General features: G+C 62.1%; 100 protein-coding genes, 3 tRNA genes and 1 riboswitch (1 of these 104 running past the window's edge). Of the genes, 62 read left to right on the plus strand and 41 right to left on the minus strand.

Features of this window, described 5'->3' with window-relative positions; genetic code table 11:
• Window positions 1-330: 330 nt before the first annotated feature.
• Entirely contained in the window at window positions 331-1,041 is a 711-nt protein-coding gene (locus PH256_RS02940) for a GTP pyrophosphokinase (protein ID WP_270912917.1), read from the plus strand.
• Between the two features lie 30 nt (window positions 1,042-1,071).
• On the opposite strand, the gene PH256_RS02945 is transcribed toward PH256_RS02940, so the two are convergent.
• The gene (locus PH256_RS02945) at window positions 1,072-1,653 is read right to left on the minus strand and encodes a TetR/AcrR family transcriptional regulator C-terminal domain-containing protein (protein ID WP_270912918.1); all 582 of its coding nucleotides are present in this window, start codon (window positions 1,651-1,653) and stop codon (window positions 1,072-1,074) included.
• 121 nt (window positions 1,654-1,774) lie between these two features.
• Here PH256_RS02945 and PH256_RS02950 point away from each other — a divergent pair, with 121 nt between their 5' ends.
• The 5 genes from PH256_RS02950 to PH256_RS02970 all read left to right on the plus strand — a co-directional run bounded on the left by PH256_RS02950 (window position 1,775) and on the right by PH256_RS02970 (window position 9,512).
• Entirely contained in the window at window positions 1,775-2,620 is an 846-nt protein-coding gene (locus PH256_RS02950; RefSeq protein ID WP_270912919.1) for a patatin-like phospholipase family protein, read from the plus strand.
• Between the two features lie 155 nt (window positions 2,621-2,775).
• Window positions 2,776-5,427, plus strand: coding sequence for a magnesium-translocating P-type ATPase (gene mgtA, locus PH256_RS02955; protein ID WP_270912921.1), 2,652 nt, complete (start codon window positions 2,776-2,778; stop codon window positions 5,425-5,427).
• A 17-nt stretch (window positions 5,428-5,444) separates the two neighbouring features.
• Window positions 5,445-5,942 (plus strand): winged helix-turn-helix domain-containing protein, encoded by a 498-nt coding sequence (locus tag PH256_RS02960; RefSeq protein WP_270912922.1) that lies wholly within the window; start codon window positions 5,445-5,447, stop codon window positions 5,940-5,942.
• Between the two features lie 596 nt (window positions 5,943-6,538).
• Window positions 6,539-9,301, plus strand: a complete 2,763-nt coding sequence (gene mgtA / locus PH256_RS02965; protein WP_270913082.1) for a magnesium-translocating P-type ATPase — start codon at window positions 6,539-6,541, stop codon at window positions 9,299-9,301.
• A 4-nt stretch (window positions 9,302-9,305) separates the two neighbouring features.
• A complete protein-coding gene (locus tag PH256_RS02970) occupies window positions 9,306-9,512 on the plus strand; it encodes a hypothetical protein (protein WP_270913087.1) in 207 nt (68 codons plus the stop codon).
• 45 nt (window positions 9,513-9,557) lie between these two features.
• On the opposite strand, the gene PH256_RS02975 is transcribed toward PH256_RS02970, so the two are convergent.
• Entirely contained in the window at window positions 9,558-10,136 is a 579-nt protein-coding gene (locus PH256_RS02975; protein ID WP_270912923.1) for a TetR/AcrR family transcriptional regulator, read from the minus strand.
• Window positions 10,137-10,352: 216 nt separating this feature from the next.
• Here PH256_RS02975 and PH256_RS02980 point away from each other — a divergent pair, with 216 nt between their 5' ends.
• From PH256_RS02980 to galT, 11 genes are all read left to right on the plus strand, one after another.
• Entirely contained in the window at window positions 10,353-13,235 is a 2,883-nt protein-coding gene (locus PH256_RS02980; RefSeq protein ID WP_270912924.1) for a YhgE/Pip domain-containing protein, read from the plus strand.
• Window positions 13,236-13,559: 324 nt separating this feature from the next.
• On the plus strand, window positions 13,560-14,717 hold the full coding sequence (locus PH256_RS02985) for a galactose ABC transporter substrate-binding protein (protein WP_087184048.1): 1,158 nt from the start codon (window positions 13,560-13,562) through the stop codon (window positions 14,715-14,717).
• 153 nt (window positions 14,718-14,870) lie between these two features.
• Window positions 14,871-16,373, plus strand: coding sequence for a sugar ABC transporter ATP-binding protein (locus PH256_RS02990; protein ID WP_435890082.1), 1,503 nt, complete (start codon window positions 14,871-14,873; stop codon window positions 16,371-16,373).
• Between the two features lie 17 nt (window positions 16,374-16,390).
• A complete protein-coding gene (locus tag PH256_RS02995; protein ID WP_087184050.1) occupies window positions 16,391-17,449 on the plus strand; it encodes a galactose/methyl galactoside ABC transporter permease MglC in 1,059 nt (352 codons plus the stop codon).
• 179 nt (window positions 17,450-17,628) lie between these two features.
• Window positions 17,629-19,227: a response regulator gene (locus tag PH256_RS03000; protein ID WP_270912925.1), complete on the plus strand. Its 1,599-nt coding sequence runs from the start codon at window positions 17,629-17,631 to the stop codon at window positions 19,225-19,227.
• Between the two features lie 24 nt (window positions 19,228-19,251).
• The gene (locus PH256_RS03005; protein WP_270912926.1) at window positions 19,252-21,066 is read left to right on the plus strand and encodes a sensor histidine kinase; all 1,815 of its coding nucleotides are present in this window, start codon (window positions 19,252-19,254) and stop codon (window positions 21,064-21,066) included.
• Window positions 21,063-21,989, plus strand: coding sequence for a sugar ABC transporter substrate-binding protein (locus PH256_RS03010; RefSeq protein ID WP_270912927.1), 927 nt, complete (start codon window positions 21,063-21,065; stop codon window positions 21,987-21,989). Before PH256_RS03005 ends, PH256_RS03010 begins: the two co-directional genes overlap by 4 nt.
• Window positions 21,946-23,019, plus strand: a complete 1,074-nt coding sequence (locus PH256_RS03015) for a galactose ABC transporter substrate-binding protein (protein WP_270912928.1) — start codon at window positions 21,946-21,948, stop codon at window positions 23,017-23,019. The genes PH256_RS03010 and PH256_RS03015 overlap by 44 nt, the downstream gene beginning before the upstream one ends.
• A 130-nt stretch (window positions 23,020-23,149) precedes the next feature.
• Window positions 23,150-24,160 carry an aldose epimerase family protein gene (locus PH256_RS03020; protein ID WP_087184055.1) on the plus strand — a complete coding sequence of 337 codons (1,011 nt, stop codon included), beginning with the start codon at window positions 23,150-23,152 and terminating at the stop codon, window positions 24,158-24,160.
• Between the two features lie 30 nt (window positions 24,161-24,190).
• A complete protein-coding gene (locus PH256_RS03025; protein WP_270912929.1) occupies window positions 24,191-25,504 on the plus strand; it encodes a galactokinase in 1,314 nt (437 codons plus the stop codon).
• Between the two features lie 7 nt (window positions 25,505-25,511).
• A complete protein-coding gene (gene galT / locus PH256_RS03030) occupies window positions 25,512-27,008 on the plus strand; it encodes a UDP-glucose--hexose-1-phosphate uridylyltransferase (protein ID WP_270912930.1) in 1,497 nt (498 codons plus the stop codon).
• A gap of 91 nt (window positions 27,009-27,099) precedes the next feature.
• On the opposite strand, the gene PH256_RS03035 is transcribed toward galT, so the two are convergent.
• Both PH256_RS03035 and PH256_RS03040 read right to left on the minus strand, forming a co-directional pair.
• Entirely contained in the window at window positions 27,100-27,390 is a 291-nt protein-coding gene (locus PH256_RS03035; RefSeq protein ID WP_087184058.1) for a chorismate mutase, read from the minus strand.
• A 5-nt stretch (window positions 27,391-27,395) separates the two neighbouring features.
• Window positions 27,396-28,421, minus strand: coding sequence for a threonine aldolase family protein (locus PH256_RS03040; RefSeq protein WP_270912931.1), 1,026 nt, complete (start codon window positions 28,419-28,421; stop codon window positions 27,396-27,398).
• Window positions 28,422-28,619: 198 nt separating this feature from the next.
• Between PH256_RS03040 and proB the strand changes: the two genes are divergently transcribed.
• The 3 genes from proB to PH256_RS03055 are packed head-to-tail and all read left to right on the plus strand — an operon-like array spanning window position 28,620 to window position 31,577.
• Window positions 28,620-29,393, plus strand: a complete 774-nt coding sequence (gene proB, locus PH256_RS03045; protein ID WP_087184060.1) for a glutamate 5-kinase — start codon at window positions 28,620-28,622, stop codon at window positions 29,391-29,393.
• A 3-nt stretch (window positions 29,394-29,396) separates the two neighbouring features.
• Entirely contained in the window at window positions 29,397-30,653 is a 1,257-nt protein-coding gene (locus PH256_RS03050; protein WP_270912932.1) for a glutamate-5-semialdehyde dehydrogenase, read from the plus strand.
• Window positions 30,654-30,683: 30 nt separating this feature from the next.
• A complete protein-coding gene (locus PH256_RS03055; RefSeq protein ID WP_087184062.1) occupies window positions 30,684-31,577 on the plus strand; it encodes a hypothetical protein in 894 nt (297 codons plus the stop codon).
• Window positions 31,578-31,659: 82 nt separating this feature from the next.
• Here the strand turns inward: PH256_RS03055 and PH256_RS03060 are convergent, their stop codons facing one another.
• The 7 genes from PH256_RS03060 to PH256_RS03090 all read right to left on the minus strand — a co-directional run bounded on the left by PH256_RS03060 (window position 31,660) and on the right by PH256_RS03090 (window position 38,098).
• Window positions 31,660-32,436, minus strand: coding sequence for an HAD-IIA family hydrolase (locus tag PH256_RS03060; protein ID WP_270912933.1), 777 nt, complete (start codon window positions 32,434-32,436; stop codon window positions 31,660-31,662).
• A gap of 224 nt (window positions 32,437-32,660) precedes the next feature.
• On the minus strand, window positions 32,661-32,885 hold the full coding sequence (locus tag PH256_RS03065; protein ID WP_270912934.1) for a methylenetetrahydrofolate dehydrogenase: 225 nt from the start codon (window positions 32,883-32,885) through the stop codon (window positions 32,661-32,663).
• Between the two features lie 29 nt (window positions 32,886-32,914).
• Complete coding sequence (locus PH256_RS03070) at window positions 32,915-33,706, minus strand: TatD family hydrolase (protein WP_270912935.1); 792 nt, start codon at window positions 33,704-33,706, stop codon at window positions 32,915-32,917.
• A 10-nt stretch (window positions 33,707-33,716) separates the two neighbouring features.
• Window positions 33,717-35,714, minus strand: a complete 1,998-nt coding sequence (gene metG, locus PH256_RS03075; protein WP_270912936.1) for a methionine--tRNA ligase — start codon at window positions 35,712-35,714, stop codon at window positions 33,717-33,719.
• An 83-nt stretch (window positions 35,715-35,797) separates the two neighbouring features.
• Entirely contained in the window at window positions 35,798-36,418 is a 621-nt protein-coding gene (locus PH256_RS03080) for a sugar O-acetyltransferase (RefSeq protein WP_270912937.1), read from the minus strand.
• Window positions 36,419-36,485: 67 nt separating this feature from the next.
• Complete coding sequence (locus PH256_RS03085; protein WP_087184065.1) at window positions 36,486-37,196, minus strand: aspartate/glutamate racemase family protein; 711 nt, start codon at window positions 37,194-37,196, stop codon at window positions 36,486-36,488.
• A gap of 713 nt (window positions 37,197-37,909) precedes the next feature.
• Entirely contained in the window at window positions 37,910-38,098 is a 189-nt protein-coding gene (locus tag PH256_RS03090) for a hypothetical protein (protein WP_270912938.1), read from the minus strand.
• A 628-nt stretch (window positions 38,099-38,726) separates the two neighbouring features.
• On the opposite strand from PH256_RS03090, the gene PH256_RS03095 reads away from it, so the two are divergent.
• The 3 genes from PH256_RS03095 (at window position 38,727) to PH256_RS03105 (ending at window position 38,963) form a co-directional block, all read left to right on the plus strand.
• A tRNA-Glu gene (locus PH256_RS03095) sits at window positions 38,727-38,801 on the plus strand.
• Window positions 38,802-38,806: 5 nt separating this feature from the next.
• Window positions 38,807-38,882: transfer RNA gene (locus tag PH256_RS03100), tRNA-Lys, on the plus strand.
• A gap of 5 nt (window positions 38,883-38,887) precedes the next feature.
• Window positions 38,888-38,963 (plus strand) — tRNA-Asn (locus PH256_RS03105).
• 648 nt (window positions 38,964-39,611) lie between these two features.
• Here PH256_RS03105 and PH256_RS03110 read toward each other — a convergent pair.
• On the minus strand, window positions 39,612-40,490 hold the full coding sequence (locus PH256_RS03110; RefSeq protein ID WP_270912939.1) for a GGDEF domain-containing protein: 879 nt from the start codon (window positions 40,488-40,490) through the stop codon (window positions 39,612-39,614).
• 163 nt (window positions 40,491-40,653) lie between these two features.
• On the opposite strand from PH256_RS03110, the gene PH256_RS03115 reads away from it, so the two are divergent.
• The 19 genes from PH256_RS03115 to PH256_RS03205 all read left to right on the plus strand — a co-directional run bounded on the left by PH256_RS03115 (window position 40,654) and on the right by PH256_RS03205 (window position 59,712).
• Entirely contained in the window at window positions 40,654-41,019 is a 366-nt protein-coding gene (locus tag PH256_RS03115) for a helix-turn-helix transcriptional regulator (protein ID WP_087184067.1), read from the plus strand.
• Between the two features lie 219 nt (window positions 41,020-41,238).
• Window positions 41,239-42,654 (plus strand): glycine--tRNA ligase, encoded by a 1,416-nt coding sequence (locus PH256_RS03120; protein ID WP_270912940.1) that lies wholly within the window; start codon window positions 41,239-41,241, stop codon window positions 42,652-42,654.
• Between the two features lie 83 nt (window positions 42,655-42,737).
• A complete protein-coding gene (locus PH256_RS03125; RefSeq protein WP_270912941.1) occupies window positions 42,738-43,103 on the plus strand; it encodes a CidA/LrgA family protein in 366 nt (121 codons plus the stop codon).
• Complete coding sequence (locus PH256_RS03130) at window positions 43,100-43,783, plus strand: LrgB family protein (RefSeq protein WP_242956129.1); 684 nt, start codon at window positions 43,100-43,102, stop codon at window positions 43,781-43,783. The genes PH256_RS03125 and PH256_RS03130 overlap by 4 nt, the downstream gene beginning before the upstream one ends.
• Window positions 43,784-43,981: 198 nt before the next feature.
• The gene (locus PH256_RS03135) at window positions 43,982-45,220 is read left to right on the plus strand and encodes an aminopeptidase (protein ID WP_270912942.1); all 1,239 of its coding nucleotides are present in this window, start codon (window positions 43,982-43,984) and stop codon (window positions 45,218-45,220) included.
• 62 nt (window positions 45,221-45,282) lie between these two features.
• Complete coding sequence (locus PH256_RS03140) at window positions 45,283-46,434, plus strand: acyltransferase family protein (RefSeq protein ID WP_270912943.1); 1,152 nt, start codon at window positions 45,283-45,285, stop codon at window positions 46,432-46,434.
• Between the two features lie 154 nt (window positions 46,435-46,588).
• Window positions 46,589-47,080 (plus strand): ribosome maturation factor RimP, encoded by a 492-nt coding sequence (gene rimP / locus PH256_RS03145; protein WP_087184072.1) that lies wholly within the window; start codon window positions 46,589-46,591, stop codon window positions 47,078-47,080.
• Window positions 47,081-47,319: 239 nt separating this feature from the next.
• On the plus strand, window positions 47,320-48,405 hold the full coding sequence (gene nusA, locus PH256_RS03150) for a transcription termination factor NusA (RefSeq protein ID WP_270912944.1): 1,086 nt from the start codon (window positions 47,320-47,322) through the stop codon (window positions 48,403-48,405).
• 45 nt (window positions 48,406-48,450) lie between these two features.
• Window positions 48,451-48,729: an RNase P modulator RnpM gene (gene rnpM / locus PH256_RS03155; RefSeq protein ID WP_058963858.1), complete on the plus strand. Its 279-nt coding sequence runs from the start codon at window positions 48,451-48,453 to the stop codon at window positions 48,727-48,729.
• Between the two features lie 10 nt (window positions 48,730-48,739).
• A complete protein-coding gene (locus PH256_RS03160) occupies window positions 48,740-49,042 on the plus strand; it encodes a L7Ae/L30e/S12e/Gadd45 family ribosomal protein (RefSeq protein WP_270912946.1) in 303 nt (100 codons plus the stop codon).
• Window positions 49,039-51,354, plus strand: coding sequence for a translation initiation factor IF-2 (gene infB, locus PH256_RS03165; RefSeq protein WP_270912947.1), 2,316 nt, complete (start codon window positions 49,039-49,041; stop codon window positions 51,352-51,354). The genes PH256_RS03160 and infB overlap by 4 nt, the downstream gene beginning before the upstream one ends.
• Window positions 51,355-51,442: 88 nt before the next feature.
• Window positions 51,443-51,802: a 30S ribosome-binding factor RbfA gene (rbfA, locus tag PH256_RS03170; protein ID WP_087184075.1), complete on the plus strand. Its 360-nt coding sequence runs from the start codon at window positions 51,443-51,445 to the stop codon at window positions 51,800-51,802.
• 34 nt (window positions 51,803-51,836) lie between these two features.
• Complete coding sequence (locus PH256_RS03175; protein ID WP_270912948.1) at window positions 51,837-52,814, plus strand: DHH family phosphoesterase; 978 nt, start codon at window positions 51,837-51,839, stop codon at window positions 52,812-52,814.
• Between the two features lie 4 nt (window positions 52,815-52,818).
• A complete protein-coding gene (gene truB / locus PH256_RS03180; protein WP_270912949.1) occupies window positions 52,819-53,694 on the plus strand; it encodes a tRNA pseudouridine(55) synthase TruB in 876 nt (291 codons plus the stop codon).
• Between the two features lie 45 nt (window positions 53,695-53,739).
• Complete coding sequence (ribF, locus tag PH256_RS03185; RefSeq protein WP_255396677.1) at window positions 53,740-54,642, plus strand: riboflavin biosynthesis protein RibF; 903 nt, start codon at window positions 53,740-53,742, stop codon at window positions 54,640-54,642.
• A 15-nt stretch (window positions 54,643-54,657) separates the two neighbouring features.
• Window positions 54,658-56,220, plus strand: coding sequence for a hypothetical protein (locus PH256_RS03190; protein ID WP_270912950.1), 1,563 nt, complete (start codon window positions 54,658-54,660; stop codon window positions 56,218-56,220).
• Window positions 56,221-56,350: 130 nt separating this feature from the next.
• The gene (rpsO, locus tag PH256_RS03195) at window positions 56,351-56,608 is read left to right on the plus strand and encodes a 30S ribosomal protein S15 (RefSeq protein ID WP_058963852.1); all 258 of its coding nucleotides are present in this window, start codon (window positions 56,351-56,353) and stop codon (window positions 56,606-56,608) included.
• Between the two features lie 197 nt (window positions 56,609-56,805).
• Window positions 56,806-58,944 carry a polyribonucleotide nucleotidyltransferase gene (locus PH256_RS03200; RefSeq protein WP_087184080.1) on the plus strand — a complete coding sequence of 713 codons (2,139 nt, stop codon included), beginning with the start codon at window positions 56,806-56,808 and terminating at the stop codon, window positions 58,942-58,944.
• A gap of 114 nt (window positions 58,945-59,058) precedes the next feature.
• Entirely contained in the window at window positions 59,059-59,712 is a 654-nt protein-coding gene (locus tag PH256_RS03205) for a YczE/YyaS/YitT family protein (RefSeq protein ID WP_270912951.1), read from the plus strand.
• Window positions 59,713-59,770: 58 nt separating this feature from the next.
• Here the strand turns inward: PH256_RS03205 and PH256_RS03210 are convergent, their stop codons facing one another.
• The 3 genes from PH256_RS03210 to PH256_RS03220 form a co-directional block, all read right to left on the minus strand.
• Window positions 59,771-60,667 carry a nucleotidyltransferase family protein gene (locus tag PH256_RS03210; RefSeq protein WP_270913083.1) on the minus strand — a complete coding sequence of 299 codons (897 nt, stop codon included), beginning with the start codon at window positions 60,665-60,667 and terminating at the stop codon, window positions 59,771-59,773.
• Window positions 60,668-60,742: 75 nt separating this feature from the next.
• A complete protein-coding gene (gene galE, locus PH256_RS03215) occupies window positions 60,743-61,762 on the minus strand; it encodes a UDP-glucose 4-epimerase GalE (RefSeq protein ID WP_087184082.1) in 1,020 nt (339 codons plus the stop codon).
• 162 nt (window positions 61,763-61,924) lie between these two features.
• Window positions 61,925-62,773 carry a helix-turn-helix transcriptional regulator gene (locus tag PH256_RS03220; RefSeq protein ID WP_270912952.1) on the minus strand — a complete coding sequence of 283 codons (849 nt, stop codon included), beginning with the start codon at window positions 62,771-62,773 and terminating at the stop codon, window positions 61,925-61,927.
• Between the two features lie 394 nt (window positions 62,774-63,167).
• Between PH256_RS03220 and PH256_RS03225 the strand changes: the two genes are divergently transcribed.
• Complete coding sequence (locus tag PH256_RS03225; RefSeq protein WP_270912953.1) at window positions 63,168-64,214, plus strand: GDSL-type esterase/lipase family protein; 1,047 nt, start codon at window positions 63,168-63,170, stop codon at window positions 64,212-64,214.
• 42 nt (window positions 64,215-64,256) lie between these two features.
• The gene (locus PH256_RS03230) at window positions 64,257-65,270 is read left to right on the plus strand and encodes a GDSL-type esterase/lipase family protein (protein WP_270912954.1); all 1,014 of its coding nucleotides are present in this window, start codon (window positions 64,257-64,259) and stop codon (window positions 65,268-65,270) included.
• 163 nt (window positions 65,271-65,433) lie between these two features.
• On the opposite strand, the gene PH256_RS03235 is transcribed toward PH256_RS03230, so the two are convergent.
• Window positions 65,434-67,095 carry a formate--tetrahydrofolate ligase gene (locus PH256_RS03235; protein ID WP_270912956.1) on the minus strand — a complete coding sequence of 554 codons (1,662 nt, stop codon included), beginning with the start codon at window positions 67,093-67,095 and terminating at the stop codon, window positions 65,434-65,436.
• Window positions 67,096-67,410: 315 nt separating this feature from the next.
• On the opposite strand from PH256_RS03235, the gene PH256_RS03240 reads away from it, so the two are divergent.
• The 5 genes from PH256_RS03240 (at window position 67,411) to PH256_RS03260 (ending at window position 75,805) form a co-directional block, all read left to right on the plus strand.
• Window positions 67,411-68,580, plus strand: a complete 1,170-nt coding sequence (locus tag PH256_RS03240) for a cysteine desulfurase family protein (RefSeq protein WP_270912957.1) — start codon at window positions 67,411-67,413, stop codon at window positions 68,578-68,580.
• A 43-nt stretch (window positions 68,581-68,623) separates the two neighbouring features.
• Window positions 68,624-69,850 (plus strand): tRNA uracil 4-sulfurtransferase ThiI, encoded by a 1,227-nt coding sequence (thiI, locus tag PH256_RS03245; protein ID WP_270912958.1) that lies wholly within the window; start codon window positions 68,624-68,626, stop codon window positions 69,848-69,850.
• A 52-nt stretch (window positions 69,851-69,902) separates the two neighbouring features.
• The gene (locus tag PH256_RS03250) at window positions 69,903-71,222 is read left to right on the plus strand and encodes a competence/damage-inducible protein A (protein WP_333766258.1); all 1,320 of its coding nucleotides are present in this window, start codon (window positions 69,903-69,905) and stop codon (window positions 71,220-71,222) included.
• A gap of 146 nt (window positions 71,223-71,368) precedes the next feature.
• The gene (locus PH256_RS03255) at window positions 71,369-74,287 is read left to right on the plus strand and encodes a SpoIID/LytB domain-containing protein (protein ID WP_270912959.1); all 2,919 of its coding nucleotides are present in this window, start codon (window positions 71,369-71,371) and stop codon (window positions 74,285-74,287) included.
• 369 nt (window positions 74,288-74,656) lie between these two features.
• Window positions 74,657-75,805, plus strand: a complete 1,149-nt coding sequence (locus tag PH256_RS03260; protein WP_158096400.1) for an LCP family protein — start codon at window positions 74,657-74,659, stop codon at window positions 75,803-75,805.
• Window positions 75,806-75,890: 85 nt separating this feature from the next.
• On the opposite strand, the gene PH256_RS03265 is transcribed toward PH256_RS03260, so the two are convergent.
• The 11 genes from PH256_RS03265 to PH256_RS03315 all read right to left on the minus strand — a co-directional run bounded on the left by PH256_RS03265 (window position 75,891) and on the right by PH256_RS03315 (window position 85,863).
• A complete protein-coding gene (locus PH256_RS03265) occupies window positions 75,891-76,646 on the minus strand; it encodes an AIM24 family protein (protein WP_087184091.1) in 756 nt (251 codons plus the stop codon).
• Between the two features lie 183 nt (window positions 76,647-76,829).
• Window positions 76,830-78,779: a PepSY domain-containing protein gene (locus tag PH256_RS03270; RefSeq protein ID WP_270912960.1), complete on the minus strand. Its 1,950-nt coding sequence runs from the start codon at window positions 78,777-78,779 to the stop codon at window positions 76,830-76,832.
• Window positions 78,776-79,357 (minus strand): RNA polymerase sigma factor, encoded by a 582-nt coding sequence (locus PH256_RS03275; RefSeq protein WP_270912961.1) that lies wholly within the window; start codon window positions 79,355-79,357, stop codon window positions 78,776-78,778. The genes PH256_RS03270 and PH256_RS03275 overlap by 4 nt, the downstream gene beginning before the upstream one ends.
• A gap of 225 nt (window positions 79,358-79,582) precedes the next feature.
• Window positions 79,583-79,984, minus strand: a complete 402-nt coding sequence (locus PH256_RS03280) for a F0F1 ATP synthase subunit epsilon (RefSeq protein WP_270912962.1) — start codon at window positions 79,982-79,984, stop codon at window positions 79,583-79,585.
• The gene (atpD, locus tag PH256_RS03285) at window positions 79,984-81,381 is read right to left on the minus strand and encodes a F0F1 ATP synthase subunit beta (protein ID WP_270912963.1); all 1,398 of its coding nucleotides are present in this window, start codon (window positions 81,379-81,381) and stop codon (window positions 79,984-79,986) included. Before atpD ends, PH256_RS03280 begins: the two co-directional genes overlap by 1 nt.
• A 43-nt stretch (window positions 81,382-81,424) precedes the next feature.
• Window positions 81,425-82,387, minus strand: a complete 963-nt coding sequence (gene atpG, locus PH256_RS03290) for an ATP synthase F1 subunit gamma (RefSeq protein ID WP_087184096.1) — start codon at window positions 82,385-82,387, stop codon at window positions 81,425-81,427.
• Window positions 82,375-83,892, minus strand: a complete 1,518-nt coding sequence (gene atpA, locus PH256_RS03295) for a F0F1 ATP synthase subunit alpha (protein WP_087184097.1) — start codon at window positions 83,890-83,892, stop codon at window positions 82,375-82,377. The genes atpG and atpA overlap by 13 nt, the downstream gene beginning before the upstream one ends.
• A 7-nt stretch (window positions 83,893-83,899) precedes the next feature.
• The gene (gene atpH / locus PH256_RS03300; protein WP_087181692.1) at window positions 83,900-84,415 is read right to left on the minus strand and encodes an ATP synthase F1 subunit delta; all 516 of its coding nucleotides are present in this window, start codon (window positions 84,413-84,415) and stop codon (window positions 83,900-83,902) included.
• Window positions 84,412-84,903, minus strand: a complete 492-nt coding sequence (atpF, locus tag PH256_RS03305; protein ID WP_270912964.1) for a F0F1 ATP synthase subunit B — start codon at window positions 84,901-84,903, stop codon at window positions 84,412-84,414. Before atpF ends, atpH begins: the two co-directional genes overlap by 4 nt.
• An 18-nt stretch (window positions 84,904-84,921) precedes the next feature.
• Window positions 84,922-85,137 (minus strand): ATP synthase F0 subunit C, encoded by a 216-nt coding sequence (atpE, locus tag PH256_RS03310; RefSeq protein ID WP_058963829.1) that lies wholly within the window; start codon window positions 85,135-85,137, stop codon window positions 84,922-84,924.
• 45 nt (window positions 85,138-85,182) lie between these two features.
• A complete protein-coding gene (locus PH256_RS03315; protein ID WP_270912965.1) occupies window positions 85,183-85,863 on the minus strand; it encodes a F0F1 ATP synthase subunit A in 681 nt (226 codons plus the stop codon).
• A 288-nt stretch (window positions 85,864-86,151) separates the two neighbouring features.
• Between PH256_RS03315 and PH256_RS03320 the strand changes: the two genes are divergently transcribed.
• The 5 genes from PH256_RS03320 (at window position 86,152) to PH256_RS03340 (ending at window position 91,236) form a co-directional block, all read left to right on the plus strand.
• The gene (locus PH256_RS03320; protein WP_270912966.1) at window positions 86,152-87,798 is read left to right on the plus strand and encodes an ATP-binding protein; all 1,647 of its coding nucleotides are present in this window, start codon (window positions 86,152-86,154) and stop codon (window positions 87,796-87,798) included.
• Complete coding sequence (locus PH256_RS03325; RefSeq protein WP_087184101.1) at window positions 87,783-88,475, plus strand: response regulator; 693 nt, start codon at window positions 87,783-87,785, stop codon at window positions 88,473-88,475. The genes PH256_RS03320 and PH256_RS03325 overlap by 16 nt, the downstream gene beginning before the upstream one ends.
• Before the next feature lie 40 nt (window positions 88,476-88,515).
• Window positions 88,516-89,208 carry a DUF554 domain-containing protein gene (locus PH256_RS03330; protein WP_270912967.1) on the plus strand — a complete coding sequence of 231 codons (693 nt, stop codon included), beginning with the start codon at window positions 88,516-88,518 and terminating at the stop codon, window positions 89,206-89,208.
• A 120-nt stretch (window positions 89,209-89,328) separates the two neighbouring features.
• Window positions 89,329-90,294: a GTP 3',8-cyclase MoaA gene (gene moaA / locus PH256_RS03335; protein WP_270912968.1), complete on the plus strand. Its 966-nt coding sequence runs from the start codon at window positions 89,329-89,331 to the stop codon at window positions 90,292-90,294.
• A gap of 6 nt (window positions 90,295-90,300) precedes the next feature.
• Window positions 90,301-91,236, plus strand: coding sequence for an MOSC domain-containing protein (locus PH256_RS03340; RefSeq protein WP_270912969.1), 936 nt, complete (start codon window positions 90,301-90,303; stop codon window positions 91,234-91,236).
• Window positions 91,237-91,354: 118 nt separating this feature from the next.
• On the opposite strand, the gene secA is transcribed toward PH256_RS03340, so the two are convergent.
• Entirely contained in the window at window positions 91,355-94,129 is a 2,775-nt protein-coding gene (gene secA, locus PH256_RS03345) for a preprotein translocase subunit SecA (protein WP_270912970.1), read from the minus strand.
• A 253-nt stretch (window positions 94,130-94,382) separates the two neighbouring features.
• On the opposite strand from secA, the gene trhA reads away from it, so the two are divergent.
• Window positions 94,383-95,033 (plus strand): PAQR family membrane homeostasis protein TrhA, encoded by a 651-nt coding sequence (gene trhA / locus PH256_RS03350; protein WP_270912971.1) that lies wholly within the window; start codon window positions 94,383-94,385, stop codon window positions 95,031-95,033.
• A 57-nt stretch (window positions 95,034-95,090) separates the two neighbouring features.
• Here the strand turns inward: trhA and PH256_RS03355 are convergent, their stop codons facing one another.
• Window positions 95,091-95,738 carry an HAD family hydrolase gene (locus tag PH256_RS03355; RefSeq protein WP_270912972.1) on the minus strand — a complete coding sequence of 216 codons (648 nt, stop codon included), beginning with the start codon at window positions 95,736-95,738 and terminating at the stop codon, window positions 95,091-95,093.
• Between the two features lie 33 nt (window positions 95,739-95,771).
• Window positions 95,772-96,278, minus strand: a complete 507-nt coding sequence (locus PH256_RS03360) for a QueT transporter family protein (RefSeq protein WP_270912973.1) — start codon at window positions 96,276-96,278, stop codon at window positions 95,772-95,774.
• 7 nt (window positions 96,279-96,285) lie between these two features.
• Window positions 96,286-96,378, minus strand: a riboswitch (PreQ1-III riboswitch).
• 171 nt (window positions 96,379-96,549) lie between these two features.
• Between PH256_RS03360 and PH256_RS03365 the strand changes: the two genes are divergently transcribed.
• The 3 genes from PH256_RS03365 to PH256_RS03375 all read left to right on the plus strand — a co-directional run bounded on the left by PH256_RS03365 (window position 96,550) and on the right by PH256_RS03375 (window position 99,775).
• Window positions 96,550-97,572, plus strand: coding sequence for a LacI family DNA-binding transcriptional regulator (locus tag PH256_RS03365; protein WP_087184108.1), 1,023 nt, complete (start codon window positions 96,550-96,552; stop codon window positions 97,570-97,572).
• An 85-nt stretch (window positions 97,573-97,657) separates the two neighbouring features.
• On the plus strand, window positions 97,658-98,833 hold the full coding sequence (locus tag PH256_RS03370) for a diphosphate--fructose-6-phosphate 1-phosphotransferase (protein ID WP_270912974.1): 1,176 nt from the start codon (window positions 97,658-97,660) through the stop codon (window positions 98,831-98,833).
• A gap of 90 nt (window positions 98,834-98,923) precedes the next feature.
• On the plus strand, window positions 98,924-99,775 hold the full coding sequence (locus tag PH256_RS03375) for a class II fructose-bisphosphate aldolase (RefSeq protein ID WP_270912975.1): 852 nt from the start codon (window positions 98,924-98,926) through the stop codon (window positions 99,773-99,775).
• Window positions 99,776-99,836: 61 nt separating this feature from the next.
• On the opposite strand, the gene PH256_RS03380 is transcribed toward PH256_RS03375, so the two are convergent.
• From PH256_RS03380 to PH256_RS03390, 3 genes are read right to left on the minus strand one after another with little or no spacing between them, the layout of a single operon-like run.
• Window positions 99,837-100,712: a DegV family protein gene (locus PH256_RS03380; RefSeq protein ID WP_270912976.1), complete on the minus strand. Its 876-nt coding sequence runs from the start codon at window positions 100,710-100,712 to the stop codon at window positions 99,837-99,839.
• Window positions 100,713-100,720: 8 nt separating this feature from the next.
• Window positions 100,721-101,218: a tRNA (cytidine(34)-2'-O)-methyltransferase gene (locus tag PH256_RS03385; protein WP_087184111.1), complete on the minus strand. Its 498-nt coding sequence runs from the start codon at window positions 101,216-101,218 to the stop codon at window positions 100,721-100,723.
• 3 nt (window positions 101,219-101,221) lie between these two features.
• A complete protein-coding gene (locus PH256_RS03390; protein ID WP_270912977.1) occupies window positions 101,222-102,046 on the minus strand; it encodes a pyridoxamine kinase in 825 nt (274 codons plus the stop codon).
• A 204-nt stretch (window positions 102,047-102,250) separates the two neighbouring features.
• Here PH256_RS03390 and PH256_RS03395 point away from each other — a divergent pair, with 204 nt between their 5' ends.
• The 3 genes from PH256_RS03395 (at window position 102,251) to PH256_RS03405 (ending at window position 105,224) form a co-directional block, all read left to right on the plus strand.
• Window positions 102,251-102,439 (plus strand): hypothetical protein, encoded by a 189-nt coding sequence (locus PH256_RS03395; RefSeq protein WP_087181677.1) that lies wholly within the window; start codon window positions 102,251-102,253, stop codon window positions 102,437-102,439.
• 392 nt (window positions 102,440-102,831) lie between these two features.
• Window positions 102,832-104,745: an aminotransferase class I/II-fold pyridoxal phosphate-dependent enzyme gene (locus PH256_RS03400; RefSeq protein WP_270912978.1), complete on the plus strand. Its 1,914-nt coding sequence runs from the start codon at window positions 102,832-102,834 to the stop codon at window positions 104,743-104,745.
• Between the two features lie 125 nt (window positions 104,746-104,870).
• Window positions 104,871-105,224 carry a hypothetical protein gene (locus tag PH256_RS03405; protein WP_270912979.1) on the plus strand — a complete coding sequence of 118 codons (354 nt, stop codon included), beginning with the start codon at window positions 104,871-104,873 and terminating at the stop codon, window positions 105,222-105,224.
• Window positions 105,225-105,323: 99 nt separating this feature from the next.
• Here PH256_RS03405 and PH256_RS03410 read toward each other — a convergent pair whose 3' ends face one another.
• The 8 genes from PH256_RS03410 to PH256_RS03445 form a co-directional block, all read right to left on the minus strand.
• Window positions 105,324-106,094 carry a dimethylarginine dimethylaminohydrolase family protein gene (locus PH256_RS03410; RefSeq protein WP_270912980.1) on the minus strand — a complete coding sequence of 257 codons (771 nt, stop codon included), beginning with the start codon at window positions 106,092-106,094 and terminating at the stop codon, window positions 105,324-105,326.
• Between the two features lie 6 nt (window positions 106,095-106,100).
• Window positions 106,101-107,327, minus strand: coding sequence for an argininosuccinate synthase (locus PH256_RS03415; protein ID WP_270912981.1), 1,227 nt, complete (start codon window positions 107,325-107,327; stop codon window positions 106,101-106,103).
• Window positions 107,328-107,403: 76 nt separating this feature from the next.
• A complete protein-coding gene (locus PH256_RS03420; RefSeq protein WP_087181672.1) occupies window positions 107,404-108,126 on the minus strand; it encodes an amino acid ABC transporter ATP-binding protein in 723 nt (240 codons plus the stop codon).
• On the minus strand, window positions 108,113-108,802 hold the full coding sequence (locus PH256_RS03425) for an amino acid ABC transporter permease (protein ID WP_270912982.1): 690 nt from the start codon (window positions 108,800-108,802) through the stop codon (window positions 108,113-108,115). Before PH256_RS03425 ends, PH256_RS03420 begins: the two co-directional genes overlap by 14 nt.
• 58 nt (window positions 108,803-108,860) lie before the next feature.
• Complete coding sequence (locus PH256_RS03430) at window positions 108,861-109,745, minus strand: ABC transporter substrate-binding protein (RefSeq protein ID WP_270912983.1); 885 nt, start codon at window positions 109,743-109,745, stop codon at window positions 108,861-108,863.
• A gap of 444 nt (window positions 109,746-110,189) precedes the next feature.
• Window positions 110,190-110,360: a FeoB-associated Cys-rich membrane protein gene (locus tag PH256_RS03435; protein WP_143424501.1), complete on the minus strand. Its 171-nt coding sequence runs from the start codon at window positions 110,358-110,360 to the stop codon at window positions 110,190-110,192.
• Window positions 110,361-110,414: 54 nt separating this feature from the next.
• Window positions 110,415-112,787 (minus strand): ferrous iron transport protein B, encoded by a 2,373-nt coding sequence (gene feoB / locus PH256_RS03440; RefSeq protein WP_270912984.1) that lies wholly within the window; start codon window positions 112,785-112,787, stop codon window positions 110,415-110,417.
• Window positions 112,788-112,998: 211 nt separating this feature from the next.
• Window positions 112,999-113,727 (minus strand): LytR/AlgR family response regulator transcription factor, encoded by a 729-nt coding sequence (locus tag PH256_RS03445; protein WP_270912986.1) that lies wholly within the window; start codon window positions 113,725-113,727, stop codon window positions 112,999-113,001.
• A gap of 367 nt (window positions 113,728-114,094) precedes the next feature.
• Here PH256_RS03445 and PH256_RS03450 point away from each other — a divergent pair, with 367 nt between their 5' ends.
• Window positions 114,095-115,343, plus strand: partial view of an APC family permease gene (locus tag PH256_RS03450; protein WP_270912987.1) — the 5' portion only. 146 nt of this gene lie beyond the right edge of the window; only the first 1,249 of its 1,395 coding nucleotides appear in the window; its start codon is at window positions 114,095-114,097; its stop codon lies off the right edge, out of view.

Here is a 115,343-nt window from a genome sequence, read left to right on the forward strand (position 1 = left end):
GCCTTTCGGTGACCTTTTTCGACAGGCTGAGGCAGGACGTTTGTCCTGCCTTTTTTGTTGCACTTCCCCCTTCGGGGGCGGCTTCACCGTTCGCGCTGAGGCGCTCCGGTTCGGCTCACAGGGCATCTCCGGAAAAAAGAGTGAGAGCCGATCGAGTGGTGCTTCTGATTTACTCCACATTCTGCCGATTGGCCGATATAGATTTTTAGGACAAAATACATAATTTGTCCTGGAATTGGACAATTTTATCCGGTTGTACCGTGAAAAATGAGGCGCTATTTGTTACGCTATAAGTTAGTATGATCGATCATTTTGGAAAGGACGGCGGCTATGGACGTATCGGATTACTCAAACGAGCTGCAAGCGTATTTGCTGGGGCATGGCGATGATCTTCTGACGCACATCATCCAGTTCAACGAATTGATGATGCGCTATCAGGCGGCCATCAAGGAAGTGAGCACCAAGCTGGAGATCCTGAAAAGCGACTTTCAGCTGCGCAACCAGCGCAGCAGCATCGAGAGCATCCAGTCCCGGATCAAAAAGCCTGCCAGCATTCTGAAAAAGCTGAGCAGCCGGGGGATTGAGGCCAATCTGGAAACCATCCGCACCCAGCTGAGCGATGTGGCCGGTATCCGCGTGATCTGCCCCTTTATTGACGATATCTATCAGGTGGCGGAACAGCTTGCCATCCAGGACGATATCCGGGTTTTGCGTGTGAAGGATTACATCCAGAACCCCAAGCCCAACGGATACCGCAGCTACCATGTGATCCTGGAGGTCCCGGTCTTTTTTATGGACAACAAGGAGCTGATGCAGGTGGAGGTGCAGTTCCGCACGGTGGCCATGGATTTCTGGGCCAGTCTTGAGCATCAGATCAAATACAAAAAGGACATTCCCGATGCGGAGGAATTGGTGCAGGAGCTGAAAAGCTGCGCGGACACCATTGCCGAAACGGATCGGAAAATGCTGGAATTGCGCCGCCGGATGGAGCAGCAGAAGGGGAGCCAATCCGAAAAACGCCCCCTGGAATTTCCGGAATAAGGGCCGGAAAAACAGGAGGGCGGGCAAGACTTATTGCGGTTCGGCGTTACCGCCTTGCTGAAGAGCAATCAGTTTATCGAAGATTTCGCCGGAAAGCAGATCCTTCAGCATGCGGACCACCGGCTCCGGGTCGCCTTCCATGCCGTTTTTGGCCCAGTTGGAAATCACTCCGGTGAGTCCGAAGGCGTAAAAGCGGGAGATGGTGCGAATCTGCCCGGGTGTGAGAAACTGCTCACCCCCGGCGTTTCGCAGAAGGTTCTGGGTCAGCTGCACATAAAAATCCATCAGACATTCGGAAAAGCTGTTCTGCCCCTGGATGTGGAGCACCTTCCGGTAAAGGGTGCGGTTGTCCTGCAGATAGCGGCACAGCGCCAGCAGCGCGTCGGCCCAGCTGTCCATGGACTGGGACTCCCCGATGATCGGCGTGATTTCGGAATAAAAAATCCAGTTGATCACGTCGTATTTGTCCTTGAAGTGGTAGTAAAAGGTGTTGCGGCTGATATGGCAGTGCCGGGCGATCTCGCCCACGGAAATTTCCTCAAAATCCCTGGTCTGCAAAAGCTCTTTGGTCCCCTTTGCCACCATGTATTTGGTGAATCCGGCAGTGGACATGATGCTCGCCTCCAACGCATATTTGCTATGCATCATTATAACAAAGGCGGCCGGGGCTTTCAATGCGTCCACCCCGCACGCGGGGCAGGCAAACGGAATCAAACGGAACGGAGTGAAGGATATGAAATTGGGTCTGGTTGACGTGGGCGGCGGCCTGCGTGGAATTTATGCGGCCGGTGTGCTGGATTACTGCATGGATGAGCACATCGTGTTTGACTGCTGCGTTGGCGTTTCGGCGGGAAGCGCCAACACGGCCTCCTATCTGGCGGGGCAGAGGGGCAGAAACTATAAGTTCTACTGCGAATACGCCTTTCGCAAGGAATACATGAGTCTTTCCAATTATCTGAAGCATCATTCCTACATCGACATGGACTATGTGTACGGGACTTTGAGCAATGCCGGCGGCGAGTATCCGCTGGATTACCGGGCCATTCGGGAAAACCCCGCCCAGCTGTTCGTGGTGGCGCAGGAGGCGGTCAGCGGCAAGGCGGTGTACTTCACCAAGGAGGATATGGCGCAGGACCATTACCAGATTTTCATGGCCTCATCCTCCATCCCCGGAGTGAACAAGCCCTACCCCATTGCCGGGCAGCTGTATTACGACGGCGCCCTGGGCGATCCGGTGCCGGTGCAGAAGGCCTTCGACGAGGGCTGCGACCGGGTGGTGCTGCTTCTCACAAAACCGGCGGCTGTGCCCCGTGAGCCGGGCCGTGACCCCATGTTGGCCAGGATGATCCAGCGCCGGTATCCGGCCTCGGCAGAGAACCTGCGCAACCGGGCAAACCGCTACAACCAGGAGGTGGCCGCCGCCAAGGAATGGGAGAAAGAGGGCAAGGTGCTGATCGTCTCGCCGGACGACACCGAGGGCGTGAGCACCCTGTCCAAGGAACGGGAGGCGCTGGACCGGCTGTACCACAGAGGCTACCGGGATGGCGAGCGCATCAAGGCCTGGCTGGGTCTGGAATAACGGAATAAAAGCATTGGGGCAGCCCGGCACCGCTTCGGCGGCGGCCGGGCTGCTTTTTTGCTGGTGCGAAACAAGGGAAAAGCAAGATTTGGCGGCGGGCGAAAATTCCAGTTTTATGGTATGATAAAAGGGAGAAACCCAGGGAGGTGACGCACGTGAAAGAGGACCGGGCCATTCACCGGCGCATTTCGGAATATGCCTGTGCCGAACCCCAGGCGCTCCGGCGCGATTTTCAGATCACAAGCGAGGGCTACGACCCCTGGCAGGTGGAGGATAGCCGCCGCCGCTGGGGCGCCAACGTGGTGGCGGGCCGCCGGGCGGACACGGTGCTCTACCGGCTGCGGCGGGCCTTTGTGACCCCCTTTTCCATGATATTGCTGGTGCTGGCCGCCATCTCCTTTGTTACCGATGTGCTGCTGGCCTCCAACTTCAGCCGAAACCTGACCACCGTGTTCATCGTGCTGGGTATGCTGCTCATCAGCGGGGCGGTGCGCTTTGTGCAGGAGCTGCGGGCCAAACGGGTGGCGGACCACCTCACCGGCATGATCGCCACCCGGGTGCGGGTGCTGCGGGCGGGCCGGTGGACCGAGCTTTGCTCCACCGAGCTGGTGGTGGGCGACCGGGTGCGGCTGGCGGCCGGGGACCGGGTACCCGCGGACATCCGCCTCACCGAAGCGAAGGACCTGTTCGTCTCCCAGTCGGTGATCACCGGCGAGAGCGGCGTGCTGGAAAAGCGGGCCGTCACCCTGCGCCCCGGCACTGCAAAGACCGCCGCCGATTACGAGAACGTGGCCTTTCTGGGCTCCACCGTGATGGGCGGCTTTAGCGAGGGCATCGTGCTGGCGGTGGGAGCGGATACGGTCTACGGCGGCTTTTCCGCCGCGGGCGCGGAGCGGAAAAACGGCTTTGACCGGGGCGCGAACTCCATTGCCTGGGTGCTGATCCGCTTTATGGCGGTGCTGGTCCCGGTGGTGTTTGCCGCCTGCGGGCTGACCAAGGGCAACTGGCTGTCGGCCTTTCTGTTCGCTTTGTCGGTGGCGGTGGGCCTCACCCCGGAGCTGCTGCCCATGGTGGTGAACGCCTGCCTGGCCAAGGGCTGCGCGGCCATGGGCAAAAAGCAGACGGTGGTCAAGACCATCAACGCCATGCAGGGCTTCGGCAGCATGGACCTGCTCTGTGTGGACAAGACCGGCACCCTCACCGGCGATGTGGTGGCGCTGGAATATTATATGGATGTGCTGGGCAACGAGAGCGGCCGGGTGCTGGAGCTGGCCTATCTGAACAGCCTGTACCACACCGGGGTGCAGAACCATCTGGACGACGCCATCCTTCGCTGCCGGGATATGCCCGGCCAGCAGGAGCGGTTCGAGGGTCTGGCCCGCCGCTGCCCCAAGCTGGACGAGCTGCCCTTTGATTACGAGCGGCGTCTGGCTGGCGTGCTGGTGGGCGGAAAAGAAACCCTGCTCATTGTGAAGGGAAGCCTGGACGAGGTCTGCCGCCGGTGCAGCCATGTGGAATACAAGGGCCAGCGGCTGCCCATGGGGCCGGATGCCGCCGCCAGCGTGCACGCGGTGGCGGACGAGATGCTGGAGGACGGTATGAAGGTGCTGGCGGTGGCCTGCAAGCCAATGGAGGGCCGCACCGCCCGCCCGGAGGATGTGCAGAATCTGACCCTGCTGGGCTATCTTGCCTTTTTCGACGCACCCAAAAAGACCGCCGCGGCCGCGGTGGCCCGTCTGCGGGAGCTGCATGTGGGGGTGCGGGTGCTCACTGGCGACCAGAAAAGCGTGGCGGTGTCCATCTGCAGGCGGCTGGGCATCGACGCGGAGCAGGTGCTCACCGGCCCCGAGCTGGAGAGCCTGAACGAAAATGACGCGACCATGCGCATCGAGCGCACGGCGGTGTTCGCTGAGCTTTCGCCCAAGCAGAAGGCGCGGGTGGTGGCGGTGCTGCGGGCCAACGGCCATACGGTGGGCTTTCTGGGCGACGGCATGAACGACCTGCCCGCCATATTGGAATCTGACGTGGGCATCTCGGTGGACACGGCGGCCCAGGCGGTGAAGGAGGGCGCGGACGTGATCCTTTTGAAAAAGGACCTGAACGTGCTGGGCGAGGGCATTCTGGAGGGCCGGAGAGCCTTCTGCAACCTTTCCAAATACATCCGCATCACCGCTTCGTCCAACTTCGGCAACATCGTTTCCATCGTGATCGCCAGCGTGCTGCTGCCCTTCTTCCCCATGACGGCGGTGCAGCTGCTGCTTTTGAATCTGTTGTATGACCTGCTCTGTCTGGCCCTGCCCTGGGACCAGGTGGACCCGGAGGCCTGCGCCCGGCCGCTGGAATGGTCCGGCCGCACGCTGGGCCGGTTCATGCGGTTCTTTGGGCCGTTAAGCTCGATTTTCGACCTGCTCACCTTCGCCTGGCTCTTCTTTGTGCTCTGCCCGGCGGTGTGCGGGGGCGGGTTCTTCCAGCTGGCCCAGGAGGCCCAGCGGCTGCGGTTCATCGCCCTGTTTCAGACCGGCTGGTTCCTGGAATCCATGTGGACCCAGGTACTGATCCTGCACCTGCTGCGCACCGCGAAGGCGCCGTTTTTGCAGAGCAGGCCCTCCCGGCCGGTGATGCTGGTCACCGGGCTGGGCATCGTGCTGTTCACCGGCCTGACCTTCACGCCGCTGGGGCGGCTGATCGGCCTGACCGCCCTGCCGCTGGTGTACTTTGCCTTTTTGGCGGTTATGGTGGCGCTGTATCTGTTGCTGGTGAGCCTGGCCAAGGGGCTTTACCGGAAAAAATACCGTGAGCTGATCTGAGAAAGGAGGGGTCCGCTGTGAAAAAGAACATCGGGTTCGCCGCGCTGGATCTCTCCCTGGCGGACTGGCTGCGGGAGAAGCTGCGGCTGAATGCCCCCGACACCCCCGCCGCCCGGGAGCTGCTGGAGGGCATTGAGGAGCTGATGAGCGGCCGGGCCGACAGCCTGATGCTGGAGCTGGCCGAGGGCACCCCGGTCGCTGTGCCGGAGGGGGTGCTGCACTGCGGTGCGCTCTCCATCGACCAGCGGCTGCGGCGGGTTGTGCGGGACGGGCAGGAGATCGCCCTCACCCCCAAGGAGTTCGACATCCTGTATTTTCTGGCCCGCAACCGGGGCGAGGTGTTCACCAAGGAGCAGATTTATCAGGCGGTGTGGGAGGACGACTACCTGCTGGACGACAGAAACATCATGGCCTTCATCCGCAAGCTGCGCAAAAAGATCGAGCCCAACCCGGACGCGCCGGAGTACATCCTCACCATCTGGGGCATCGGCTACAAGTTCAGTGACCGGCTTTAAGTGCCGAAGCAATCAAATAAACAAAGGCAGCGCCGCGCAATCCCTGCAAAATGGAATTGCGCGGCGCTGTTTTTAATTCTTACCCAATCGCAAGGAAATCGCAAGGGTTTGCCCATGGGATCTTCATTGCGATTTTTGTATGATGGAATCAGCGGACGGCAGCCGGTGTGACATAAGAAAACGACGCCGGAAAAGGGCCGCTTTTGCGGGATTGCAGCGTCAAAGCCCCTTGACAACCACCAAGGGTGCCTACGGGTCTTTTCCTTGCACTCCCATCAAAATCGGACCTTTTCCGGTGCAGAGCAGTTCTGCCCCAGGATTTTGGATGCAGAAAGTGCGAAAAGGGGCGGAGCAAGCCTTGATGGCTTGCCCGCGCCTTTGAACATTTTGTGCGCCAAAATCCTACGGCAGAACCGTCGTTTTCTTATGGCACACCGGCGAAAGACCGCATTCTCAACAACGAAACGAAAGGAGGCGGCGGTATGGATTCCGACGGCAATCCCCGAAGGTACAGAGCATCCCGGGCGGCGGGTCCGAACGCGCCGCGCCCCGTGCTCTGACCGCTTTGTTTGAACGGCAAGGAGGAATGAGCAATGATCAACAACAAGAAAAACGCGGCGGCCCGGCAGGCTGCCGAAAAAGCACGCATCCGCCAGGAGGTGGACCGCCGCATCCAGGACGCAGCGGCCTGCCCCATCCCGGATGTGCTGCAGGAGCTGAACACCACCCTGCGGGGCCTGAACGAGCAGGCGGTGGCCCGCAGCCGCGCCCGCTACGGCGCGAACCGGGTCACCCACGAAAAGCGTCAGTCGCTGGCAAAGCGGCTTGCCGGAGCCTTCATCAACCCCTTCACCGCCATTCTGTGCTGCCTGGCGCTGGTGTCCATCATGACCGACATGGTCTTCCCGCTGTGCTCGCTGTTCGGCGGTACCCCCGAGGACTTCGACTGCCTGACCGTGGTCATCATCCTCACCATGGTGCTGATCTCCGGCACCCTGCGCTTTGTGCAGGAATCCCGCAGCGGCAATGCGGCGGAAAAGCTGCTGGCCATGATCACCACCACCTGCACCGTCACCCGGCGGGAGCAGGAGCTGGCCGAGATCCCGCTGGACGAGCTGGTGGTGGGCGACATCGTACACCTCTCGGCCGGGGACATGATCCCCGCCGACCTGCGCATTCTGGAGGCCAAGGATTTATTCCTCAGCCAGGCCAGCCTCACCGGCGAGAGCGAACCGGTGGAAAAGACCGCCGCGGTGAGCGAGCCGAAGGAGACCATCACCGACCACACCAACATCGCCTTCATGGGCAGCAGTGTGGTCTCGGGCAGCGCCACGGCGGTGGCGGTCTGCGTGGGCGATGCCACCCTGTTCGGCTCCATGGCCAGCGCGGTGGCGGGCGAGGCGGTGGAGACCAGCTTCACCCGCGGCGTGAACGCGGTGTCCTGGGTGCTGATCCGCTTCATGCTGGTGATGGTGCCGCTGGTCTTCTTCATCAACGGGCTGACCAAGGGCGACTGGCTGAATGCCTTCCTCTTCGGCATCTCCATCGCGGTAGGCCTTACCCCCGAGATGCTGCCCATGATCGTGACCACCTGCCTGGCCAAGGGCGCGGTGTCCATGAGCAAGAAAAAGACCATCGTCAAGAACCTGAATTCCATCCAGAACTTCGGCGCCATCGACGTGCTCTGCACCGACAAGACCGGCACCCTCACCCAGGACCAGGTGGTGCTGGAATACCACCGGAACCTGAACGGGGAAGAGGACACCCGGGTGCTGCGCCACGCCTATCTGAACAGCTATTTTCAGACCGGCTACAAAAACCTGATGGACCTGGCGATCATCCGCAAGACCGAGGAGCAGGAGGCCGCCGACCCCCGGCTGCTGGACCTGTCCGAGCATTATGTGAAGGTGGATGAAATTCCCTTCGACTTCGCCCGCCGCCGCCTGACCACCGTGGTGCAGGACAAGACCGGCAAGACCCAGATGGTGACCAAGGGCGCGGTGGAGGAGATGCTGGCGATCTGCAGCCACGCCGAGTGCGACGGCACGGTCCAGCCCCTGACCGGGGAGCTGCGCCGCCGCATTTTGCAGGCGGTGGACGAGATGAACGACAAGGGGTTCCGTGTGCTGGCCATCGCCCAGAAGAGCAGCCCCGCCCCGGCGAGGGCCTTCGGGGTGAAGGACGAGCAGGACATGGTGCTCATGGGCTATCTGGCCTTTCTGGACCCGCCCAAGGAATCCACCGCCGCCGCCCTGCGGGCGCTGAAGGCCCACGGCGTCACCGCCAAGCTCCTCACCGGTGACAACGAAAAGGTTACTCGCACCATCTGCCGCCAGGTGGGGCTGAAAGTTCGCAACATGCTGCTGGGCGCGGATGTGGCCCGCATGAGCGACGCGGAGCTGGCCCGGGCCGCGGAATCCACCGACGTGTTTGCCAAGCTCACCCCGGACCAGAAGGCCCGGGTGGTGGCGGCGCTGCGCTCGAACGGGCACACCGTGGGCTTCATGGGCGACGGAATTAACGATGCGGCCGCCATGAAGGCCGCCGACATCGGTATCTCGGTGGACACCGCCGTGGATGTGGCCAAGGAATCGGCGGATGTGATTTTGCTGGAAAAGGACCTGATGGTGCTGGAGCAGGGCATCATCGAGGGCCGCAAGACCTACGCCAACATGATCAAGTACATCAAGATGACCGCCTCCTCCAACTTCGGCAACATGTTCTCGGTGCTGGCGGCCAGCGCGCTGCTGCCGTTCCTGCCCATGATGAGCGTGCAGCTGATCGTGCTGAACCTGATCTATGATCTCTCCTGCACCGCCATCCCCTGGGACAATGTGGACGAGGAGTTCATCGCCCGCCCCCGCAAGTGGGACGCCTCCAGCGTGGGCAGCTTCATGCTCTGGATCGGGCCCACCAGCTCCATCTTCGACTTCCTCACCTACATCTTCATGTACTTCGTCTTCTGTCCGCTGTTCGTCTCCGGCGGAGTGCTGTACAACGACCTGGCCAATCATTTCAGCGGCCCGCAGCTGGTGCAGATGCAGGCGGCCTATCTGGGCATGTTCCAGGCGGGCTGGTTCGTGGAATCCATGTGGAGCCAGACCCTGGTCATCCATATGATCCGCACCCCCAAGCTGCCGTTTATTCAGAGCCGGGCCTCCGCTCCGCTCACCCTGGTCACCCTGGCGGGCATCACCGCGCTTACCATCATTCCCTTCACCCCGCTGGGAACCCTACTGGGCTTCGTGGCCCTGCCGCCGCTGTACTTTGCCTTCCTGATTCCCTGCATCCTGCTGTATATGGCGCTGGCCACCAGTCTGAAAAAGGCCTATGTGCGCCACTACGGAGAACTGCTTTGATGTTATGCTGAAAGGAGCGATTGCCATGACCCTGACCATGAACTGGGCCGCCGTCTGGATGCGGCTGTTCGGCACCACCACCCTCTGGGGGCTGGATCTGGGCTTCTGGGCGGCGCTGGCCGCCGTGGCGCTGATCGTGATCGCCATGAACCTGGTGTTCTGGGGCATGAAGCCTGCCGCACCCCGGCCCGAACAAAAGGAAACTGTATAAAAAAGCAGCCGCCCCGGCTTTTTCGGGGCGGCTGCTTTTGGTATATCAGGCATGGGGGTAAAAATCGCTCACGGTGTTGGTCACCAGCCGGAAGGTGAGCTGGGCCATGTGCTGGGGGCTTTCCTCGCAGCCCCGGCTCAGCCAGTCCTTGATCAGGCCCACGCCACCGGCCACGCAGTAGGCGTAGGTGTATTTCAAATCGTCCATCCGCTCGGGGAAAGCCTCCCGCAGCGCCTTCAGGCTGTAGTGGGAGAGCATCTCTTCAATGCGGTGCAGAAAGGCGATGTCGCCGTGGGGGCCCAGCAGGGCGGCGCAGATCTCCCGGTTTTCAAACAGGATGGCGAAGATGTCCTCAATAAAGGGGAAGCTGTTTTCGTTGAAGGGGCTTACCGGATGGGTGCGGATGGTGTGCAGAATCTCCTCGTACAGCTCGTTCTCCACGCTTTCCAGCATGTTGTAAATATCGGTGTAGTGCAGATAGAAGGTGGAGCGGTTGATGTCCACCAGGTCCACCAGCTCCTTCACCGTCACCTCCTTCACGCTCTTCTGGGCCATCAGCTGGGCGAGACCGTGGCGCAGCTGGGCCTTGGTGCGGCGGATGCGCCGGTCCGGCTTTTTTTCCATGGGTGCGCTTCCTTTCATTTGTAAAAGATTTGTGACTGTTCAACACAACGCGACGCAATGTCTATTAATGGATACTGCGACGGAAACTGTCGGTTGTGTTGTTCTTCTTGGCTTAGTATAATTCTCTTTGCAGGAAAAAGCAATACTGCGATGAATAAACAACACGGTATTGATTTTCTGAGAGAGATCGAGGAAAGGAAGCGATTTTTTCGTTCTATGCTGAAAAATGAATGGAAAAAGCTGCTGAGCAACAAGCTGATGCTTGTGGTGGTGGTGGCCATCATCGCCATTCCCACCATCTACACCACCCTGTTCCTGGGCTCCATGTGGGACCCCTACGGCAGCGTGGAGCACCTGCCGGTGGCACTGGTGAACCAGGACCAGCCGGTGGAATACGAGGGCAAGACCCTGGATGTGGGCGCCGAACTGGTGGACAGCCTGCTGGAGGACGCCTCCCTGGACTTCCACCAGGTGAGCGAGGAGGACGCGGCCAAGGGGCTGGCGGCAGGGGATTACTATATGGTAATCACCATTCCGCAGGACTTCTCGGCCAACGCGGCCACCCTCACCGACGATCAGCCCAAACAGATGGAGCTGAACTACGAGACCAACCCCGGCACCAACTACATCGCCTCCAAGCTGAGCGAGACGGCCATGAAGGAGATTCAGGCCAGCGTGCGGGAAGAGGTGACCAAGACCTACGCCGAAACCATGTTTGACCAGCTCACCGAGGTGGGCGACGGCATGCAGGAGGCGGCGGACGGCGCGGGCGAAATCCGGGACGGCGCCGAGCAGCTGGCGGATGGCAACAACACCATCCGGGAAAACCTGCAGCTTCTGGCAGACAGCACCCTTACCTTCCGCAGCGGCAGCGAGACCCTGACCGAGGGCCTGGCCCAGTACACCCAGGGCGTGCAGCAGCTGGCAGACGGCGCGAAGAAGCTGGACGACGGCGCAAAGCAGCTGAAGGACGGCGTGGACCAGCTGGGCGCTTCGGCCCCGGCACTGGCCCAGGGCGTAAGCGCACTGAACGACGGCGCGGCCCAGCTGGCCCAGGGCACGGCCCAGGCCAAGACCGGCAGCGACAGCCTGACCGCAGGCGCGGCTCAGGTGGACGATAATCTGAAAACCCTGAACGAGGGTCTGAGCCAGCTGCAGAGCCAGACCGCAGCCCTGCCGGATTCCGCCTCGGCGCTGGATTCCGGCGCAGCCCAGGCGCTGGAGGGGGCGAAAGCCCTGCAGCAGGGCGCACAGGGCCTGGCCGCAGGCGCGGACAAGGCCAGCCAGGGCGCAGCCGCGCTGAACCAGGGCCTGCAGACCCTGAGCGGCAAATCCGAGGAACTGAACCAGGGCGCGGCCCAGCTGAAAAACGGACTGGATGCCCTGGCAGCCGCGGCGGGCGGCTCAGATGTGTCCGGCAGCCTGACCGCTCTGGCCGGGCAGCTGGATCAGGCGGCCCAGGCGGCCGGTGCGGGTGCAGTGGCCCCGCAGGACCCGGCGGCTCTGGCCCAGACCATTGCGGACAATGCACAAGCCGCCCAGGAGGGCAATGAGGACGCATTGAATGCCCTGATCGCGGCGGCCAATGAGCTGGCCACCGTGGCACAGAATAACTACAACGACGCAAACACCGCCAACGCAGCCCGGGATCAGGCCGCACAGGCTCTTGCCGGCGCGGCCGGTGCGCTGGCCAATGCAGCCGGCGGTTCCGGCTCCGGCGACCTGAGCGCGGCCCTCGGCCAGCTGCAGCAGGGCGCGGCCCAGCTGCAAACCGGCCTGTCCGCCTACACCGCCGGTGTGGACCAGGCGGCTGCGGGCAGCGCGGCCCTGGCGGATGAGACCACCGGCCTGCCCGCTCTGAACGCGGGGGCACAGCAGCTCTCGGCCGGGTGCGATTCTCTGGTAACCGGCCTTGCCCAGCTGCAGGGCGGCACCAGTCAGCTGGCCCAGCAGGCGCCTCTGCTCACCGGCGGCATCGCCCAGGCGGCCAGCGGCGGCGCGGCTCTGCAGCAGCAGGGAACCGCGGTGCTGCGCCAGGGTGCGGCCCAGCTGAACAGCGGCCTGGACGCTCTGGTCACCGGCAGCGGCAGCCTGAAGGACGGCATGAGCAGTCTGAACGGCCAGCTGCCTGCCCTCACCGACGGCGTGGGCCGCCTGCAGCAGGGCACCAGGGACTTGAAGGACGGCACCACTCAGCTGGTGACCGGCGCGGATACCCTCACCCAGAACAGCCCGGCTTTGAACCAGGGCGCGGCCGCCCTCACCGACGGCGCGGGCCAGATTCAGAGCGGCGCCCAGCAGCTGGCGGACGGCAGCGGCGAGCTGGCCGACGGCATCGACCAGCTGACCGACGGCGCAAACACCCTCGAGACCAGCCTGGCGGACGGCGCGGACGAGATCCGCTCCACCAACACCGGCGACGCGGTGGTGGATATGTTCGCCGCCCCGGTGGTCTCTGAGGAGGCCCAGCTGACCCAGGTGCCCAACAACGGGCACGCCATGGCCCCCTACATGATGTCGGTGGCCCTGTGGGTGGGCTGCATCGCCTTCAGCCTGATGTACCCCCTCACCGAGTACGCGGGCAAGCTCAAGAGCGGCACCGCCTGGTGGCTGAGCAAGGCCTCGGTGCTGTATCCCATTGCGCTGCTGCAGGCGCTGGTGATGGTGGGCGCGCTGCACGCCATCAACGGCTTCGACCCGGCCCGCATGGGCCAGACCCTGCTGGTGGCCTGTGTGGCTTCCATGACCTTCATGTCGGTGATGTACTTCTTCACCAACCTGCTGGGCAAGGTGGGCAGCTTCCTGATGCTGGTCTTCATGGTGATCCAGCTGGCCGGTTCGGTGGGTACCTACCCGCTGGAGCTCTCCGGCTCCTTCGTGAAGTACCTGCATGACTGGGTGCCCTTCACCTACACCGTGACCGCCTTCCGCCGGGCCATCTGCGCCGGCGAGGACGTGACCGGCTGCCTTGCCTACCTGGCGGTATGGCTGGTGGTCTTCACCCTGCTGACCATTCTGGTGTTCGCGGTGCGCGCAAAGCGCATCAAGGCCGAAAAGCCCACCCTGATGGTCTGGCTGGAGGAGCATCACCTGGCCTGACCGGAGATTTTTCTGAAAATCTTCTCTTGCTCCCCTTAGCCGGGTTCTTCCGGCTCAAAGCCCCGTTTCGTGCAAGCGCACGAAACGGGGCTTTTTTTGCATGAACTGCAGAAAATTCGGGGAAGCGATTGTCAAAATCGATAAAAATATTAAAAAATGGAAAAGATTTTTGCGGGAGAAGCGAATTTTTTTGCTATAAGACAGAAGAATTTTCTATCGTTTTTGCGCCCCAAAGGCGGTAAAATTTACCACAGAGAAAGCATCCTGCGGGATGCGAAAACGAACGGCGAAAGAACCGAATCCAATCACAGGAGGAAAACGAAAATGAAAAAGAAACTCGCGCTGCTGCTGGCTTCCGTAATGGCCATTGGTATGCTGGCCGGCTGCGGCGGTGCTCCCGCTTCCACCGCTTCCACCGCAACTTCCGGCGGTACCTCCACTGCTGCTTCCACTGAGGGCGGCACTGCCACCGCCACCAGCGACCTGCAGGTGGACGTATTCTACTATGACTTCTCCGATGTTTACATCTCCAGCGTGCGCACCGCCATGGACGAGCAGCTGAAGGCCATGGGCATCGAGCCCAAGAACTGGGATGCCGCTGGCAGCCAGCCCACCCAGACCGACCAGGTCAAGACCGCGATCACCGCCGGTTCCGACCTGCTGATCGTGAACATCGTGGAGACCTCCACCTCCGACCCCGCGAAGGACATCGTGGAAGCTGCCCGCGCTGCGGACATCCCCGTGATCTTCTTCAACCGCGAGGTTGCCGACAACGAAGTCATCAACAGCTATGAGAAGTGCGCCTTCGTTGGCACCAACGCTCCCGACGCCGGCCATATGCAGGGCGAGATGATCGGTGAGTACCTGCTGGCCAACTACGACGCAGTTGACCTGAACGGCGACGGCACCATCTCCTATGTTCTGTTCAAGGGCCAGGAGGGCAACGCTGAGGCCGAGGCCCGCACCCAGTACGCTGTGGAAGACGCCAACAAGCTGCTGACCGAGGGCGGCAAGCCCGAGCTGGCTTACTACGATTCCAGCGCTTCCACCAAGTACCTGGTTGACACCGCCGGCAAGTGGAGCGCCCAGGCTGCCAACGACTACATGGTTTCTCTGCTGGGCTCCTACAACGAAGGCAACAACAACATGGTTGAGCTGATCATCTGCAACAACGACGGCATGGCCGAGGGCGCCATCTCCGCTCTGCAGAACGTTGGCTACAACAACGGCGAAGGCACCACCATCATCCCCGTGTTCGGCGTGGACGCCACCGACTCCGCCAAGGCTCTGATCAAGGCCGGCAACATGACCGGTTCCATCAAGCAGGACGCCGTGGGCATGGCCACCACCATCAACACCCTGGTCAAGAACGTACAGGACGGCGCTGACCTGATGGCCAACACCGACCAGTTCGTGGTGGATTCCGACGTGGATAAGATCCGCGTTCCCTACCAGATGTACGACGGCACCTCCGAGGAATAATTTCTCCCCGACCCTTTGTGCCTGAAACCTAACCGGCAAGGCGGGGCTGCCAGGCGGCAGCCCCGCTTCGCCCTGACAAAAACCACCGCTTCGGGCGCGGCCCGGCGGCGGGCTGCGGCCGAAACGGTGGTTTGCGACCGCGAGAGGAGGAAAATTATGGACAAGCCGGCCCTGCTGGAGATGCGCGGCATCTGCAAGGAATTCCCCGGCGTAAAGGCGCTGGACAACGTGGACCTGACGGTCCGCCCCGGCACCGTACATGCCCTGATGGGTGAGAACGGCGCGGGCAAATCCACCCTGATGAAATGCCTGTTCGGCATCTATCACCGGGACGCGGGCACCATCAAGCTGGATGGCAAGGAAGTGGACTTCAAGAGCTCCAAGGACGCGCTGGAAAACGGCGTGGCCATGGTGCATCAGGAGCTGAACCAGGCTCTGACCCGCAGCGTGCAGGATAACCTGTGGCTGGGCCGCTACCCCAAGGTGGCGGGCATCATGGTGAGCGAGAGCATCATGGCCAAGGAGACCAAAAAGATCTTCGATACCCTGGAGGTTACGGTCAACCCCAAGGCCATCATGTCCACCCTGCCGGTTTCCCAGCGGCAGATGGTGGAGATCGCCAAGGCGGTTTCCTACAACTCCAAGATCATCGTGTTCGACGAGCCCACCTCTTCGCTGACCGAGACGGAAGTGGAGCATCTGTTCCGCATCATCAACATGCTGCGGGACAAGGGCTGCGGCATCATCTACATCTCCCATAAGATGGAGGAGATCCTGCGCATCAGCGACGACGTGACCATCATGCGGGATGGTCAGTGGGTGGCAACCCGCCCCGCCAAGGAGCTGACCATGGATGAGATCATCCGCCTGATGGTGGGCCGTGAGCTGACCAACCGCTTCCCCGAGAAGACCAACAAGCCCGGCGACGTGATTCTGGACGTGCAGCACATCGCGGGCAAATACACTCGCCTGAAGGACGCCACCTTCCAGCTGCGCAAGGGCGAGATTCTGGGCATCGCCGGCCTGGACGGCTCCGGCCGCACCGAGGTGCTGGAGAACCTGTTCGGCGCCATGACCCGTGAGGGCGGCACCATCACCCTGCACGGCAAGCCCATCCGCAACCGCAACCCCAAGGAGGCCATCAAAAACGGCTTCGCGCTGCTCACCGAGGAGCGGCGGGCCACCGGTATCTTCGGCATCCGGGACATCAAGGAAAACACCGTGATTTCCAGCCTGAAGGATTATCTTGTGGGCGGCGTTTACTTAAACGATAAGAAGATGAAGGACAACACCGACTGGGCCATTCAGGCAATGCACATCAAAACGCCCAGCCAGCACACCCAGATCCGCTCGCTGTCCGGCGGCAACCAGCAAAAGGTCATTCTGGGCCGGTGGCTGCTCACCAAGCCCGAGATTCTTCTGCTGGACGAGCCCACCCGCGGCATCGATGTGGGCGCGAAATACGAGATCTACCAGCTGATCATCGACCTGGCCAACGAGGGCAAGGGCGTGATTATGGTCTCGTCGGAAATGCCCGAGCTTCTGGGCGTGTGCGACCGGATTCTGGTTATGTCCGGCGGGCAGGTGGCCGGTGAGGTGGACGCCCGCACCACCACTCAGGAAGAGATCCTGACCCTGGCCGCCAAGTATGTGTAAAGAGGAGGAACCGACCCATGAGTAATTCCACCAAGGAACTTGCGCTGAAAACCAAGTCCATCACCCCCAAGCAGGTGGGCAACGCGCTTTTGAACAACGCCCTCATCATCATCATGCTGCTGGTGGCCGCATACGTGGCCGTGACCCAGCCTTCCTTCCTGGCTCCCAACTCGCTGATCAACCTGCTGTCTCTGACGGCGGCTTATCTGCCCGTTGCGCTGGGCATCGCCGGATGCATCGTGCTCACCGGTACCGACCTGTCCGCCGGCCGTGCGGTAGGTATCACCGCCTGTGTGGCGGCCTCCCTGCTGCAGGCCACCGACGCGGCCAATAAGATGTGGCCGGGCATCGGCACCCTGCCCATCCCCCTGGTCATCCTGATCGTTGTGGCCATCGGTGCGGCCATCGGCGCCTTCAACGGCTTCTTCGTGGCCAAGTTCAAGCTGCATCCATTCATCGTTACCCTGGCTACTCAGCTGATCCTCTACACCATCCTGCTGCTCTACGTCCAGCAGGGCAACAACAAGGGCATGGCCATTTCCGGTCTGTCCGCCGAGTACCGCAACTTCGTTGTGGGCAACCCCCCGATTCTGAGCTTCGGCAGCATCCAGATCCCCAACTACGTGATCTACGCGGTGCTGCTCACCATCCTCATGTGGTTCATCTGGAACAAGACCACCTTCGGCAAGAACATGTTCGCTCTGGGCGCCAACGAAGAGGCTGCCCGCGTTTCCGGCGTAAACGTATTCGCCACCACCATCGCCGTATTCGCCCTGGCGGGCGCCATGTACGGCTGGGCCGGCTTTGTTGAGTCCGCCCGTATCGCTTCCAACACTGCCAACACCGGCGTGAACTACGAGCTGGACGCCATCGCGGCCTGCGTCATCGGCGGCGTATCCTTCGTAGGCGGCATCGGTAAGATCAGCGGCATCGTGATCGGTGTTATCATGCTGCGCCTGATCTTCGTGGCTCTGCCGCTGGTGGGCATGGACCAGAACCTGCAGTACGCCATCAAGGGCGGCATCATCCTGTTCGCCTGCGCGCTGGATATGCGGAAATATCTGGTCAAGAAATAATCCTTTTGTGCACACACCGCCGGGCCGCTCCGACCCGGCAGGAAAGGGGCGGCTGTCCGGTAAAACGGGCGGCCGCTCCTTTTCTGTTTGCGGCGGAATTGCGGTCTAAATCCGGCCCAAATCCTGACAAATATGATATACTGTTCTAAGAAAGAGAAATGACCTCTGGAGGAAAGAAAATGGATGGATACCGCATCCTTTTGGTGGATGACGAGGAAGAACTGCGGGCGGGCATCCGCCGCCGCATCGACTGGGCAGCCCTGGGCTTTGTGCTGGCCGGGGAGGCCGCCAACGGCCAGGACGCACTGGAGTTGGCCGAGCAGCTGCGGCCGGACGTGGTGCTCACCGACATCAAGATGCCCTTTATGGACGGGCTCACCCTCTGCCGCTGTCTGAAGCAGCAGCTGCCCGCGGTGCGGCTGGTGATCTTTTCCGGCTTTGACGAGTTCGATTATGCCCGGCAGGCCATCGGCATGAATGTGTTCGAATACCTGCTCAAGCCCATCACCTCGGCGGAGCTGAGCGACGTGCTGGTGCGCCTGAAGCGGGATATGGACGAGGAGCGGGTGCGCCGCCAGGATATGGAAAAGCTGCGCCGCAGCTACGAGGAAAACCTGCCGGTGCTGCGCGGCCAGTTCTATACCCGGCTGCTGGGCGGCCAGCTCAAGCCCGGCCAGATCATGGAACGGGCCGCCCGCTATGAGATTGAGCTGTCCGGCAAGAGCTGGGTGGCGGCGCGGGTACACGGCAGCAACCTGGGCGACGACCCGGACGAGCTGATCCTGCTGTCGCTGCAGAATTTCTTTGCCGAGAACACCGAGCTGCCCGGCTGTCAGCTGCACTGGTGCTTGTACGACGATGACCTGGCGGTGATCGCCGCCTTCGAGGGCGAGGCCGCGGTGTATGACCTGCTGCGGGAGCTGGAGCGGGTGCGTGCTTTGGCCGAGACGCTGCTGGGTCTGCGGCTCACCGTGGGCGCGGGCCTGGCGGTGGAGACCCCGGGCCAGCTGGCCGGGTCCATTCAGGGGGCCAAAAGCGCGCTGGACTACCGGTCCATTCTGGGGCCGGGGCGCACGTTGTACATCGGGGACCTGGAGCCCCGGGGCGCGGCGGCACTGCCCTTCGACGCGGCGGCCGAACGCCAGCTGGTGAACGCGGTGAAGCTGGGCACCCCGGAAAAGGTGCGCCGGTTCACCCAGGGCTGGCTGAGCCAGGCAAAGAGCGACAGCTCCATGAGCCAGATGCAGTGCTTTTTCCTGGAGCTGGTGGCCTGCCTGATGCGGCTGGCCCGGGAGGCGGAGATCCCCCAGGAGGAGGTGTTCGGCCCGGGCTTCACCGGCGCGGTGCGCATCTCGGATTTCAGCGGCCCGGAGCAGCTGGGCAGCTGGGTGGAGGAGCGCTGTCTGCACCTGCAGGAGCTGCTGCGCCGCCAGCGCAGCTATGCTGCCGCCCGCACGGTGGACAAGGCGCGGGAATTCATTGCCGAGAACTTTTCCAACAGCGACCTCTCGGTGGAGATGCTCTGCGACCATCTGCATCTTTCCCCGGCCTATTTCTCCACCATGTTCAAGCGGGAGACCGGCATGAGCTTCACCGCCTATGTGACCAAGGTGCGCATGGAGGCCGCCGCCGAGCGGCTGCGCACCAGTGAGGAAAAAACCTATCTGATCGCCGAACAGACCGGCTACCTGGACCCGAACTATTTCAGCTACGTGTTCAAGCGGTACTTCGGCACCAGCCCCTCCAAATACCGGGCCGAGAGCCAGCAGGGGCAGTAATCCAAACGAAAAGGGGGGCAGCCTATGCTGCTGCGGGCGCTTCGGGAGCTTCGGGGCCGGTTCTCCCGCTCCTACGAACGAATGAGCATCCAGCGGGTGATCTCGCTCACCTTCACGGCGGTGGCGGTGGCGGGCGCGCTGTTCATCGGCCTGTCGCTCACACTGCGGTATTCGGCGGTGAACCAGAAGATGCAGGCCCAGGCCAGCCAGCAGGTGCTGGCCCAGGTGAACCTCTCGCTGGACAACCACCTGCGCCGGATTATGCGGGTGTCGGACACAGTATACTACCGGCTTTTGAAAAACGCCGACCTGGCCGAGGGCCTTCCCACCCAGAGCCTGTCGCTGCTGTATGAGGAAAACCGGGACTCTCTGGTTTCCATCGCGGTGTTTGACTCCAAGGGCCAGCTGGTCACGGCGGCCCCGCTTTCCGAGCTGAAGACCAGTGCCGACCCGGCGGGGCAGGGCTGGTTTTCCACCGCGCTGGGCCAGATCGAGAACGTACACTTTTCCACCCCCCACGTGCAGAATCTGTTCCAGACGGCGGATGGCAGCTACCATTGGGTGATCTCGCTGAGCCGCCAGGTGGAGCTGACCCGGGGCGGCGCCAGCGAGAGCGGCGTGCTGCTGGTGGACATGAGCTTTTCCGGAGTGGAGCAGATCTGCCGCAACGCCAGCATCGGCATGGACGGCTATCTTTATATTGTGGACGCAAACGGCGAATTGATCTATCACCCCCGCCAGCAGCTGATCTACGCGGGCCTTGATCAGGAGAACAACCTGGAGGCCGCCTCCCTCAGCGACGGCACCCACTGGGAGAACTTCCAGGGCCAGCGGCGGCAGGTGACGGTGAAAACCGTGGGCTATACTGGCTGGAAGCTGGTGGGCGTGACCCCGGTGCAGGGGCTGGCGGTGACCACCGCCCAATTTGTGCTGTTCGTGGCCTCGGTGCTGCTCTTCTCCATCTTTTTGCTGGTGTTTGTGAACGGGCGGCTCTCCGCCCACATCGCCGAGCCCATCCGCCGTCTGGAGCAGGCGGTGCGGCAGACTGGCCGGGGCGGCGAGATGCCCCAGGTGCCCGAGGAGGGCTGCTACGAGGTGCGCAGGCTGGAGCACTCCATCCGGTCCATGGTGTCCACCATGCGGCATCTGATGGATGACGTAATCCAGCAGGAGGAGGACAAGCGCCGCAGCGAGCTGGAGGTGCTGCAGTCCCAGATCAACCCGCACTTCCTTTACAATACGCTGGACTCGGTGATCTGGCTCACCGAGAGCGGCCGCTACGAGGATTCCATCCGCATGGTCACGGCGCTGGGGCGGCTGTTCCGCATCTCGCTGAGCCGGGGCAAGCGGGTCATTCCGCTGGAAAGCGAGCTGGACCACGCGGGCTACTATATGACCATCCAGCGCATCCGCTACAAGAACAAATTCACCTTTGAGATCATTCGGGAGACCGACACCGCCGGCCTTTACTGTCTGAAGCTCATCATCCAGCCCCTTCTGGAAAATGCCATCTACCACGGCATGGCCGCCGAGGACGACGACGGCCGCATCACCGTGCGCCTCTGGCGGGAAGGGGAGGACATCTACATTGACGTGACCGACAACGGCCTGGGCATGCCGCCGGAGGTGGCGGCCAGCCTGCTGGACGAGAGCCGCCCCCTGCCTGCCAAGGGCTCGGGCATCGGGGTGCGCAACGTGCACCGGCGCATCCAGCTGGCCTACGGGCCCCAGTACGGGCTGGAATTCCACAGTGAGCCGGATGAGGGCACCACCGCCCGCATCCACCTTCCGGTGCTCACCCAGCCGGAGGAGGGCACAGGGAAGGAGGCAGGGCGATGAAGCAGAAAGGATACCGGGCCTGGCAGATGATTGTGCTGGGCCTGCTGGCTGCTGCCATGGTGGTGAGCCTGATGATTCCCGAGTCGCTGCTCACCCCGCCCGGCCCCAAACGGGTGGAAATTTCCATCCTGCTGCGCCAGGGCGACAGCGCGGTCTGGTCCACCGCCCGGCAGGGCATGGAGCAGGCCGCCGAGGACCTGGGGGCCGAGCTGCGGTTTCTGACCCTGGAGGCCGAGGGCAGCGGCAGCAGCCAGGTGGAGCTGCTGCGCCGCCAGGCGGAAATGGACGTGGACGCGGCGGTGGTCATCCCGGCGGACTGCGCCGCTCTGGAACAGCTGCTGGAGGACTGGCAGGGCCTGCCGGTGGTCACGCTGGAATCTCAGGTGGAAGGCGCCCGGGCCTTTGTGGGCACCGACGGCGAGGCGGTGGGCCGGATGCTGGCCCAGCAGGTGGCCGGGAGCTGCCCGACCTCCGGCCGGGTGCTGCTGGTGGATGCCTTCCCCGGCTGCGCGGGCCCGTCCCGGCGGCTGGAGAGCGCGAAAACGGCGCTGGAAACGGCGGGCTTTGCCCCCGAGGTGTGCAGTGAGCTCACTGCCGAGGCGATGGAGGGCGCCGCTGCGGTGCTCTGCTTTGAGCCGGTGAGCCTGGAGCAGGCCGCCGCGCTGGCGGCCCAGTGCGAAGAGCGGCCGCTGGTGTACGGGGCGGGGGTGTCCGCCTCGGTGGTGGCCTCGCTGGAAACCGGCGGCATTGCGGCGGCAATCGCCTGGAGCGATTACGCGGCGGGCTACCTGGCGGTGAGCCAGGCGGCGGCAGCCGCCCGGGGCGAGCAGGCGGAAAGCCAGACCCTCCCCGTGACCCTGGTGAAGGAAGGAGAAACCTATGATAAGGATCATCAAAGGCTGCTCTACCCGGTCTTTTCGTAAAGGACTGAAGGCGCTGAGCCTGCTGCTGGCGGCGGCGCTGCTGGCAGCCTGCGGCAGCACCCGGGCGGCGGAGCCCCGCACCCTGCGGGTGGGCGTGGCGGTGTATCTGCAGTCCGACACCTTCATCAGCACACTGGTGAAGGAGCTGGAAAAGCTGGCCCAGGCCCGGGAAAGCACCGACGGCATGAAAATCAACCTGAACGTGGTGGACGGCCGGGGCTCCCAGCTCACTCAGACCGAGCAGATCGACCGGCTCATCGCTTTGGACTACGACGTGCTGTGCGTGAACATCGTGGACCGCACCAGCACCGCCCAGCTGATCGACAAGGCCAAGGAGGCGGACATCCCGGTGATCTTCTTCAACCGGGAGCCGGTGGCCGAGGACCTGCACCGCTGGGAAAAGGTATATTACGTGGGAGCCAAGGCGGAGGAATCCGGCGTGCTGCAGGGGCAGATTCTGCTGGACCGCTGGCTCAACGCCGACCCGCCGGTGGACAAAAACGGCGACGGGGTGATGCAATACGTGATGCTGGAGGGCGAGCCCGGCCATCAGGACGCCATGCTGCGCACCGAGTACGCGGTGCAGACCCTCACCGGCGCAGGCGTGACGGTGGAAAAGCTGGCGGGCGACACCGCCAACTGGGACCGCAGCCAGGCCGCCGCCCGGATGAGCAGCTGGCTGGAGCAGTTCGGCAGCTCCATCGAGGTGGTGATCTCCAACAACGACGATATGGCCCTGGGCGCCATCGACGCCTGCCAGGACCTGGGCCTCACCGAAGAGGAGATGCCGGTGGTGGTGGGCGTGGACGCCACCGCCCCGGCGCTGGAGGCGGTGCGCCAGGGGACCCTTTGCGGCACGGTGCGCAACGACGCGGCGGGCATTGCCGAGAGCATGCTGGACCTGGCTCTGGCGCTGGAAAACGGCGAGGACCCGGCGGCCAGCCTGGAGCTGACCGACGGCAAATACATCTGGCTGCCCTACCAGCGGGTGACCCTGCGGGAGCTGGAGGCGGGCCGCGCCGGGGTTTGAACGATTCGCCCATAGTATGGAATTTTGTATCTTATTTTCAAAAGGATATAGGAATCGCAAAAAGAATTCGTTATAATTTAAGCAAGAAAACGGGTTCGTGAAAATATTGCAAAGAAAGGACTTTTGTTGCATGAAAATCTCGACAAGGCCCTTCGGTCTGACCCGGAGCGGCGAGGAAGTGTACTGCATCCGCCTGGAGCACGACAGCGGCATTGTGGCGGAAGTTCTGAGCTACGGGGCCACGCTGCGGGCTCTGTGGGTCCCCACCGCCTCCGGCCCGGTGCAGGTGTGCGCCGGTTATGAGACCCTGGAGGAGTACGAGGCGGGCACCTGCTACCTGGGAGCCGTGGTGGGCCGGTGCGCGGGCCGCATCGACGGCGGCCGCTTCACTCTGAACGGTGTGGAGTACCAGCTGCCCTGCAATCAGAACGGCAACCACCTGCACGGCGGTGTGGAGGGCTTCGACCGCAAGGTCTGGAATGTGCAGATGCTGCCCAGAAACCGGGGCGTGCGGTTTTTCCGCCGGTCCGAAGCCGGGGAGGAGGGCTACCCCGGCGCGGTGGAGGTGAGCGCCACCTATCTGTTTGAGGAGGACGGCGCGCTGACCCTGCGGCTGGACGCGCTGGCCGAGGACGACACCATCCTGTCCATGACCCATCACGGCTACTGGAACCTGGCAGGGGAGGGCAGCGTGGGCGGCCACTTGTTCACCACCCCAGCGGACCGGTTTGCCGCCATCCGGCCGGACGGCGTGCCCACCGGCGAGCTGATCCCGGTGGAGGGCACCCCCTTCGATTTCACCCGGCCTGCCACGCTGGAAAGCCGCTGGGATCAGGACCATCCCCAGCTGGCGGCGGGCAGCGGCTTTGACCACACCTTCCTGGCTCCGGGCAAGGGACTGCGGCCGGTGTGCCGCCTGGAATGCCCCGAAAACGGCCTGAGTCTGGAGGTAAGCGCCACGCTGCCGGGCATCCATCTGTACACCGGCAACTTTCTGGAGCCGGTTCGCCGCGGCGCGGCCGCGCTGGAGGCCCAGTTTATTCCGAATGCGCCCAACCTCCATCAGTTCCCCTCGGTGGAACTGCCCAAGGGCAAGCGCTGGGAACATCAGATCCAATACCGCTTCGGCTGCCAGGCCTGAGCGGTTTGAACACCACAGGAGGAAGATACAATGCAGAACATGGAAAACTTTTTGCAGGCAGTGCGCGGGGGCGAATACGACGAGAGCCTGCGCCGGTTGTATGTATTCCACGACACAAGCGAGGAGCTGGAAGCAGCCCGCGCCAAGGTGTGCCATGTGATCGAGGGCTTTGAGCAGGCCTTCCCCGGCGTGGACTGCACCGGCGCCGCAGTGTTCAGCGGCCCGGGCCGCACCGAGATCGGCGGCAACCACACCGACCACCAGCACGGCTGCGTGCTGTGCGGCAGCGTGAACATGGACATCCTGGCCTGCGCGGTGCCCACCGGCGACAATTTCGTAAAGGTAATCAGCGAGGGCTATCCCGCTCTGACCATCGACCTGAACGACCTGGCCATCCACACGGACGAGACCAACACCTCCGCTGCCCTGATCCGCGGCGTGGCCCATGGCGTGACCAAAGAGGGCTTTGCCCCCAAAGGCTTCTGCGCCTATGTGACCAGCACCGTGCCCGGCGGCTCCGGCCTGTCCAGCTCGGCGGCCTATGAAATTCTGCTGGGCAACATCTTCAACCGCTTCTGCTGCGAAGGCAAGCTGGATGCGGTGAAGCTGGCCCAGATCGGCCAGTACGCCGAGCGGGAGTACTTCGGCAAGCCCTGCGGCCTGATGGACCAGGCAGCCAGCTCCATCGGCGGCGTGGTGGCCATCGACTTCAACGACCCCAGCCAGCCGGTGATCCGCAAGGTGGATTACGATCTGGCCCGCTCCGGCTACCAGCTGTGCATCATCGACACCCGCTCCTGCCATGCGGACCTGACCGACGACTACGCCGCCATCACCCGCGAGATGGGTGCGGTGGCTGCCTTCTTCGGCAAGCAGGTGCTGCGCCAGGTGGACGAGGCCGAGTTCTACGCCGCCATCCCCGCGGTGCGGGAGAAGGCAGGCGACCGTGCGGTGCTGCGTGCCATGCATTTCTTCGACGAGAATCGCCGCGCCCAGGCCCAGGCAAAGGCTCTGGACGAGGGCGACATGGAGGGCTTCCTGGCCCTGGTACGCGAGTCCGGCCGGTCCTCGGCGGAGCTGCTGCAGAACATCTGGTCGGTGGCGGAGCCCGCCCAGCAGGCGGTGACCCTGTCCCTGGCGCTGGCCGAGAAGGCCCTGGGCGGCCGCGGCGCGGTGCGTGTGCACGGCGGCGGCTTTGCGGGCACCATTCAGGCCTTTGTGCCCCAGGAAAAGCTGGAGAGCTTTGTGAACACGATGGAAGCGGTGCTGGGCAAGGGCGCATGCCACCCGGTATCGGTGCGGCCGGAGGGCGGCTGCATGGTTATGAGCAGCGAGAAGGAGTGAGCGAAGGATGACGGTGGAACAGGCCATTGCCAGCCTGGTGGAGTATGGGCTGGAAAAACAACTGATTGAGCCTTGTGAAGCGATTTGGGCGACCAACGGACTGTTGGCCACCCTGCGGCTGGACACTCTGGAGCCGGCCGAGCCGGTGAAGGGCGTGCCTTTGGCGGAGATTCTGGGCGTTCTTCTGGACGACGCGGCCAGCCGCGGCGTGATCGACGGCGAGTCCATCACCCAGCGGGATATTCTGGACACCGCCCTGATGGCGGTGCTCACCCCCCGTCCCAGCCAGGTGATCCGCACCTTCGAGGAGAAGTATGCGGCAAGCCCGGCTGCAGCCACCGACTGGTACTATCAGTTCTCGCAGGACACCAACTACATCCGCACCGACCGGATCGCCAAGGACCTGCACTGGACCACCGACACCGAATACGGCGCGCTGGACATCACCATCAACCTGTCCAAGCCGGAAAAGGACCCCAAGGCCATCGCGCTGGCCAAGACCATGCCCCAGAGCGGCTACCCCAAGTGCCAGCTCTGCGCCGAGAATGAGGGCTATGCGGGCCGGATGGACCACCCCGCCCGGGGCAACCACCGGATGATCCCCATGACCGTCTGCGGCGAAAAGTGGATGCTGCAGTATTCCCCCTATGTGTACTACAACGAGCACTGCATCGTGCTGAACGCGGCCCATGTGCCCATGAAGATCGACCGCAGCTGCTTCGATAAGCTGCTGGACATCGTGACCCGGTTCCCCCACTACTTTGTGGGCTCCAACGCGGACCTGCCCATCGTGGGCGGCTCCATTCTGTCCCACGAGCACTTCCAGGGCGGGCGCTGCCTGTTCCCCATGGAGGCCGCTCCCGTGGAGCAGGAGGTCACCTTCCCCGGCTTTGAGGACGTGAAGACCGGCATCGTGAAGTGGCCCATGTCCGTGCTGCGTCTCACCGGCCCGGATAAGGACCGCATTGCCCAGCTGGCTGAGAAGATTCTGGCCGCCTGGCGCGGCTACACCGACGAGTCGGCCTTCGTCTTTGCCGAGACCGACGGCGTGCCCCACAACACCATCACCCCCATCGCCCGCCGCCGCGGCGCGGACTACGAGATGGATCTGGTGCTGCGCAACAACATCACCACTGAGGAGTGCCCCCTGGGCGTGTTCCATCCCCACACCGAGCTCCATCACATCAAGAAGGAGAACATCGGCCTGATCGAGGTGATGGGCCGGGCGGTGCTGCCCGCCCGCCTGAAGGAGGAGCTGGCCCTGGTGGCCGAGATGCTGGAAAGCGGCGCAGACCTGACTGCCGACGAGCGCACCGCAAAGCACGCCGAATGGGCCGAGGACATCCGCCGCCGCCACGGCGCCTTCGCCAAGGGCGAGGCCTGGCCGGTGGTGCAGAAGGAGACCGGCCTGGTCTTCTCCCAGGTGCTGGAGCATGCGGGCGTCTTCAAACGGGACGAAGCGGGCCGCGCGGCCTTCCTGCGGTTTGTGGCCAGCCTGGCATAACCTGCTTTCTCCGTAACATTCTTTCATATCCCTGAAAAACGCCGGACCCCGTTTTGCAACGAGGTCCGGCGTTTTGCTTTTTATTGAAAATTTATTTGTCCGCCTTGCTGCGGTCGATGATCTCCTGCTGCATGGCGCGGGAAACCGCCATCACCGCCCGGAAAAAATCCCCGGTGTAGCCCTGCATGGCCTCGGGGGCGCGGGCAGCGGCCCGGTCGATCACGGCCTGCTCCCGCTCGGGCTGCAGCACCTGCATGCCCCGCTCCAGCTTGTAGCGGGCCACCTGCTCCACAATCTCCATCCGCTGCAAAAACAAAGCGGTGAGCTGGCTGTCCACCTCATCAATGCGGCCGCGCAGCTCGTTCAGATCCAGCTGTTCCATGCGTTTCACTCCTTTGCGTTTGCCAAAGCGGAGAGGAAGGCCTCCACCGCCTCCAGCTTGGTGGCCCAGCTGGTTACCAGGCGGATCTCGGTGTGCTCTGCGTCCGGCTTGGAGGTGACCTCCCAGTGGAAATCGTCCTTCAGCTGGTCCAGCACCCGGTTGGGCAGGATGGGGAACTGCTGGTTGGAGGGGCTGTCCGACCCGAAGGCATAGCCCAGGGCGGAAATGCCCTCCTTCAGCTTCATGGCAAGGCCGTTGGCGTGCTCGCCCACCTCAAAATACAGCCCGTCGCGGAACAGCTCCTCAAACTGGATGCCCAGCAGCCAGCCCTTGGCCAGCATGCCGCCGTGCTGCTTGATGATGTAGCGGAAGTCCGGCTTGAGGGCCGGGTTCAGGATGCACACCGCCTCGCCGAACAGCGCGCCGTTCTTGGTGCCGCCGATGTAGAAGGCGTCGCACAGGCGGCCCAGATCGGTCAGGGAAGCGCCGCCCGCGGCCAGCGCGCTGGAAAGACGGGCGCCGTCCAGATACAGATACAGGCCCAGCTCATCGCACACGGCCCGCAGGGCCTCCAGCTCGGCGGTGGTGTATACGCCGCCCACCTCGGTGGTGTTGCTCACGTAGACCAGCTTGGGCTTGACCATATGCTCGTCCGGATGGGCGGCCACCGCGGCGCGCACTGCGTCTGGGGTCAGCTTGCCGCCCTCGGCGGCGGGCATGGCGATGCACTTGTGGCCGGTGGCCTCGATGGCGCCGGTCTCGTGCACGCAGATGTGGCCGCTGGCGGCGGCGATGGCTGCCTCATGGGGCCGCAGGAAGGCGCACAGGCAGGTGGCATTGGTCTGGGTGCCGCCCACCAGAATGTGCACGTCCGCGTCCGGGCGGCCGATGGCGGCGCGGATCAGCTCATGGGCATGCTTGGAATGGGGGTCGGTGGAATAGCCGAAGTTGCCCTCTAGGTTGGTGCGGACCATGGCGTCCAGAATACGGGGGTGAGCACCCTCGCTGTAATCATTGGTAAAACGATACATCTTTGCAAACCTCACTTTTATAGCGGTATTACACTGCCGCTGGAATGGAATAAAGCTGCATAAAGCTAATTCCTATGATACCATTTTTTCACAGAATGTCCACCGCCTGTCGTTTGTTTTTGGGGCGGCTTTATGGTATACTCTATTTTGTATAAGTATGTTACGGCAGTGCTGTGCGCTGCGCAAAGGAGAAACACAATGAAAGCAGTAGTCAAGGTGGGTACCTCTACGCTGGCCCATTCCACCGGCCGGCTGAACATCCGCCACATCGAGGAGCTGTGCAAGGTGCTCAGCGATCTGAAAAACGCCGGGCACGAAATCATCCTGGTGTCCAGCGGAGCCATCGGTATGGGCGTGGGCAAGCTGAGCCTGCCCGGCCGCCCGGCGGATATGCCCACCAAGCAGGCCGCGGCCTCGGTGGGCCAGTGCGAGCTGATGTATACCTACGACAAGCTGTTCACCGAATACAACCACACCGTGGGTCAGATCCTCATCACCGGCGAGGATGTGGAGCACCCGGAGCGCAGCGTGAACCTGAAAAACACTCTGAGCCGTCTGCTGGAGCTGGGCGCGCTGCCCATCGTGAACGAGAACGACACCGTGTCCACCACCGAGATCGCCCTGGGCGACAACGACACCCTGGCGGCCATCCTGGCCCGCAGCGTGAAGGCGGACCTGCTGGTGCTGCTCAGCGATATCGACGGCCTGTTCAACGCCGACCCCCACAAGGACCCGAACGCAAAGCTGCTGAGCGTGGTGGAGGAAATCACCCCTGAAATCGATGCTCTGGGCGGCGGCAAGGGCTCCAGCCTGGGCACCGGCGGCATGGCCACCAAGCTGCGGGCGGCCCACATCGCCACCGAAGCCGGGCTGGACATGGTCATCGCCAACGGCGCAGCTCCGGCGGTGCTGTATGACATCTTTGAGGGCGCCCCGGTGGGCACCCGGTTCCTTGCCCGGAAGGAGGCATAATCAATGACCACGCTGGAGATCGTCCGCGCCGCGCGCGGGGCGAAAAACGCGCTGATGCTGGCTTCGGCCCAGCAGAAGAACCAGGCCCTGCTGGCCATGGCCGATGCGCTGGAGGACCAGTGCGCCGCCATTCTGAAGGCCAACGAGGCAGACCTGGAAAACGCCCGGGGCACCGTGCCGGACGTGATGCTGGACCGGCTGCGCCTGAGCGAAGAGCGGGTGGCGGGCATGGCCCGGGGCATCCGGGAAGCGGCCGCCCTGCCGGACCCGGTGGGCCGGACCCTCAGCGAGGAGACCCGCCCCAATGGCCTGGTGCTGCAAAAGGTCACCGTTCCCATGGGCGTGATTGCCATCATCTACGAAAGCCGGCCCAATGTGACCAGTGACGCGGCGGCCCTCGCCCTCAAGAGCGGCAGCGCCTGCGTGCTGCGGGGAGGCAAGGAGGCTTTCCGGTCCAACAACGCCATTGTGGAGGCGCTGCGGGCGGGCCTGCGGTCCGTCGGACTGCCCGCCGAGCTGGTGAGCCTGGTGCAGGACACCAGCCGCGCCAGCGCCACCGAGCTGATGAAGGCCTCCGGCCTTGTGGACCTGCTGATTCCCCGGGGCGGCGCGGGCCTGATCCGGGCCTGTGTGGAAAACGCCACCGTGCCCTGCATCCAGACCGGCACCGGTATCTGCCACATCTATGTGGACAAGGCCGCCGACCTGGACATGGCTTTGAATATTGTGGAGAACGCCAAGACCAGCCGACCCTCGGTGTGCAACGCCGCCGAGGTCTGCCTGGTGCACAAGGACATTGCCCCCGCGTTTCTGCCCCGGCTGCGCCAGCGGCTGGTGGATGAGCGGCAGGCAAAGGGCCTGGAGCCGGTGGAGCTTCGTCTGGACGAAACCGCCGCAGCGCTCATTCCCGGCACTCCGGCGGGCGAGGCGGACTTCGACACCGAGTTTCTGGCCTACACCCTGGCGGTGGCAGTGGTGGAGGATGTGCAGGCGGCCATCCGCCACATCGAGGCCCATTCCACCGGCCACAGTGAGTCCATCGTGACCGGCGACGCGGCCGCTGCGGCCGCCTTCACCGCAGGGGTGGACAGCGCGGCCGTGTATGTGAACGCATCCACCCGCTTCACCGACGGCGGCGAGTTCGGCCTGGGCTGCGAGATGGGAATCTCCACCCAGAAGCTGCACGCCCGCGGCCCCATGGGCCTGGCCGAGCTGGTGAGCTACAAGTACATCATCCGGGGAAACGGGCAGATCCGCTAACCGCCCGCACCCAAAGGAAGGAGAGCGATTATGGCAAATTCCATTACCAAAGAAGAACACGAGCGCAACAAACGCCGCCGGTTCCGGCAACTGCTGGGAGCGGTGCTCTGCCTGCTGATTCTGATCGGCGCGTTCAACGTACTGGCAGCGGCGGTGAGCGGCGTTGCCGCCCTGTTCGACGATACCGACAAAAAGCTGGAGTACGAGCAGCGGCTGCAGACCCTTGTGATGTTTGACCCGCTGCCCTTCGCCAGCCTGGACCAGATGGACGATTCCACCGCCGCCCTGGTGAAGGAAAGCGCAATCTGGTCGGCGCTGTACACCGCCCAGCAGAGCAGCACCGGGCTGGACAACTACGAGCGCGACCCGGACACCGATGCCCTGATCATGCCCGCGGTGGATGTGGACGCGGCAGTGGCTGCCCTCTACGGCCCGGACTTCAAGATCGAGCACGGCAGCTTTGACGGCGTGGATATGAGCTACATCTACCTGGAGGACCAGCAGGGCTACCTGATCCCGGTCACCAGCCAGATGGGCCTGTACACCCCCAAGGTGGAGCAGCTGAAAAAGCAGGACGGCAAGCTGCGGGTCACCGTGGGCTATGTGCCCACCCCGGCGCTGAGCGGCGACTACAGCATGTCCACCCCCAGCGAACCCACCAAGTATATGGACTATATCTTTGAAAAGAACGGCCGCACCTGGTACCTCACCGCGCTGGAAACCAGCGAGATGAAGGTGACTGCCAGCAGCACCTCCACCTCTCAGCCCGCCGAGGATGCGGTGGCGCCTGACTTTGATCCCACCAGCGCCATCGCCGGCAACGCGGACAGCGCGCTGCTGGAGGGCGGCGACAGCCAGCAGGCAGACTCCTCTGCGGATTCCGCCGCCACCGACGAGAACGGCGAGACCACTGAAGAGGGCTGAGCCTCCACATCATAATAAGAAAGAAAAACCCCGCATGGATTGAGAAAAGCCATGCGGGGTTTTTGTTATGCTTGTGCGGGGCTTACAGGGTGGGAATGTCGCCCACACCGGAGAGGATCAGCCGGGGCCGGAAGGGGAACTGCTCAATGTCCTCCCGGCAGGTCACGCCGGAAAGTACCAGCGCGGTGTCCATGCCGGACTCGATGCCCGCGATCATGTCGGTGTCCATCCGGTCGCCGATGATTGCGGTATCCTCCGAGTGTACGCCCAGCAGCCGCAGGCCGGTGCGCATCATCAGGGGATTGGGCTTGCCCACAAAATAGGGGGTCTTGCCGGTGGCGGCCTGAATGGGAGCCACCAGGCTGCCGCAGGAGGGGATCACACCCTCCTCGGCCGGGTCTACCAGATCGCTGTTGGTGGCCACCAGCTTGGCGCCCCGGTTCACAAAGTTGATGGCCTTCACGATGTGCTCGTAGCCAAAGTTCTCGGTCTCGCCCACGATCACAAATTCCGGGTCCACGGTATTGATGGTGATGCCCGCGTCATAGAGGGCGTTCATCAGGCCATGGTCGCCGATCACATAGGCAGTGCCACCCGGGGACTGGCTCTTGATGAAGCTGGCGGTGGCCAGGGCGCTGGTGTAAAAATGGCTCTGGTCCACATCCAGGCCCATCCGGGCCAGCTTCTGCTGGTACTCTTTGGGCGAAAGCCCGCTGGAATTGGTCAGAAACAAAAAGTTCTTGTTCTCCCGGTAAAGCCAGTCCACGAATTCCTTCACGCCGGGCAAAAGCCGGTTGCCGTGATAGATCACACCGTCCATATCGCAGATAAAGCCTTTTTTGCTGCGCAGCTGTTCCAAAATCACATGCCTCCTGTGTGCTTGCCCGGCCCGGCAAGGGGGCAGCGGAATGCCGGCGGGCTTAATAACATGATTCGTATCTATTGTACTCTGGAATATCCCGAAGCGCCAGTGCCAGATCATAAAATGTTGTAAAATGTGCGGAAAATGCATGGCAGCTGCCCGGAAATGCATAAAAAATACCCCGGCTCCTTGCGGAGCCGGGGCGGGTAACGATGGAAAAATCAGCGCAGATCGATGGTGTAATCGAAGCCGTACTCAGCCTTCAGAGCATCCACCTTGTCCTGGCAGTCCTCGATGAAGGTGGGGGTGTAAACGCTCTTGCCCTCCTTCTTGTAGTCCTCCAGGATCTGGTTCAGCTTGCCCCAGGCCTCGTCCTGGCGGGCCTGATCCATATCCTCGGGGAAGGAGATCAAAAATTCGCGGTGCTTGGGAATACGAGCTTTCATAGTTGTAGTTCCTCCTGAAATCGTGTTGTTTATACGCCGAACAGCCGTTTGGCGTTTTCGGTGGTTGCAGCGAAGATCACATCCGGCGCAACGCCCCGGACTTCGGCCAGAAATTTGCCGGTGTGGGCGATCAGCCCGGAATCACAGCGCCTGCCCCGGCAGGGCTCCGGCGCCATGTAGGGGCAGTCGGTCTCCAGCAGAATGCGCTCCAGAGGCAGCGCGGCCGCGGCCTTCACCGCCCGCTTGGCCCCCTTGAAGGTGAGCGCCCCGCCGAAGCCGATGTACATGCCCTGCTGGGCCAGAATCAGCGCATCTTCGGCGCTGCCGGAAAAGCAGTGGACCACGCCCTTGGGCTTATACTGCTTCAAAAGGGCGTATACGTCCGCGTGGGCCTGCCGGTCGTGTACGATGATGGGCTTGTCCAGCTCCAGCGCCAGCTTCAGATGGGCCTCGAACAGGGCCAGCTGGGCTTCCTTGGGGATGGGCCAGTGATAGTCCAGCCCGCACTCGCCCACGGCCACCGCCTTGGGATGGTCGAAGAGGGGGCGAATGGCCGCAAGCTCCGCTGCCCAGTCGCCGCCGAAGCGGGTGTTGGTGGAGGCGTCCTCCTCGATGATGCTTTCCGGGTGGATGCCCAGTGCCGCGTACATATAGGGGTACTGCTCTGCCAGAGCCAGGCAGGCGCGGCTGGAGTCGTAATCGGTTCCGCAGTCCACCACGCCCACCACCCCACGGCCGGGCAGCTCGCCCAGCAGGGTGTGGCGGTCATCGTCGAATTGGTGGCTGGTGTAGTGTGCGTGGGTGTCAAAAATGGAGTACATGCGTTTCTCCTCAGTGGATGGCGCTGCCGGGCTTCACGTCGTCCGGGAAGAAGACCACGGAGGCGCCGCCGTCCGGCATATCCGCCGCCATGACCATGCCCTCGCTCACGTACTTGCCCTTCATCATGGGCCGAGGAGCCAGGTTCACCACAACGCCCACGTTGCGGCCGATCAGGTCCTCGGGCTTGTACCACTTGGCAATACCGGAGAGGATGGTCCGCTCCCGCTCGCCGTCGAACAGGGTCATCTTCAGCAGCTTTTTGCTCTCCTTCAGGTTCTCGCAGGTGAGCACCCTGGCCACGCGCAGCTCCACCTTGCAGAAGTCGTCGAAGGTGATTTCGGGCAGATGCTCGATGGGCTCGGCAGCCTCGTCCACAGCGGGGGCGGCGGCAGCGGCCGCCTTGGCGGCTTCCTCTTCCGCGGCCTTGCGCTTGGCCTCCTGCTCGGCAGCCAGCTCAGCCAGCTCCTTGGCAGCGTCGATGCGGGGGAACAGAGCCTCGCCCTTGTGTACGGTGTACTCGGTGCGGGCGCCGAAGGTGAGGGCGTCGAAGGTCAGCTCGCTCTCGGCAAGGCCCAGCTGCTCGGCCATCTTGCCGGTGGTGTTGGGCAGGAAGGGGGTCAGCAGAATGGCGCTCATGCGCAGGGACTCGCACAGGTTGTACAGCACCATGGCCAGACGGTCCTTGTTGGCCTCGTCCTTGGCCAGGGCCCAGGGAGCGGTCTCGTCGATGTACTTGTTGGCGCGCTGGATGGCCTTGAAGATTTCCTGAGTAGCCTGGGGAATCAGCAGGTCGTCCATGCAGGCGGTAACCTTGGCGGGCATGGCGTTCACGGTGTCCATCAGGTCCTGGTCAAAGTCGCCGGCCTGGCGCTGGGCGGGCAGGGTGCCGCCGAAGTATTTCTCGATCATGGCCACGGTGCGGCTGAGCAGGTTGCCCAGGTCGTTGGCCAGGTCGGAGTTGATGCGGCTGATCAGCGCCTCGTTGGAGAAGATGCCGTCGTTGCCGAAGGGAATCTCACGCAGCAGGAAGTAGCGGATGGCGTCCACGCCGTAGCGCTCGCACAGAACAACCGGGTCCACCACGTTGCCCTTGGACTTGCTCATCTTGCCGCCGTCCAGCAGCAGCCAGCCGTGGCCGAACACGCGGCCGGGCAGGGGCAGGTCCAGCGCCATCAGCATGGCGGGCCACAGAATGGTGTGGAAGCGCAGAATCTCCTTGCCCACCATGTGGATGGTGGCGGGCCAGAACTTGTCGTAGTCGGAGTACTTCTCGTTGCCGTAGCCCAGAGCGCTGATGTAGTTGCTCAGCGCGTCCACCCACACGTACATGGTGTGCTTGGTGTCGAAGGGAACGGGGATGCCCCAGGGTACAGTGGTGCGGGAAACGCAGGTGTCCTGCAGGCCCTGGTTGATGAAGGAGATCATCTCGTTCTTGCGGCTCTCGGGCTGGATGAACTGGGGGTTCTCCTCATACAGCTTCAGCAGGCGGTCGGCGTACTTGCTGGTCTTGAAGAAGTAAGCCTCCTCCTCCGCGTCGTATACCTCACGGCCGCAGTCGGGGCACTTGCCGTCCACCAGCTGGCTGTCGGTCCAGAAGCTCTCGCAGGGCTTGCAGTAGTGGCCCTTGTAGACGCTCTTGTAGATGTCGCCCTGGTCATACAGCTTCTGGAAGATCTTCTGGCAGCTCTCGATGTGGTAGTCATCGGTGGTGCGGATGAACCGGTCGTAGCTGATGTCCAGCAGCTTCCACAGGTCCTTCACGCCGCCTTTGCCCTCCACGATCTCGTCCACATACTGCTTGGGGGTCACGCCCTTGGCAGCGGCCTTGTCCTGGATCTTCTGGCCGTGCTCGTCGGTGCCGGTGAGGAACATGACGTCCTTGCCCTGCATCCGCTTGAAGCGGGCCAGCGCGTCACAGGCCACGGTGGTGTAGCTGTGGCCGATGTGCAGCTTGTCGCTGGGGTAGTAGATGGGGGTGGTAATGTAGTAGGTGTTGTTCTGGCTCATTTTCTTCTATCCTTTCATAACGGGGCCGCGAATGGAACGGTCCCGGAATTTACGGGCAATCCCGCCTGGGAGCGGTCTTGTCTTTATTCCTTTTCCCAACGGGAAAAATCAATGGCTTTGCCGTGGTCGTAGGTTTCCAGATCCTCCGGCTGGATGGGGCGGACCACCCGGCAGGGAGTGCCGTAGGCCACCACATTGGCGGGGATGTCCTGGTTCACCAGGCTGCCCGCGCCGATCACCGAGTTCTCCCCGATGGTCACGCCCGGCAGAATGGTGCTGCCCGCGCCGATCCACACATTGTTGCCGATGTGCACCGGCTTGTTGTACTGGGCGGCCTGACGACGCAGCCCCGGGTGGATGGGATGGGTGGCGGTGCAGATGGTCACGTTGGGGCCGATCATCACATGGTCGCCCAGGTAGATGTGGGTATCGTCCACCAGCGTCAGGTTGAAGTTGGCGTACACATACTTGCCCAGATGGGTGAAGCGGCCCCAGTTGGCGTTGAAGGGCGGCTCAAAGTAGCAGTGCTCGCCCACCTCGGCAAAGATGCGGGAGAACACGGCCTGCTGGCGCTCGGTGTCCCGGGGGTCCATCTGGTTGTACTGGCGAATCAGGGCCCGGCATTCCATCTGCGCCCGGAACAGCTCCGGGTCGTTGTTGTTGTAAAGCTGGCCGTTGTGCATGCAGGGGTTCAGTTCTGCCATAAAAGGGCGCTCCTTTCAGAAAAGGGAAGGGGCGGGCCGGTAGGACCGCCGGAAAGCAGGGCGGTATTTAAAAGCCGATGGGGGTCTTGCCGCAGGCCAGCAGAGTTTCCTCGGCCAGCACCTCGGTGCTGTCGATGAAAAAGCTGTCCAGCCCTTCGTCCCGCTTGATGAGTGAAAGCTCGGTGCAGCCCAGCACAGCCTTCTCGCAGCCGGCGGCCCGCAGCTCATCGGCGATTTCCATGAAGAGCTTCATGTCGGCCCGCTGGCCCTTTTTGATCTGGTCGTAGATGATGGTCATCAACTGGGTCTGGCGGGGCAGGGAAGGAATGGCAAAATCAATGCCCTCGGCCCGGCACATTCGCTGGTAGGTGCAGCTGCCCACGGTGCCGCTGGTGGCCAGGATGCCCAGCCGGGTGCAGCCCTGCGCCTTGGCATGCTGCACGGTCAGGCGCACCATGTTCAGAATGGGCACCGGCAGGCTGCGGGCCAGCCGGTCGTAGAAATAATGGGCGGTGTTGCAGGGAATGGCCAGAATGGTGGCCCCGTACTTCACCAGCATCTCCGCGTCCCGCTCCATCTGGGCGAAGGGATCGTCCTCGCTTTCGCCCAGGATATAGGCGGTGCGGTCCGGGGTGGAGGCCCGGCTGGAGATCACAATGTCCAGATGATCCTGATCGCACTGGGCAGGGGTGTGCTCGGTGAGCATCTGGTAAAAATACACAGTGCTCATGGGGCCGAGCCCACCCAAAATGCCCAAAACGGGATGTTCGTTCTGCATGGTCTGGTTCCACGCCCCTTTGCTCAGATTGGCAGGCGAAAAACCGGCGCCTGCAATTTCCTTATTATAGCACCTTTGCGCCCTTAATACAATTACAAGCCGCACGGCGCAGCAGGGGAAAGGCTTGGCAGAACACCACAAAAAAACCGCGGGATGCCGGACACGGCACCCCGCGGAAAGTCATTCAGTACATTGGTCTGCCCTCGATTTAGATGGATTTAAAACGCTTCATCAATACGACTTTCTCGTCATACATATCGATTCACGTTCCTTTGCCATATACCGGCAGGCTTTGTCGCTTCACATTGCCTGCATCCCTGGTGGTGGTCTACGGGCAAACATTCAGCACATTGGCGTTATCCTCATTTCGTACGATTTGATGAATTCAGATTTCAAAGCGCCTTGAAATGGTACGCGAAACATTGCTTAGTACATTGGACTCAAAGCCTCTTCTGGTTTGATTCGGATGAAAAGAAACATATCAAAAAAGGATTTCTACCGTTTATTGCTCTGGTTTGCTGGTGATCAAAGCCGTTTACTTGGATGGATTCGGTCGAATGCGTCTTGTGGTTCCGTTACTGTTGTTCGGCTTCCATGGCTTAAAAGAGGTTGCAGACAAGACCTAAACTCAACTTTTATTTCCTTGGTGCGAAGTGATTCAGAACACTCGCATCGCTCTTGCTCCATACCAGGCTGAATACCAATTCCTCACATCAAACGATGCTTTTACCGTTTTTGGTATGATCCATCAGGATCAAATCCACTTTCGGTTTTTTATAAAAAACTGCTTGTGGGCAGGGATGGGATCTACTCGCTATTTGAATCTTATTCCGAAAATCCAAAACCTTTTTGGTGGTCGCCTTTTGGTTTTTTGCTGTGACGGAAGGTTTCTTTTGAATCATTCACGTTCGATCTGCGGTTTTTTCCGATCCATCGATCTAAGAAATACCGGACCAATTGTTCCTCTGATCCATTTTGAATCCTGCGCTCCAGCTTGGCCTTTGGCATTCAAGAAATCATCTTGCTGTGAAAAAGTGATTTCGGGATTCAGCGGCAGGTCCCATCCTGCCAGATCTGGCCGGGTTCTTCAATTACCATGATGGTCCTGCTCTCCTTTCTTTCCTCGTTGCGGCTCTTCCTGTTATCCTTAACAGGTTGCCTAGAGTTTCTTGACCTTGGTTTTGTGTTCCTTGGTGTGTCTATAATATACCATACAAAAACCCCGGTGTATATTGACAAAGTAGATATACTTATGATGCATTATTTGTATAATTGTTGTATTGAAAAAGGCCGGGGCTTGGTGCTATAATAAAAATGTTGGAGTGTATGGCGGCGCTGGGGCAACCGGGCGCCGCCTTTGCTTTGCCCGGCGCGGCGGGGAAAGACGGCAGCCTTATAATGTATTTATATATAAAGGGCAGGAGTAGGGGCGAACGGCCCGAAAAAGAAAATCAAAAAACTTCAAAAAAGTTTTGAAAATGTGTTGACAAACCGTGAAACGGGCGGTATAATGATGAAGCTGTCAGATGTGGCCCGTTGGTCAAGCGGTCAAGACGGCGGCCTCTCACGCCGCAAACGGGAGTTCGATTCTCCCACGGGTCACCACATATGCACTTCTAGCTCAGTTGGTAGAGCAGCTGACTCTTAATCAGCGGGCCCAGGGTTCGAGTCCCTGGAAGTGCACCATTTGTTCCTCCTTAGCTCAGTCGGTAGAGCATGCGGCTGTTAACCGCAGGGTCGTTGGTTCGAGCCCAACAGGGGGAGCCAGAAAAAAGCGCATCGGGTAACCGGTGCGCTTTTTCTTTTGCAAAGCGATAACGACCCTGTGCGTTGACGGCCGCAAGAACCGGCGGGGTGAAGCAAAGCAGAACCGGCAGCACAAACAAACGGCGCGGGGCGGCTGTTAACTGCGCCGGAGCCGAGCGCGCCCGGTGGGCGATGCAGCGAGGCGGAGGTGGGCCCGGAAACAGAGCGATGTGCCGCGGGCCGGCGGCCCGTGGTGCAGCGCGACAATTTCCGGGCTCGGAATGGTCGTTGGTTCGAGCCGGCCAGGGGGAGCCGCGTCGGGCGGGGCTGCACTCTGCTCACCCCCTTCCGGCGTTGGCTGAAAGGGCGTTCGCACCGTTCCGCCCGCCCTCCTTTTCCCCACAAAATCCTGCAATGCAGCCTTTTGCGGGGGCCCTTTTTTTCGCATCGGGTAACCGGTGCGCTTTTTCTTTTGCAAAGCGACAAACGACCCTGTGCGTTAATAGACGCAAGAACCGGTGGGGTGAAGCAAAGCAGAACCGGCAGCACAAACAAATGGCGCGGGGCGGCTGTTAACTGCGCCGGAGCCGGGCAACGAAAAATAAAACAATCAAAGGAACGGCGTACCAGTCCAGCGAAAGACCGGTGCGCCGTTTCTTTTTGATTTTGCTATGCTTCCCGTTGCTGCATCTCGGAGGAAACGTAAAGCCGGAAGCCGTTTTTGCTGGCGCGCTTGCTCTGATACATTGCCTCGTCGGCGGCCTGGTGCAGTGCGGCATATTCCGGCTGCACCGGCGGTGAAAGAGCCACTCCGATGCTTGCCTTGACCGGGCCGTTCAGCTGGGGCAGGGGAATCCGCTCCAGATGGGTCAGGATCATCTTTGCCCGCCGGGCCATCAGGTCCGGGTCCAGCGGGCTTTCCAGAAACACCACAAACTCGTCGCCGCCTACCCGAGCCACAATATCGCCTGCACGGAACAGATGCTTCAGCACATCGCTCACCGCCACCAGTACCTGATCACCCACCGAGTGGCCCAGCGTGTCGTTGATCTGCTTGAAATCGTCCAGGTCGATCATGAACAGCACACCGCCGCCGTTCTGCTTCAGCTTCCGGGTGATCAGTTCCTCGGCGCTGCGGTTGTAGACGCCGGTGAGTAGGTCCATGTTGGCCCGGCGCAGCAGATCCTGCTCCCGGTCGAACCGCTCGGTAATGTCGGTGAGTTTGCCCACGATCTGCCCGCCGCGTCCGCTGACTCCTTCCAGCGCCTTGCAGCGGCATAAATAGACCCAGAGCTGCCCATCCTGCCCCAAAAAGGTCACCTCCGCCTTGACTACCGGTCCGCCGGGCCGAGCTGCCCGCAGCAGGCGTCGCAGCTTATCCGCGGCCTCCGGCAGAGTCCGGCCACCTGCGTCGCTGCGCAGGGGCAAACGGTCCGGCAGGCCCAGCACTGCGGGGGCTGCGGGCGTAAATTCCAAACGGGCGGAATCACAGTCGTATTCAAACAGAAGGGTATCACTGAATTCGTTCAAAACATGGTTCACATTCATACAACTTGTCTCCTGATGAAAAGAAAGAAGTTTTCCCTATTATACGGCACGGAATTCCCCAAAGCAAGAGAAAATATGAATTATTTAGTGTAATCTAAATACATTACACATCATTTATCGGAAAAGCCGCGCAGAATAAAATAATTGGTAAAGGTGATGTGTTATGCGAAAGACCCGAGAATGCAGCAATCTGAAAACCCTGGGAGCAGACATCAAGGCCGCACGGCTCGCGTTGCGGATGACCCGGCGCGCCCTGGCTGATCAGCTGGGGATCGATCCCCGTTACCTGGCCAACATCGAAAACAGCGGCAGCCTGCCCAGCCTGCCCATCTTTTACGAGCTGGTGCGCATCTGCAAGCTGCCGGCAGACCGGTATTTCTTCGAGCAGGAGGAGGGCCAGCCCAGTGAGCAGCGCCGCCGGGTCAGCCAGAAGCTCACTCTGTGCAGCGAGGAGTTCCTGCCGGTGGTGGAGGGGGCGCTGGACGGCGCGCTCAAGGTGCAGGAAGGCCGGGCCGAACAGGAAGATTGACCGTGCCGGAAAAACGCTCCCTGACCAGCAAAGCAGGATTGTCTTCAACTGGAAGACAATCCCGCCCTTTTTTTCGCAAAATTCCGCGCCGGAGGCCCTTTGCGTCTTGACGAAGCGGCCCCGCCGCTTTAATATTAGATATATTACGGGCAAAAACCCCCGGTCCGCGGGGGAAAAACAAGCGGCGGCGCAGCCAGCGTCGCGGTAAGGAGTATGAAGATGAAAAACAGCGAAAAGAATTTCGACACCATTGTGGCCCTGTGCAAGAACCGGGGCTTTGTGTACCCGGGCAGCGAGATCTACGGCGGCCTGGCCAACAGCTGGGACTACGGCCCCCTGGGCGTTGAGTTCAAGAACAACGTGAAGAAGGCATGGCTGAAAAAGTTCGTGCAGGAGAACCGCCTGAACGTGGGCCTGGACGCCGCCATCATCATGAACCCCCAGACCTGGGTCACCACCGGCCACGTGGCTGGCTTCTCCGACCCCCTGCTGGACTGCAAGAGCTGCAAGGCCCGCCACCGTGCCGACAAGCTGATCGGCGACGTGCACCCCGAGGTGAACGTGGACGCCATGAGCTTCGAGGAGATGGACGCCTTCATCAACGAGCATGAGGATGTGGTCTGCCCCGTCTGCGGCAAGCACGACTTCACCCCCATCCGCAAGTTCAACCTGATGTTCAAGACCGCCATCGGCGTGACCGAGGACTCCTCCAGCACCTGCTACCTGCGTCCCGAGACCGCCCAGGGCATCTTCGTGAACTTTGCCAACATCCAGCGCACCACCCGCCGCAAGCTGCCCTTCGGCGTTTGCCAGGTGGGTAAGGCCTTCCGCAACGAGATCACTCCCGGCAACTTTACCTTCCGTACCCGCGAGTTCGAGCAGATGGAGTGCGAGTTCTTCTGCAAGCCGGACACCGATCTGGAGTGGTTCGCCTACTGGAAGGACTTCTGCAAGAACTGGCTGCTGAGCCTGGGCATCAAGGAGGAGAACCTGCGCCTGCGTGACCACGAGCCCGCCGAGCTGGCATTCTACTCCCGCGCCACCACCGACATCGAGTACGCCTTCCCGTTCACCGACTGGGGCGAGCTGTGGGGCATTGCCGACCGTACCAACTACGACCTGGGCCGCCATCAGGAGGCCAGCGGCAAGAGCCTGGAGTACTTCGACCCCGACACCAACGAGCACTACATCCCCTACGTGATCGAGCCCTCCCTGGGCGCCGACCGCGTGGCCCTGGCCTTCCTGTGTGAGGCTTACGATGAGGAAGTGCTCACCGATGACAAGGGCAAGGAGGACAAGCGCGTGGTTCTGCGCCTGCATCCCGCCCTGGCTCCCTACAAGGCCGCTGTGCTGCCCCTGTCCAAGAAGCTGGGCGAGCAGGCCATGCCCATCTGGCAGGAGCTGAGCAAGTACTTCATGGTGGACTACGACGAGACCGGCTCCATCGGCAAGCGCTACCGCCGCCAGGACGAGATCGGCACCCCGCTGTGCATCACCGTGGACTTCGCCACCTTCGGCAGCGACACCGAGGAAGGCGACGGCTGCGTGACCATCCGTGACCGCGATACCATGGAGCAGGTGCGCCTGCCCATCAGCGAGGTCAAGGACTACATCGAGAAGAAGATCCAGTTCTGATCCAACCCACCCCGATCCCTCCGCGCAGCCGGAGGGATCGTTTTATTGGCGGCATACAGCCGCCGGAAAGGAGGCCCGGGCCGGTGCCGCTGATCAAGCAGATATTCGTGGTGTTCTTCATTTGTTTGCTGGGGAACTTTTTGAGCGAGTGTATCCCACTGCCCATCCCCAACAGTATCATGGCGATGGTGCTGATGCTTGTCCTGCTGGCGCTGCGCTGGCTTCGGGCGGACTCCATCCGCCAGGTGGTGGACTTCCTGCAGAAAAACATGGTGTTCTTTTTCATTCCGTCCGGCGTGTCGCTGCTGGAGCACTATGAGCTCCTGCGGGACAATCTGGCAGCCATCCTGGTGATCTGTGTGGTCTCCATGCTGGCCACCTACGGGGCGGCCGCCGGTGTGGTGTGGCTGGTGCTTCGAATCATGAAAAAAGGCGGTGAGACCCAATGATGCAGGCTTTGTGTGACAATATGCTGTTCGGCATCGTGCTGTGTACCGGCACCTATCTGATCGGCCAGTGGTGCCAGCTCAAATGCAAGGGCAGCCCCTGGGTCAACCCGGTGCTCATCGCCATGGTGCTGAGTGTGCTGGCTCTGCTGGTGTTCGACATTCCCATGGAATACTTTACCCAGGGCGGCGACGTGGTGAGCATGCTGCTGCTGCCTGCCACCGCCATGCTGGCCATTCCCATCTACAACCAGCGCAAGGTGCTCAAGGAGAATTTCTGGCCGGTGGTGCTGGGCTGTCTGGCGGGCTGCATCGCCAATGCAGTCACGGTGACACTGCTGTGCAAGGCCTTCCGGCTGGACGAGCTGCTCACCAAAAGCCTGCTGCCCAAAAGCGTCACCGCGCCCATCGCCATGGCGGTGAGCGAGCAGATCGGCGGGGTGCCCGCCATCACGGTGGCGGCGGTGATCTTCACCGGCACCCTGGGCACCGTGATCGCCCCGGCACTGGTCAAGGTTACCCGGCTGAAAAATCCCACCCAGATCGGGGTGGCGCTGGGGTCCTGCAGCCATGTGGGCGGAACCAGCGCGGCCATCGAGATGGGCGAGATCCAGGGCGCCATGAGCAGCGTGGCCATCGGCGTGTCCGGTATCCTCACAGTGCTGATCGCCTTCTTCTGGTGAATCCGAGGGCGGGGCTTTTAAAGCCCCGCCTTTTTCGTTATAATAAATGCAGCACCGCACAATTCACGCCTTACGGCTCAGGCGCCGCATCGCGCCAAAATTTTCCGGCGCGCTCCACCACCTGGAATTATGCGGTGTTGCCTAAAGGCAATGACGCTTTAGCAAAGCAAAAATGAAGAAAAGCGAGGGAACCGATCAATGAATCAGGAACTGCTGAACAAATATGCCGCCTTCACCGTGCAGGTGGGCGTGAACGTGCAGAAGGGCCAGACCCTTATCATCCGCTGCCCGGTGGAGGGCGCTTACTTCGGCCGCGCCTGCATGGAGGCTGCCTACAAGGCCGGCGCCCGGGACGTGGTCATCCGCTGGGAGGATGAAAAGGCCGCCCGCATCCGCATGGAGCTGGGCGAGGAGGAAGCCCTGAGCGAAACCAAGCCCTACGAGCTGCGCAGCTATCTGGACTACGCCGAGAGCGAGGGCGGCTGCTGCCTGCTGGCCATCCATGCCTCTGACCCGGAAATCTTCAAGGGCCTGGACACCGCCAAGATCAACCGGGTGAGCCTGGCCAAGCAGGAGGCCATGAAGTCCTGGCGGGAATACACCATGAAGGACCGGGTGCAGTGGTGCGTGGTGGCCATCCCCACTCCCGCATGGGCTGCTTCCGTGTTCCCGGGCCTTGCCGAGGACGAGGCTCAGGAGAAGCTGTGGAGCGCCATCTTCGACGTGTGCCGGGTCACCGGCGGGGACCCGGTGAGCGCCTGGAAGGAGCATGTGGCCAAGACCAGTGCCTGCCGGGACAAGCTCAATGAGCTGCAGCTGGAGAGCATCCGCATGACCAGCGCCAACGGCACCGATCTGACCGTGGGCCTGGCCGAGGGCCACACCTGGGAGGGCGCCTGCAGCAAGGCCGAGAACGGCGCGGTCTTCATCGCCAACGTGCCCACCGAGGAGGTGTTCACCGCACCCCACCGGGAGCGGGTGAACGGCGTGGTCAAGGGCACCAAGCCCTACGTGTACAACGGCCAGCTGATCGAGGGCTTCTCGGTCACCTTCAAGGACGGCGTGGTGGTGGACTACTCCGCCGAGAAGAACGCCGAGCTGCTGGGCCAGCTGCTGGACAGCGACGAAGGCGCCCGCCGCATCGGCGAGATTGCTCTGGTGCCCGCCTCCAGCCCCATCAACCGCAGCGGCCTTTTGTTCTACAACACCCTGTTCGACGAGAACGCCGCCTGCCACATCGCCTTCGGTGCGGGCTACCCCACCACCGTGAAGGGCGGCGCGGCCATGACCACCGAAGAGCTGCTGGCCTGCGGCGTGAACGATTCCGCCATCCATGAGGATGTGATGGTGGGCGCGGAGGATATGACCATCACCGGCCTGACCAAGACAGGCGAGACTGTGACCATCTTTGAAAACGGCGAGTGGGCCATCGGCTGACACTTCTTCACACCACCGAGCGGAGTCTGTGGAAAACCCACCGCCCGCGGAAAGAGAGTATCATGAACGACCGGTATCTGCGCCCCGCCGGAGCGGACCTGTTCCGGGTGCTGGCGGTGGGCATGGTGGGCGCGTTCCACTTCTGGCAGCAAAGCTGGGTGAGCGCGCCCGGCCTGGATTTTCTCATGCGCAGCGGCGGCGCCTGGGTGGACGGTATGATTCTGCTGTCCGCCTTCTGCCTCTACCTGCCCTATGCCCACGCCTGGGCGCAGAAAAAGGCCTTCCCGGGCTGCCGGGGCTTCTGGCAGCGGCGGGCGATACGCATCCTGCCCTCCTACTATTTTGCGGTGCTGGCCAGCGCTCTGGTCTGGGCGGCGGGGCACCGGCCCGACCGGGATTTCTGGCTGGACGTGGGCAGCCATCTGCTGCTCATTCCCACCCTGGTGCCCCAGGGTTATGTGTACTGCCGCACCAACGGCGCGCTGTGGACCGTGGGCGTGCTGGTGCTGTTCTACCTGCTGTTTCCGCTGCTGGCCCGGGCCTTTTATGCCTGGCCGCTGCCGGTGCTGGCGGGGCTGTGCGCGGTTCAGGAGCTGTATGCCCGCTGCCGGGTGCTGCCCCTGCAGGGGGTGGATTACAGCATGCGCTTCAACCAGCTGCCCGCCTTTTTCGGGGTGATCGGGCTGGGCTTTGCCGCCGCTCAGGCGGTGGCCCTGCTGGCCCCCAGGCAGACAAAGCACAGGGAGGCTTTCTTTGCCCTGGCGGCGCTGGCGGGCCTTGGGGGTGCTGTGTGGGTGCTGCGCCGCATCGCCTACTGGCAGGACGGCCCCCACGGCCAGCTGGTCTGGCGGCTGCCGCTGGCGCTCTGCTTCGCGGTCTGCCTGTTGGGGCTCTGCCTGGGACCGCAGCTGCCCGGCGCAAGGCTCTGGGCGCTGTTCGGCGGGCTGAGCTACAATTTTTACATCTGGCACCAGTGGCTGGCGGTGCGCATCAAGTACGACCTGCGCATCCCACCCTGGCAGGGCGACACCCCGCCCAACCAGCTGGGGGATACCGGGTGGATGCACACCTATCTGGCCCTGGTCTGGGCAGTGGGTCTGACCGCGGCGGTGCTGGCTACCTACGGGCTGGAAAAGCCCGCTGCCCGCTGGCTGCGGGCCCGGCTGGGCACGGGCCGAAGCAGGCGGGCGGAGAGCTGTACCACAGCGGTTTGAGCCGCCCGGTCGGGAAACTTTCCCGGCGGGGCTTGCAAAGGCCGACGGAATATGGTATAGTTGATACCGTAAGAATAACGTTTGAATGGAGAGTGGGCCGCAAGGCCCGCTCTTCTTGCTTGTTTGGGCAAAATATGTGTTGGGAGGTTCGAAGATGGCAAAAGCAAAAGGCGGCCAGAACACGGTGCAGCAGGTGGAAGCCCTGGTGCGCCCGGTGATCGAGGGCATGGGCCTGATTCTGTGGGACGTGCGCTTTGAAAAGGAAGGGCCGGACTGGTACCTGCGGGTGCTGATCGATCCCGCCGGTGAGGGTCCGCTGGACATGAACACCTGCGAGGCGGCCAGCCGGGCCATCGACCCGGTGATCGAAGAGGCCGACCCCATCGACCAGGCCTACTTCCTGGAGGTCGGTTCCCCCGGCCTGGGCCGCCGTCTCACCCGGCCCGAACACTTTGCCCGTTACCAGGGCCAGAAGATCGCCGCCCGTCTCATCCGGCCGGACGAGAACGGCAACCGGGAGATCGCGGGCCTGCTGCAGGGCATTGACGGCCAGACCGTAACCGTGGAGACCGAAAACGGCCCGGCCGCCTTCGAGCTGGCTGCCGCCAGCTTCGTGAAGCTCTGCGACGACGAGGACCTGTTCTAAGGCGACACCGCACAATTCCAGGTGGTGGAGCGCGCCGGAAAATTTTTTGTGATATGAACCAAAAATCACAGCCAATCCTTGGTGGCTTGGCGAGCATTTTTGGAAAATAGCACGGAAAATTTTGGCGTGATACGCCGCCTGAGCTGTGGGGCGTGAATTATGCGGTGTAGCCTCATCTTTCTATATAGAATACTTGATAGGATAGTTGTAGCCAGACAAATTGGAGGAGATCGAAAAAAATGAACGCAGAATTTTTTGAAGCGCTGACCATGCTGGAAAAAGAGCGTGGCCTGACCGCCGAGTACCTGATCGAGAAGATCAAGGCCGCCATCGTGATCGCTGTGAAGAAGGATTACGAGGTGGAGGACGAGAACGTGCTGGTGGAGATCGACAGCGTAAACGGCAAGTTCAACGTGTCCCTGGTGCGCGACATCGTGGAAGAGGTGGAGAACCCCCACACCCAGCTCACCCTGGAGGAGGCCCAGGCCATCCGCAAGACCTACAAGATGGGCCAGCGCGTGGTGACCCCCCTGAAGACCAAGGACTTCGGCCGCATCGCCGCTCAGACCGCCAAGCACGTGATCCGTCAGGGCATCCGTGAGGCCGAGCGCAACCAGCTGTTCAACGACATGCAGGGCAAGGCCCACGAGATCGTTACCGCCCGCGTCACCCGTGTGGACCCCGACCGGGGCCTGGTGGCTCTGGACATGGGCAAGGGCGAGGCCATTCTGCCCCGCTCCGAGCAGGTGCCCGGCGAGGAGTTCTTCGAGGGCCAGCACGTGCAGGTCTACGTGAAGGACGTTGTGGTCACCGAGCGCGGCCCCCGCGTTATCATCAGCCGCACCAGCGAGCAGCTGGTCAAGCGCATGTTCGAGATGGAAGTGCCCGAGATTTTCGACGGCACCGTGGAGATCCGCGCCATCAGCCGTGAGGCCGGCGTGCGCACCAAGATGGCCGTCTGGAGCAAGGACGAGAACATCGACCCCGTGGGCGCCTGCATCGGTGCACACGGCGCCCGCGTGGGCAAGATCGTGGAGGAGCTGCACGGCGAGAAGATCGACGTGGTGCGCTGGAGCGAGGATGTGAGCGAGTTCATCAGCGCCGCCCTGAGCCCCGCCAAGGTGGTCAAGGTGGAGATCCTGGAAGGCGACAAGAAGGCCTGCCGCGTCACCGTGCCCGACCATCAGCTGAGCCTGGCCATCGGCAACAAGGGCCAGAACGCCCGTCTGTGCGCCCGCCTGACCGGCTACAATATCGATATCCGCCCCGAGAGCGGCTACTACGGCGAGGAAGAGGAGCAGCCCGCTGCTTCCAGCGAGGAATAAGCCCCTTCGCCCAAAACCATCAACAGAAAGGAGCGTCCCACCGCGATGCAACAACGTAAGATCCCGCTGCGCCATTGCCTTGGCTGCAACGAGTCCAAACCGAAAAAGGAGCTGGTGCGCGTCGTGCGCAGCCCGGAAGGGGAGATCTCACTGGATCTTGTGGGCAAAAAGCCCGGCCGGGGCGCTTACCTTTGCCCCAGCGCCCAATGCCTGGCCAAGGCCCGCAAGGCCAAGCGCCTGGAGCGCGCGCTGGATACTCAAATTCCGCCCGAGGTATACGAAAGCATCGAGCGCGAAATAGAAGGAGCCGAGCGTGGAGAATAAACAAAAACTGTTGTCGGCTGTTTCCCTGTGCCGCAAGGCCGGCAAGCTGGTCATGGGCTTCGACGCCGTGCGTGAGAGCGTGATGAGCGGCAAGGCCTGGCTGGTGCTGCTGGCCGCCGACGTGAGCGACGGCACCGCGAAGCGGATGGCCCGCACCTGCGAGGACATCACCGAGTGCCGCCGGATGCCCCTGACCCAGCTGGAGCTGTGCGGCATAAGCTACAAGAAAGTGGGCGTGTACAGCGTGCTGGATGAAAACCTGGCCAATCTGTGCAGCCAGTACCTGGCGGATGAAAAGGAGGAAAACGAATGATCATTAAATATAAAGTGAGCGATGTGGCGAAGGACCTGAACGTTCCCGCCAAGCAGATCGTGGACCTGCTGGCCCAGAAGGGCGGCGAGGTCAAGAAGACCGGCGCCAACCTGACCGAGGAGGAAGTGAACCTGGTGTTCGAGCATTTCACCCAGGCCAATTCCGAGTCCAGCCTGGATGCCTACCTGGACAGCGCACCCAAGCCCCAGCCCAAGGCCAGTGAGGTGCTGAAGAAAGCCGACGGCACCGTGGTCGAGATGAACACGAGCAAGAAGAAGGCCGACAAGAAGAAGGCCGAAGCCAAGCCCGAGCCCGTGAAGCGCGAGGTTGTGACCAAGGTTGTGGACACCCGCACCGTGGATGTGAACCTGGACCGCTTCAACGAGAAGTTCGACGAGCTGGCTTCCACCAAGAACGTGGAGAACCGCCGCAAGCCCCAGCCCGCCGGCAACAAGCAGAAGTTCGCCAACAACCGGAACAAGAAGGGCCAGAACTTCCAGAAGCGCCGCGAGACCGAGGCCGAGCGCCTGCAGCGCATCCAGCTGGAGAAGGCCCGCAAGGCCCAGCTGAAGGTGCAGATCCCCGAGGAGATCACCGTGGGCGAGCTGGCTACCCGCCTGAAGCAGACCGCCGCCAACGTGATCAAAAAGCTGATGGGCCTGGGCGTCATGGCCAGCGTGAGCGAGGTCATCGACTTCGATACCGCCAGCCTGATCGCCGACGAGTTTGGCGCCAAGGTGGAAAAAGAGGTGCATGTGAGCATCGAGGAGCGCCTGTTCGAGCAGGACGAAGATCCGGAAGAGAGCCTGCAGGAGCGTCCCCCTGTTGTGGTTGTCATGGGTCACGTTGACCACGGCAAGACCAGCATTCTGGACGCCATCCGCAAGAGCCATGTGACCGCAGGCGAGGCCGGCGGCATCACCCAGCACATCGGTGCTTACCAGGTTGTGGCGGACGGCAAGGTCATCACCTTCCTGGACACCCCCGGCCACGAGGCCTTCACCAGCATGCGTGCCCGCGGCGCCAACCTGACCGACATCGCGGTTCTGGTGGTTGCCGCCGACGACGGCATCATGCCCCAGACCGTTGAGTCCATCAACCACGCCAAGGCCGCCGGTGTTTCCATCATCGTGGCCATCAACAAGATGGATAAGCCCACCGCCAACCCCGACCGCGTGATGGAGCAGCTCACCCAGTACGAGCTGGTTCCCGAGCAGTGGGGCGGCGATGTGATCTGCGTGCCCGTGTCCGCTCTGACCGGTGCCGGTATACACGACCTGCTGGAGAACATCAACCTGGTGGCCGAGGTCAAGGAGCTGAAGGCCAACCCCGACCGCCGTGCCAAGGGCGCCGTCATCGAGGCCCGTCTGGACAAGGGCCAGGGCCCCGTTGCCACCATCCTGGTGCAGAAGGGCACCCTGCATAAGGGCGACTGCGTGATCGCCGGCACCGCTGTGGGCCGCGTGCGCACCATGAAGAACGACAAGGGCCAGTTCATCGAGGAAGCCGGTCCCTCCACCCCCGTGGAGATCACCGGTCTGACCGAGGTTCCCAGCGCGGGCGACCTGTTCGACGCCGTGGCCGACGAGAAGCTGGCTCGCGAGCTGGCCGACAAGCGCGCCGCCGAGGAGAAGGAGCGCCAGTTCAGCAGCTACCAGAAGGTCACCCTGGATAACCTGTTCAGCCAGATCGCCGAGGGCGAGCGCAAGCAGCTGGACATCATCGTCAAGGCGGACGTACAGGGCAGCGCCGAGGCCGTGAAGCAGAGCCTGGAGAAGATCTCCAACGACGAGGTCCGGGTCAAGGTCATCCACGCGGGCGTTGGCGCCATCAACAAGTCCGACGTTATGCTGGCCAACGCCGGCAACGCCATCATCATCGGCTTCAACGTGCGCCCCGACCCCGTGGCCAAGGAGGAAGCCGCTCAGTGCGAAGTGGAGATGCGCATGTACCGCGTGATCTACGACGCCATCAACGACGTGACCGACGCCATGAAGGGCATGCTGGCTCCCAAGATCCGTGAAGTGGAGCAGGGCCGCCTGGAGGTTCGTCAGGTCTACAAGATCAGCAGCGTGGGCCTGGTGGCCGGCAGCTACGTGCAGGAGGGCAAGATCACCCGCTCCAGCAAGATCCGCGTGGTGCGTGACGGCATCGTCATCACCGAGGACGAGATCGCCAGCCTGCGCCGCTTCAAGGACGACGTGAAGGAAGTGGCCCAGGGCTACGAGTGCGGCGTTACTCTGGAGAAGTTTGCCGACATCAAGGAAGGCGACATCTTCGAGGCCTACATCCTGGAAGAGTACCGGGACTGATCGAACGCCCCAATAAAACCAACCGGCCGCCGCCCGAAGCCCTTTGACTTCGGGCGGCAGCCGCCCATAAGAACAAGGAGAAAGAGCTATGGCAAACCCGAAAAACCAGGGCCGCCTGGCCCAGGATATGAAGCGGGAAGTGATCGGCATTATCAGCCAGATGAAGGACCCCCGGCTGGAGGGCGGCCTGCTCACCGTTACCCGGCTGGACGTGACCCCCGATCTGGACGTGGCGAAGGTCTACGTGAGCGTGATGGGCAAGCCCGAGGGCACTGCCGAGGTGGTCAAGGCCCTGAACAAGGCCAGCGGCCACGTGCGCACCGAGATTTCCCGCCGCATGCACATCCGTAAGGCGCCCCGCTTTGTGTTCGCCCAGGATGACGGCGCCGCCTATGCTGCTCACATCAACGAGCTGCTGGCGGGGCTGAACAAGAACCGGGAGGAGTAATTCCGCCCGGATATCGCAAGAAGAGGAGAACGTCATGAGTGAGATCTTAGACCTGCTGGCCGTCATCGGCCGCCTGCTTCGGGCGGAGAACGTGCTGATCCTGTGCCACAAAAACCCGGACGGCGACACCATCGGCAGCGCCGCTGCCCTGATGCACGCCCTCAAGCGGTTGGGCAAGGAAGCGGCGGTGCTGTGTGCAGATCCCATCCCCAGCCGCTATTCCTATATGGAGATCGAGCTGTTCCAGGGTCAGTTCGAGCCGGGCTATGTGGTGGCCGTGGACGTGGCCAGCATCCAGCTGTTCGGCGACGCGCTGCAGGAGTATCTGGACCGGATCGATCTGTGCATCGACCACCACGGCTCCAACAGCGGCTATGCGGACGCTTTGCTGCTGGACGCAGAGGCGGCTGCCACCTGCGAGATCATGTACGACATCATCTGCGCCATGAATGTGGAGATCAGCCCCTGCATCGCCCGGTGCCTGTACACCGGCCTGTCCACCGACACCGGCTGCTTTTTGTTTTCCAACACCACCGCCAAGAGCCACCTGCTGGCTGCCAAGCTGATGGAGGCCGGCGTGGACGTGGCGGAGCTGAACATGATTCTGTTCGAAAGCAAATCCAAGGCCCGCATGGCCATCGAGCGCACTGCGCTGGAGAACCTGGAGTATCACTTCGAGGACCGCTGCGCCCTGATGTCGCTCACCCGCGAGCAGATTGCGGCCAGCGGTGTGGCCGCCAACGAGCTGGAGGACCTGACCAGCCTGCCCCGCAAGATCGAGGGCGTGCAGGTGGGCATCACCCTGCGCCAGCTGCCCCAGGGCAGCTACAAAATCAGCGTGCGCACCACCGCCGAGGTGGACGCCTGCGCCATTGCCAAGCGGCTGGGCGGCGGCGGTCATTCCCGCGCCGCAGGCTGCGAGCTGGAGGGCAATCTGGACAACGCCAAGGCCGCGATCCTGGCCGAGGTGGAGCGGGAGCTGAAACGGGCGGATGCCCAGGAACAGGAGTAACCCCATGAATGGCATTTTGATCGTGGACAAACCCACCGGCTGGACCAGCTTCGACGTGATCGCCAAGCTGCGGGGCATTTTAGGCACCCGCAAGCTGGGCCATTCCGGTACGCTGGACCCCATGGCCACCGGCGTGCTGCCGGTGTTCGCCGGTGGTGCGTCCAAGGCGGTGGATATGCAGCCGGACCACACCAAGGCCTACCGGGCCCTGGTCCGCTTCGGCCTGGCCACCGACACCGGCGATGTGACCGGCACCGTGCTGCGCAGTGAGCAGACGGCCGTCACCGAAGAGCAGCTGAAGGCGGTTCTGCCCCGGTTTACCGGCGATATCATGCAGACCCCGCCCATGTACTCGGCGGTGAAGGTGAACGGCTCGCCGCTCTACAAGCTGGCCCGGCAGGGCGTGACCGTGGAGCGGAAGGCCCGCCCGGTGACCATCCACCGGCTGGAAGTGACCGGCCGGGAGGGCGAACAGGACTTCGTGCTGGAGGTGGACTGCAGCAAGGGCACCTATGTGCGCACCCTGGTGGAGGACCTGGGTGAGGCGCTGGGTGTGCCCGCCACTCTGGCGGGGCTGCGGCGCACCCGGGCCGGTGTGTTCGGCCTGGAGCACAGCCACACCATTGAGGAGATCCAGGCGGCAAAGAACGAAAACCGGCTGGAGGAGCTGCTGCTCCCGGTGGAGACCGTCTTCAACCACCTGCCCGCGCTCACCGTCTCGCCCGGCAACACCGCCCGCCTGTTGAACGGCGCGCCCTGTTACCGGATCAAGGCGGAGAACGGTGTCTACCGGCTGCAGGGGCCCGAGGGCTTTCTGGGCCTGGGCCGGGTGGAGGATTCCATCTTGAAAACTGAAAAATTATTTGTGGAAAGGACGTGAACCGCCCTGAAGGTTTATACAACATTACAGGCGCTGGAAGCGGACCTGACCGTCAGCCGGGGGTGCAGCGTCGCCCTCGGCTTTTTTGACGGCGTTCACCTGGGTCACCAGGCGGTGATCCGGGCCGCTGCCACCGACGCGGCAGAGAATGGCCGGTCGGCGGCGGTGTTCACCTTCCAGCTGCCGCTGAGCAGCACCATGAAGGGCGGCCGCCTGCAGGACGAGGCCGAAAAGCACCGGGTCATGGAGAGCCTGGGCGTGGAGCACTATATGGAGCCCCCCTTCGAGGACGTGTGCGGTCTGAGCCCGGAGGAATTCGTGGACCAGATTCTGCACCGGGGCTTCAAGGCCAGGGCCGTGTTCTGCGGCGACAACTTCACCTTCGGCAAAAAGGCCGCGGGCAATGTGGAGATGCTGCGCCAGCTGTGCGCGCCGCTGGGCATCCGGGTGCAGGTGGTGCCCATGACCCAGTACCAGGGTGCACCGGTCAGCTCCACCCGCATCCGGGCGGCGCTGGCGGCAGGGGATATCCCGGCGGTGAATGCTATGCTGGGCCGCCCCTACCGCATCGGCTTTGCGGTGCGCCACGGCAAGGGCCTGGGCCGTACCCTGGGCTTCCCCACCATTAACCAGATCTACCCGGAGGGCTTCGCCCAGCCGAAATACGGCATCTACATCACCCGGGTGAAGGTGAACGGGCAGTGGTATGCGGGGGCCACCGGCTTCGGCACCCGGCCCACCGTGAACACCACCGGCGAGGGGGCCACCTGCGAGACCTTTATCCCGGATTTTTCCGGTCAGCTGTATGGCGAGGAGCCGGAGCTGGAATTCTATGAGTACATCGCCCCCAGCCAAAAATTCGACACCCTGGAGGAGCTCACCGCCTGCGTGAACGGCGCGGCGGCAAAGGCCAAAGAATACTTCGCCCGGCATCCCATGGACGAGTAAAAAGGGGAGAGCGCAGTGGAAAAATATCGGGACCTGTTCTGCCGGCTGTGCTGCGGCGCGGCCATGTTTTTGTGCGCGGTGGCGCTGCTGGGCCTGACCAAGTGGGGCCTGTCCTACATCTCCTTCATGGGGGAGGATGAGCTGGTCGGTTTTTATGAGATTTCCCTCACCGACCGGCTGTGGGGCGTGGCGGCCATTGTGGCGGCCGCGGCCGCGCTGGGCTGGCTTGCGCGCGGAGAGCGCGTGATGCGGGTCATCACGGCGGCGGGGGTCTGCCTCACCGCGGGGCAGGCGCTGTTCTGGCTGTGGTGTACCAAGGCGAAGCCCTTTGCGGACTCGCTGTTCTGCCTGCAGGCGGCACAGGGCGCCGTGCAGGGGGACTGGTCCGCCTTCCAGCAGGGCGGCTACATGTACCGCTATCCCTTCCAGAGCGGCCTGGTGGCCCTGGAGGAGGCGGTGCTGCGGCTGGCCGGCAGCTGGGACGCGGCTCTGATCTGGCTGCGGTGGATCAATTTTCTGGCGCTGATGCTGCTGGCCGTTTCGGTCTGCCGCATCGCCTTCCATCTGTTCGGGCCAAAGGCCCAGATGGTGGCCAGCGTGCTGCTGGCCTGCAGCGTGCCGGTGGCCCGCTATGTGTTCTTTTTGTACGGGAATCTGTTGTCCACCGCACTGGGGGTTGCCGCCGTGTGGGCGGCGCTGTGCTGGCTGGACACGCGAAAGCACCGGTTCGGCCTTGCCTCGGCAGGTCTGCTGGCGGCGGCCATGACCATCAAGAGCACGGTGCTTATTATGCTGGTGGCCATCGCCATCGTGGCGGTGCTGGACAGCATCCGCACCGGCCGCTGGAGGCAGCTGCTGGCGGTGGCCGCGGCAGTGGTGTTCGCCTTTCTGCCCGGCAAGGGCCTGCAATACTGGTACAGTCTGCGCAGCGGGGTACCGGTGCAGCCCGGCACCGCCACCGTGGTGTGGCTGGTCATGGGGCTGGACAGCCGCCCCGAGCAGTACGAGTTCGCGCCGGGCTGGCACACCGCCGACAAGCGCAGTGAAAAGGCCTACGAAAACGCGGGCTTTGACTACGAGCGCATGAAGCAGGAGCAGACCCAGGAGCTGAAGGAGCAGCTGCGCTACTGGGTGAACAACCCCTCCCAGGCCAAGACCTTCCTGCGGCAGAAGACCGTGAGCCAGTGGCTGGACCCGGGCTTCGGCAGCTGGCTGTACCTGCGGCGCAACACCGAGCCGGTGCACGCGCAGGACTACCAGGAGCAGCTGTTTGCCCAAGGCTGGAATGAGGGACTGAATCCCTTTTTGGGCTGCTTGCAGACGGCGGTCTATCTGCTGGGGCTGATCGGTGCGGCGCGCCTGATGCTGCGCCCCTCGCCCGCGTCCATTCTGCCCGCGCTGGTGTTCTTCGGCGGGGTGTTTTACCTCACCCTTTCCGAGGGCAAAAGCCAGTATGCGGTGAGCTTTTACCCCATGCTGCTGCCGGTGGCGGCGCTGGGAGCCGGGACGCTGCAGGCAGGCTGCGGCCTGCTGGCGGAGCGCATCAAAAAGATGCGCAGAGAGAAAACCTGCCCTTGATTTTTGCCGCCGTCTGTGTTATAGTTAATAGGCTACCATGGCCCAGTATGGGGTGTATGCTCTGCAACAGAGCGCCTCGATTGCCCCACACCTGGTCATTGGCAAATATTTAGAAAACGAGGTATTTACAATGGAAGCTAAGAAGACCATCATTGAGTCCGCTCGCGTTCACGAGACCGATACCGGTTCTCCCGAGGTGCAGGTTGCTCTGCTGACCGCTCGCATCAATCACCTGAACGAGCACCTGAAGAACAACACCCACGACCATCACAGCCGTCGTGGCCTGCTGAAGATGGTTGGCCGCCGCCGTAACCTGCTGGCCTACCTGAAGAAGAAGGACATCGAGCGTTATCGTGCCCTGATCACCAAGCTGGGCCTGCGTAAGTAATCACGCATCCAAAAGGCAGGCGGTTTTCAAACCGCCTGCCTTTCCCTGTATTTTTTTGCCAAAACAGAAATGCCGTGTGTGCATTAGCGGTAAATCGAGCGCTTTGACGATGGGCAGAACGCTGGATTTATTGCTAAAGCCACAGGGCCTTTCTGATGGAATATTCAAAACAATATCATCAATTAGGAGGTAACACTATGGCTTTGGAATTTGCATCCAAGCGTGAGGAATTCACCAATTTCAAGACCTTCGAGATGGAACTGGCCGGCCGTCCGCTGGTGGTTGAGACCGGCAAGATGTGCGGTCTGTCCAACGGCAGCTGCCTGGTGCGCTACGGCGAGACCGTTGTGCTGTGCAACGTGACCATGAGCGAGAAGCCCCGCGACGGCATCGACTTCTTCCCCCTGAGCGTGGACTTTGAGGAGAAGCTGTACGCTGTGGGCCGCATCCCCGGCAGCTTCATGCGCCGTGAGGGCCGCCCCGGTGAGAAGGCCATCCTGACCAGCCGCGTGGTGGACCGTCCCATCCGTCCTCTGTTCCCCAAGACCATGCGCAACGACGTGTGCGTGACCATGACCGTGATGAGCGTGGACCAGGACTGCAGCCCCGAGATCACCGGCATGATCGGTACTTCCATCGCGCTGTCCATCTCCGACATTCCCTGGGCGGGCCCCATCGGCGGCGTGTTCATGGGTCTGGTGGACGGCAAGCTGGTGGTTAACCCCACCCTGGAGCAGCGTGAGGTCAGCGACCTGCAGCTGACCGTTGCCGCCACCGAGAAGAAGATCGTTATGATCGAGGCCGGCGCCAACGAGGTGGACGAGGTCACCATGCTGAACGCCATCAAGGCCGCTCACGTGGAGATCAAGAAGATCATCGAGTTCATCAACGGCATCGTTGCTCAGATCGGCAAGCCCAAGAAGGAATTCCAGGACATGGATCTGGACCACGATCTGTTCGAGGAAGTAAAGGCCGAGTTCCTGGACGACTTCAAGGCTGCCATGGACACCGACGACAAGAACATCCGCGACGCTCGCCTGCTGCCCATCCGCGAGAAGCTGGAGGCCAAGTACGCCGAGCAGTGGGGCGACGGCACCATCGAAGAGCTGATGTACAAGATGCAGAAGTTCGTGGTGCGCCGCTGGCTGCTGGATGAGGGCAAGCGCGTGGACGGCCGTGGCATCAACGAGATCCGTCCTCTGGCCGCCGAAGTCGGCCTGCTGCCCCGCGTGCACGGCAGCGGTATGTTCACCCGCGGCCAGACTCAGGTTCTGACCATCGCCACTCTGGGCTCCACCAAGGACAGCCAGCTGATGGATGACCTGGGCACCGAGCAGTACAAGCGCTACATGCACCACTACAACTTCCCGCCCTACTCTGTGGGCGAGGCCCGCGCACCCCGCAGCCCCGGCCGCCGTGAGATCGGCCACGGTGCTCTGGCGGAGCGTGCTCTGGTTCCCGTGCTGCCCAGCATGGAGGAGTTCCCCTACACCCTGCGTCTGGTGAGCGAGGTTCTGTCCTCCAACGGTTCCACCAGCCAGGCTTCCATCTGCGGCAGCACTCTGGCCCTGATGGACGCCGGTGTGCCCATCAAGGCTCCCGTTGCCGGTATCTCCTGCGGCCTGATCACCGAGGGTGACCGCTGGATGACCATGCTGGACATCCAGGGCGTTGAGGACTTCCACGGCGATATGGACTTCAAGGTGGGCGGTACCCACAAGGGCATCACCGCCATCCAGATGGACATCAAGATCGACGGCCTGACCTACGAGATCATCGAGGAAGCCTTCGAGAAGTGCCGCAAGGGCCGTCTGTTCATTCTGGACGAGATCATGCTGCCCGTCATCCCCGCGCCTCGTGCCCAGCTGAGCAAGTACGCTCCCAAGATGCTGAGCATGGTCATCCCCGTGGACAAGATCAAGGACGTGATCGGCAAGGGCGGTAAGGTCATCCAGGACATCTGCGCCAACTGCAACTGCAAGATCGACGTGGAGGAGGACGGCCATGTGTTCGTCTCCGCCATCGACATCGACGACGCCAACCGCGCCATCCACACCATCAAGACCATCGTGGAGGACCCCGAGGTGGGCGCCATCTACAAGGGCCGCGTGACCCGTCTGATGAACTTCGGCGCGTTTGTTGAGATTGCTCCCGGCAAGGAAGGCCTGGTGCACATCTCCAAGCTGGACTCCAAGCGTGTAGAGCGCGTGGAGGACGTTGTGGCCGTGGGCGACGAGCTGATCGTTATGGTCACCGAGATCGACCAGCAGGGCCGCATCAACCTGAGCCGCAAGGACGCTCTGGCTGCCATCGAGGCTAAGAAGGCCAAGGGCTAAGCCCTGAGCACCCTGTGCAAGGGACCTGAGACAAAACAAAAAAGCCCGCTCCGGCTGCTGCCGGAGCGGGCTTTTCCACTGTGAAAACAAGAAAACGGGGGAGGAGAGAGTTTTATGAAAACGGCACAAAAACACCTGCTGCGCCGCTATCTGCTGCTTTGCGCGGGACTGGTGATCATGGCCTTCGGCGTGGCCTTTTCCATTAAGGGAGGCCTGGGCACCTCGCCCATCTCCAGCCTGCCCTACGTGCTCAGCCTGTTTACGTCGTTCACCGTTGGCACCGCCACCATCGCCATGCACGTGACGCTGATCCTGCTGCAGATTCTGCTGCTGCGCCGCCAGTATGAACCCATTCAGCTGATCCAGCTGCCGGTGGCCCTGGTCTTCGGAACCCTTACCGACGGGGCGGTGTGGGCCATTCAGAATATCACGGTGCAAAGCTACGCCGCCCGCTGGCTGCTGTGCGCCGTGGGCATTCTGCTGGTGGGTGTCGGGGTGAGCTTTGAGGTCACCGCGGGCGTGGTCACACTGGCGGGTGAGGGTATGGTGCTGGCGGTATGCCGGGCCTTCGGAACCCCCTTTCCCAAAACCAAGGTGGGCTTTGACGTGACGCTGGTGCTCATCGCCAGCGTGCTGTCGCTGCTGTTCCTGCACCGGCTGGAGGGTGTGCGGGAGGGTACCGTGGCCGCCGCGATTCTGGTGGGAATGGTGGCAAAACAGGTGAACCGGCCCATGCAGCGCTTTTCCCGGCGCTTTCTGGAGTGCTGAGACAACAAAAAAACCGGAGAGCACACAGCTCTCCGGTTTTTTGCTATTCGGGAAAAGTTCAGCCCCACAGCGGGCTGGGATACAGCCCTGCGTCGGTCTTTTCGCCGATGGCGGCCACCACCAGAGGCTTGTCCTCCTGGTAGGTCACGCCATGCCAGCGGTCGGTGCTGTGCAGCACCTTCACCCGGGCCTTACCCTCTTCGATCAGGGCGCTCACCACGCTGGGCAGGTAGAATTCCGCCTTCAGTGGGTTCTCAGCCAGCGCCTTGTCCAGAAAAGCAGGGAAGCGCTCGCCAATCTCCTTCACGAAGCTGGGCCCGAAGCCCCACAGGTTCATGGAAACCACGCTCTCGCCGGAAATGGGGGTCCAGCTCTCGCCGCCGTCCTCAGAGAAGCGGATGCCCTCCGGGCAGGTCTCGATGCGGGTGCGCTCGGTCACGCTGTCCAGATAGCCCTCGGCATTGGTCACGCAGACGCCGCGAGAAACATAGCCGTTTTCGGTCACGGTATTTTTCAGCAGGTAACCGACCATACTGTACTCATACACGCCGCCATCCTCGTGGGTGGAAAGGTAGTCGTAGATCACCTGGAACGCCTCGGGACCGTAGTAGTCGTCGGCGTTAATCACCGCAAAGGGTGCGTCGATCACGTCCTCCGCGCTCAGAATGGCATGGCTGGTGCCCCAGGGCTTGGTACGTCCCTCGGGAACAGAATAGCCGGCGGGCAGCTTCTCCAGCTGCTGGTAGGCGTAGCGCACCTCCATGTGCGGGGCAAGACGGGCGCCGATGGTGGACTTGAAGGCCTCCTCGATCTCGTGCTTGATGATGAAGACCACGGTCTCGAACCCGGCCCGCTTTGCGTCAAACACCGAGTAATCCAGAATGGCTTCGCCGCAGCGGCCCACCGGGTCGATCTGCTTCAGACCGCCGTACCGGCTGCCCATACCGGCCGCCATGACCACCAGGATCGGTTTCTTCGCCAAGGAAAACAACTCCTTTTAATATACTTTTTGTAGAAAAATGGCTAGATATTAATCTTTGTAGCCGTTGGGGTTCATGCTCTGCCACTTCCAGCTGTCGGCGCACATGTCCTCGATGCCGTACTCGGCCACCCAGCCCAGCTCGTTCTTGGCCTTGGTGGGGTCAGCCCAGCACTCGGCAATGTCGCCGGGGCGGCGGGGATCAATCACATAGGGCAGGGTTTTGCCGCAGGCCTTCTCGTAAGCGTGGATCACGTCCAGCACGCTGTAGCCGTGGCCGGTGCCCAGGTTGCAGATGAACAGACCGGGCTTCTGCTCCAGCTTCTTGATGGCAGCCACATGGCCGCGGGCCAGGTCCACCACGTGGATGTAGTCACGCACGCCGGTGCCGTCCGGGGTGGGGTAGTCGTTGCCGAACACGTGCACCTTCTCCAGGCTGCCCACGGCCACCTTGGCGATGTAGGGCACCAGGTTGTTGGGAATGCCGTTGGGGTCCTCGCCGATCAGGCCGCTCTTGTGGGCGCCGATGGGGTTGAAGTAGCGCAGCAGGGCCACATTCAGCTCGGGGTCAGCGGTGCAGCAGTCGGTGAGCATGCGCTCGTTGAATACCTTGCTGGTGCCGTAGGGGTTGGTGGTGGCGCCCACGGGGAAGTCCTCGGTGATGGGCACAGTAGCAGGGTCGCCGTAAACGGTGGCGGAAGAGGAGAACACAATGTTGTGTACCCCGTGGCGGCGCATGGCGTCCAGCACCACCAGGGTGGTCTCCAGGTTGTTGGTGTAGTATTCGATGGGCTTGGAAACGCTCTCGCCCACGGCCTTGTAGGCGGCAAACTGGATCACGGAGTCAATGTCCGGATTCTGGGCAAACAGCGCCTCCACTGCCTCGGCGTCGGTCAGGTCCACTTCCACAAAACGGAAATCCTTGCCGGAAATCTGCTTGATGCGCTCCACGGCCTTGGGGCAGGAATTGTAGAAGTTATCGGCCACAACGATGTCGTAGCCGGCGGCCAGAAGTTCCACGCAGGTATGGCTGCCGATGTAGCCGGCGCCGCCGCATACCAAAATTGCCATTGAAAACACTCCCATTCTTTTCTCAATCTGTGTAATCGCGCCCGAAAAGCGCGAAACAAAAGGCCTTTGCCAGCGCATGGAACACGCAGGGGGCAAAGACCTTTGCTGACTAGTTTTAAGTTTACGATAAAAATTGTTGTTCGTCAATGAAGAATCATTGCATCATTCTGTCGGTTGGGTGCTCATGCTCAGGGCCTGGCGGCGGAATTCCGCGGGGGAGACCCCGGTGGCGCGCCGGAAGCTCTGGCTGAAATAGCTGGGGCTGGAAAAGCCTAGCTGGCGGCTGATCTGCTGCACCGGGATGCGGGTGGCAGCCAGCAGGCGCTTGCTTTCGCTGATGCGCCGCTCGATCAGGTAGCTGATGGGGCTGCAGCCCATTTCCCGGTTAAACACATGCACCAGATAATATTTGTTCAGCCCGGCATAGCGAGCCAGCTGGTCCAGAGTGATGGACTTGGCATAATGTTCGTCGATGTACTGGCGCACCCGGGCGCACTCCATGGCGCTTTTGCGGCTGGAGGAGGTGTTGTTCTGGGTGAGGGGGCAGATGCGGTTGATCTGCAGCATCAGAAGGGCGGTGAGCTGATGACAGGCGGGTTCAAAATAGTCCCGGCGGCTTTGCAGCTCCTGCAGGAACAGCCGCAGATACGGCTCCAGCAGGGCGGTTTCCCGGCCTGTCAGCTGAAGCCAGCCTGCACCCTGACCGCCCACACAGCAGGAGCAGCACAGATCCAGGCTCAGGGTGGAAAAGGGTTCACGCTCGGGCTGAATGCCATGGTGGGGGCACTGGGGATTCAGCACCAGCACATCGCCGATCTGAAGCTCCACCCGCTGGCCGTCCACTTCGATCCAGCCGCTGCCCTGCAGCACGTACAGCAGCTCGGTGAAAATATGGCTGTGAACATCGCAGTGAGGCGAAAGCGCACCGTGGTGGATGCTGGCGTGCAGCAGCTGGGCCGAGGGCAGCTGGCAGGGCTGCTTGGGCTCGATGTCGAAGTGATGAGTGATCATGGTCCAGGGTTCGCTCCTTCCCGCCAAAAGATGAAATTGCCCTCTTCCGGCCATAGCTGGGGACAGTCCATCAGTTTATCTTAAGTATGCAGGTTGAAAAAGTGTTCGTCAAGACCAAAAATGAAAAAATTTGGAAATTTTGGAGAAGATGGATAAAATATTAACAAAATGAAAAGCTTTTTCGTTTCACAGGCCGGAGCCCAAGAAAAGCGGTGAAAATCCCCCCGGTCTTATTGAACCCGAAACACGGGTGGGGTATAATAAAACACATACGCAGAAAACAATCGGCGCGGGTTGTGAAATGTTTTTGCGTGCAGCCGCGTTTTAAAGGTATAGTGAAAACGCTCCGGCGGCAAAATGCACGGGCCGGGGCAGGGAAAGGGGAAGGATAAGGATGCCTACATACCGGGAATTCAGAGAACAGGTCCGCCGCCGCAAGCGCAAACGGGCGCTGCGCCGGGCGCTGATCTTTGTTGTGGTGGTGGCCGTGGTACTGGCGGCAGCCTACGGTGCCATCCGGCTGTTTGGTCTGCCGGGTGCGGACAAGAGCCAGAGCACCGCACAAAGCGAGAGCACTGCACAGAGCACAAACCAGAGCCAGCCTGTGCCGGAAAGCGGGAGCACCTCCCAGAGTGAAAGCACGAGCCAGAGCCAGCCTGCCGCCAGCCTGGCTGCGCAGGGGGAAAACGCCGCGTGGGACACCATGCAGCCGCTGGAAAAAACGCTGGATCAAACGGTGAACTCGCCGGACTTCCGGCTGCTGGCCGTGCCGGAAAACGGCCAGGTGGACATGAAATACTTCGACCGCACCGCCATTCTGGGCGACAGTGTGAGCCAGGGCTGGAACGTGTTCGGAACTTCCGATATGAAAGAGCACGCCTTTGTGTGTGCGTATAAGAACATCGGCCCCAGCCAGGTGGTGAACAACGAGGTGGCGGACCCGGGCGACGGTTCGGGCCGGGAGCCGGAGGCAATTTTCGATACCATCATCAACAGCAATCCCAAGCGGCTGTATATTCTGCTGGGCACCAATGCGCTGGTGCGCAACGACGACGCGGCGGAGCAGTCGTATCTGGCCTATTACAGCCAGATGCTGGACAAATTCCGGGAGGCGCTGGGCAGTGAGGTTGCCATTTATGTGCAGTCGGTCACGCCGGTGCGTCCGGGGGTGAGCCAGCCGGGCCTTTACCGGGAGAGAATCCAGCGGGTGAACAACGAGCTGGCCAAGATGGCGGTGGAAAAGGGCTGCTACTTCATCAACCTGCACGACGTGCTGGCGGATGAAAACGGCGACCTGCGGGAGGATCTGGCCGCGGCGGACGGGGTACACCTGAACGAGAAGGCCTATCCGCTGCTGCGGGATTACCTGACCACCCATACGGTGTATAACCCGGAGAACCCCTATCTGGAGGGCAGCCCCTACTACAAGGCTGCCGAATAAACGCCGCCCTTTGAGCGGGGCGGGGATACAACAGGAGACAACATGGCAAACAGCTATCGAGAATTCAGCAATCAGGTGCGCAGCCGCCAGCGGCGGCGCGCACAGCGGCGGGTGCTGAGCATGGCCCTGCTGGCGGTGATGGTGCTGGGCGTTTCCGGCGTCATCACGGTGGGCATCCAGGCGGTGACCGGCTGGGGCGCGGAGGAGCCCGCCTCCAGCGAGACGATACAGCCGGGCATTTCCGGCAGTGTGCTGGCGCCTCTGCCCATGCAGAACCCGGTGGTGGACACCAACGAGACCGGCTTTGAGCGAATGGGCCCGGTGCAGCAGACCGGAGATTACACCATCAAGACGCTGAGCTATGAGGACATCGTGCAGCCGGAGTGCGGATTGGTGGACAGCACCAAATACCTGCCCGGCGTGGTGTTCCTGGGCGACAGTGTGACCGAGGGCCTGGATCTTTATGAGAACCCGGCCAAGGGCGTGGCCACGGTGCTGGGCTATCGCGGCGCGGTGCCCAGCGACATTGTGAACCGCAAGAGCATGAACCGGTACCAGTCGGAAACGGTGGTGGCCACCGAGGTGGCGCTGGACATCATTGCGCAGAAGCAGCCGAAGGCAGTGTATCTGATGTTCGGCGCGAACGCGCTGGCCACCAGCGCGGACGAGGCGGTGGAAAAGGGTTACTTCGGCTATTATGAGCAGATGATCACCTCGATCCGGGAAGCGGCAGGGCAGGATGTGGAAATTTACATCCAGTCCATGACGCCGGTGACCACCGACTACACCAACACGAACCTGAACAACGAGCGCATCCAGCGCATCAACCAGCAGCTGGCGCAGATGGCGCTGGAGCAGGGCTGCCATTATCTGGACGTCTACAGCTCGCTGGTGGATGACAGCGGCGGACTGAACCCCAGCTACACCACCGAGGGCCTGCATCTGAACTCGGCGGGCTACGGGGCCTGGATGGACTATCTGCTGCGGCATGTGGCCTACAGCAGCGACCTGCCCTATGTGATGGGCAGCACCTATTATCTGGCGGATAACGCCTGATTGCGAAAGTAAAGAGGATAACAAAAAAAGCAGCCGGTGGGAATTTCTCCCACCGGCTGCTTTTTTGTCATCGTGGAAAACTGAAGCGGCAAACCGGGTAAATGAAAAAGAAAAGCCGGATGCGGAACGGCAGACGTACCGCATCCGGTTACCGGTCGGGTCGTTAAAAAAGTCCGGTGATTTTGCCGTTTTCGTCCACGTCGATGTTCTCGGCGGCGGGCTTTTTGGGCAGGCCGGGCATGGTCATGATGCTGCCCATGATAACCACAACGAAGCCCGCACCGGCAGAAAGCCGCACGTCGCGCACGGTCATGGTGAAATCGGAGGGCGCAGCCAGCAGCTTCGCGTCATCGCTGAAGGAATACTGGGTCTTGGCAATGCAGACCGGCAGATTGCCGTAGCCCATGGCCTCGATCTCGGCCAGGGTCTTCAGAGCGGGTGCGCTCCAGGTCACGTCCTTGGCCCGGTAGATCTTCTGTGCAACGGACAGAACTTTTTCTTTCAAAGGCATCTCGTCCGGATAGGTGAAGTTGACGGAGGTGTCATCCTGCATGATGTCCAGAACGGTCTTGGCCAGCTCGGTGCCGCCCTGGCCGCCCTTGGCAAATACCTCAGCCAGCGCGCAGGGCACGCCCAGCTCGGCGCAGATCTTCTTCACGCAGTCGTGCTCGGCAGCGGTGTCGGTGGGGAACGCGTTGATCGCCACGCAAACCGGCAGACCGAAGTTGCGCATGTTCTCCACATGACGGCGCAGGTTGTCCGCACCGGCGGTCAGATAGTCCAGGTTCTCCACACCCAGCTGATCCTTGGGGCATCCGCCGTGATGCTTCAGGGCGCGCACGGTGGCCACGATCACCACCGCGTTGGGGGACAGACCAGCCTTGCGGCACTTGATGTCCAGGAACTTCTCGGCACCCAGATCCGCGCCAAAGCCCGCCTCGGTCACCACGTAATCCGCCAGGCTCAGGCTCAGACGGGTGGCCATCACGCTGTTGCAGCCGTGAGCAATGTTTGCGAAGGGACCGCCGTGGATGATCGCCGGGTTGTTCTCCAGGGTCTGCACCAGGTTCGGATCGAAGGCGTCCTTCAAAAGGGCGGTCATGGCACCCGCCGCGCCGATCTGACCGGCGGTCACCGGCTGGCCGTCGTAGGTGTAGGCCACAACAATGCGGCTCAGCCGCTCCTTTAGGTCCTTCAGATCGGTGGCCAGGCAGAAGATCGCCATGACCTCGCTGGCCACGGTGATGTCGAAGCCGTCCTCACGGGGCACGCCGTTCACCTTGCCGCCCAGACCGTCGGTCACAAACCGCAGCTGGCGGTCGTTCATGTCCACGCAGCGCTTCCAAACGATGCGCCGGGGATCGATGTTGTGGGGGTTGCCCTGGTATACGCTGTTGTCCACCATGGCCGCCAGCAGGTTGTTGGCCGCGCCGATGGCGTGCAGGTCACCGGTGAAATGCAGGTTGATGTCCTCCATGGGCACCACCTGAGCGTAGCCGCCGCCGGCCGCGCCGCCCTTGATGCCGAATACGGGGCCCAGGCTAGGCTCGCGCAGGCAGAGCATGGTCTTCTTGCCCAGAGCGTTCAGACCGTCCGCCAGACCGGTGCTGATGGTGGTCTTGCCCTCACCGGCCGGGGTGGGGCTGATGGCCGTTACAAGAATCAGCTTGCCCTGTTTGCCCTCACGCTTTGCCAGCTTGTGGTCGATCTTTGCCTTGTATTTGCCGTACAGGCTGATCTCATCCTCCGTGAGACCCAGCTTTTTCGCAACCTCGGCAATGGGCTGCAGGGTGGCTTCCTGTGCGATCTGAATATCCGATTTCATGGCGCTCATCCTTTCCTGTTCCGGGCATACACCCATCAAACAACATCGGCCTGCCCGCGCCGGGGCGCAGGCGGGCCGGTGGTCCTTTTCTTTCTTCTATAAGGGTACCAAAATTCGCCCCATCTTACAAGCGTCACACAAGAAGTCGCACTTCTTATGCCACACCGGTTTTCCCCCGGCGGTTTTGGTTGTGAAACCCCGCATCGGTATGCTATACTATATTCTGTATCCCTGTGCGCTTTTCTCTTTGACGAATTTACCGAATTTTTGTAAATTTAAAAGCGTTTAATACTTTTTGTAAAAGGTGAGACCGGAATGCTGCACAACGAAACCCTCCATTATCTGGATAACGCCGCCACCACCATCGTGGATGAGGCAGTGGCGGATGCCGTCCGCAAGGCCATGGTCGAGCACTGGGCCAACCCCTCCAGCCTGTACGGCCCCGGCTGCGAAAGCCGCCGCCTGCTGGAAAAGGCCCGCGCCGGGGTGGCAAAGACTCTGGGCGCGTCCCCCGAGGAGGTGTTCTTCACCGGCTGCGGCTCCGAGAGCAACAACATCGCCATTCTGGGCGCGGCTCTGGCCCGGAAAAGCTGGGGCAAGCGGGTGGTGGTGAGCGGCTACGAGCATCCCAGCGTGGCCATGCCCATGGAACGGCTGCGGCAGCTGGGCTTTGATGTGGTGACCATCAACCCGGACGAGACCGGCCATCTGGACCTGGATGCCTTCGTGAACGCGGTGGACAAAAACACCATTCTGGTGAGCTGCATGCAGGTGAACAACGAGATCGGCACCCTGGTGGACGTGAACCGGCTGGCAAAGCGGGTGAAGGAGAAGAACCCGCGCACCGCCGTGCATGTGGACGGGGTGCAGGCCTGGCTGCGGGTTCCGGTGAAGCTGGAGGGCATCGACAGCTTCACGGTGAGCGGGCATAAGATTCACGCGCCCAAGGGCGTGGGTGCCTTGTACCTGCGCCGGGGCTATAACATCGAGCCGCCCTACCTGGGCGGCGGGCAGGAGCGGGGCCACGGCGGCGGCCAGGAAAAGGGCGTGCGCCCCGGCACCGAAAATCTGCCCTATGCGGTGGGCATGGCCAAGGCCGCGCTGCTGGGCTACAAGAGCATGGCCGAGCGCACCGCCCGCATGGCACAGCTGAACCAGCGGCTGCGCGAAGGGCTGGCCGCAATGCCCGGCATCGTGTTCAACAGCCCCGAGGACGCGGTGGCCGAGGTGGTGAACGTGAGCACCATGTGCATCAAGAGCGAGACCATGCTGCATTTCCTGGAAACCAAAAATGTGTATGTGTCCAGCGGCTCGGCCTGCTCGAAGGGCGCGGCCAGCCACACGCTTGCCGCCATGGGGCTGGAGCCCCTTCGGGCGGACACCGCCTTGCGCATCAGCCTTTGCGGCAATAACACCGAGGCCGACGTGGACGCGCTGCTGGCCGGCTTGGCCGAGGGCATGCAGACCTTAGCCCGCATCCGGTAAAATCGTCAGGATCTGACCCAAAATAAAGGAGTTAACCATTACAATGAAAGAAATCATCATGTGCTACCAGGGCGAGATGGCCCTGAAGGGCCTGAACCGGGCCACCTTCGAATCGGTGCTCAGCAAATCCCTGCGCTGGCGGGTAAAGGATCTGGGCAAATTCCAGGTCTACAAGGCCCAGAGCACCATGTACGTGGAGCCCCGGGACGAGGAAGCCGAAGCCAACATGGAGGAGGCCTACGACCGGGTGAGCAAGGTGTTCGGCCTGGCCGCTCTGAGCCGTGCCGCCGTCTGCGATAAGAACATCGACGCCATCAAGGCCACCGCCGAGGAGTACCTGGGCCCCATTCTGCGAAACCTCAAAACCTTCAAGGTGGAGGCCAAGCGGGCCGATAAATCCTTCCCGCTGAAAAGCCCCGAGCTGTGCCGGGAGCTGGGCGGCTTTCTGCTGAGCAAGCATCCCCACCTGCGGGTGGATGTGCACCATCCTGACATCGTGGTCATGGTGGAGGTGCGGGACTACGGCGCCTACGTGCACGGGCCCAAGGTGCCTGGTGCGGGCGGTCTGCCGGTGGGCACCAGCGGCCGCGCCATCACCATGCTCAGCGGCGGCATCGACAGCCCGGTGGCTGCCTGGTACATGGCTCGCCGCGGCCTGGCGCTGCATCACATCCACTTTGCAAGCCCGCCCTATACCAGCCAGGCCACCCAGGACAAGGTGCGGGATCTGGCCCGGCTGATCGCTCCCTACACCGGCAACTGCGTGCTGTATGTGGTGCCCTACACCACCCCGCAGGAGTACATCCGGGACAACGCGCCTGACGTGCTGTTCACCGTGCTCATGCGCCGCAGCATGATGCGCATTGCCAACCGGATCGCCAAGGAGATCGACGCCAAGGCTCTGGTCACCGGCGAGAGCCTGGCCCAGGTGGCCAGCCAGACCCTGTATGCTCTGGCCTGCACCGACGCGGCCCAGGACCTGCCGGTGCTGCGCCCGCTGATCGGCATGGACAAGAGTGAGATCACGGTGGTGGCCCGCAAGATCGGCACCTTCGAGACCAGCATCCTGCCCTTTGAGGACTGCTGCACCATCTTCACCCCGCCCCATCCCAAGACCAAGCCCACCCTGGCCGAGATCGAGGCGGCGGAGGCCGCCATGCCCGGCCTGGCCGCGCTGGAGGAGCAGGCGGCCGCGGACGTGGAGCGCATCCGCATCGACATGCGGGACCAGAAGCAGGAGGACGATCTGTCCGAGCTGGAAGACTTTTAAACAATAAGGCGCACCGGCTGTGGAAAACCGGCCGGGCGCAGATTTGCAAATCGTGGGAAAGAGGGAAACCAAGTTGAAGGCGGAGATCATCTGCGTGGGCACCGAGCTGCTGCTCGGCGATATTCTGAACACCAACGCCCAGTTCCTGGCCAAGGAACTGGCGGCGCTGGGCATCACGGTCCATCACCAGTGGGTGGTGGGCGACAACGAGGGCCGTCTGGCGCAGCTGGTGGGCGAGGCCATGGAGCGCAGCGACCTGCTGGTCTTCTCCGGCGGGCTGGGCCCCACAGCGGACGACCTGACCAAGGAGACGGTGGCCCGCTGCTTTGACGATACCCTGCAGCTGGAGCCCTCCATTCTGGAAGCCATTCAGGCCTACTTCGCCGCCACCGGCCGGCACATGCCGCCCCACAACGAGAAGCAGGCCATGGTGCCCCAAAAGGGCGGCTGGTTTGAGAACCACAACGGCACCGCCCCGGCGGTCTGGTTCCAGAAGGATGCAAAACGGGCGGTGCTGCTGCCCGGCCCGCCCAGTGAGTTAAAACCCCTGTGGACCGAGCAGGTGCGGCCCTTCCTGTCCGATGGGCAGCAGCGGGTGCTGCACAGTCTGACCCTGCGCATCACCGGCATCGGCGAGAGCCATGTGGAGGAAAAGGTGGGCCACCTGTTTGAGAGCGAGAACCCCACCGCCGCCATCTATGCCAAGACCGGCGAGGTGCAGATTCGCATCACCGCCCGGGCCGCCAGCCACGAGGAGGGCGAGCGGGCTTGCCGGGCCTATGCGGAAAAATTCCGCGCCATTCTGGGGGACGTGATTTACGGGGAGGATGCAAGCGACCTGGAGCACACCCTGGTGCAGACCCTCACCGAAAAGGGCCTGACCGTTGCCACCGCCGAGAGCTGTACCGGCGGACTTGTGAGCCAGCGCATTACCCAGGTGCCCGGCTCCTCGGAGGTGTTCGGCTTCGGCTTCTGTACTTACGCCAACGAAGCCAAGCACAAGCTGCTGGGGGTGAGCGAGGCAACGCTTGCCACCATGGGTGCGGTGAGCTGGCAGACCGCCGCCCAGATGGCGCTGGGCGCGGCCCGGGTCAGCGGGGCGGACATCGCCGTCTCGCTCACCGGCATCGCGGGCCCCGGCGGAGGAACCGCCGAGAAGCCGGTGGGCCTTGTCTATGTGGGCGCGGCCCGGGGCGATGAGGTCTATGTGGCAAAGCTGCTGCTGGGCAATCGGGACCGTCAGAGCATCCGCATCAGTGCCGCCAACCGGGCGCTGGATTATGCCCGGCGGCTGGCGCTGGGGCTGCCCATGCCCGGCGCGGACAAGCTGAGCGCCGAGGAACTGGCGCAGCAGAAACAAGCGATGAGATAAAGGCAACACCGCACAATTCACACCCAAGGGCTCAGGCGGCGTATTGCGCCAAAATTCTCCGGCGCACTCCACCACCTGGAATTATGCGGTATTGCCTAAAGGAATAACACAACAACAAGGAAGAAAAGGGAAACGAGGTGGAAGCAATGGCGCAAGCCAACCGCATGCTGGCGCTGCGGCTGTTTGGTGTACCCCAGGCGAAGGCTCAGGCGGTGCTGAAGGCTGCGGCGGCCCAGGGCTGCCCGGGCCTGCGGCTGTTGAGCAGGGAAGAGGAGCTGGTGGTCTGCGTGAATGTGCGGGCCGAAAGCGAGGCCGAGGCCAGCCGGATCTGCAAGCAGTGGAATGAGTATTTCCGGGAACAGTTTGGCCCGGCAGTGTTCGGCGAGGGCGATACCGAGCTGGCCAAGGCGGCTTTGACCGGCCTGGCAAAAAAGCACAAGCTGTTCGTGGCGGCAGATGAGGCCACCGGCCATCTGCTGGAGGCACGCATCCGCGGAGAGCAGGAGGCCGCCGCAGTTTACGATTTCGGCGATCACAGCTACCGGCATCCCACCAAGGCGGACCGTCTGGCGCCGCCCCGGGCCCTGCTGGACAAATACCCCGACTGCCCGGTGCAGCCTGCGGCGGGCCGTGCCCATCAGGCGCTGGCGCTTTCCGGCGCGGACTGGGCGGTGAGCTATCAGCCTGCCCAGGGCGTGCAGCCCGGCTTTGTGCTGGTGTGCGGGGCAAAGATGGTGTATCTGCATGTGCTGGCCCCCAGTGCCCAGCCCGGTATGCTGGCCGCCAACTGGATCTTTGATATGCTGCGCCGCCTGGCCCTGGGCCTGGAGGCAGCAGAAGAGGTGCAGAGCTTTGCCTACGGCAAGCCTGCCCCGGTGCTGCCGGTGCTGCAAACTCCCGTTCCCCCGAAAACCGAGGCGCCCCGGCCCCGTTCGGCGGCAGCGCCCCAGCCGGGCGCAGAAAACGCCGCCTGGCAGAAATCCGGCGGGACTGTGCCTCCGGTGAGCCGGGCTGCCAACCTGCGCAGTGCCGGCCGGCAGCTGTTCGATGAATCCGCCCAGCTGCCCGAGCCGCCCGCTTCCAAAAAGAATCCCATGGCCAGGCTGCTTGGCTGCCTGGTGGCGGTGCTGCTCATTGCGGCCATTGCCTTCGGCGTGGTGTGGCTGGCCGAGCGCCCCGCCACCCAGCAGATGAGCAGTGCAGGCTACGGCACCGCTGACTACGACACCGCCGCCCGGGATTATCTGACCCGGGCCCAGCAGAGCAACAGCCAGGTGGCGGCCTATCTGGCCCTGCCCAAGCTGGGCGGCACTCTGGTCTACCAGCCGGACGCAGCCCAGCCCGGCCAGGCGGTGGGCCTTGCGGTGCAGGCGGCCCAGGGAGATGAGCTGGCACGCTTTGTGAGCAGCGGCCAGCCCGGCCAGGCCCGCACCAATCAGATCGTGGAATGCCCGGTGGACAGCATCCGGCAGCTGAGCGAGCTGGACGAGGAGGAGCTGCTGCGGGACAACTGCGGCTTTACCCTGTACACCGACGGCAGCACCTATCGCTATAAGGTGGCCGCCGTCTTTTACTGGGACCCGGCCGAGACCGGCGAGACCGCCTTCGATCTGTACGGTCTGCAGGATCTGAGCGACCAGCAGAATTTCCTGAATTTTGTGCTGGGGGTCAAGGCCCGCAGCCTGTATGAGATGCCGGTTGATCTGGAGGACTGGGACAGCTTCGTCACCCTGGTGGCCGACACATCGGACGCTTCCGGCCGCAAGCTGGCGGTTACTGGCCGCCTGCAGCGGCAGGACGAGGCGGGCTTTCTGCTGGGCAAGCAGATTACCCAGGCGGACCAGCCTCTGCTGCCTCTGGCCATGTATGAGCAGAGCGGGGAGGAGGTCCCCTCGGTGGAGACGCTGAACCAGTACTGGATGAACTGGTATGCTACCGGTGGCGCCACCAGCAGTGACGTGCAGCAGGAGAGCGGCATGCCCCAGGAGGATCAGGTGGTGGAGGGTGTACACCCGCTGGACCCCAATGCCACCCCCATTCCAACTCTGACGCCGCCGCCCACCGACGCGCCCGCGACTCCCAGCCCCAAGCCCAGTGCGACCCCCAAGCCGGGAACCACGCCGAAGCCCGGGGCTACCGAGGCGCCGGATGCCACCGGGACACCCCAGGCCACCCAGACACCCCAGGCCACCCAGGCTCCCTCCGATTCCGGTGATTCCGGTACGGCGCAGCCCACTCCGGCTCCGCAGCCGACCCAGGCGCCTCAGCCCACCGCCACGCCCAGCGCGGGCACCATCACGGTGACCATGAACGGCGTGCGGCAGGAGATGGACCTGGTGGAATGTCTGGCCATGATTGCCCGCAACGAGCTGGGAGCAGGCGCGCCCATTGAGGCCTACAAGGCTCAGATGGTGGCCGCACACTCCTGGATTCTGAGCCAGGGCGGTGCGCCCAGTGTTTCCGGCCGTGAGCCCAACGAAACCATCCGGCAGGCAGCCCGGGAGGTGGCCAACCAGATTGTGACCTACAACGGCCGTGTGGCCTTCACTCCCTACTTCGCCAGCGCAGCCTTCGGCACCTGCCCCAGTGAGGACGTGTGGGGCTCCTCCCGCCCCTACCTGGTGGCGGTGGAAAGCCCCTATGACCAGCAGTATGCCTCCAACTGGCAGAACACCCGTGTGTTCACCGAGCAGGAGGTGGCCGACCGGGCCATGGAAAAGCTGGGTGTGGACCTGTATGCCTACAGTGAGGACCCCAATGAATGGTTCGGCGATATTGTGAAGAACTCCTCCGGCTATGTGACCAGTCTGCGGCTGGGTACCGCCACCATCACCGGTCAGAAGCTGCAGGTGAGCGTGCTGGCCGGATTCCCCGGCCGGGATATCCGCAGCGCCGCCTTCGACATCACTTATGCGGACGGCAATTTCAGCATCACCTGTTACGGCTACGGCCACGGGTGCGGTCTGTCCCAGTACGGCGCCTGGGGCTATGCGGCCAACGGCTGGACCTACGACCAGATCCTGGCCCATTACTTCCCCGGCACCACTCTTTCTGCCGTGGGCTGAGTGCCATCCCCCTCGCATAAGCCTTGCAAGCGGGGCGTTTTCCCAAGGGAAAGCGCCCCGCTTTTTTATGTTTCTGGCAAAAAAATGGGGAATCATACAGGAAAGGCTATCAAAATTTTGGGGTTTCCGCGGCTGAATGCACAAAACAGGAAAAGAGGATTTGTGCGAAAAGGAAAAAATGCGGGAAAACACTCCCCAATTCGACGGGAATACGGTATAATATCGGTTGTTACTTTTTTGATACTTGTTGGAAAGTATCTCCCGGGGCATGGCTCCGGGCTTTTTGTCAGCCGCCGGTCAAGCCTTACTGCATCCCCGGCGGCTGTTCCGTGCAATCAACCAAATAAGTAAAAAGAAAGGGGAACCTGCGTGGAAAACCCGGCAAAGAAAAATTGGATCAAGATCCTGGTGATCGTTGTTGCAGTGGTGCTGCTGGCTGGATGCAGCGCCATGGCCTATCTTTACAGCCAGATTGCCCCCGCCTTCGATGAGGGCGAGGCGGGCACCCTGAACCAGCAGACCGATCCGGACATCGAGGCAGGCGGCGACCGCTTCTACAACCTGCTGATGGTGGGCATCGACTACGACGCCGACGACGACGGCCGCGACTACGCGGAAGGCAAGGGCATGACTGACGTGATCATGTACGTGCAGATCGACCGGGACAGCGGCAAGGTGAACGCCTTCCAGATCCCCCGCGATACCTACGCGGGCGAGGAAGTGGGCGAGGGCATCAAGACCAACACCGGCAAGATCAACGAGGTCTACGCCAACGGCCCGGACCAGAAGAACAAGATCAACAATCTGGCCAACAAGATCTACGAGCTGTTCAAGCTGCCGGTGGATGACTATGTGGTCATCGACATGCAGGCCTTCAAGACCATGCTGAACAACATGGGCGGCATCGAGATGTACGTCCCCTGGGACATTGTCACCGTGGACAAGAAAACCGGCCACGAGGATGTGGTCTGCAAGCAGGGCACCCACCGCATCAGCGGCGACACCGCCGAGCTGATTCTGCGCAACCGGAATTACTCCACCGCCGACTACAAGCGGCTGGAGACCCAGCAGTACTTCTACGCGGCTTTGCTCAAGAGCTTTTTGAACGATTACACCCTGGCCGATTACTATAGCACCTGCAAGGTGGTGGCCCACTACATCGATACCAGCCTGGACATCACCGAGATCTGGGGCCTGTACGCCACCATGCTGAAGGTGGAGCCGGAGAACATCTACATCGTGCGCGCACCCGGCGGCGCGGCCAACATCAACGGTCACAGCCAGGTTTATTATGTGGACCGGGAGAGCTGTGCCGAGATTCTGAACGAGCACTTCCGCAGCCCGGACAGCCCGGTGGAAGCCGAGAAGCTGGGCCTCGTTACCGGCCAGACCTATCTCTACGGCATGAACATCGATGAGGGCCGCACCATGGGCGACGTGATGACCAATGCCGAGGAGGGCGAGGCCGAGCTGGCCGCCTCCTCCGAAGCGGCCTCCTCTGAGGCTGCCGAGGGCTGAACCGCCCGCTGAGCTGAACACAAGCAAACAAAAAAAGGCTCCCTGCATGGGGAGCCTTTTTTCTGTAGGAAGAGGTTTGTGCAGGTCAGACCACCGGGGCCATGAGCACCGTGCCGGTGCCCCGGTAAACGTTCACCAGACCTTCACCGGAAACGGCGGAGCCGATCAGGCTGCGGGTGGATTTTTCCACCGTGAAGTTCAGGCTGGAGGACCAGGCAATGGCCATGTTGCCGTCGATGCGCAGCTGGTCGTTGTCCAGCTTGAATTCGATCAGCTCGCTGCGGGGCACCGGGCTTTCCAGCGCCGCCACGCCTGCACCCTTCAGGCACAGGTTGAACAGGCCTTCATTGCCCAGCGCCGCGCTGGACAGGTTCGAGCGGGCCACCACCTTCTGCTGCACCGAGCCGGAGCAGGCCAAAAACAGGCCGTCGTCCAGCACTAGACCGTCCCACTGGCCCACGTCCAGCAGGATGATGTGCTTGTAGGTGGGCTCCAGCATCAGGTGGCCGGTGCCCTTGTACTCCGGCTTTACCGCGCTTTCCTTGGTGGCTTTGGAGGCCAGCGCCTTGCCCAGCAGATCGCCCACGCCCTTGATGCCGGAGGTGGCTTCCACCGCGCCGCTCATCCACTGCATGGCCCCGGCCTGTACCACGTAGCTGTCGCCCTTCAGCTCCAGCAGCAGCTGGCGGCGGCGCACGTTCATCTCGGAAGCATAGTAGCTGGCGATGGCGTTATCCGGGCGTACGCTCAGATCCTTCTCGTATTCCAGCACCCGCATGCCGCCCAGTTGGGCTGCGGTGAGGATGTTGGGGTTGTTCAGCAGATTGTTGAATGTGACCATGGAAAACCCTCCTTGCTGTTGGTCCGGCCATGCGCCCGCTTCCCGAAAAGTGGGAAACGGCGCAAAAAGCGCCTTGTATTTGTGGCCATTATACCACGGAAGGCAGGCAGCGGGAAGAGATTTTGGGAATTTTTTACCAAAACAAAACGGCTGCGGAACTTTCCGCAGCCGTTTTGAATAAACTCAGTTATCCTTTTCAAATTTCAGAATCGCACCGTCGGTGGCGCTGATCTCGTATTCATACTCCAGATTGCCGGACTTGAAGTCGATGGAGTAGTGAGGCGTGCTGTCATCCAGATCGCTGTCCATTTCCAGCTCCCGGATGGCGGACTGGTCCAGCCCGGCATGGCTCAGGGCGTTGGCCAGAGCCTGGTCGGCGCTGATGAAGGAACCGGCGGAAGCAATCGTTTTGTTTTCGCCCTTCCGCACACTGCCGGTGGCGCCGTCGATCTCGTATTCATACTGGGTGGAGCCGGAGAGGAATTTCACCTCGTATTCCACGCGGCCGTCATCCCAGTCCCGCTCGATGTACAGGTTTTGGACCTTATCCTCGGTCAGACCCGCATGCTGGAGCGCGGCGGCCTTGGCGCCGTCCTCGCCGATGTCGGTGGAGGAGGTGGCGCCGGTGCTGGAGCTGCTGTTGCTGTTGGTAGTGCCGGTATTGGCGCTGATGGCGGTGGGAGCGGCATGTGCCTCGGACTCATACTGGCGCACGGTGCCGTCCGCGTTGATTTCGTATTCGTATTCGGTGCTGCCCTGCCAGAACTCCACCTCATACACCCGCTGGCCGTCGTCCCAGTCCAGCTTGGCGGTCAGGCCGGTCACCTGATCGGCGGAGAGACCCGCATGCTTCAGGGCGGCGGTTTTGGCGGCATCCAGACCCACGTCAGTGCTGCTGGAAGCGGCTGTGCCGGAGGAGGAGTGCTCCTCCTTCTCGCTCTTCAGAATCTGGCCCGCGCCGTCCACCGCGCAGAAGTACTCGGTGCTGCCGGTCCAGAATTTCACCTTGTAAACAAAGCGTCCGTCATCGTAGCTGGGGATCACCAGAATGCCCTCCGCCTGGTCCTCGCTCAGACCAACGGCGTTCAGAGCAGCGGCCTTGGCGGCAGCTTCGTCGATGGAGGCGTCCTGGCCCGCGGCGGCGGTGTAGCGCTCGGTGCGGTTCTTCACAATCTCGCCGGTGGTGGCATCCACATCGTACTCATATTCCACGTTTCCGGCCCAGAATTCCACCTCGTAGACCATCCGGCCGTCCTCCATGTCAAAGTCCACCTTGGACACGGTCACCTGGTCGGCGGTCAGGCCCGCGTGGGCCAGAGCGGCGTTCTTGGCCACCTCGGTGCCGATGTAGCCGCCGTCGCTGGCGCGGCCGGTGGAGGTCACGGCGGTGAGGGTGGTGGCCTGGCTGGAGAGCAGCAGGTTCAGATCGTTCACGGTCCGGCCGGCCAGACTCTCAAAGGTGAGGGTGGGGTTCTGGTCCACCAGCTGCTGGATCAGCTGGGCCTTGCCCAGCGAGATGCCGTATTCGTCGGCCTTGGCCTGCAGGTCCTGATCCTGGCTTACCACCTGGCTCAGGATGGCCCCGTTGATGGAGCTGGAGGTCATCACCGCGTTCACCGTCTCGGTGAGCTGGCTTTCCAGCTGGGCGGCCCGGTTGGCGTCGTCATCCTCCACCGTGATCAGGATAGAGTTGGCCAGCTCATCCACATAGCCGTTTTTCAGCAGCGAGCCCATCAGGGCATTCACCGCCACGTCCAGAGTGGCGCCCTTCAGATCCATGCCGTCCAGCACGGCGGCGGCGTCCTCATTGAGGGGGGTGGCCCGCAGCACCCGCTCGCGGCGGTTGAGCACCAGCTCGATGCTGGGGTTCACGTCCAGCGAGACGATGGACGCGGCGGTCTGGGACTGATTGTAGTAAATCGAGCCTCCGCCAATGGCCAGTACCAGGCAGGCGGCAGCGGCCAGAGCGGCCAGGCGCAGGGGCTTGCGGTTTTTCTTTTCAGGATTCTGATTCGTCATGGGGATCACGTTTCCTTTCCGGTCATCACAGCGAAGGAGAACGCTTTCCACGTCGTTGGGTGCCGCGTGTTCCAAAGCGGTGCGCAGCGCCTGTTCCACATTGCGGTCGGTCATTGCGCGTCATCTCCTTCCAGAATGGTTTTCAGCTTTTTCAGGGAACGGTGATACTTGGAAAGCACGGTGGGCAGTGCCAGGCCCAGGAACTGGGCGATCTCCCGGTGCTTGAGCCCGCAGACCGCGTGCAGCACCACGATGTGCCGCTCCTCGTCCGAAAGGCGCCCCAGCGCCGCAGCCAGCACGGTGCGGTCATCGGCGGTGAGGGAGTCGCTCTCGATGGAAAAGGCGGACCACTGGGCCTCGGAAAGATCCTGGATGCGGGCTGCGGTGCGCAGCCGTCCCAGCGCCAGATTCCGGGCGATGGTGAGCAGCCAGGCCATGGGCTTGCCCTGGGGCCGGTAGGAGGGAGCGGCGGCCCACACCTTCACGAAGGTGTCCTGGGCCACATCCTCGGCCTCCGCGCCGTTTTTCAGGTAAGAGAGGGCCAGGCCGTACACCGCCGCCCGGGTACGGCGGTAAAGTTCGGCCAGATCCTCCCGGCTGCCTGCGGCAATGCCGCCGATCAGCGCTTCCAGCTCCCCGTTGGGGTTCGCGGCACGGGCCTCCTGGGCCATTGCGCCAAGCACAAGCATCATATCCGTTGTCTCCTGTCGTTCTAGTAATGCACGGAACAAAACGTTTATTGCATTGCTTTCAAAATTTTTTTTGCAAAGGGAAAAGGCCCTTGTTTCCTTTATTATAGAATGGGCTATGCAGCCTTGGCAAGCGCAAAAAAAGACCCCGCAGGAAAGCCCATTTGGGCCGCCCTGCGGGGCAAAACAGAATGAAGAAGGAAAAAGCGAAAAAAGAAAGGGGGAAAATCAGCGCCGGCCGGATACCTTCAGGCGGGCCATGGCGCGGGCCAGAGCAGCCTTGGAACGGTAATACTCCTCCACGCTCTTCTTCTGGCGCAGGCGCTCCTCGGCGCGCTCCTTGGCTTCCTGGGCGCGCTTGGCGTCGATCTCCTCGGGCTTTTCGGCGGTGCTCACCAGCACGATGGCACGCTCGGGCATGATTTCCACAAAGCCCTGGCCGATGGCGGCAACCTGCCACTCACCGTCCACCTTGTAGCGCAGCTCACCCGGCTCCATGGCGGTTACAGCGGGCTCGTGGCCCGGCTGTACGCCGTACAGGCCGTCGATGGCGGGGATAACCAGCTCCTCGGCGGGGCCGATGTAGAACTGGCGCTCGGGGGTGATGATCTCCAGAAACAGGTCAGCCATCAGATCGCCCCCTGTGCCCGGGCCTTCTCACGCACGTCGTCCACGGTGCCCACGTTGGAGAACGCGGTCTCGGGGTACTGATCCAGCTCGCCGCCCAGAATGGCTTCGAAGCTGTTGATGGTTTCAGCCAGGGGCACATACTTGCCCTGCAGGCCGGTGAACTGCTCGGCCACGAAGAAGGGCTGGCTGAAGAACTGCTGGATGCGGCGGGCCCGCTCCACGGTCTTCTTGTCGTTTTCGCCCAGCTCTTCCATGCCCAGAATGGCGATGATGTCCTGCAGCTCCTTGTAGCGCTGCAGCAGCTCCTGCACGCCGCGGGCCACGTTGTAATGGCGCTGGCCCACCACGTCGGGCTCCAGAATACGGCTGGTGGACTCCAGGGGGTCCACAGCGGGGTAGATGCCCTGCTCCACGATCTTACGGCTCAGCACGGTGGTGGCGTCCAGATGGGTGAAGGTGGTGGCGGGCGCGGGGTCGGTCAGGTCATCGGCGGGCACGTAAACGGCCTGCACGCTGGTGATGGCGCCGTTCTTGGTGGAGGTGATTCGCTCCTGCAGCGCGCCGACCTCGTTGGCCAGGGTGGGCTGGTAGCCCACGGCGCTGGGCATACGGCCCATCAGGGCGGAAACCTCGCTGCCGGCCTGCACGTAACGGAAGATGTTGTCGATGAACAGCAGCACATCCCGCTTTTCCTGATCGCGGAAGTACTCGGCCATGGTCAGACCGGTCAGAGCAACGCGCATACGGGCTCCCGGGGGCTCGTTCATCTGGCCGAAGACCAGGGCGGTCTTCTCCAGAACGCCGGACTCGCTCATCTCGCGCCACAGGTCGTTGCCCTCACGGGTACGCTCGCCCACGCCGGTGAAGATGGAGTAGCCGCCGTGCTCGGTGGCGATGTTGCGGATCAGCTCCTGAATCAGCACGGTCTTGCCAACGCCCGCGCCGCCGAACAGGCCGATCTTACCGCCGCGGGCGTAGGGGGCCAGCAGGTCGATGACCTTGATGCCGGTCTCCTGGATCTGAACCACGGGGCTCTGATCCACGAAGTTGGGGGGCTCGCGGTGAATGGACCACTTCTCGGAATCGGTCACTTCCTCGCGGCCGTCGATGGCATGGCCCAGAACGTTGAACATGCGGCCCAGGCATTTTTCGCCCACGGGCACTTCAATGGGCGCGCCGCTGGCGGTCACTTCCACGCCGCGGCCCAGGCCCTCGCTGGGGCTGAGCATGATGCAGCGCACGGTGTTGCCGCCCACATGCTGGGCGACCTCCATGACCTGCTCGGCGCCGTTCAGCTGCACGGTCAGGGCATCGTTGATGGCAGGCAGCTTGCCGTCCTTGAACTCAACGTCCACAATGGGGCCCAGAACCTGTGCGATGGTGCCTTTGTTTTGCATATCGGTTCCTCGCTTTCAAATATCGAACAATAGAAGAAAAGGATCAGGAGCGTTTCAGCACGCTGCCGTCAGCGCTCACCAGCAGAGTGAGTGCGGGCTGCATGCGGCGCTCGGGGCGGACCTTGCCGCCTTTCTGCTGGGCGCCGCCCACGATCTCGGTGATCTCCTGGGTAATGGCGGTCTGCCGGGCCCGGTTGTATTCCAGCGAAAGGGTGCGGATCATCTCGCGGGCATTCTTGGTGGAGGAATCCATGGCGGTCATGCGGGCATTCTGCTCGCTGCAGAAGGATTCCACCAGGCAGCCGAAGAGCACGCCCTTCAGGTAACCGGGCACGATCTTATCCATGACCTTGTGCTCGGAAGGAACGTACACCACCTGCCGGTTGTACTGGCCGGCGGTGTACTGGGCTTCCTTGTGGGCGAACTGCTCCCGGGTGAGGGGAAGCAGCTGGTAGGTGGCGGGCCGCATCAGAACGGGGTTCACCATCTCGGTGTAGATCACGTGCACCTCGTCCAGCTGGCCCCGCAGAAACAGGTCCACCATGGTGTCGCTGATATCCCGCGCTCTGGTCACGGTGGGGTCCTGCGCGGTATAAAGGAATTCGCCGTCCACGTTCACGTTCTTGCCGGCGAAGTAGGCCCGGCCCACCTGGCCGATCACAAACAGGATCGGGTTCTCGGTGGCAGCCAGCTTTTCCTCGGCCAGCTTGAGCACGTTGTGGTTGTAGGCGCCCGCCAGGCCCTTGTCACCGGTGATCACGATGTAGCCCACCGTGCGGTGCTTTTTTTCGGGGCGGGTGTCCATGAAGGGATGGTGGAATTCCTTGGAGTGATACAGAATATCGGCAATGGTATCCTGAATCTTCTGGAAGTAAGGCTCAACGCCATTCAGCTGCTGGCGGGCCTTGCGCATCTTGGAGGAGGAGATCAGATACATGGCATTGGTGATCTTCAGGGTCTGATCCACGCTCTTGATGCGGGTACGGATCTCTTTTATGCTTGCCATTGCGCGCTCACCTGTCCCTTATAGGCATCCAGTTCGGCGCGGATGCTCTCGGCAACAGCGGCGGAAAGCGCGCCGGTGGATTCGATCTCTTCCAGCAGCTGGGGCTGGGTGTTCTCCAGGTAGTCCACAAAGCCCTGAGCCACCTCACGGGACTTGGCCAGAGGCACATCCGCCAGCAGGCTGCCGGTGGAGATGTACAGGATAACCGCCTGGCGGCTCACGCTCATGGGATGATACAGCGGCTGCTTGAGGATCTCCATCAGCTGCTTGCCGTGGTCCAGAGCGGTCTGGGTGGCCTTGTCCAGGTCAGAGCTGAACTGGGTGAACACCTCCAGCTCGCGGAAGCGGGCCAGGTCGATACGCAGGGTACCGGCGGTCTTCTTCACGGCCTTGGTCTGGGCGCTGCCGCCCACACGGCTCACGGAAAGGCCCACGTTTACGGCGGGGCGCTGGCCTGCGAAGAACAGGCTGCTCTCCAGATAGATCTGGCCATCGGTGATGGAAATCACGTTGGTGGGGATGTAGGCGGAAACGTCGCCCGCCTGGGTCTCGATGATGGGCAGAGCGGTCATGGAGCCGCCGCCGTATTCCTTGGTCAGGCGGCAGGAGCGCTCCAGCAGGCGGCTGTGCAGGTAGAACACGTCGCCGGGGTAAGCCTCACGGCCGGGGCTGCGGTGCAAAAGCAGGCTCAGGGCACGGTAGGCCACCGCATGCTTGGACAGATCGTCGTAAACGATCAGCACGTCCTTGCCCTTGGACATGAAATACTCGCCGATGGCAGTGGCGGAGTAGGGAGCGATGTACTGCAGGGGTGCAGGCTCGCTGGCCGGGCTGGACACGATGATGGTGTAGTCCATGGCGCCGTACTTCACAAAGTTGTTGCGCAGCTGGGCCACGGTGGAGGCCTTCTGGCCGATGGCCACGTAGATGCAGATCACATCCTTGCCCTTCTGGTTCAGGATGGTATCCACCGCGATGGCGGTCTTGCCGGTCTGGCGGTCGCCGATGATCAGCTCGCGCTGGCCGCGGCCGATGGGCACCATGGAGTCGATGGCCAGGATGCCGGTCTGCAGGGGAACGTTTACGGGCTCACGGCTCACAACGCCGGAGGCCTCGCGCTCGATGGGCATGCGGGCCGCAGCCTCGATGGCACCCAGGCCGTCGATGGGCTCGCCCAGGGCGTTCAGGGTGCGGCCGATCATGGCCTCGCCGGCGGGAACGTCTGCCGCACGGCCGGTGCGCTTGACCACGCTGCCCTCGGCCAGACCCTCTTCGCTGCCCAGCAGAACAACGCCCACGCTGTCCCGCTCCAGGTTCAGAACGATGCCCTTGGCGCCGGTCTCAAATTCCACCAGCTCGCCGTAAACCGCCTTGTCCAGGCCGTATACGGTGGCAATGCCGTCGCCGATCTCGATCACGGTACCGGTCTCTTCGTGAGTGGCGCGGCTGTCGTATGCTTCAATCTCCTGGCGGAGAATGGAAATGATCTCTTCGGATTGATTCACTGTGGCTTCACCTCTCTTGCAGGCGGCGCGCCAAACGATGCAGCTGCCCGCTCACACTCTTGTTATAGGTCGTCCCGTCGATCTCCAGGACGAAGCCGCCCACCAGAGACGGATCAACGATCACCTGCATCTCCACGCCGTCGCGGCCGTGGCGGCGGCACATGGCCTTGGCGATGTCCACCACCATGGCCTCGTCCGGCATCTGGGCGCAGCGCATCACGCAAACCGTCTGGTTGGCAGCGGCCAGCGTGAGCAGATGATATTCATATACGATATCGGCAAGCAGGGCAAAGCGGCCCTTTTTTGCCAGCAGTTCATAAAAATGCATCAGCCGGTCCGGGCAGCTTGCGAAGGGCAGGCGGCGCAGTACCGCCTGCTTTTCTTCCAAGCGGACCGCCGGGCTGACCAGCGCTTCCAGCAGGGGCTTATTTTCCAGAATGAGCTGCGCGGTGTCGCGCAGCTCGTCCTCGGTGCAGCCGGCCTGATACAAAGCGCTCGCATAACGGGCGGCAGTCAGGCTCATGCGGTCTCCTCCACTTCAGCCAGGAAGGCGTTGACCAGTTCCCGGTCAGCCTGGCTGTTCATCTTCTGCTGCGACACCTTGGAGGCAGCCAGCAGCGCCAGCATGGCGATCTCCTGGCGGGCGCCCTCCAGCATGGCATCCCGGTCGGCCTGGGCCTGCTTCTGGGCGTCGGCCTGCATGCGGGCAATGTCATCCCGGGCCTTGGCCAGCTGAGCCTCATACTCCTGCTGACCGCGCTTTTTGGCCGCGTCCACAATGTCCTGGGCCTCTTTTTTTGCGTTCAGCAGCTGGGCTTCATACTCCTGGCGGCTCTTCTCCGCCTGGTCCATTTTGGCGTTGGCGCCGTCGATGGTGTCGGCAATTTCCTTGGACCGCTCGTCCAGCATTTTGGTGACCGGTCCGAACAAAAAGATCTTCATCAGAACCAGCAGGATCGCCAGGTTGATGAACACATAAATGATGTTTGCGTCAAGGTTTAAAATCGACACGGCTCATCGCCCCCTCGATTACTGCATGAAGATCAGCAGAATGGCGATCAGGAAGCCGTAGATCGCGGTGGCCTCAGCCAGAGCACAGCCCAGCAGCAGGTTGCTGCTGATCTTGCTGGCAGCCTCGGGCTGACGGGCGATGGCTTCGTTGGACTTGGCGGTGGCAAAACCGATGCCGATACCGGCACCCAGGCCAACCAGAACAGCGATAGCGGCAGCAAAAGCGGTAGTCATAATAAGTTCCTCCTAAAATTCAGTACATTTTTAAGTAAGATGGTTTTATTCAATGGCTTCGCTCAGGAACAGGGTCGTGAGGAACACGAACACCACAGCCTGAATGATGCCGTCGAATGCGTCAAAGTAAAGGCTCAAGGGAATGGGCACTGCAATGGGTACCAGCATCTTCACCAGCTCCATGATGATGAAGGCGGCGAACACGTTGCCGAACAGTCGCATACACAGCGACAGCGGCCGGATGCCGATTTCCAGAATGTTCAGCGGGGCCACAATGGGTGAAGGCTCCACGAACTTGTGCAGACCGCCCCGAAGGCCCTTGATGCGGAAGCTGGAGCCGTAGATCAGCAGCACCGCCAGAAATGCAAGACCCGCGGTCACGTTCAGGTCCTTGGTGGGCGGCGTGAGGCCGATGAACTCGGACAGGTTCGCCAGCACCAGATAGATGCCCATGGTGCCGATGTAAGGCGCGAAGGTGCGCCAGTGTTCGCCCAGGTTGTCCTTGCAGAAATTGTTGATGAACCCAACCAGGATTTCCGCCACCATCTGCCGGCGGCCGGGCACCTTTTTCATGCCGTGGGTCAGCCAGATGCAGAAAATGGTGAAGAGTGCAATCAGGATCCAGCTGTTCAGTGCGGATTCCGGCACCGGGATTCCGCCGAACAGCGGGATCTCAAAGGCGGTTTTCGGTTGCAGCGCTTCAAGAAGTTCTTCCTTAATATCCAATCATATCCCCCCTTTTCGGTACCTGCCTATTTTATGACAAAGCCCCCGGAAGAGTAAGCCTTACGAAAGTAAAAAAAGTAAAAAAAGCACGGCGAAAATAATCCTCCGGCGGTTTGCACAACAGTTGTTTTCATTGTGGAAAAACCTGTAAGGAAGATACCTTTCGCCCTGCTGCGGCATTTGGCGCAAAGGGGAAAATGTGCTATCATATTACATATATCGTCAAAATCCGAAGCAGCGCGCACCCCACGTGCGCCCGGCCGGAAAAACGCGGGGAGGGAACCGGCGGTGAAATGGCTTGCACGCCTGAAAAAGACTCTGAATGCCCAGCTGGTCACCCTGAGCGTGATGGTGATCGTGCTCACGGTGATCATTGCCATGGGCAGCAGCCTGTGGCTGAATCTTCGCTCCAGCCACCAGATGATGGACCGGAACATGCTGGACGTGGCCTATCTGCTGGCCCGCACCCTGGATGTGCGGGGCCTGCTGGAGGGAAGCGGCGACCAGTCGGTCACCGCCCTGCTGCAGCAGGTTGTTCGCCGGGTGAACGATCTGGACGTGGCGGTGGTCATCGACACGGAGGGCTCCATGCTGGCCGGGGCCAGCACCCGCGGCGGCCTGCAGGGCGTGGTCCAGCCGGACCCGGCCCAGACTGAGCCGGTCTTTCTGCAGGAGGGCGAGACCGAAAACGGCATGGAGCGCTGCGCCTGCGCCAAGGTCTTTGACGGGGAGGGCAACCTGCTGGGCTATGCCGTGGTGGGGGTCTACATGCGGTCGGTGTACCGGATGGTGGCCGGGACCGTGCTGCAGTACCTGGTCATCGCGGCGGTGGCGCTGTGCATCGGCGGCTTCTGGGCCCGGCGGCTGGCCCGCTACATCAAAAGCGAGCTGGCGGGCTACGAGCCCGAGGACCTGCACCGGCTGATGGTGCAGCGGGCGGATATCTGGGACGCGCTGGAAGAGGGCGTGATGGCCATTGACGAAAACGAGCGCATCATCTACCTGAACGCGGCGGCAAAGCAGATGCTGGAGCTGCCGGTGGACGAGGCGGTGGGCCAGCCGCTGCACCAGGTCTACCCGGCCAGCACCCTGGACCGGGTGCTGCACAGCGGCAAGGCGGAATACAACGTGCCGCTCAAATCGCTGGTGCATGTGAAGATCCTGGCGGACCGGATGCCCATCGTGAAAAACGGCCGCACCGTGGGCGCGGTGGCCATCTTCCGCAACCGCACCGAGATGGTGCGCCTGGCCGAGGATCTGACCGGCGTGAACCACGTGGTGGAGGCGCTGCGGGCCAACACCCACGAATTCATGAACAAGCTGCATGTGATTCTGGGCCTTCTGCAGCTGGAGGAATACAAGGAGGCCGAGCGCTATGTGCTGGAGCTGACCAAGGTACGGGCTCAGTCCATGGGCGGCATCACCGGCCGCATCCAGGAGCCCGCGGTGGCGGCGCTGCTCATCGGCAAACTCAGCCGCGCCCAGGAGCTGCGGGTGGTCTTCCGGCTGGATGCCTCCAGCCATTTCCCCCATGGCAGCCGCTGCCTGCCCATCGACGCCATGATCTCGGTACTGGGCAACCTGATCGAGAACGCCTTCGACTCCTTCAAGAACGTGGCGGACGGCGCGGTGCGGGAGGTGGAGGTCTGCATCCAGGAGGAGGCCCAGGGCCTGCTCATCTGCGTGGAGGACACCGGCTGCGGCATTGCACCCAAGGTGCAGCAGCGGATGTTCGAGCAGGGCTTTTCCACCAAGGGCGAGGGCCGGGGCACCGGTCTTGCCCTGGTGCAGAGCATTGTGCAGGCCTACGGCGGCGACGTGCGGGTGGAATCGGTGGTGGGCTTGGGCACCACCTTCACCATTCACATCCCGCCCCAGGAAGAGAATACAGAGGATAAGCAGGAAAAGGAGGAGAGAGATTGTACCAGGTCGTGATCGTGGAGGATGACCCCATGGTGGCCATGCTCAACCGCCGCTATACCGAAAAGGACCCGCGCTTTCAGGTGTGCCGGGAATGTCCGGACGGCCGGGCCGCGCTGGAATATCTGCGCAGCCACCCGGCGGATCTGGTGATTCTGGATATGTACATGCCCCAGATGGACGGGCTGGACGTGCTGCGCCAGCTGCGGGCGGCAGGGGTGAGCACCGATGTGATCATGATCACCGCCGCCAGCGACACCGCCACCGTGGAGGCGGCCATGCGGCTGGGCGTGGTGGATTACCTGGTCAAGCCTTTTGAATACGACCGCTTCTGCCAGGCGCTGGATGCCTTTGACCGGCGCAGGCAGGCCATCCGGGCCCAGAGCGTGAACCAGCAGCAGCTGGACGAGCTGCTGCACCGGGGACCGGCTGCGGCAGCCCCGGCGGAGGAAAAGCCGGAGGACAAGCCGCTGCCCAAGGGGCTGCAGCCCAAAACGCTGGAGGCCATCTGCGCCTGCCTGCAGGCCAATCCCCAGGGCCTCACCTGCGAGCAGCTGGCCATGAAGACCGGCTTTTCGGCGGTAACCGCCCGTCATTACGTGCACTATCTGGTGGAATGCGGCCGGGCCGATTCCCGGGTGGATTACTCCACCGGCGGGCGGCCCAGCGTGATCTATACCCTGCACGGCTGAGCGCCGGGGCAGATCAATCGGGGAGGGAAACGAGAGCAATATGATTGGAACCATTGCAAATACGGCCACCATTCTGGCGGGCAGCCTGGTGGGCAGCCGGCTGAAAAGCGGCTTGGGCGAAAAATACAAGGAGGCCCTGATGAACGGCATGGGCCTGGCGGCCACCCTGCTGGGAGTGAACTCGGTGGTACAGGCCATGCCCCAGAGCCGGTATTCGGTGCTGTTCATCGTGAGTCTGGCGGTGGGCGGCGTGCTGGGCACCGCCATCTCGCTGGACACCTTATTTCAGAAGGCGGTGGACAAGCTGCCGCTGGCGGGCGGCAGTGAGCTGGGCAAGGGCCTTTCCACTGCCATCCTGTTGTTCTGTGCCGGGACCCTGAGCATTCTGGGGCCCATGCAGAGCGCCCTGCAGGGCGACAATACCTATTTGTTCACCAACGCGGTGCTGGACGGCATCACCTCCACGGTGCTGGCCTCCACCTTCGGCATCGGTATCGCGCTGGCGGCACTGGTGCTCTTCTGCTGGCAGGGGGCCATCTATCTGCTGTCCGGCGCGATTGCCCCCTATGTGACCACGGAACTGCTCACCGAACTGAGCCTGGTGGGCGGTGCGCTGATCTTCAGCTCCGGCCTGGGAATCTTAGGCATCAAGCAGATCAAAACCCTGAACTATCTGCCCGCTTTGGCGGTGAGCGCCGCCGCGGTGGTGGTCATGCAGGCGCTGGGTCTGTGAGGGCCACCCGGCGGGGCGGGCCTTCATTGACTTTTTTAATAAAAGGCGTTATATTTATTAAAATATAAGGAAGCCGCCCGGGGTCAGGTCTGCCCGGTGCGGGAAAGGGGAATTGACCCGATGAAGGATCGTTACGGCCGCAGCATCGACTATCTGCGGATCTCACTCACCGACCGGTGCAATCTGCGCTGCCGGTACTGCATGCCGAACGGGGCGGACTTTGTGCCGCATCAGGAGATTCTGCGCTATGAGGAGATTCTGCGCACGGCGCGGGCGGCCATCAGTCTGGGCATCTGTAACTTCAAGGTGACCGGCGGCGAGCCGCTGGTGCGCCGGGGCGCGGTGGAGTTTGTGGAGCAGCTGAAAAACCTGCCCGGCTGCGGCCAGGTGACCCTGACCACCAACGGGGTGCTGTTGGAGGAGCTGGCGCTGCCCCTGGCCCGGGCGGGGCTGGATGCGGTGAATGTGAGCATCGACGCGCTGGACCCGGCCCGCTACGCGGCCATTACCGGGCACGACGTGCTGGACAAGGTGCTGCGGGGCGTGCGTGCTTCCATGGCGGCAGGCATCCGCACCAAGCTGAACTGTGTGCTGCTGGCCAGCGCCGAGCCGGAGGTGGTGCCGCTGGCGGCAATGGCGGAAAAATGGCCGCTGGATGTGCGGTTCATCGAGCTGATGCCCATCGGCGAGGGCAGCGGGGGCGGCGGCCTGTCGCCCGAAAGGGCCCGGGCGTTGCTGCTGGAGCGCTGGCCGGACCTGCACCCGGTAAATGAGCGGCGGGGCAACGGCCCGGCCCATTATGAGGCCAGCGAACGCCTGCAGGGCCGCATCGGCTGGATCGACGCGGTGAGCCACCGGTTCTGCGACCAGTGCAACCGGCTGCGGCTCACCAGCACCGGCCAGCTCAAGCCCTGCCTGTGCTACGATGCCTCGGTGGACCTGCGGGCGCTGCTGCGCACCGGCGCATCCGACGAGGCGCTGCAGGCGGCCATCGCCCGGGCGGTGGAGCAAAAGCCCGCCCATCACTGCTTTGACAAATACGATGAGATCACAGAACACCGCCGCATGGCGCAGATCGGAGGATAACAAAGGATGGGAACCGTAAAAGCGATTTGTGTGTCCGAAACCCGGGGCGTGGCCAAGCACCCGGTGGAAAAGGCCAGCTTCACCCCTGAGTGGGGCCTGGTGGGCGACGCCCATGGCGGCAACTGGCACCGGCAGGTGAGCCTTTTGGGCGATGAAAAAATCGAGGCCTTCCGGCAGAAGGGCGCCCAGGTGGATTACGGTGCCTTCGGAGAAAATCTGGTGGTGGAGGGCTTTGACTTCCGGGCTTTGCCGGTGGGCACCCTGCTGCGCTGCGGCTCCGTGCTGCTGGAGATCACCCAGATCGGCAAGGAGTGCCACAATCATTGCCAGATCTACAAGACCATGGGCGACTGCATCATGCCCCGGGAGGGCGTGTTCGCCCGGGTGCTGGAGGGCGGCGAGATCGCAGTGGGCGACGAGATGCGGCTGGCCGAGCGCACCGGCGTTCGGCCCTTCCAGGCGGCGGTGATCACCCTGTCCGACAAGGGGTCTCAGGGCCAGCGGAAGGACGAGAGCGGCCCTGCCATCGTGAAGCGGCTGGAGGAAAAGGGCTACCAGGTGGTGGAGACCCTGCTGCTGGCGGATGAACAGGCAGTGCTGGAACGGCAGCTGATCCGCCTGTGCGACCAGCGCCAGCTGGACCTGATTCTCACCACCGGCGGCACCGGCTTTGCCCCCCGGGACGTGACCCCCGAGGCCACCATGGCAGTGGCCCAGCGGAATGCGCCCGGCATCGCCGAGGCCATCCGGGCGGCGAGCCTGCGCATTACGCCCCGGGCCATGCTCAGCCGGGGCGTGTCGGTGATCCGGGGCAAGACCCTGATCGTCAACCTGCCCGGCAGCCCCAAGGCGGTGCAGGAGAGCATGGACGTATTCCTGGACGTGATTCCCCATGGCTTGACCCTGCTGCGGGGTGAGGGCGGCGAGTGCGCCCGCAAATAAAACGAAAAAAGCCCGCGGTTCCGACGCTTTGCCGGAACCGCGGGCTTTCTTTTATCAAAAAACACAAAACGCCCGCCGGACTCAGCGAAAGAGTCCGGCGGGCGCGTATTTTACTGGCTTACAGGTCGGGATGGTACTCCTTGCAGGTGCACTTCTTCCACTTCAGACCGCTGCCGCAGGGGCAGGGATCGTTGCGGCCGATCTTCTCCACCTTGATGGGGCCGGAGGAGCTGGTGGCCTTCACGTTCTTGCCGGGGGTGGCGGCGTCGCCGGTGGGCTTGGCAACCTGGGTGCGCTCCACCACGGGGGCCTGCTGCTGGGGCTGAATCTTCAGCTCGATGGTCAGCAGCATGCGAACGGTGTCTTCCTTGATGTTATCGATCATGGCGTCGAACATCTCGAAGCCTTCCAGACGGTATTCCACAACGGGGTCGCGCTGGCCGTAGCTGCGCAGGTAGATGCCCTGACGCAGCTGATCCATGGCGTCGATGTGGTCCATCCACTTGGTGTCCACGTTGCGCAGCAGGCACATACGCTCCAGCTCACGCATGATGTTGGAGCCGTACTTCTTCTCCTTGCCGTCCAGAATCAGGGTGCCCCGGTCCAGCAGGAACTTGCTCACGTCCTCCCGCTTCAGGCTCTTCAGCTGTTCGGGCTCGTAGTGCAGGTCGCTGTCCATGGTCAGCCAGCCCAGGTAGTGGCGGCGCAGGGCGGCCAGATCCCAGGCAGAGGAATCATCACCGGCGCAGAAGGTGGCCACGCTGCCCTCGATGTTGTCCTTCATCATGGTGCGCAGGGTGTCCTTCAGGTCCTCGCCGTTCAGCACCTGACGGCGCTGGCCGTAGATGATCTCACGCTGCTTGTTCATCACATCGTCAAACTGCAGCACGTTCTTACGGGTGCTGAAGTTCTGGGCCTCCAGTTTCTTCTGGGCGCTCTCGATGGTGTTGGTGATCATCTTGTTCTCGATGGGAGTCTCGTCGTCCAGGCCCAGGGTGTCCATCAGGCTCTGCACACGCTCACCGCCGAACAGACGCATCAGGTCGTCCTCCAGGCTCAGGAAGAAGCGGGAAGCGCCCGGGTCGCCCTGACGGCCGGAACGGCCGCGCAGCTGGTTGTCGATACGGCGGCTCTCGTGCCGCTCGGTGCCGATGATGTACAGACCGCCGGCGGCGCGTACCTCCTCGGCCTCCTTGGCGATCTCGGCCTTGTGGGCGGCCAGCAGCTCGTTGAAGCGGGCGCGGGCGGCCAGAATCTCCTCGTTGTCGGTCTCGCCGTGGCCGTCAGCCTCCACGATCAGCTCCTCGGCGAAGCCTTCCTTGCGCAGCTGGGCCTTGGCCATGTATTCGGCGTTGCCGCCCAGCATGATATCGGTACCACGGCCGGCCATGTTGGTGGCGATGGTCACAGCGCCCTTCTTACCGGCCTGGGCCACGATCTCGGCTTCCTTCTCGTGGTTCTTGGCGTTCAGCACGTTGTGCTTGATGCCCTGGCGGCTGAGCAGCTTGCTCAGGGTTTCGCTCTTTTCAATGCTCACGGTACCCACCAGAACGGGCTGGCCCTTGGCGTGGCACTCGGCAACCTGCTTGACCACTGCGTCGTACTTGCCCTTCACGGTCTTGTACACGCTGTCCGGCTCGTCCTTGCGCAGCTGGGGCTTGTTGGTGGGCACGGTCACGATCTGCAGGCCGTAGATCTCGATGAACTCGTCCGCCTCGGTCTTGGCGGTACCGGTCATACCGGCCAGCTTCTCGTACATGCGGAAGTAGTTCTGGAAGGTGATGGTGGCCAGAGTCTTGCTCTCGGCGGCAACCTTCACGCCCTCCTTGGCCTCGATGGCCTGGTGCAGGCCTTCGTTGTAGCGGCGGCCGATCATCAGTCGGCCGGTGAACTCGTCCACGATGATGACCTCGCCGTCACGCACCACGTAGTCGATGTCCCGCTGCATCACGCCGCGGGCCTTGATGGCCTGGTTGATGTGATGGGCCAGGGTCATGTTGGCGGCGTCGGCCAGGTTCTCCACATGGAAGTAGGCCTCGGCCTTCTTCACACCGGACTGGGTCAGGGTGGCGGTCTTGTGCTTTTCGTCCACCACGTAGTCGCCGTCCACCTGGGCGTCCTGGTCCTCCTTGTCGTCCAGCTCCACGATCTTGCTCATCTTCAGAGTCTTGGCGAAGGCGTCGGCCTGCTGGTACAGGTCGCTGGAATCGTCACCCTTGCCGCTGATGATCAGGGGAGTACGGGCCTCGTCGATCAGGATGGAGTCCACCTCGTCCACGATGGCGAAGAAGTGGCCGCGCTGCACCATGTTCTCCTTGTAGACCACCATGTTGTCGCGCAGGTAGTCGAAGCCGAACTCGTTGTTGGTGCCGTAGGTGATGTCCGCGTTATAAGCGGCGTGGCGCTGCTCGTTGGTGATGCCCTGCACGATCAGGCCCACCTTCAGGCCCAGCCAGCGGTACAGCTTGCCCATCCACTCGGAGTCGCGGCGGGCCAGGTAATCGTTCACGGTTACCACGTGCACGCCCTTGCCGGCCAGCGCATTCAGGTAAACGGGCAGGGTGGCCACCAGGGTCTTGCCTTCACCGGTCTGCATCTCGGCGATGCAGGCGCGGTGCAGCACGATACCACCGATGATCTGCACGGGGAAGTGCTTCATGCCCAGCACACGCCAGCTGGCCTCACGGCAGACGGCAAAGGCCTCGGGCAGGATATCGTCCAGAGTTTCGCCGTTTGCCAGCCGCTCCTTCAGAGCGGGGGTCATGGCCTGCAGCTCCGCGTCGGTCTTGGCGGCCATCTCGCTCTCCAGCGCGATCACCTTATCGGCGATGGGGCGGATCTTTTTCAGCTCCTTGTCGGAGAAGGAACCGAAGAGCTTGTCTAAAAATGCCAAATCGATCACTCACATTCTTTTCTATATCGTTGATACACAAAAATGGCCGCGCAAATGAGCGGCGCACCGTGCGTGTATAGAAAGCCCATACTACGCTATTCTAATATCATACATCATCCATAGCCCCCTGTCAAAGCGAGGGGGTGGAATATTTGTTAATTTTTTTGTCAGACATTGATTTTATCGCATAAACTGGTTATACTAACAATAGAACATAGTTTTTGAAACTAGATGGTTTCAAGGAGGGGATTTTATGAGCCGGTATTTCGCAAAGGGCCGTGAGCCCATGAGCAGTTACACCCATTTCTGGGGCGCCGTGGGCGGCGTGATCGCCACCTTCCTGTTGGTGGGCCGTAGCCTGTGGGAGGGTTCCAGCGCGCTGGTGCTGGCGGGGGTGGCCCTGTTCGGCCTTTCGCTGGTGGCGCTGTATTCCGCCAGCAGCATCTATCATTATGCATTGTGCGCGGCGGCGCCGCTGCGGCGGCTGCGCAAGCTGGATCACGCCATGATCTACGTGCTCATTGCGGGCAGCTATACGCCCTTCTGCGTGGCATATATGCCCGCCGGAGAGCGGGAGATTTTTCTGGGCTGTCTGTGGGCGGCGGCTTTTCTGGGCATTCTGTTCAAGCTGGTCTGGCTGGACGCGCCCCGCTGGATCGGCACCCTGATCTATCTGGCCATGGGCTGGTCCATTCTGGTGGATCTGCCCGCCTTTGCCTCCATGCCCACCGCCTGCCTGGTGCTGGTGGCGGCAGGCGGCATCAGTTACTCGGTGGGCGCGGTGATGTACATCGCCAAGCGTCCCAACCTGAGTCCCAACTGGGGGTTCCACGAGCTGTTCCACCTGTTCATTCTGGCGGGGAGCCTGCTCCACTTCCTGGCGGTGTTTCTGTTCGTGGCTTGAAGCTTATCAGATAAAGAAAACGCCCTCCCGGCCGGGAGGGCGTTTTTGTTCTGTTGATCAAAGCTGTTCCAGGCAGGCGGGCAGCTCGTTCAGGGTGCCGATCACCGGAATCCCGGCGGCCTCCAGCCGCGCCCGGCTCTGGTGTCCGGCGGCGCAGAGCACGCAGCGGGTATCCATGGCCTGCGCCACTTCAAGGTCGTGCAGGGTGTCACCCACCAGCACGGCGCTGGCCGGGTCGATGCCGCTCTCCTTTAAATAGGAAAGGCCAGTCTCCTTTTTGCCCCGGGCGTAGATGTCGCTCTGGCCGAGCAACTCATCAAAGAAGCCAGAAAGCGAACGCTCCTCCACCTGGCGGCGGAGGATGGGCAGCTGGGAGGCGGAAAGAATCACCTGGCGGATGCCGGCGTCCTTCGCCCACTCCAGTGCCTCGCGGGCGCCGGGGCAAAGCCCGCAGCCCTCGGCGGCGGGCAGGTATTGGGCCATGTAAATTTCCGCCAGCTCCTCGTAGGGATGGCGGCTGAAATCGAAGCCCGCACGGACATAATAGTCCTGAATGGGAAATCCGAAAATTTCTTTATAGGCGGCCGCGTCGTACCGCTGGGTATAGCCGTGCCCGGCCAGCAGATCGTTCAGGCACCGGTTGCACAGGGACACATCGTCCAGCAGGGTCCCGTTCCAGTCCCAGATCAAAAGACTCGGTTTCATGGCGGCCTCCTTTTGCTTTTTAAAAGAAACGGCTCATTCGCAGAACAGGCGGCGCAGGCCGGCGTTGCTCTCCATCAGCTTCACCAGGGCTACGCCCAGGATGCCGCAGCTGACCACCTCGCCGATGCCCACGGTCAGGGCATTCCAGGCCGCCAGTGCAGCGGTGCCGGTGACGCCGGGCAAAAAGAAGGTGAGCTCCAGCGCACCCACGATCACTGCGTTGCTCACAATGGGCGGGATCGCGGCGGGAATGGCCAGACCGCCCATGCGCATCTTGCGCACCGCGTAGGTCAGCAGGCAGGCCACCAGGGTGGCGGCGGTGCCGAACACCACATCCACCAGGGTGGAGCCCAGCAGGTTGGCCAAAAAGCACCCCAGGGTCACAGCCACGATGTACTCCGCGCCGAACACCGGCAACAGGCACAGCATTTCGGCCAGGCGAACCTGCACGGCGCCGTAGCTGAAGGGGGCCAGCACCAGGCAGAGCACCACATAAATTGCGGCCACCATGGCCGCGCGGACAAGACGTTTCGTATTCATAATTACACTCCGGCAGAAAGATTTTATCCGTTTGGCACTGCCAGGTCCAAACGGGTGGGCCCGGGCAAAACCCGGGCGAGCCTAAAATCCTAAGTTGCTCTTGCGCTTTTGGGCGCATACCGGTATTATAGCAAACTTTATCGTCAAAGTGCAACAAAAACCGTCCGAAAGTTTTACGGTGAAGCGCCTCGTTTTATTTGACGGCGGCATGCGGGGGATTTATAATGGGAAAAAAGAGATACACTCGTGTTTAGATGAAGGAGGTCACAGCATGGAACCGAAATTCAAGCAGGTCACCCGCAAGGATGTGGCCCGCCTGGCCGGAGTCAGCGAGACGGTGGTCTCTTACGTGATCAACAACAACCGCTATGTGGACAAGGAAAAACGCCGCCGGGTGGAGGAGGCTGTGCGCCAGCTGAACTACCGGCCCAACAGCATCGCCCGTGCGTTGAAGGGCAAGAGCAGCAACCAGATCATCTTCATCGCGGACCAGATCGTCACCGAACACTTCAGCCTGCTGGTGAACGAGCTGGACCAGTGCGCCTACGGGCTGGGTTACATGGTGTCGCTGTGCTCCAACCGGAACACCGAGCAGTTCGTGAACGAGATCATCGGCCGCCGTCCGGACGGCCTGCTCATCAGCTCGATTAGCTTTCCTCAGGCCTTCATCCAGCGCTTTGTGGACGCCAACATCCCGGTGGTCCTGCTGGAAAACCGGGATTATTCCCAGGTGAAGGGCGCGGGCCGGATCGACAACGGCCTGTACGAGGGCGCGCGGGAGTGTGTGCAGTATCTGGGCGGCCTTGGCCGCAGGGATATTTTGTACATCGACCGCTACAGTGCCCGGGGCAATTTCAGCAATATGGATGATTTGCGCTACCGGGGCTTTGTGCACCAGATGCAGGAGAGCGGCTACTGCCCGGACCCGGTAAGCCGGATCATCACCGGCTGCGCCAGCCCGGAGCAGCTGGCCCAGCGGGTGCGAGAGTATCTGCGCAGCGGCCGGCCGGTGAACGCCATCTTCGGCCGGAACGACAAGGTGGCCTGCATTGCCATGCAGGCGGCTCAGGCGGAGGGGAAACGCATCCCGCAGGATATCGCGGTCATCGGCTTTGACAATTCCAGTCTGGGCCAGTATGTGGCGCCTCCGCTCACCAGCATGGAAATCCCCCGGGCCGAGATCGCCCGCATCGCGGTGGATATGCTCAAGACCATGATCGAGCAGGGCCAGGTGCCCGAACCGGTGCGGGTTTCCACCCGTTTGATCTGCCGGGCCAGCACCGCGGTGGAATAAGCACGCTTTGGCAGCTCCCGGCGGGCCTGCCATTGGAGATAAAACAGCGTTCAACGCAAGAACCCATAAGACAAGGAGAAGTGTCATGAAAGGAAATCTGCTGATCGTGCACGGCGGCGCACCTACCGCTGTAATCAATTCCTCGCTGTACGGCGCGGTGACCGAAGCCAAAAAGCACCCGGACCAGGTGGATAAGGTCTACGGTGCCATCGGCGGCAGCGGCGGTATGCTGCGGGAGCAGTTCTGCGAGCTGAGCGCCGTGCCCGAGGAGGAGCTGCGCCTGCTGCTTCAAACCCCCGCCTCCGCCATCGGCACCAGCCGAGACCCGCTGGAGGCCGAGGATTACGCCAACATGGCCCGCATCTGCAAAAAGCACGACATCAAATACGTGCTGTTCAACGGCGGCAACGGCAGCATGGACGCCTGCGGCAAGCTCTACAAGGCCTGCGTGGCCGAGGGTGTGGACGTGCGGGTGGTGGGCATCCCCAAGACCATCGACAACGACATTGCCGTCACCGACCATGCCCCTGGCTTCGGCTCCGCCGCCCGCTACATTGCGGCCATCACCAGCGAGGTGAGCCAGGACGTGCGCAGCCTGCCCATCCACGTGAGTGTGATCGAGGCCATGGGCCGCAACGCCGGCTGGATTGCCGCCGCCAGCGCCCTGGCCCGCAGCGGCAACGGCGACGGCCCGGATATGATCTACCTGCCCGAGCGTCCCTTCATTGAGGAGGAGTTCCTGGAGCGGGTGCTCGAGCTGCACCGCAAAAAGGGCGGCGTGGTCATCGTGACCAGCGAGGGCCTGTGCAACCCGGACGGCTCCTCCATCGTGCCGCCTATCTTTAAGGTGGGCCGCTCGGTCTACTACGGCGACGTGAGCGCCCATCTGGCCAACCTGGTGATCCAGAAGCTGGGCATCAAGGCCCGCAGCGAAAAGCCGGGCATCTGTAACCGGTCCTCCATCGCCTTCCAGTCCAGCGTGGACCGGGAGGAGGCGGTGATCGCCGGCGCCGAGGCCTGCCGTGCCGCCTTGAACGGGGAGAACGGCGTGATGGTGGGCTTCCGCCGTGTGCCCGGTCCGGTCTATAAGTCCGAGACCTTCCTGATTCCGGTGGAGCAGGTGATGCTGCACGAGCGCAAGATGCCGGATGAGTTCATCAGCGCCGATGGCCGGGACGTGACCCCTGCCTTCGTGGACTGGTGCCGCCCGCTGATCGGCGAGGAGCTGCGCCGCTTCGTCACCTTCAAGCCCCAGCTGTAAGCAAAGAAGTATATTCTTCGGCGGCCCTGCCCTGGCAATGGAGCAGCGGCCGCCGTGTCGTCGTGTCGTTTGGAAAGGAGAGAGCAGGCCATGCTGACCAACAATCTGGACCAGCTGCGCAAGGCCGCCCGGGAGGGCTACGCCATTCCCGCCATCAACACCCAGGGCGGCAACTACGACATCATCCGGGCCTGCTGCAAGGCGGCTCAGGAGCTGGGCAGTCCCATGATTCTGGCCCATTACCCGGGTACCGGGGCCTACTCCGGCCACGACTGGTTTGTGCATACCGCCCAATGGTGCGCCGGGCAGGTGGATGTGCCGGTGTCCATCCATCTGGACCACGGCGACAGTGTGCCCCTCTGTGCCCAGGCACTGGAGCTGGGCTTTACCAGCCTGATGATCGACGGCTCCCGCCTTCCGGTGGAGGAGAACGCCGCCCTCACCAATCAGGTGCTGGCCATGGCCCGGGAGCGGGCAGTGCCGGTGGAGGCGGAGGTGGGCGAGCTGCTCCGGCTGGAAAACGGGGTGGCGCTGGAGAACAAGAACATCGCCAGCCCCGAGCAGGTGCGCCGGTTTCTGCAGCTGTGCCAGCCGGATACCCTGGCCATCGGCATCGGCAACGCCCACGGCTATTACAAGGGCAGGCCGGACATCCATCTGGAGGTGCTGGAGCAGGTGCGCATCTTTACCGATCTTCCGCTGGTGCTGCACGGCTGCACCGGCATGGAGGAGGATCTGGTCAAAGCGGCCATCCGGCTGGGCGTGGCCAAGATCAACTTCGGCACCGAGATCCGCTGGAGGTATCTGGAGCATTACCGGCGGGCGATGGACGAGCTGGACCACCAGGGCCATTCCTGGAAGGTGAGCCAGTACGCCAGCGACGCCTTGTGCGAGGATGTGAAGCGGATTATCCGCCTGTCAGGCTCGGAGGGAAAGGCCTGAACAACAAGCAAATAAAAATGCCCCGGCGGCTGCCGGGGCATTTTTTATTGTAATGGAAAAATCAGCGGCGGGGACGGCCCAGGTAGGTGATGGCAATGGTGTCCGGGCCGGTGTTGCTGGCCACCGCGGCGCCCAGCTTGAACACATGCAGGGGACCGTGGCCGAACTCCTTCTTGCACTGCTTGATCAGGTCATCCACCGCGGGAATGTCGGTGCAGGCAATCATGTACTCGAAGTCCTCGTCGATGTTGTCCACGCGGCTGCGCACGTACTTGATCAGCGCGCCGGGCACGGCGGCGTCGCCGCGCACCTTGGCCTCCACCTTGCTCTTGCCGTCGATCAGGCTGATGATGGGACGCAGGCCCAGCAGCTCGCCCGCGAAGGCGGCGGCAGCCGAAACACGGCCGCTCTTCTTCATCACCTTCAGGCTGAAGGCGGAAAGCACCACCTCGGCCCGGGAGAAGCGATCGTTCAGCATGTTCATCACATATTCCAGCTCAGCGCCGTTGCGCAGAAGGCGGGCGGCCTCGCAGACCGGCCAGCCATAGATGAAGGAATAGGTGTGGCTATCCACAATGTGCACCCGCAGCTCGTGGCCGGGGCGCTCCTCGTTCAGCAGGTCCACGCCCATCACGGCGGCGTCGTGGGTGGCGCTGCCGGTGGAGTTGATGCTAACATATAGCACGTCGGTGTAGCCCTCATCCAGATACTTGCAGAACTGGTCGCAGAACTGCATGGCGGTGATGTGGGCGGTGCTGGGGGTGCCCTTGGCGTCCCGCAGCATCTGGTAGTACTGGTCGAAGGTGAAATCCTTGCGCTCCACATAGCTCACGCCGTCCAGCGTGATGGTGAAGGGCAGGATATCGATGCCGTACTTTTCCTGAAGTTCAACAGGAATGTCACAGGCAGAGTCGGTCAAAACGGCGATCTTACGCATGGTACTCCTCACTTCCATTCGTATTTGGTCAGTTGGCCCTGGCTCTCCAGGTCCGCAAAATCCCATTGGCGAAGCGCTTCGTATACCCCGATAGCCACCGAGTTGGAAAGATTCAGGCAGCGAACACCCTTGCGCATGGGCATCCGCACACAGTGGTCCGGGTTTTCAAACAGCAGCCGCTCCGGCAGGCCGGCGTCCTCCCGCCCGAACACCAGATAGCTGCCGTCCGGGTAGGTCACGTCGGTGTGGCGGTGGCGGCCCTTGCTGGTGAAATAAAAGAAGGGGCCGCTGTTTTTGGCGAAAAAGTCCGCCAAATCATCATAATAAGTAATGTCCAGCAGGTGCCAGTAATCCAGCCCTGCCCGCTTCAGGTGCTTGTCCGTCACCTCAAAGCCCAGCGGCCGCACCAGATGCAGCCGTGCGCCGGTCACCGCACAGGTACGGGCGATGTTGCCGGTGTTCTCCGGAATCTGAGGTTCCACCAGAACGATGTTCAAAACAGGCATTGCTCAGTTTCCTCCGCTCAGGCGGCCCAGCAGCGGCTCGAACCATACGCCGAAGGCCGGGTCCGCGGTGGGCGCTGTGTTGTTGATGGCCTCGGCCACAAAGCCGGCGGCCGCGTCCGCCGCGGCGGAAAGGGCGTTGCCGCGCAACAGGCAGCCCACCAGAACAGCGGCGAACAGATCGCCGGTGCCGGGGTAGCTGCGGTCGATGCGCAGGCGCTTGACCACAAAGCGGTCCCGCCCGCTGGAGCCCGCGCAGGCCAGGTGTTTGGCCAGGGGCAGGCCGGTCACCACCGCCCGCTGCACGCCCGCGTTCACCTCATCGGCCAGAGCCTGGGCCTGCTCGGGGGTGAACTCCTCGGCGCTGTATTCCCGGCCCAGCAAAAAGCAGGCCTCGGTCAGGTTGGGCAGAATCAGGTCTGCCTGGCGGCAGAGCTCACGCATGCCGGGCAGCAGATCCTGCATGCCGGTGTAAAAACGTCCGTGGTCAGCCAGCACAGGGTCTACCACCTTCAGTGCGCCGGGCCAGTAGGAAAAGGCCTTGCGCACCAGCTGCTGCTCGGCCTCGCTGGCCAGGTAGCCGGAATAGATGCAGTCGAACTCCACGCCCAGCTTGCGGTAGTGGTCCAGCGCGGCCTCGGCGTAGGAAGCCAGCGGCTGCACCACCGGCTTGCCCAGGCCGCCGGTGTGGGTGGAAAGCAGGGTGGTGGGCAGAAGAACGGGCTGGTGGCCCATCGTGGCCAGCACCGGTGCGGCAACGCTCAGGCTGCAGCGCCCCATGCCGGACAAATCATGAATGCACAAAATAGTTTTGGGTGCGGTATGCTTCAAAAACAGGTCACTCCTTTGAACAAGAGCACGCACCACCCGAACAGGGTGGGATGCTCTTAACTTATATAGTCTATCACAATTCCCGCCGCAAAAAAAGAGAGAATCCGTAAGAAAACCGTATAGGTCAGGAAAAGCGGGGCAGACTAAACGGCGTAGCGCAAACCCAGGCGCTTGCAGCTTTTACCTAGGAAAGGAGAATGCAGGATGGAAAAGAAAACCATGATGGCAGCCGCGGGCCTGACCGCCGCGACCATGGCAGTAGCGGCCGGGGTGGCCGCCGGAACCAAGGGCAAAAACACCCGCAAGATGAAGAAGATGGCCAAAAAGGTGGCCCGCGGCGCCGAGCGTGCGGTGCTGGACCTGGACAAGATGGTCGGCCGGTATTATCATTGAGGAAGCACCGTACCATTCACGGCGAACGCCTCAGCCGGTGCGTTCCATCGCCCGGAACGAAGGAGAATTGTCATTGAAAAATCATGCCTTGTCTGTTTTTTCACAGCAGGGCATGATTTTTTTATAATTTTGTACTATACTAAGGCAATACCGTACAATTTCAGGTGGTGGAGCGCGCCGGAAAATTTTTTGTGATATGAACCAAAAAGAGGAGCCAATCCTTGGTGGCTTGGTGAGCATTTTTGGAAAATATCACGGAAAATTTTGGCGTGATACGCCGCCTGAGCTGTTAGGCGTGAATTGTGCGGTATTGCCTTGAACAATATGTTTTATTTTGCACCAGCAAACGGACGGGAGCAGAACTTCCGTCCGGAGGAAGTGAGGGAAAGACCATGAACCAGAACGATACATTGATTTTGGAGGGCGGCGCGCTGCGGGGTGTTTACACCTCCGGTGTGCTGGACGCGCTGATGGAGCTTGGCGTGCGCATCCCCAATGTGGTGGGCGTGAGCGCGGGCTCGCTGAACGCGCTGAGCTATCTGTCCCGCCAGCCGGGCCGCAGCCGGGACATCAACCTGAATTACGTGAACGACCCCCGCTACATGGGGCCGTCCCATCTTTTGAAGACCTTCAGCTTCTTCAACTTTGACTTCGTGTTCGGGCAGCTGAGCCATGAGCTGGTGCCCTTCGACTACGAGACCTTCTATCATTCCGACCAGAGCATGTGGGCGGTGGCCACCGACTGCCGCACCGGCAAGGCCATCTTCTACCACGACAAGGAGATGGGCGAGGAATTCTTCACCGCCTGCCGGGCCAGCTGCAGTATGCCGCTGCTGTGCAGCATGGTGAAGGTGGGTGAGGACGTCTGCCTGGACGGCGGCATCGCCAGCTGCATCCCCCTGCCGGAGGAGCTGCCTTTCCCGGCGGGCAAGCTGGTGGTGGTGCTCACCCGTCAGAAGGGCTTCCGCAAAAAGGGCCAGGGCCCGGCCATCGACCAGATGTACCGCCGCCGTTACAAGAATCACCCGGAATTAATGGAGGCCTGCCTGCATCAGGCAGAGGACTATAACCGCCGGGTGCGCCGCATCGAGGAGCTGGAGCAGGAGGGCAAGGCCTTTGTGATCCGCCCCCAGACCCCGGTCACCGTGACCCGCACCGAGCGGGATGTGAACAAGCTGCGGGCGCTGTACCAGCAGGGCTTCGACGAGACCATGGCCCAGGCCGGGGCGCTGCTGGAGTTTCTGGGCATTGAGGCTCCGGCCATGCCGCCGCTGGCAATGCGCACGCTGGACGCCTCCGGCAGCAGCAACCCGCTGGGGATGCCTCCGGCAGCCGCCCAGGCCGCTGCCGCCGCGCTGACCGCCGCCGATACATACCCGGACCCGGACTGCACCGCCCTGCGGGCAGCTCTGGCGGACCGGTATGAGGTGCTGACCAAGAGCGTGTTTGTGGCATCCGGTGCGGACGAGGTAATCTGGCGGCTGGCCCGGGCGGTGCAGCCGAAGAAGGCGGTGATTCTGGAGCCTGCCTATGAGGAATACGGCCGGGCGCTGGAGCAGACGGGCTGCGAGCTGGTGCATCTGCTGGCTGGGCCCGAGCAGGAATTTGTGCCCGAAGCCGGTGCAGTGGAGCAGGCCCTGGAGGGCGCTCAGATGCTGGTGGTGTGCAATCCGGGCAACCCCACCGGGGCGCTTTTGCCCCGCAGCAGCCTGATGAATCTGGTGAAGCTTTGTGCTGAGCGGGATGTGCTGTGTGTGGTGGACGAGAGCTTCATCGAGCTTGCCCGGGACGGGCAGGAGCACTCCCTCAAGCAGGACGCGGTGTACTGCCCGGGCCTGGTGGTGGTGGACAGCTTCTCCAAGGCCTGGGGCATGCCCGGCCTGCGGGTGGGCTATGCCATCTCCTCCCATGAGGAGCTGGTGCGGCAGATGGCCGCCGTCGGTCCCCGCTTTGGGGTAAGCGGCCCGGCCCAGGCTGCGGCACTGGCCGCGCTGCGCCAGCCGGAGCATCTGGAAAAGACCCGCGCCCTGCTGGAAACCGAGCGGCCCTGGCTCACCGAGCAGCTGCGGCAGCTGGGCCTCACCGTGCTGGACAGCCGGGTGAACTTTGTGCTGGTGCAGGGCCCGGCGGGCTTTGCAGATACCCTGATTTCCGCGGGCTTGATGGTGCGCAGCTGCGCCACCTTCCACGGGCTGGACAGCAGCTGGTGCCGTCTGGCGGTGGGTACCCGGGCGGACAACGAGCGCCTGGTGGAAAAGCTGCGGCAGATCTGCACCCGGCAGCCGGAGCCGGTGCCCGCACCGTAAAGCGGGAAAAAACTGCCAGCCGGTTTTGGGCAAAAAACGCATTGATTCCCCCGGGGCAGCTGTGCTATACTGAGCAATGCAACAGATGAGTGAAGAAAGCAGCCCCCGGCAGAAAGGAGCGCACCATGCTGACCCAGGAAGATATGCAGGCCCTCGCGGGTTTGATCAATACAGCCATCGCTGCCAGCGAGGAGCGGATGACACAAAGATTCAATGAGGCCATAGCAGCCAGCGAAGAGCGAATGAAGAGCTATGTGGACAGTTCTGTCAACACAGCTGTTACCGCCAGCGAGGAGCGGATGAAGAACCACATGAACGTGGTGGTGGAAAGCCAGGTCATGCCCATGATCCGCCAGGTGGCGGACGGTGTGGTGCAGGCCAACGAGCGGCTGGACCGTCTGGAGAAAAAGGTGGACGATCTGGAGGCCACTGTGGCGGCCCACGAGGTGTGGATTGTGCACAAGGCACAGAACGACTGAACAGAAGCAAAGGGAGCGCGGCGAAAGGCTGCGCTCCCTTTTTGCATAAAAAGGCAAGTGCCCCGGGTATCTTGGAATACCCGGGGCACTTTTTCTGGTTTAAAAACGGAGGGACAGGCAGCTCAGGCCGCCGTCGATCTTGCGGTATTCGGAGGTGTCGCACACGATGGTCTTGTAGCCCAGCTCCTGCACCGCCTTCAGTACGGTGGGGTAGCCTTCGGGCACCAGCACGGTGCCGTTCACCCAGATGCAGTTGGCCGCGTAGGCCTCCTCGGCGGGAATGGTCACCTTGTTGTAGCCGGCAAAGGCGGGCTTGTCGCAGAACTCACCGGCGGTGAGCATGTTGTTGTTTTCCAGGTAGACCACGCCGGTCTTCAGGTGAAGTACCTCGGTGAGGGGAACCTCCACCACCTTGCAGCCGAACTGGCCTAGAATTTCGCCCAGCTGCTGGATGCCCGCCTCGTTGGTGCGGGCGGAGCGGCCCACGTAGAAGGTGTCGCCGCACATCATCACGTCGCCGCCCTCCAGGGTGCCCGGGTCGGTGATGTGGAAGATCTTCTCCTTGGGATAGAACTTTTCCAGCACCGGCTCGATGGCGGCGGTCTCGCCCTTGCGGCTGGCCGCGCCCGGGTTGGTCACGATGGCGCAGTATTTGGTCACGATGGCCGGGTCCTCCACGAAGCAGCTGTCCGGGTAGGCCTCGTCCGGCGGTAGCACGGTCACATCCACACCACACTGCTTCAGAGCTTCGATGTAGGCCGCGTGCTGGGCCAGGGCTTTTTCATAGTCGGGGGTCCCCAGCTCGGGGTGATCGGTAATGCCGTTCACCATGGCCTTGCAGGGGGTCTTTACGATCACATGCTGAAACATTGCTTCTCACTCCTTGGGCCAGTTCTTTTTGCACTTTGCCTGCACGGTGACGGGCAGGCCGAACAGGTTGATGAATCCGGCGGAATCCTTCTGGTCGTAGATGCCGTCCTCGCCGAAGGTGGCCAGCTCCTCGCTGTACAGGCTGTAGGGAGAGGTGGTGCCGGCGGGGATGATGTTGCCCTTGTAGAGCTTCAGCTTCACATCGCCGGTCACGGTCTTCTGGGTCTCGGTGACGAAGGCGCTCAGGGCCTCACGCAGGGGGGTGTACCACTGGCCGTCGTATACGATCTCGGAGAATTTCTGAGCAACCAGCTCCTTGTAGTGAGCGGTGGCCTTGTCCAGGCAGAGCATCTCCAGCTGCGCGTGGGCGAAGTAGAGAATGGTGCCGCCGGGGGTCTCGTATACGCCGCGGCTCTTCATGCCAACCAGACGGTTCTCCACGATGTCGATGATGCCGATGCCGTTTTCGCCGCCCAGCTTGTTCAGGGTGCGCACGATGTCGCTGCCCTTCATGGCCACACCGTCCACTGCGGTGGGGATGCCCTTTTCAAAGTGGATGGTCACATAGGTGGGGGTGTCCGGGGCCTGCTCCGGGCTTACGCCCAGCTCCAGGAAGCCGGGCTTCTGGTACTGGGGCTCCAGGCTGGGGTCCTCCAGATCCAGACCCTCGTGGCTCAGGTGCCAGAGGTTTTTATCCTTGGAGTAGTTGGTTTCCCGGTTGATCTTCAGGGGAACATTGTGGGCCTCGGCGTAATCGATTTCCTCCTCGCGGCTCTTGATGTCCCACTCTCTCCAGGGGGCGATGATGGGCATGTCGGGCGCAAAGGCCTTGATGCTCAGCTCAAAGCGGACCTGGTCATTGCCCTTGCCGGTGCAGCCGTGGCAGATGGCGTCGCAGCCTTCCTTCTCGGCAATCTCCACCAGATGCTTGGCAATGGGCGGGCGTGCGAAGCTGGTGCCCAGCAGATAGGTGCCCTCGTACTTGGCCCCGGCCTGCAGGGTGGGGAACACATAATCATCGATGAACTCATCGGTCAGATCCAGCACATACAGCTTGGAAGCGCCGGTCTTGATGGCCTTCTCCTCCAGGCCGTCCAGCTCGGTGCCCTGGCCCACGTCGGCGGAGGCGGCGATGACCTCGCAGCCGTAGTTTTCCTTCAGCCAGGGAATGATGATGGAGGTATCCAGACCGCCGGAGTAGGCCAGCAGAACCTTGTTGTACTGAGTTTTCATGAGAATGACTTCCTTTCAGACGGCCCGCAGCGGGGCCGGTTGTTTTTGATTTTGTTTGAATTTGCTTGTATGAAATTCAAAGCACCTTGGACAAAAAGGAGCAAAGGCGCTCGTTTTTCGGGTGTTCAAAAAATTCGGCGGGCGGGTTTTGCTCCAGCACCTGGCCGCCGTCCATAAAGAGGACCCGGGTGGCCACCTCGCGGGCAAAGCCCATCTCGTGGGTTACGATCACCATGGTCATGCCCTGGTCGGCCAGGTCCTTCATTACGCCCAGCACCTCGCCCACCATTTCCGGGTCCAGTGCGCTGGTGGGTTCGTCGAAGAGCAGCACCTCCGGGTCCATGGCCAGCGCCCGCACAATGGCGATGCGCTGCTTCTGGCCGCCGGAAAGCTTGCTGGGGTAGGTGTCGATCTTGTCGTACAAGCCGATGCGCTTTAAAAGCTCCTCGGCCTTGGCGTTGGCCTCGTCCTTGGTCTGCAGCTTCAGCTGCACCGGCGCCAGGGTGATGTTCTCCCGCACGGTCAGGTGGGGGAAGAGGTTGAAATGCTGGAACACCATGCCCATGTGCTGGCGCACCTGGTTGATGTCGGTGCCGGGGGCGGTGATGTCCTGCCCTTTGAAGAAAATCTGCCCGCTTGTGGGGGTCTCCAGCAGGTTCAGGCATCGCAGAAAGGTGGATTTGCCCGAGCCGGAGGGCCCGATGATGGCGATCTTTTCGCCGGGGGAGATGGTCTCGGTGATGCCCTTGAGCACCTGGACCCCGCCGAAGTCTTTGGTCAGGTTGTTAACCGCGATCACTTTGCGCCAGCCTCCTTTCCACCTGCTTCTGAATCTGGGTGATGCCGATGACGAACAGCAGATAAATGATGGCCGCCAGATACAGCGGAACGCTGTTGAAGGTGATGCCGCGGATGCCGTCCGAGGCTTTGGTCAGGTCGCGAACCGCGATGTAACCGGCCACGCTGGTCTCCTTCAGCAGAGCAATGAACTCGTTGAACAGGGCGGGCAGAATGTTCTTCACGGCCTGGGGCAGCACGATCTTGCGCATGGTCACCCCGTAGCCGAGGCCCAGGCTGCGCCCGGCCTCCATCTGGCCCGGGTCCACCGAGGCAATGCCGCTTCGGGCCACCTCGGCCAGATAAGCGCCGGAGTTGATGCCGAAGCCCACGATACAAACCACAATGCCCTCGCTGCTGGCCAGGATCACGGTGTAAAGGATCAGCAGCTGCACGATGACGGGCGTGCCGCGGATCACGGTGGTGTACAGCCCGCACACCCAGCTGCCCAGCTTTTGCAGGAAGTTTTTCCGGGGTGCGCAGGTGATGCGCACCAGCGCCACCACAAGGCCGATCAGGATGCCGATGAGCAGAGCGCAGGCGGTGATGAGCAGGGTGTTGCCCAGGCCCTCCAGATAAACCTGCCACCGGTTTTGATAGATAACGGCCATGTAAAGGTCGTTCAAAAGCTTTTCCATACAAAAACCTCACTGTGGAACGCGGGGCCCGCTTTTGGGCCCCGCCGCTCCGGTTTTATCAGCCCTCGCTGGAAAGAGCGGTGTGCTCCTCCAGCAGCTTGTCGATGGTACCGTTCTCAATGTTCTTCTCGATGACCTGGTTCACAAACTCCACCAGATCCTCCTGGCCCTTGGCAATGGCCAGCGCGTAGTTCTCTTCGGTGACCATCTCGTCCAGAACCTTCAGCTCGCCCTCGTAATTCTTCACGATGGTGTTGGCGGCCACGCTGTCGATCACAGCGGCGTCGGCCTTACCGGCGGCCAGAGCAGCGGCACATTCCACTGCATTCTTGAACTGCAGGGGAGAAGAGATGCCCAGGGTGTCCTGTACGTAGATGTCGCCGGTGGTGTTGGCCTGTACGGTCACGGTGTAGTCACCGCTCTTCAGCTCCTCGGCGCTGGTGATGGTGCTGTCCGCAGGCAGCAGCAGCACCTGACCGGCGGTGGCGTAGGTAACGGTGAAGTCCACCTGCTGGGCACGCTCGTCGGTTACGGTCATGCCCGCGCCGATCATGTCGCCCTTGCCGCTCTTCAGTGCCTCAATCAGCAGGCCGAAGTCCATGTCCAGAACCTCGTATTCCACGCCCAGCTCATCGGCCACCAGCTTGCCCACGTCGATGTCCACACCGGCGGGCTGGCCATCCGCGCCCAGATACTCAAAGGGCGGGAAGCCGGTGGCGGTCATCAGGGTGAAGGTGCCCTTCTCCTTGATGGCGTCCAGGGTGGGGGTTGCACCGTCGGTGCTGGTGGAAGAACCGGTGCTTTCCGCCGCGGAAGAAGCGGTGGAGGTGGAAGAGGCGGTGGATGCCGCCCCAGAAGAAGCGGTGGACGAAGCGCCGCCGCCGCAGGCGGTCAGGCCCAGGGTAAGAATGGATGCCAATGCGAATGCGATCAACTTTTTCATACTGTGTTTCCTCCTTGATGAAGCGGCCCCCTCAAAGCCGCTGTCCTGTGTTCGATGGACTCATTATAGCTGAATAAATATTCAATGTCAATGAATTTTTATAAGACTGTATACTTTGACAAAGCAGCGCAGCAAAAGAGGAAAACGCTGTGCGATTTGATGACTAAAATGCATATAATCTAAAAAATAACGGGATAAACGGCATATTTATTCTTAATTTGTGGGGATTTATTAATATCGTGTGAATACAAAATGAAGGCTTTTTGCATGAGTAAAAGCGGAGAAAAAAACTGGAAAAAGAATAATATGCATGCGTTCTTGCAAAATATGCATAAATATCTGCCGGGCGGCGGGCATCCGGTATGCTCAGCCCGAATCCAAACAAAAAGAGCGGGCGGGAGCAAAAGCTCCCGCCCGCCCTTTGGGGTGAACGGAGAAAAATATTCAGTGCTTGCCGTCTTCCTTGTTCTGCCTGGCTGCTTCGCAGCGGGCAGCGCAGCTGGAGCAGTCGCCGCTGCACTCGCCGCCGAAGCCGCCGTTTTTGCAGATGAACACAAGAGCCGCCACAAAGCAGACCACAACGATCGCAAGCACCAGAAGAGTGGGCAGATTCATAAGTAAAACCTCCGGATCAGGGCCGGGCAGCATACCCGGCCGGGATAGCTTGGATTACAGCCCGAACAGCAGACCCACACAGCGAACGGCAAAAGCAACCAGCCATGCGATCACGCACTGGGCCACCACCACGGTGAGGGCGCCCTTGGCGCCGCCCATCTCCCGCTTTACGGCGGCGATGGCTGCCACACAGGGGGTGTAAAGCAGGGTGAAGATCAGGAACACAAAAGCGGTGAAGGGGGTGAACAGGCTGCCCAGCGCCTGGGGCAGGGTGTTCAGGCTGGAGCCGGTGAGCACCGCCAGGGTGGAGACCACCGCCTCCTTGGCGGTAAAGCCGGTGATGAGGGCGGTGGAAACCCGCCAGTCGCCGAAACCCAGAGGTGCGAACAGGGGAGCAATCAGACTGCCCAGCATGGCCAGCAGGCTGGTGGAGGAATCGGTCACCACGTTCAGGCGGGTGTCAAAGGTCTGCAGGAACCAGATGATGATGGAGGCCACAAAGATCACCGTGAAGGCACGGGTCAAAAAGTCCTTGGCCTTTTCCCACATCAGCCGCAGCACGCTGGCGGCGCTGGGCAGGCGGTAGTTGGGCAGCTCCATCACAAAGGGAACGGGCTCGCCCTTGAAGGCGGTGCCCTTGAGCAGCAGGCCGAACAGAATGCCCACCAGGATGCCGGTCACATAAAGGCCGATCATCACCAGCGCCTGATACTTGGGGAAGAAGGCGGCGGTGAACATGGCGTAGATGGGCAGCTTGGCCGAGCAGCTCATGAAGGGGGTGAGCAGGATGGTCATCTTCCGGTCCCGCTCACTGGACAAGGTGCGGGTGGCCATGATGGCGGGCACGCTGCAGCCGAAGCCGATGAGCATGGGCACGAAGCTTCGGCCGGAAAGACCGATCTTGCGCAGCAGCTTGTCCATCACGAACGCCACGCGGGCCATGTAGCCCGAGTCCTCCAGAATGGAGAGGAAGAAGAACAGCACCACGATGATGGGCAGGAAGGTGAGCACGCTGCCCACACCGGCGAAGATGCCGTCGATCACCAGGCTGTGTACCACCGGGTTGATGCCGTAGGCGGTGAGCGCATTGTCCACCACGCCGGTCAGGGCATCCAGCCCCAGGGCCAGAAGGTCGCTCAGACCCTGGCCGATCAGGCCGAAGGTGAGCCAGAACACCAGCCCCATGATGCCCAGGAAGATGGGGATGGCCAGAAAACGGTGGGTGAGCAGGCTGTCGATCTTCACGCTGCGGGCGTGCTCCCGGCTTTCGCCCTTTTTGATCACGGTGTGCTCACACAGCGCGCCGATGAAGGCGTAGCGCATGTCCGCCAGGGCAGCCTCCCGGTCGGTGGCAAGATCGGCCTCCATCTCGGTGATGGCATGCTCCAGAAGATCCTTCTCGTTGTCGGAAAGCTGCAGCCGCTCCAGCATGGGCACGTCGCCCTCCACCAGCTTGGTGGCGGCGAAGCGCAGGGGTACCCGGGCCCGCTGGGCATGGTCCTCAATCAGGTGGCAGATGGCGTGGATGCAGCGGTGCATGGCGCCGGCGCAGAAATCCACCCGGGCGGGCTTTTCCTGGTTTACCGCCACCTGCATGGCGTGCTCGATCAGCTCGTCGATGCCCTCGTTCTTGGCGGCACTGATGGGCACCACCGGGATGCCCAGCTCTTCCTCCAGCTGGTTCACCAGTACGGTGTTGCCGTTGGCCCGCATCTCGTCCATCATGTTGAGGGCCAGCACCATGGGGATGCCCAGCTCGATCAGCTGCATGGTCAGATACAGGTTGCGCTCGATGTTGGTGGCGTCCACGATGTTGATGATGCCCTGGGGCCGCTCGTTGATGAGGAAGTCCCGGGTCACGATCTCTTCATTGGAATAGGGCGACAGGGAATAGATGCCCGGCAGGTCCACCACAGTGGCCTCCGGGTGCTTGCGGATCTGGCCGTCCTTCCGGTCCACGGTCACGCCGGGGAAGTTGCCCACGTGCTGGTTGGAGCCGGTGAGCTGGTTGAACAGGGTGGTCTTGCCGCAGTTCTGGTTGCCCGCCAGCGCAAAGGTGATGGGCGTGCCTGCGGGCAGAGCGTTCGCGCTCCGGTTCCGCTTGGCGGCGGCTTCGCCCAGGCCCGGGTGAGCGATGGGCTCCACGGCGCGCAGGTCGTGCTGGTGATGGTGTTCGGCCTCCACCTCTTCGGGGGTGCGGGTGTGCACGCCCTCAATGTCGATGCTCTTGGCATCCTCCAGACGCAGGGTCAGCTCGTAGCCCCGCAGCTCCAGCTCGATGGGGTCGCCCATGGGAGCGACCTTGCGCAGCGTTACCTGGGTGCGCGGGGTGAGGCCCATATCCAGAAAATGGCGGCGCAGCGCGCCGGAGCCGTTTACCGCCGTGATGGTGGCGGTTTTGCCAATCGGCAGTTGATCAAGTGTCATTGCGTAAAACCCCTCTTTTGGAAAAACGGAGCCGTTGCTCCGTCTTTGGTTTGGTATCAATACTTTATTATAATGCCTATACGCTGCATCAGTGTAGCACCTGTGGATTCAAATGTCAATACAAGGGGCGGCATGGGCAGCGCGGGGGATTTTTGGGCAAAACAAAAGGCCCCGGCACAGCCGGAGCCAACATGCAAAGAGAAAAATTCGGTCAGCAGCGGGGCGGAGCCCACAGCTCGCTGGAGGGCTGCCGGTCCCGGATGCGGCGGGCCACCTCCTGGTGGTGCATCCGGCTGCAGGGGATCTGGCAGCCGTTGGCCAGGGTGAGCACGTCCCGGAACAGGTTTTCCACGTGCAGCAGATTCACCACATAGCTCTTGTGGGTGCGGGCGAAGCCGAAGGGCTCCATCTGCTGGGCGATCTGGCTGATCTGGCCGTTGAACTGGTAGCTGGCGCTTTCGCCCACCAGGGTGATGCGCCGCACGTCCGATTCAAAATAATAGATCTCGCTGTGCTTGATCTGCACCGTGCCCTCCTCGCTGGAGAAGCTGTAGTAAAAATCGGGAGTTTCGCAGTGGGTCAGCGCCAGCCAGACCTCTTCCTGCAGCGCCACCCCGGAGAAGGGCCGCACCAGATAGCCGCAGGCCCGGGTGCGATAGCCGGGAATGGCCCACTGCTCGCTGCTGGCCAGCAGAATCAGACTCATGGCCGGATGCAGCCGGTGCAGCTGGATGGCCGCTGAAAGACCGGACCCGTCCTCGCCCACATCCAGCAGGATCAGATCGAACCGGCGGCCCCGGTTGTATTCATCCAAAAGGGTACGGCTGGAGTCGAAAAAAACAAATTCCAGGCCCACCCGTTTGTTCAGCGGAGCCAGGCTGTGGAGCAGCTCGGAATTTTCCTGCCGGTCGCGGCCGCACAGTGCAATGTAACGGATCATATAACCAGAAAAACCTCCTGTTTTAGGCGCGAAACGGGGAAAATACCCGGATTTTGATGTAGAAAAAAACGCCTTAGATTTGTTCACTTTGTATATATTATATGGGGTTTGGTCAACAAAATCAACCGCTTTTGCTGATTTTGACGATAAAAGTGCAGATTGTGCGCGAGCTGTACACACTTTGCCAAAAACTTGGTATAGTGTTGCCGTGCCCGCCGGAAACGTTTTTTCCAGTGGGTGAGAGAGAAGAAAAAACAGGACTGAAATCTGTCTTTGGCCAATGGGCAGACAGACCCAAATGCCCTGTAACAAGGAGGAACTCTTCATGGCAAATGCTCCCCAAACAGCGGCGCCCGAACAGGGCGGAATGAAAAAGACACTGTCGCTGTGGAACTTCTTCACCATCGGCTTCGGCGCCATTATCGGCACCGGCTGGGTGCTGCAGGTGGGCGACTGGATGGTCACCGGCGGCGGCCCCATCGCCGCAATGATCGCCTTCGGCATCGGCGCGTTGTTCCTGGTGCCCATCGGCGCGGTGTTCGGTGAACTCACCGCCGCCATTCCCATCTCCGGCGGCATCGTGGAATATGTGGACCGCACCTTCGGTCACACCCTGAGCTATATCACCGGCTGGTTCCTGGTTCTGGGCAACGGTATCCTGTGCCCCTGGGAGGCCATCGCCATCTCCACTCTGGTGAGCCAGATGTTCGGCGATCTGTTCCCGATTCTGCGGTCGGTGAAGCTGTACAGCATCCTGGGCGCGGACGTTTATCTGTTCCCCACCATCATCGCGCTGGGCTTCGCCTTCTACGTGATCTGGCTGAACTTCAAGGGCGCTTCCAGCGCCGCCAAGCTGCAGGCCTTTTTGACCAAGGCTCTGCTGGCCGGTATGCTGCTGGCCATGGGCATCTCCTTCTTCAAGGGCGGCCCCGCCAACATCCTGCCCTCCTTCCAGCAGGTGCAGAGCAGCACCACCCAGACCGCCGGTACCAACATGTTCGCCGGTATCGTGTCCGTTCTGGTTATGACCCCGTTCTTCTATGCCGGTTTCGACACCATTCCCCAGCAGGCTGAGGAGGCCGCCGAGGGTCTGGACTGGAACAAATTCGGCAAGATCATCAGCCTGGCCCTGCTGGCTGCGGGCGGCTTCTACATCATCTGCATCTACTCCTTCGGCACTATCGTTCCCTGGACCGAGTTCATCACCAAGGACGTGCCCGCTCTGGCCTGCCTGAAGGACATCAGCATGATCTTCTATGTGGTGATGCTCATCATCGCCACCCTGGGACCCATGGGCCCCATGAACTCCTTCTTCGGCGCCACCAGCCGCATCATGCTGGCCATGGGCCGAAAGGGCCAGCTGCCCGAATCCTTCGCGGTGCTGGATTCCAAGTCCGGCTGCCCCAAGCTGGCTTGCACCATCCTGGCGGTCATCACCGTGATCGGACCCTTCCTGGGCAAGAACATGCTGCTGAGCCTGACCAACGTTTCCGCACTGGCCTTCATCTTCAGCTGCACCATGGTGAGCCTGGCCTGCCTGCGCATGCGCTACACCGAGCCCGATCTGCCCCGTCCCTATAAGGTCCCCGGCGGCAAGCTGGGCATCTGCGCCGCCA

The organism is Allofournierella sp. CML151 (assembly GCF_027853465.1).
Lineage (GTDB): Bacteria > Bacillota > Clostridia > Oscillospirales > Ruminococcaceae > Allofournierella.

Coding starts and splice junctions, on each gene's coding strand:
- PH256_RS02940 (WP_270912917.1), top strand. CDS start 331: ATGGACGTATCGGATTACTCAAACGAGCTGCAAGCGTATTTGCTGGGG.
- PH256_RS02945 (WP_270912918.1), bottom strand. CDS start 1,653: ATGTCCACTGCCGGATTCACCAAATACATGGTGGCAAAGGGGACCAAA.
- PH256_RS02950 (WP_270912919.1), top strand. CDS start 1,775: ATGAAATTGGGTCTGGTTGACGTGGGCGGCGGCCTGCGTGGAATTTAT.
- PH256_RS02970 (WP_270913087.1), top strand. CDS start 9,306: ATGCTGAAAGGAGCGATTGCCATGACCCTGACCATGAACTGGGCCGCC.
- PH256_RS02975 (WP_270912923.1), bottom strand. CDS start 10,136: ATGGAAAAAAAGCCGGACCGGCGCATCCGCCGCACCAAGGCCCAGCTG.
- PH256_RS02980 (WP_270912924.1), top strand. CDS start 10,353: ATGCTGAAAAATGAATGGAAAAAGCTGCTGAGCAACAAGCTGATGCTT.
- PH256_RS02985 (WP_087184048.1), top strand. CDS start 13,560: ATGAAAAAGAAACTCGCGCTGCTGCTGGCTTCCGTAATGGCCATTGGT.
- PH256_RS02995 (WP_087184050.1), top strand. CDS start 16,391: ATGAGTAATTCCACCAAGGAACTTGCGCTGAAAACCAAGTCCATCACC.
- PH256_RS03000 (WP_270912925.1), top strand. CDS start 17,629: ATGGATGGATACCGCATCCTTTTGGTGGATGACGAGGAAGAACTGCGG.
- PH256_RS03005 (WP_270912926.1), top strand. CDS start 19,252: ATGCTGCTGCGGGCGCTTCGGGAGCTTCGGGGCCGGTTCTCCCGCTCC.
- PH256_RS03010 (WP_270912927.1), top strand. CDS start 21,063: ATGAAGCAGAAAGGATACCGGGCCTGGCAGATGATTGTGCTGGGCCTG.
- PH256_RS03015 (WP_270912928.1), top strand. CDS start 21,946: ATGATAAGGATCATCAAAGGCTGCTCTACCCGGTCTTTTCGTAAAGGA.
- PH256_RS03020 (WP_087184055.1), top strand. CDS start 23,150: ATGAAAATCTCGACAAGGCCCTTCGGTCTGACCCGGAGCGGCGAGGAA.
- PH256_RS03025 (WP_270912929.1), top strand. CDS start 24,191: ATGCAGAACATGGAAAACTTTTTGCAGGCAGTGCGCGGGGGCGAATAC.
- galT (WP_270912930.1), top strand. CDS start 25,512: ATGACGGTGGAACAGGCCATTGCCAGCCTGGTGGAGTATGGGCTGGAA.
- PH256_RS03035 (WP_087184058.1), bottom strand. CDS start 27,390: ATGGAACAGCTGGATCTGAACGAGCTGCGCGGCCGCATTGATGAGGTG.
- PH256_RS03040 (WP_270912931.1), bottom strand. CDS start 28,421: ATGTATCGTTTTACCAATGATTACAGCGAGGGTGCTCACCCCCGTATT.
- proB (WP_087184060.1), top strand. CDS start 28,620: ATGAAAGCAGTAGTCAAGGTGGGTACCTCTACGCTGGCCCATTCCACC.
- PH256_RS03050 (WP_270912932.1), top strand. CDS start 29,397: ATGACCACGCTGGAGATCGTCCGCGCCGCGCGCGGGGCGAAAAACGCG.
- PH256_RS03055 (WP_087184062.1), top strand. CDS start 30,684: ATGGCAAATTCCATTACCAAAGAAGAACACGAGCGCAACAAACGCCGC.
- PH256_RS03065 (WP_270912934.1), bottom strand. CDS start 32,885: ATGAAAGCTCGTATTCCCAAGCACCGCGAATTTTTGATCTCCTTCCCC.
- PH256_RS03070 (WP_270912935.1), bottom strand. CDS start 33,706: ATGTACTCCATTTTTGACACCCACGCACACTACACCAGCCACCAATTC.
- metG (WP_270912936.1), bottom strand. CDS start 35,714: ATGAGCCAGAACAACACCTACTACATTACCACCCCCATCTACTACCCC.
- PH256_RS03080 (WP_270912937.1), bottom strand. CDS start 36,418: ATGGCAGAACTGAACCCCTGCATGCACAACGGCCAGCTTTACAACAAC.
- PH256_RS03085 (WP_087184065.1), bottom strand. CDS start 37,196: ATGCAGAACGAACATCCCGTTTTGGGCATTTTGGGTGGGCTCGGCCCC.
- PH256_RS03090 (WP_270912938.1), bottom strand. CDS start 38,098: ATGATTCAAAAGAAACCTTCCGTCACAGCAAAAAACCAAAAGGCGACC.
- PH256_RS03110 (WP_270912939.1), bottom strand. CDS start 40,490: ATGAATGTGAACCATGTTTTGAACGAATTCAGTGATACCCTTCTGTTT.
- PH256_RS03115 (WP_087184067.1), top strand. CDS start 40,654: ATGCGAAAGACCCGAGAATGCAGCAATCTGAAAACCCTGGGAGCAGAC.
- PH256_RS03120 (WP_270912940.1), top strand. CDS start 41,239: ATGAAAAACAGCGAAAAGAATTTCGACACCATTGTGGCCCTGTGCAAG.
- PH256_RS03130 (WP_242956129.1), top strand. CDS start 43,100: ATGATGCAGGCTTTGTGTGACAATATGCTGTTCGGCATCGTGCTGTGT.
- PH256_RS03135 (WP_270912942.1), top strand. CDS start 43,982: ATGAATCAGGAACTGCTGAACAAATATGCCGCCTTCACCGTGCAGGTG.
- PH256_RS03140 (WP_270912943.1), top strand. CDS start 45,283: ATGAACGACCGGTATCTGCGCCCCGCCGGAGCGGACCTGTTCCGGGTG.
- rimP (WP_087184072.1), top strand. CDS start 46,589: ATGGCAAAAGCAAAAGGCGGCCAGAACACGGTGCAGCAGGTGGAAGCC.
- nusA (WP_270912944.1), top strand. CDS start 47,320: ATGAACGCAGAATTTTTTGAAGCGCTGACCATGCTGGAAAAAGAGCGT.
- rnpM (WP_058963858.1), top strand. CDS start 48,451: ATGCAACAACGTAAGATCCCGCTGCGCCATTGCCTTGGCTGCAACGAG.
- infB (WP_270912947.1), top strand. CDS start 49,039: ATGATCATTAAATATAAAGTGAGCGATGTGGCGAAGGACCTGAACGTT.
- rbfA (WP_087184075.1), top strand. CDS start 51,443: ATGGCAAACCCGAAAAACCAGGGCCGCCTGGCCCAGGATATGAAGCGG.
- PH256_RS03175 (WP_270912948.1), top strand. CDS start 51,837: ATGAGTGAGATCTTAGACCTGCTGGCCGTCATCGGCCGCCTGCTTCGG.
- truB (WP_270912949.1), top strand. CDS start 52,819: ATGAATGGCATTTTGATCGTGGACAAACCCACCGGCTGGACCAGCTTC.
- rpsO (WP_058963852.1), top strand. CDS start 56,351: ATGGAAGCTAAGAAGACCATCATTGAGTCCGCTCGCGTTCACGAGACC.
- PH256_RS03200 (WP_087184080.1), top strand. CDS start 56,806: ATGGCTTTGGAATTTGCATCCAAGCGTGAGGAATTCACCAATTTCAAG.
- PH256_RS03205 (WP_270912951.1), top strand. CDS start 59,059: ATGAAAACGGCACAAAAACACCTGCTGCGCCGCTATCTGCTGCTTTGC.
- PH256_RS03210 (WP_270913083.1), bottom strand. CDS start 60,667: ATGGCGGCCGGTATGGGCAGCCGGTACGGCGGTCTGAAGCAGATCGAC.
- galE (WP_087184082.1), bottom strand. CDS start 61,762: ATGGCAATTTTGGTATGCGGCGGCGCCGGCTACATCGGCAGCCATACC.
- PH256_RS03220 (WP_270912952.1), bottom strand. CDS start 62,773: ATGATCACTCATCACTTCGACATCGAGCCCAAGCAGCCCTGCCAGCTG.
- PH256_RS03225 (WP_270912953.1), top strand. CDS start 63,168: ATGCCTACATACCGGGAATTCAGAGAACAGGTCCGCCGCCGCAAGCGC.
- PH256_RS03230 (WP_270912954.1), top strand. CDS start 64,257: ATGGCAAACAGCTATCGAGAATTCAGCAATCAGGTGCGCAGCCGCCAG.
- PH256_RS03235 (WP_270912956.1), bottom strand. CDS start 67,095: ATGAAATCGGATATTCAGATCGCACAGGAAGCCACCCTGCAGCCCATT.
- PH256_RS03240 (WP_270912957.1), top strand. CDS start 67,411: ATGCTGCACAACGAAACCCTCCATTATCTGGATAACGCCGCCACCACC.
- thiI (WP_270912958.1), top strand. CDS start 68,624: ATGAAAGAAATCATCATGTGCTACCAGGGCGAGATGGCCCTGAAGGGC.
- PH256_RS03255 (WP_270912959.1), top strand. CDS start 71,369: ATGGCGCAAGCCAACCGCATGCTGGCGCTGCGGCTGTTTGGTGTACCC.
- PH256_RS03265 (WP_087184091.1), bottom strand. CDS start 76,646: ATGGTCACATTCAACAATCTGCTGAACAACCCCAACATCCTCACCGCA.
- PH256_RS03270 (WP_270912960.1), bottom strand. CDS start 78,779: ATGACCGACCGCAATGTGGAACAGGCGCTGCGCACCGCTTTGGAACAC.
- PH256_RS03275 (WP_270912961.1), bottom strand. CDS start 79,357: ATGATGCTTGTGCTTGGCGCAATGGCCCAGGAGGCCCGTGCCGCGAAC.
- PH256_RS03280 (WP_270912962.1), bottom strand. CDS start 79,984: ATGGCTGACCTGTTTCTGGAGATCATCACCCCCGAGCGCCAGTTCTAC.
- atpD (WP_270912963.1), bottom strand. CDS start 81,381: ATGCAAAACAAAGGCACCATCGCACAGGTTCTGGGCCCCATTGTGGAC.
- atpG (WP_087184096.1), bottom strand. CDS start 82,387: ATGGCAAGCATAAAAGAGATCCGTACCCGCATCAAGAGCGTGGATCAG.
- atpH (WP_087181692.1), bottom strand. CDS start 84,415: ATGAGCCTGACTGCCGCCCGTTATGCGAGCGCTTTGTATCAGGCCGGC.
- atpE (WP_058963829.1), bottom strand. CDS start 85,137: ATGACTACCGCTTTTGCTGCCGCTATCGCTGTTCTGGTTGGCCTGGGT.
- PH256_RS03330 (WP_270912967.1), top strand. CDS start 88,516: ATGATTGGAACCATTGCAAATACGGCCACCATTCTGGCGGGCAGCCTG.
- moaA (WP_270912968.1), top strand. CDS start 89,329: ATGAAGGATCGTTACGGCCGCAGCATCGACTATCTGCGGATCTCACTC.
- PH256_RS03340 (WP_270912969.1), top strand. CDS start 90,301: ATGGGAACCGTAAAAGCGATTTGTGTGTCCGAAACCCGGGGCGTGGCC.
- trhA (WP_270912971.1), top strand. CDS start 94,383: ATGAGCCGGTATTTCGCAAAGGGCCGTGAGCCCATGAGCAGTTACACC.
- PH256_RS03355 (WP_270912972.1), bottom strand. CDS start 95,738: ATGAAACCGAGTCTTTTGATCTGGGACTGGAACGGGACCCTGCTGGAC.
- PH256_RS03360 (WP_270912973.1), bottom strand. CDS start 96,278: ATGAATACGAAACGTCTTGTCCGCGCGGCCATGGTGGCCGCAATTTAT.
- PH256_RS03365 (WP_087184108.1), top strand. CDS start 96,550: ATGGAACCGAAATTCAAGCAGGTCACCCGCAAGGATGTGGCCCGCCTG.
- PH256_RS03370 (WP_270912974.1), top strand. CDS start 97,658: ATGAAAGGAAATCTGCTGATCGTGCACGGCGGCGCACCTACCGCTGTA.
- PH256_RS03375 (WP_270912975.1), top strand. CDS start 98,924: ATGCTGACCAACAATCTGGACCAGCTGCGCAAGGCCGCCCGGGAGGGC.
- PH256_RS03380 (WP_270912976.1), bottom strand. CDS start 100,712: ATGCGTAAGATCGCCGTTTTGACCGACTCTGCCTGTGACATTCCTGTT.
- PH256_RS03385 (WP_087184111.1), bottom strand. CDS start 101,218: ATGCCTGTTTTGAACATCGTTCTGGTGGAACCTCAGATTCCGGAGAAC.
- PH256_RS03395 (WP_087181677.1), top strand. CDS start 102,251: ATGGAAAAGAAAACCATGATGGCAGCCGCGGGCCTGACCGCCGCGACC.
- PH256_RS03400 (WP_270912978.1), top strand. CDS start 102,832: ATGAACCAGAACGATACATTGATTTTGGAGGGCGGCGCGCTGCGGGGT.
- PH256_RS03405 (WP_270912979.1), top strand. CDS start 104,871: ATGCTGACCCAGGAAGATATGCAGGCCCTCGCGGGTTTGATCAATACA.
- PH256_RS03410 (WP_270912980.1), bottom strand. CDS start 106,094: ATGTTTCAGCATGTGATCGTAAAGACCCCCTGCAAGGCCATGGTGAAC.
- PH256_RS03415 (WP_270912981.1), bottom strand. CDS start 107,327: ATGAAAACTCAGTACAACAAGGTTCTGCTGGCCTACTCCGGCGGTCTG.
- PH256_RS03425 (WP_270912982.1), bottom strand. CDS start 108,802: ATGGAAAAGCTTTTGAACGACCTTTACATGGCCGTTATCTATCAAAAC.
- PH256_RS03430 (WP_270912983.1), bottom strand. CDS start 109,745: ATGAAAAAGTTGATCGCATTCGCATTGGCATCCATTCTTACCCTGGGC.
- PH256_RS03435 (WP_143424501.1), bottom strand. CDS start 110,360: ATGAATCTGCCCACTCTTCTGGTGCTTGCGATCGTTGTGGTCTGCTTT.
- feoB (WP_270912984.1), bottom strand. CDS start 112,787: ATGACACTTGATCAACTGCCGATTGGCAAAACCGCCACCATCACGGCG.
- PH256_RS03445 (WP_270912986.1), bottom strand. CDS start 113,727: ATGATCCGTTACATTGCACTGTGCGGCCGCGACCGGCAGGAAAATTCC.